Origin of the sequence: Nonomuraea sp. NPDC049480, assembly GCF_044465905.1 — a bacterium.
GTDB lineage: Bacteria > Actinomycetota > Actinomycetes > Streptosporangiales > Streptosporangiaceae > Nonomuraea.
Window position 1 is genome coordinate 1 of record NZ_JBITMD010000026.1, and the last position, 112329, is coordinate 112329.

Consider the following 112329-nt stretch of genomic DNA (forward strand, 5'->3'; position numbering starts at 1 on the left):
TCCAGCCCCGAGCAGCTGGAAGCCAACGTGGCCGCCGTGGACCACCTCGGCTTCACCGGCGACGAGCTCGCGGCCATCGACCGCGCCGCCAAGGAAGCCGAGGTAGGCGCGTAGACCTCCTGGTGACGGCCGTGGACCCCGCCGAGGGTCACGGCCGTTCCGGCTGCGCCGGCAACCGGCGTGACAACCCGCGGGCGGCGGCTGATGTCGGACAGTGACATGCGGCGGCACTCGCCGGAGAACGCGCTCAGCACGCTGAGGACCCGGCCGCTCGACGCCGGTGCCGGTGGCCGCGATGGCGGCCGAGCACAACTGCGACCTGTGGGACGCGCGATCAGGCTCCTGACCGGCCTTCAGCCCGGGAGGGACTCCGTCAGCGTCCGCGCCGCCCGCGTGACGAGCTTGCCGTACTCCCTCCTGAGATCGTCCGGCATGCGGCTGGCCGGGGTGGAGACGCTCAGGCTGGCGAGCGGGCCGTCCGGGCCCAGGACGGCGGAGGCGACGGCGGCGATGTCGGAGCGCCACTCGCCGCGGTTGTCGGCGTAGCCGCGGGCGCGCACCTCGGCCAGCTCGGCGCGCAGCACTTCGGGGTCGGTGATCGTGGTGCCGGTGTACCCGGGCAGCTCGTCGATCGGGCGGTCCAGGTGCGCGAGGACGGCCTTGCCGTTGGCCGAGGCGTGCAGCGGGAGCCTGATGCCGAGCGGCAGCACGATGCGCAGCGGCTTGTCGGTCTCCAGCCGCTCGATCAGCACGACCGCGTCGCCCTCCGGCACCATGAGGTGGATGGTCTCGCCGGTGCGCTGGCGCAGCTCCTCCATGACCGGCAGCGCCACGTCGCGCAGCCCCAGCTCGGCCCGCCGCCCCACCTGCAGGGCCTTGCTGGTCACCTGCCAGCGCGTGACCGCGCCCCCGGCGGGTCTGATCCACCCGGCCTCGTGCAGCGTACGCAGCCCTCGCTGCACCGTGCTCTTGGGCAGGCCCAGTTCGCGGGCCAGCTCCCCCACGCCGGCGGGCTGGCGGGCGGCGACCTCTTCGAGCACCCGGAGGGCGTTGATCACGTTCTGCATCCATTGACTCCTCTGCGGGCTGATTTTAATGTTAATGAACCGCTACACGGCACGTCGTGCCGTGACACGGCACAGCGCGACGGGAGCATGACGACGTGGGCCGCCACTTCCTGCAGATCCCAGGACCGACCAACGTCCCCGACCGGGTGCTGCGCGCCATCGCCCGGCCCACGATCGACCACCGTGGCCCCGCCTTCGCCGAACTGACCCATGAGCTGCTCGAACGGCTCAAGCCCGTCTTCGGCACCCGCCACGACGTGGTGATCTACCCGTCGTCCGGTACGGGCGCGTGGGAGGCGGCGCTGGTCAACACGCTGTCGCCGGGCGATCGCGTGCTCGCGTTCGAGACCGGGCATTTCTCCTCGCTGTGGTGCGAGATGGCCGCCCGGCTGGGGCTGGTCGTCGACCTGGTGCCGGGCGACTGGCGGCACGGCGCCGACCCGGACACGATCGCCGAGCGCCTCACCGCCGGGCACGCCGCCGTCATGGTGGTGCACAACGAGACCTCGACCGGCGTACGCAGCCGCATCCCCGAGATCCGCGACGCCATGGACGCGACCGGGCATCCGGCGCTGCTGCTGGTGGACACGATCTCGTCGCTGGCCTCGATGGAGTACCGGCACGACGAGTGGGGCGTGGACGTGACCGTCGGCTGCTCGCAGAAGGGTCTCATGCTGCCGCCCGGCATCGGGTTCAACGCCGTCGGCCCGAAGGCCCTCGCCCGCCGGGGGCGGCTGCCGCGCTCGTACTGGGACTGGGATCCGATCATCGCGGCCAACCGGCAGGGCTTCTTCCCGTACACGCCGCCGACGAACCTCCTGTACGGGCTGCGCGAGGCGCTGCTCATGCTGGAGGAGGAGGGCCTGCCCCGGGTGTTCGCCCGCCACGACCGGCACGCCGAGGCGACGCGGCGGGCCGTGCGGGCTTGGGGGCTGGAGGTGCTCTGCGCCGGCGAACGGGAGCATTCCAGCTCGCTCACGGCGGTGCTGATGCCCGGCGGGCACGACGCCGACGCCGTCCGCGGGCTCATCCTGGAGCGCTACGACATGTCGCTCGGCACCGGCCTCGGGCGGCTGGCCGGGCGCGTGTTCCGGATCGGGCACCTCGGCCACTTCAACGACCTGATGCTGGCGGGGACGCTCGGCGGGGTCGAGATGGGCCTCCTCGCGGCCGGGGTGCCGATCAAGGAGGGCGGGGTGCGGGCGGCGCTGGCCTCCCTCGAGGAGGCCTCCGGATGAGCCTGGCGGGGAAGCTGGCGCCGCTGATCGGCGGCGACGTCAGGGACGATCCCTACACCAGGCACCTGTACTCGTCCGACGCCAGCATGTACGCCATCGAGCCGATCGCCGTCGCCTTCCCCCGGGACGCCGGGGACGTGCAGGCGCTGGTGGCGGCGTGCGGCGAGCTGGGGGTGCCGGTGCTGCCGCGCGGAGCGGGCACCAGCCTGGCCGGGCAGACGGTGGGCGCGGCCGTGATCGTCGACTTCTCCCGGCACATGAACAGGATCCTGGAGATCGACGGCCGGACCGCCCGGGTGCAGCCGGGGGTCGTGCAGGACCAGCTCAACCGGGCGGCCCGCGGGCACGGGCTGATGTTCGGGCCCGACACCTCGACCAGCAACCGCGCCACGATCGGCGGGATGATCGGCAACAACTCGGCCGGCAGCCACTCCGTCCGGTACGGCTCCACCGTGGACCACGTCGAGTCGCTGCGGGTGGTGCTCGCCGACGCCACGACGCCCGACCTGGCCACGGACGCCCGATTGGGGCCGGCGGTGGCCGAGGTGCTGGCAGGGCTGGACCTGACGGGGTTCCCGCGATTCTGGCGCCACTCGGGCGGCTACCGCCTGGACCTGGCCGCCGAGGGAGACCTCACCAAGCTGATCGCGGGGTCGGAGGGCACGCTGGCCGTGGTGACCGAGGCCACGGTGGCGCTGGTGGAGCGGCCCCTGGCCAAGGCGATCGCCGTCGGGCACTTCACCTCCACGCTCGCCGCCATCGCCGCCACCGCCGACGCGCTGGCCTTCGGCGCCGCCTCGGTCGAGCTCATCGACAAGGCCATCCTCGACCTGTCCCGGCAGCGCGTCGACTACGCGGGGCTCGGCGGCATCCTGGAAGGCGACCCGGAGGCGCTGCTGTTCGTCGAGTTCTTCGGCGACACCCCGGCCGAGGTGGCCGACCGGGTGGACAAGCTGGCCGCCACCTGGAAGGCGAACGGCCACGGCTACCACACGCTCAGGGCCACCGCCGAACGGGACCAGGCCGCCGTGCTCAAGGTGCGCAAGGCCGGGCTGGGCCTGCTGATGGCCTCCAGCGTGGGCAGCCGCAGGCCGCTGGCGTTCGTCGAGGACACGGCGGTCCCGCCGGATCGGCTGCTGCCGTACGTCGAGGAGTTCGCCCGCATCCTCGACGGCCACGGTCTGAAGGCCGGGTTCTACGGCCACTGCTCGGTCGGCTGCCTGCACGTCCGCCCGTTCGTGGACCTGCGGGCGCCCGGCGAGATCGGCAGGATGCGCACGGTCGCCGAGGAGATCGCCGAGCTGGCCGCCCGGCACGGCGGCGTGAACTCCAGCGAGCACGGCGACGGGCTGGCCCGCTCGGAGTTCAACCGGCGGCTGTTCGGCGACGAGATCTACGAGGCCATGCGGCGGATCAAGCGGATCTTCGACCCGCACGGGCTGCTGAATCCCGGCAAGATCGTGGACGCTCCGCCGATGACCGATCACCTGCGCGACCCGGCCATGCCCGAGCCGCGCCCGCTGCATACCACACTGAACTTCGCCGACGGGATGCACGCCGCCGCCGACCGGTGCATGAACGTCGGCGTGTGCCGCAAGGACGACACGGGCGTCATGTGCCCGTCGTACATGGCCACCCGTGAGGAGGAACACTCCACCCGGGGCCGCGCCAACGCCCTGGTCAAGGCCCTGTCGTCGGCCGATCCCCGGCAGGCGATGGGCGGCGACCGGCTGCACGGCATCCTCGACCTCTGCCTGGAGTGCAAGGCCTGCCAGTCGGAGTGCCCGCTGGGTGTGGACATGGCGGCGTTGAAGAGCGAGTTCCTCCACCAGTACCAGCAGCGGCACGGCGTGCCGCCGCGCGCCCGCCTGTTCGGCGCGATCAGGACGCTCAACCGCCTGGGCTCGGCCACCGCCCCGCTGTCGAACTGGCTGGCCGGCCCGCTGCGCGGCCCGCTCGGCCTGAGCCGGCGGCGGCCGCTCCCCCGCTTCCGGCGCGACAACCTGCTGCGCTGGTTCGCGCGCAGGCCGACGGCGGCGGGGACGAAGGAGGTGATCCTGCTCGCGGACTCCTTCACCACCTACACCGAGCCGGGCGTCGGGCAAGACGCCGTCGAGCTGCTGGAGCGCGCCGGCTACCGGGTGCACCTGGCCGCAGAGGGCTGCTGCGGCCGCTCCAGCATCTCCAAGGGCCTGCTCGACCGGGCGCGGTCGATGGCCGAGGCGATGGTCGGCCGGCTGGCCGGCTCCGACGCGCCCATCGTCGGCCTGGAGCCGTCCTGCCTGCTCACGCTGAAGGACGAGTACCGCGCCCTGCTGCCCGGCGACCCCCGGGTCGCGGCGGTGGCGGCGCGCGCCAGGCTCGTCCCCGAGCTGCTCGCGGAGGCGATCGACGACGGCTCGCTGGTGCTGGGCGACGCGCTGAGCGGGCGGAGGATCCTCCTGCACGGCCACTGCCACGAGAAGGCCGTCGTCGGCACCGGCGCCACGCGCGCGCTGCTGTCCAGGATCCCCGGAGCGGAGGTGGAAGAGATCGACGCCGGCTGCTGTGGCATGGCCGGCTCGTTCGGCTTCGAGAGCGAGCACTACGACCTGTCCATGAGGATCGGCGGTCTCCGGCTCTTCCCGGCGATCGCCGCGGCCTCGCCCGACACGCTGCTCGCGGCCACCGGGGTGTCGTGCCGCCAGCAGATCGCCCACGGCGCGGGACGCCACGCCCGCCACCCGGTCGAGATCCTGCACCAGGCCGCCGGCCTGCCCTAACGAACGCCTCGGGGGAGAACGGAGTACGCAGTGTCCGCAGAGCTCCTGTCCATTCTCGCCCTCATCGTCATGTTCGTCGTGGCCACTTTCTTCCCGGTCAACCTGGGCGCGCTCGCCCTCGTCGGCGCGTTCCTCGTCGGGACGCTGGCCGCGGGCATGGAGACCGACGCCATCCTGGACGCGTTCCCCGGCAGCCTCTTCGTGATCCTCGTCGGGGTGACGCTGCTGTTCGCGATCGCCACCAACAACGGGACCGTCGACTGGCTCGTCCGCGCCGCGGTGCACCTGGTGCGCGGGCGGATCGCGGCCATCCCGCTGGTCGTGTTCGTCATCTCGGCGCTGCTCACGGCCGTGGGCGCGCCGGCGCCCGCGGTGGCGGCGATCCTGGCGCCGATCGCGTTCGGGTTCGCGGCCGACTACAAGATCCATCCGCTGCTGATCGGGCTCATGGTGGCGCACGGGACGCAGGCGGGGGCGTTCTCCCCGATCAGCGTGCTGGGCGGGATCGTGAACGGCGTCACCAGGGACGCGAATCTGCCCAGCGACAACGTGGTGCTGTTCCTGTCCAGCTTCGCCTTCAACGCCGCGGCCGCGGTGGTCGTCTTCTTCGTCTTCGGCGGCCCCCACCTGGTACGGCGCGGCGCCGTGGCGGTCCCGGGGACGGGCTCGGCGGGAGACGGCACCGCCGATGAGACCGGGGACCCCGGCGCGGCGCCCGTGCCCGCAGCCACGGTCACCGCCGCGCCGGACCCCACCCCGGCCCCGGCCTCCGGCACCGGCACCGCGTCCGGCGCCGCGTCCGCTCCCAGCGCTTCGTCCGCCTCCGCCCTCGGCACCGGCACAACCGCCGGCCCCGGCACCCGGACGACTCCCGGCCCGGCCACCCGGACGACTCCCGGCCCGGACGCCGGTCACGTCTCCAGCACCGGGAGCGAGACCGGAGGCGGGCTCCGGCTCACGCCGCACCAGGCGTTGACGCTGGCCGGGATCGTCGCGCTCTGCCTGTCCGTGCTGGTGTTCAAGCTCGACGTCGGCCTGACCGCCGTCACCGTCGCCGTGATCCTCTCCCTCGCCTCCCCCAAGGCGAACAAGGGCGCGGTGGAGCGGGTGGCCTGGCCGACCGTGCTGCTGATCTGCGGCGTCGTGACGTACGTCGGCGTGCTGCAGGAGATCGGCACCGTCGACTACGTCGGCACGTCCGTGGCCGCCATCGGCATCCCGCTGCTGGTGGCGCTGCTGATCTGCTACGTCGGCGGCGTCGTGTCGGCCTTCGCCTCGACCGTGGGCATCCTCGGCGCGCTGGTGCCGCTGGCGGTGCCGCTGCTCGGGACGGGCGCCCTCGGGCCGATCGCGATGATCGCGGCGCTGTCGGTGTCGTCGGCCATCGTGGACGTCAGCCCGTTCTCGACGACGGGCGCGCTGCTCGTGGCGAACGTGCGGGGCATGCATCGGGACGTGTTCTACCGCAGGCTCCTCGCGTACGGCGCGGTGATCGTCGTGGTGGGCCCGCTCGCGGCCTGGGGCGTGCTGGTCGTCCCCGGCTGGCTCGGCTGACATCCCGACCCCGCCACCCAAAAGATCTCCCCGCGTTATAACGTTTCACAACCGTGCGGGTCACATAAGCTATGACCACCGGTGGGCACGGTGGGGTTCTGAAACGGTGCACCGGTCAGGGCATTGACACGATTCAAATCACGTTGTCGAGGGACGATGTCGAGCATCAAAGAGGTCGCCCAGCTCGCCGGAGTCTCCGTCGGCACCGTGAGCAACGTGCTCAACCGGCCCGACATGGTGGCTCCCGAGACCCGGGAGCGAGTGCTGGCCGCGATCGCGCGGCTCGGCTACATCCGCAACGGCTCCGCCCGCCAGCTGCGGGCGGGGCGCAGCCGGACCCTGGCCGTGGTGGCGCTCGACCTGGCCAACCCGTTCTTCATCGACGTGCTCAGCGGCGTGGAGGCGGCCGCGCAGCGCGACAAGCTCACCGTGATGGTGTTCAACAGCAGCAAGGACGCCGACCGCGAGGCCCGGCTGCTGGACATGCTGGAGGAGCAGCGCCCGCTCGGCGTGCTCATCACCCCGGTGAACGACCGCGGCCAGCAGGAACGGCTGGACCGGCTGGTCTCCCGCGGCATCCCGGTGGTGGTGTTCGACAATTCCTCCCGGCTCAGCCACGGCTGCGCCGTCGCCGTCGACGACGTGCTCGGCGGCCGGCTGGCCGGGCTGCACCTGCGCGAGCAGGGGCATCACCGCATCGCGTTCGCCGGCGGGCCGTTCACCGTGCGGCAGGTAGAGGATCGCCACGACGGCCTGGCCGGCGTGCTCGGCCCCGCCGAGACGCTGACCGTCATCCCCCTGCCCGACCTCAACGTCGCCACCGGCCGCACCGCCGGGCAGCAGATCGCCGAGCTGCCCCGCGCCACCCGGCCCACCGCGGTCTTCTGCGCCAACGACCTGGTCGCGATGGGTGTGCTGCAGGAGCTGACGCAGCGCGGCCTGCGGGTCCCCGGCGACGTGGCGATCCTCGGCTACGACGACATCGACTTCGCCGCGGCGGCCGCCGTGCCGCTGTCGTCGATCCGGCAGCCGCGCGAGCAGATCGGCTACTCGGCGACGCTGATGCTGCTGGAGGAGGCCGATCAGGGCTCCGGGCACCAGCACCGCCACGTCATCTTCCAGCCCGAACTGGTGGCGCGCACCTCCACCGCCCGGGTGCGGGCCGAGCGGGAGACGGCGAAGGCGGCGAAAGCGGCCCGCTGAGCGGCCGCGCGGACCAGCCGGGGCCGCCGCCGGATCAGTCTGGATCGCCCTCGGACCAGCCGGGGCCGCCGCCGGATCAGTCTGGATCGCCCTCGGATCGGGCGGAGTCGCCGCCGGATGCGGCCGGATCGCCCTCCGCGAGGTCGAGGCGCTGGTAGAGGCCGTAGACGAAGCGGGCGCGGTAGTGCGTGCCCTCGTGGGCGAAGCCGACCGTCCAGTGGTGCGGGGCCGAGCCTTCACGATGGGAGGTGCCGGGGAAGCTCGCGGCGACGTCGGCGACGACACAGCCCCAAGAGACCAGCTCCGCGAACGACAGCATCCTGGGGGCGCCGGGGCGGACGAACCACTGGTTCCACACCTCGCCGCCGGGACCGAGCAGGACCTCGTACCGCAGGTCCGGCCAGGAAGGCAGCCTCCAGCAGGCCACGTCGCAGGTCAGGCTGCCGGCGTGCCGCACGCCCTCGTACGCGGGCGGGCCGAGCGCCATCCGGAACATGGCCCGTCCCTTCGGAGCCCGCGCGGAGTGGGCCATCGCCGTCCACTGGGTGTGCGCGGCCCGCAACTCGGCGCGGGTGGCGCCCATGGCCTCGAGCGCGTCCTCGACCCGCGCGGCGTCCAGATCGCGCATCCGGTGCATCAGCGCCAGCTCGAACTGGCGCACCCCGAATCTCATGGCGCCGCCTCTCCCCGATCGCTCCTGCGCAGCCGCCGGGCCACGCCGTACCAGGCCGGGACCTCCCGCTCGTCGTCGAACCCGCGGGCGACCACGATGTCGGTGGAGGAGTGCAGCAGGATCGACAGCACGATGGTCACGGCGACGATCTGGAACACCTGCTGCGCGGCGGCAATGCCGGAGCCGAGCACGAGCAGCCCGTACACGACGGAGGCGAAGCCCTTGGGCCCGAACCAGGCCACCGCCGCCTGCTCGCGCACCGACAGCCCCGAGCGCAGGAACGACAGCCAGATGGCGATCGGGCGGGCCAGCACCAGCGCGAGGACCGCGAACACCCAGCCCCGCCAGCCCACCGACCCGAGCAGCGCGGGGGTGATGAGCGCGCCGAACACCAGCAGCGCGGCCAGCTTGAACACCTCGGCGATCAGCTCGCCGAAGTGCTCGAACGACTCCCGCTGCCGCTGCCCGAAGGTCGCCACGGTGATCCCGGCCGAGAACGCGGCCAGGAACAGGTTGCCGTGCGTGGCCTTGCCGACCGCGAGCACGAGCAGGCCGATGGCCAAGGCGTTGAGCGGCTCGTACGGGGTGGAGGCGGAGAACCAGCGGGTCTGCTCCAGCTTGATCGCCGCCCACGGGATGGCGACCCCGATGACGATGCCCAGTCCGAGCTCCAGCCCCAGGGCGCCGAGGTGCAGGTCGTCCGATCCCGACGCGATCGCGAGAAAGAGGATGACGAACGGCAGCGCCAGCCCGTCGTTGACACCCGACTCGACGTTGAGCAGCTGCCGCAGCCGGGGCGGAACCTTCTCGTTGCCCACCAGGGCGGCGGCGAACACCGGGTCGGTCGGCGCCAGGATCGCGCCGATCAGCAGCGACTCGATCCAGCCCAGGCCGAGCAGGTAGTGCGCGCCGACGGCGGTGATCACCAGGGTGAGCGGCAGGCCCCAGCCGAGCGCCCGCCCCGGCAGCCGCCAGGCGCTGCGGAGCTCGGCCCAGCCGACCCGCATGCCGTCGGTGAGCCGACCCGCATGCCGTCGGTGAACAGCACGGTGAACAGCGCCAGCTCGGCCAGCGTGGCGACGAGGTCGTCGCCGGGCTTGAGCGAGACCACGCCGAGCGCGCCGTCGCCCAGCAGGAACCCGGCCACCAGGAAAAGCGCGGCCGTGGACAGGATGGTCCGGTGGGCCAGGCTCGAGAGCAGCACGGCCAGCAGGAGCACGGCGGCGAACGCCGTCAGCAACACAGCCATCACGGACACTGCGGGGAACTGGGCATACACGCCTCCGGTCGGACAGTTCATCAAGAGCATTGCCGACCAGACTTCCCGGCGCACCGCCGCTTACCTTAGCGGTTGCTGATACGTTGTCTGAAGGTGTGCCGGGAAGTCTGGTCGGCGAGTCCTTTGTCCGCTTTGACCAGAAAGATGTGCCCGTGCGCTTTCAAGACCTCCATGCCGGCCCTTCCATGATCGACAGTGCGGTCGCGGCGTGAGCGTGCTCTCCTGGGTGAGCGTGGCGGTGTTCCTGACCGCGTACACGCTGATCGCCACCGAGAAGGTCCACCGGGTCGCGGCGGCGCTGGGCGGGGCCGGGATCATGCTGCTGATCCACGCCACCGGCGCGGAGGCGGCGTTCTTCTCCGAGCACGCGGGCATCGACTGGAACGTCATCTTCCTGCTGCTCGGCATGATGGTCATCGTCGGCGTGCTGAAGGAGACCGGCGTCTTCGAATACCTGGCCATCTGGGCGGCCAAGCGCGCCCGCGGCAAGCCGTTCCGGCTGATGGTGCTGCTGGTGATCATCACCGCGTCGGCGTCGGCGCTGCTGGACAACGTCACCACCGTGCTGCTGATCGCGCCGGTGACGTTCCTGGTGTGCGAGCGGCTGGCGCTCTCCCCCGTGCCTTTCCTGATCGCCGAGGCCATGGCGTCCAACATCGGCGGCGCGGCCACGCTGGTCGGCGACCCGCCGAACATCATCATCGCCAGCCGGGGCGGGCTCACCTTCAACGACTTCCTCATCCACATGGCGCCGCTGGTCATCGTGCTGATGGTGGTGTTCGTCGGGCTGTGCCGGTGGTTGTTCAGGAAGTCGTTCACGTACGACCCGGACCGGGCCGCGGAGATCATGACGCTGAACGAGCGGGAGGCCATCGCCGACCGCAGGCTGCTCTGGCAGTCGCTGGCCGTGCTCGCGCTGGTGATGACGGCGTTCGTGCTGCACCCCGTGCTGCACTACGAGCCGTCGGTGGTCGCGCTGCTCGGTGCGGGGGTGCTGGTGGCGGTGACGAAGATCCGCACCGAGCAGGCCATCGCCGAGGTGGAGTGGCCCACGCTGGTGTTCTTCGCCGGGCTGTTCGTCATGGTCGGCGCCCTGGTCGAGACCGGCGTCATCGGCGCCCTGGCCAAGGCCGCCGTGGCGGCGACCGCCGGGCAGCCGGAACTGACCACGATGGGGCTGCTCGGCGTCTCGGCGGTGTTGTCGGCGATCGTGGACAACATCCCGTACGTCGCCACCATGAGCCCCATCGTGGAGCAGCTCGTACAGGCCAACGGCGGTCAGCAGGTGCTGTGGTGGGCGCTGGCCTTCGGCGCCGACCTGGGCGGCAATGCCACCGCGGTCGGCGCCGCGGCCAACGTCGTGGTGCTCGGCATCGCCGCGCGCAACGGCACCCCGATCAGCTTCTGGCAGTTCACCAAGTACGGCCTGGTCGTCACAGTGGTCACCGTGGTCCTGGCCGCGCCCTACCTGTGGCTGCGCTACCTCATGTGAGCGGGCCGGTAGGCGGCGAGGATCACTCCGGTGCCGGTCGTCGCGGAATCCACCAGCTCGAACGCGGTCAGGCCGGTGCCGGAGTCCGGGAAGAGCCTGCGGCCCGATCCCAGCGTCAGTGGGTGGACCATCAGGAGGAGCTCGTCGACGAGGCCGTGCTCCATCAGCGACCTGACCAGCACCCCGCTGCCGAACACCACCAGGTTCTCCGCGATCTCCTTCTTGAGCCGGGCCACGGCGTCGGCGGCCTCGCCCTTGAGGAGGGTGGAGTTCTGCCAGGGCAGCGGCTCGGCCAGAGTCGTGGACGCCACGTACTTCCGGACCTGATTGAGCGCGTCGGTGAACGGGTTCGGCGCCTGCCGGGGCCAGTAGGCGGCGAAACGCTCGTACGTCGTGCGGCCCGCCAGCAGGGACCACGCGCTCGTCATGCGGGCGCCCATCGCCTCCTGCATGGCCGGGTCCTGGGCCCGGGTCGCCCAGCCCCCGTGCCGGAACCCGTCGCGCGGGTCCTCATCGGGGTGCCCGGGGGCCTGCATGACGCCGTCGAGCGTCAGATGCTCGATCACGATGACCTTGCCCATGCCGTACCTCTTTCTGATCGTCCGGTTCTCTCGCCCCCTACACGAACGGGACGCCGCCGGATCGACAGCCGGCGCTCCCCCTGTTCACGTCCCTTCGGCGCGGGGCCGTACGACCGCGGCTGGGCAGGTCAGGCGGTGCAGGACCGCGTGGCCGACCGAGCCGAGCACCGCTGAGGCGAAGCCGCCGCGCCCGCGCGAGCCCATCACCACGAGGTCGGCCGTGCCGCCCGCGGTGATCAGGACGTTCACCGGGTGTCCGGGCACCTGCTCGTCGACGATCCGGACGTCGGGATTCCGCTCGCGCCACGGAGCGACCCGCTCGGCCGCCGCCAGGCTCTGCAGCTCGAAGGCGTCCTCGAGCAGGGTCTGGTACGCGGCCGCGTACGGCGAGATCACCGGAGCCTGCCAGGCGTAGAGGACGCGTAGCGGGACGCCGCGGGCCCGGGCCTGGTCGACGGCGTAGCGGATGGCGGCGTCGGAGTGCTCGGAGCCGTCGTCGCCGACGACCACCTGCCCGTGCTCCACCACGGAGGTCCGCCGCACGATCACGACGGGACCGGCGGCGTGCCCGGCGACGCCCATGCCGACCGAGCCCAGGAGCATCCCGGCGAACCCGCCGAGCCCCCGGCTGCCCAGCACCACGCTGTCCGCGGTCACCGACTCGCCGATCAGGGTGCCGATCACCTTCCCGCACAGCAGCTGCGTCGCCACCTCGACGTCGCGCGTCAGGGCGCGTGCCCGGTCGGCGGCCGCGGCCAGCATCCCGGCGCAGTACTGCGTCCCGTGCCCGGCGTAGGACCACTGCTCGCACACGTGCACGATCCGTACCGGCCGCCCCCGGCGCTGCGCGTCGGCGGCGGCCCACTCCACGGCGGCCGTCGCCGGCGCGGACCCGTCCACGCCGACCACGATGTGCCTGGTCATCACGCACCTCCTCCGCCCTACCTCCACCTTCCCGCGCCGCCCGCTCGAACGCCGTCCGCGACGGTCCCGATCGCTTCATGTCCTCCGCAGGACGCAGGCGGTCCCGAGCACCTTGCGGCACAGGACCCAGGCGGCCGCGGCCACGGCGGCGACCGGCAGGGCGACGGGCAGGGTGACGGGCCAGAGTGCGGCCGGCGCCTGCCGGACGAGCACGAAGGCGCCCATGGCCAGGACGAACCAGCCGAACGCCCGGCGCAGCCGCCCGGCGTCCAGTCGGCCGGCGAGCGCCCCGCCGGCGACCCCGCCGGCCACGGCGGCCGCGGTCACCGGCAGCGCCAGCGCCCAGTCGACGGGGACGCTGTGCAGGTATCCGGCCAGCCCGGCCAGCGACTTCATGGCGATGACGAGCAGCGAGGTGCCCACCGCGACCCCCATGGGCAGGCCGCCGAGCAGCGCCAGCGCGGGCACCACCAGGAACCCCCCGCCGGCGCCGACGAGCCCGGTCACCAGGCCGACGCCCACGCCTTCGGCTATCACGTGCCAGACGGGCGGGTTCCGCGGAGGGGACGCGGCCGCCGGGGCGGGGCGGTCGCGGATCATGGCTATGGCGGTGGCCGTCATCATCGCCGCGAAGGCCGCCATCAGCAGCGTCTCGGGCACGTACGGGCCGATCAGCCCGCCGCCGTACGCACCCGCCATGCCCGCCGCGCCGAACACCAGCCCGGTCCGCCACCGGACACGTCCGGCCCTGGCGTGGCCGACGGCGCTGACCGCGCTGGTCACGGCCACGATGAACAGCGACATGGCGATGGCCGGCCTGGGCGGGACGCCGGCGAGATAGACCAGCAGCGGCACGGTGAGGATCGACCCTCCGCCGCCGAACAGGCCGAGCGTGACGCCGCCCAGCACCGCGGCGGCCAGGGTCAGCGCCATCACGCATACTCCCGGGGGTATCGAGCGGTCATGAAACGGCGCCGCGCAGCCGGGCGATGGCGGCCTCCACGTCCACGCGGCCGCCCCGGTTGTACGGCAGCCTGGCCAGCAGCAGCCCCATGGCGCACGTGTCGGTGAGCGCGGCGACCGCCAGCCCACCGCCGACGAACGCGGCCACGAGCACGGCCGCGGGCACCCACAGGCTCGCCAGCGCGGCGGCGAACACGATGCTCCCCGCGACGAGGCGGACCTGCCGCTCCAGCGACCACCGGGGACGGCCGCGGTGGACGGCTCCGCCGGTCGCGGTCCAGGCGTTCATGCCGCCGTCCAGGACCGCGACGTCCGCGAGCCCGGCCCCGGCCAGGGCCGACCGGGCGCGTTCCGCGCGGCTGCCGGACTGGCAGACGAGCAGCAAGCGGCCGCCGGCGGCGCCGACGATGTGCCGCAGATGGGCGTCCACCTGGTCGAGTGGCAGGTTGACGGCCCCGTCGATGTGCGCGGACTCGAATTCGGCCGGGGTTCGCACGTCGACCACGAGCACGTCGGGGTTGGACGCGATCAAGGATCGTGCGGAGGCGGCGTCGATGAGGGACAAAACGGGTTCTCCTGTTCTGCGAGGGTCAGGGCTTGGGGTCGCGTACGGGGTCACGGGCTTCGGGGTCGCGTACGGGGTCAGAGGCTTCGGGGTCGCGTACGGGAGTCACGGCCTTCCGGGTCGCGTACGGGGATCAGGCGGCGTCTCGTGCTCTGAGCGCGGCGGCGACGTCGGGGACGCCGGCGCCGGTGAGGACGACCGGGCGGTATCCCCGGCGGGCCAGCAGGCTCGCCGCGATGCTCGCGCGGCGCCCGCTGCCGCAGGCGACCAGGACCGGCCGCGCCGGGTCGAGCTCGGCCGGCACGCCCTGGGTGACCAGCTCGGGGAGGAAGCGCTCGACCGCGCCCTCCAGCCTCACCAGGTCCCTTTCATGGGGCATGCGCACGTCCAGCAGTCGCGCACCCGGCCGGCCGAGCCGCTCGGCGAACGCGCCGAGCTCCAGCACCTCGTACGTCTGCGTGGCCTCCTCCCCCAGCCGCCGGACGACGCCCCGGACGTTGTCGAAGCCGATCCTGGCCAGCTGTGTGACGGCCTCGGCGACGTCCTGGCCGGGCTCGGCGACCAGCGTGACGGGCTCCTGGTACGGCAGCAGCCAGCCCGCCCAGCTGCCGAAGTCGTCGGCCGCCTCGATGCCGATCGAGCCGGGCAGCATGCCCTCGGCCTGCGCGCGCCGGGGCCGGATGTCGACGACCTGCGTCCCCTCCGGCGCCCGGTCGAGCTCGGCGACGTCCACGGGCGGCATGGGCGGCACGCCGAGTGTGTTGACCGGGCCCATGTGCCGGTAGAAGGCGGGGATCGGCATCGGCGCGGCCAGCAGCCGGTCGGCGAACTCCTCCGCCTCCGCGATCGCCAGCAGCGGGTTGTCCTTCACCTCCGCGCCGATGGTGGAGGTGAGCCGGCCCGCGCCGGTGACGGTGCAGAACGAGCCCTCGCCGTGCGTCGGGTACAGCCCCACCTCGGGCGGCAGCGCGGCCAGCCGGCGCAGCGAGAGGTGCTGAAGCCGGGCCAGCGAGCGGGCGCGCTCGGGGCCGAGCAGGTCGGGGCGGCCGGCAGAGGCCACCAGCAGGCTGCCGCCGGAGAACACCGCGACCGGCTCGCCGTCCACGAGCACCAGGTAGCTGGTGTGCTCGGGTGTGTGCCCCGGCGTGTGAACGGGCCGGATCGACAACCCGCCGCCCCCGTCGATGTCCTCCAGGTGGAAGGCGGCCCGGTGCCGGTAGGCCACCGCCGCGGCGGCGGGCAGCACCAGCTCCGCCCCGGTCCGCAGGGCGGCCTGCTCGGCGCCGGAGACGTAGTCGTTGTGCAGGTGCGTCTCCAGCACGAAGCGCAGCTCGACGTCCTGCTCGGCGGCCGACCGCAGGAACCGGCCGATGTCGCGCTGCGGGTCGACGAGGACGCCCATGCCGTCGTGCGTCAGCAGGTACGTCTGATCGCCGAGGCCAGCGGTCCGGAACGCCGTGATCTCCATTGCCGTCCATCCTTTCAATACCCGGGGGGGTATCCATAAGACATGAAAATGGGCCCGTACGAGCCCATGAAACCACTCAGGCCAGAGCGAGGAAGAGCTTCTCCAGCTCGGCCACGCTCATCGGCGGCTGCTCCCCGCGCCCTTGGGCGTCCTGGCAGTGCCGCAGCCCGGTCGCGACGATCTTGAATCCGGCGCGGTCCAGCGCCTTGGAGACGGCGGCGAGCTGGGTGAGCACCTTCGCGCAGTCCTCTCCCGCCTCGATCATCCCGATCACCCCGGCCAGCTGGCCGTGCGCCCTGCGCAGCCGGGTCAGCGCGTCACCCACCATGCTCTCGTTCAGCTCCATGCGGCCGAAGGTACCCCCCGGGGTATGGATGACGCAAATGGGCGACCGCCGTGAGGCGGCCGCCCGGGCGCGGTCAGCCCGCGTGGATGAGGGATTCGATCGGCGGGTTCAGGCGGGCGAAACCCTCCTGGCTCCGGTACGGGTAGTACGGGTAGGCGGCCGTGGCGGTGCTGGCCGCGTCGAGCCTGGCCACCTGGTCGCGGGTGAGGTTCCAGCCGACGGCGCCGAGGTTCTCGCGCAGTTGCTCCTCGTCGCGCGCCCCGATGATGACCGAGGCCACGGTCGGGCGCTGGAGCAGCCAGTTCAGCGCGATCTGGGGGACGGTCCTGCCGGTCTCGGCGGCGATCCCGTCGAGGGCGTCGACCACCGCGTACAGGCGCTCGTCGTCCACCGGCGGGCCGTAGGCGGCGGTACGGTGCAGCCTGCTGCCCGCGGGAATCGGGCTCCCGCGCCGGATGCGGCCGGTCAGGCGGCCCCAGCCGAGCGGGCTCCACACCAGGGCGCCGACGCCCTGGTCGCGGCCGAGCGGCATCAGCTCCCACTCGTAGTCGCGGCCGACCAGGGAGTAGTACACCTGGTGGGCCACGTAACGCGGATAGCCGTAGCGTTCCGCCACGGCGAGCGACTTCATCAGGTGCCAGCCGGAGAAATTGGACACGCCGACGTATCGGAGCTTGCCGGCCCGGACGAGGTCGCCGAGCGTGGACAGCACCTCCTCGATCGGCGTGGCCGCGTCGAAGGCGTGAAGCTGGAACAGGTCGATGTGGTCGGTGCCGAGGCGGCGCAGCGCGCCGTCCACGGCGCCGATCAGGCGGGGTCGCGAGGTGCCCGCGCCGTCGCCCATGGGCAGCCCGGCCTTGGTCGAGATGAGCACCCGGTCCCGCCGGCCCTTGATCGCCTGGCCGAGCACCTCCTCGGAGGCACCGTCGGAGTAGACGTCGGCGGTGTCGAACATGGTGACCCCCGCGTCGAGCGAGATGTCCACGAGCCGCCTGGCCTCCGCCACGTCGGTGTTGCCCCACGCGCCGAACAGCTCACCCTTGCCGCCGAACGTCCCGGCGCCGAAGCTCAGCGCGGGCACCTTGAGCCCGGACGCGCCCAACTGCCGATATTCCATGATTCCGCCCATCGGTTTTAACGGGTCAAATTTCCCATTAAGAACATAGCACGGACGGTGGATCACCGGCGTGGGGCGCGTGTCAGCCGCCGGGGAGCGGGGCTTACCCGAGCCGGCGATCAGTCGTGTGCCGGTGGCGGCGTCGCGAGCAGCGCGCGGATGAGGGGGACGGCCAGGCGCAGGATGTCGTCCAGCGGGGCGTCGGCCAGGTCGGGGGTGCGCAGCAGGTGGCGGTGGGCGGTGATGCCGAACATGATCGCTCCGGCCAGCGCCGCCCGCAGCCGGGGATCCGGCTCCTCCAGGCGGCAGGCGATGGGGTCGATGGCCTCGGCGGTGATGTGCCTGCGCAGCAGCTCGGCGGCCTCCTCGCTGGTCAGGCTGGTACGCAGGAGCACGGCCATGGGGCTGTCGGGATCGGCGGCCCAGCGTTCCAGCATGGCGCGCAGATAGTTTTCCGCCGAGGCCGCCGGGTCGCCGCCCACGGTGAGCGCGTCCACCCCGATGCGGAAGTCGACGGCCTCGCGGAAGAGCTGCTGTTTCGTGCCGAAATACTGGATCACCGAGGACTTGTCCACCTGCGCCTCGGCGGCGATGGCCCGGATGGTGGCACGGTCGTAGCCCACCCTGCCGAACACCCGCCGCCCCGCCTCCAGGATGCGGCGGCGGGTGCGCTCGCCCTTGCGCTCCCTGCTGTCGGCCTGCTCGATGGCACCGGTCACTGCTGGTCACCTCTTCCCGCGCAGGCCGATGCTATCGATGACCCGCCCGTCAGCCGCCGGGCCGGCCGAACGGGAAGGCCGGCATATCGCCCTGCCCCATCCGCTCGAACGCCCGCCGCATCGACTCGGCGTCGTTCAGATGCGGGAACGGCTCCCCGGCCGGGACGTCCACGCCGAGGAAGGCGCACAGCGGCTCCCACCCCTCCCGCACGTCGAAGACCAGCAGCCGGTCCGCGGGAACGCTCTGCTTCACCGTCTCCACGTGCCGGTTGAAGGCCGCCACGACCAGGTCCTCACCGCCCATGTCGCCCCCGAAGGCCCAGTCGGGGCCGAAAAGGGCGCGCCCCATCTGGTCCAGCGCCGGCCGCATGCGCTGCATGGTCATAAAGAGCCGGCGGGCCTGCTCAGGCATGCCCGACGGGTCCGGAAAGTTCTCCCCGGAGAGCAGCAGCCGGATGCTCGGGTACCACGTGCGCGGGTCCCGCACGGTGAGCACGACCTTCCCCTCGGGATAGGCGTCGGCCAGCTCGCGCCAGTAGTGGCTGGCGGGCCAGTCCACCGCCGCCTGGTAGCCGCCCTCGAACACCCGGTCCCAGTCCTCACGGGTCCGGACCTTCCCCGCGGCCACCTCCAGCCAGCGATCGACGTGGTCGGGATGGGTCATCACCTCGGCCATGTGGTAGCAGGGGGCGAAGCCGAGCCGCTCCAGCGCGGCCTGCATCGAGGTGGTGCCGGTGCGCGGAAGCCCCGCGCCGATGACTTTGATCATGCCGAGATCCCCTGTCGTCTTCGATGGACGTCGCGCTCAGGGTAGGAGGGGCAGACGATAAAACTCAACACCTGTACAGTTTTCTGGCGCCGGGGATCGGTTGGTTCCGCCCGTCGGTCATGATGGCGCTTGTGGCAACCGGCTTCGACAGGAACCACATGGCTGAGGAAGGGCCGGCCGGCGTCGACGTGAGGAGCGCGCATGAGGTTCGTGGAACTGGCTTCGGTGGACGGGTTCATCGCCTTCGACCTGGACTGCCCGGCGAGCGCGGGCGGGACGCGGCTGGCCCCCGACGTCACCCGCGACGAGGCGGGGCTGCTGGCGCGGGCGATGACGTACAAGCTGGCCATGCTCGGGGAGCGGCTGGGCGGGGCCAAGGCGGTGCTGCGGGCCACGGCCGAGGAGCGGGACGCGACGGTCGCGCGCTTCTGCGGGGAGATCACGCCCCTGGTCGAGAAGGGCGTCTTCATCACCTCCTCCGACCTGGGCACGCGCACGCAGGACTTCTCGACGCTGCCCGGCTATCGCACGGACTCGGTGATGCACCAGGAGGTGGGCGGCGAGCTGGTGGACACCGTGGTGACCGGCCTGGGCGTGGTGGCCGCCGCCGACGCCGCGGTCGGCGGGCTGGCCGGGCGGACGCTGGCGGTGGAGGGTTTCGGGAAGGTGGGCGGCGCCGTGGTGCGGGAGGCGGCGCGGCGGGGCGCGCGCGTCGTCGCCCTGTCGACGTTGCACGGCTGCGTGACCGACCCCGCCGGACTGGACGTGGCCGCGCTGGCCGAGCTGCGCTCCGCGTACGGGGACGCCTGCGTCGGACGGCTCGGGCTGCCCGTGCTCCCGGCGGCGGCCCTGTACGAGGTGGACGCCGACGTGCTCGTGCCCGGCGCGCGGACCGGGACGCTGACCGCCGATCGCGCGGCCCGGGTGCGCGCGCGGGTGGTCGCACCGGCGGCCAACGTCCCGTACACGGCGGCCGGGCTGCGGACGTTGCGGGAGCGGGGCGTGATGGCGCTGGCGGACTTCGTCTGCGGGGCCGGCGCCGCGATCGGCTACCTCGCCGAGCGGGCCGGGCAGGTCCCCGACGCCGCCTCGGCACGGGCACTGGTCGAGGAGCGGATCGGCGTGCTCACCGCCGCGGCGCTGCGGCATCCCGGCGGCCCGTTCGCCGGCGCGTCCGCCCTGGCCGAGGAATTCCTGGCCACCTGGCGCGACCCCGCCGACCTCTCCGGCGGCCCGGCGCTCGCCCCGGAGCCGAGGAACTGACGGGCGGCGTCAGTCCGCCGTCCGCAGCTGTGCGAGCAGGCCCCGGCCGCCACCGCCGTCGCCGAGCCGACGGTGGCAGCCGCCGAGCCGCTCGTGCGAGCTCCGCCTGCCGCCCAGGGCGTACCGTGGGGGCACGGGGAGAGGCGATTGTGTACGCCGAGAAGGTCTACGCTCCGGGAAATCACGATCTCTGGGATCTGGCGTTGTTCGTCGTCGTAAGCCTGCTCTTGGCCGGATACGCGCTCACTTTCTTCCGTGGGATCCGCTCGCATCACCGCAAACGAGTGCTCCTGCGCTGGCCATGGATCGCGGCGCCGGGCGACACCTCCTGAGGACATCCGATCATTGCTCTTGGAGTGCCAGTTGAGAAGCCGTGAGGCGTTCTCGCTAGAGGTAGGATGTATCAGTCGCCACCCGTCGTCAGCCGGACGACGTTCGACGGGGTGCCGTAGCGGATCGCTCGCACCCGGTACGATGCTTGCCGCTCCTCGGGCAGCGTGACCAGGCCGAACGCGTTGACGTCCGGATCGAGCGCGGCCACCACCCGGAAGCCCGTCCGGCCCGCCGGCCGGTTCTCCAGCAGGAAGCCCTCCTCGTCGCGGGCCCGGTCGGTCCAGGTGAACGCCACGCCGTCGGCCTGCGTGACGGTGGCCTTCAGATCGGCCGGTGCCGCGTCCCCGCTCCCGGTGGGCCGTGTGCCGCGCGGCGCGCCCGGGACGGTGCGGGGCCGCGACCAGCCGGGCGCGGGCTCGGGGCGCGGCCCGCCCGCGATGGTCACGTCGACCGGCGCCGAGGCCCGGCCGCGGTAGGGCCGCAGCCGGTAGTGGAAGGTGGTGCCCGGGATGAGGTCCGGATGGGTGTACGTGGCCTCCTCCGGCGGGAGGAAGGCCAGCACCGTGTACGGGCCCTGCGGCTCGGTGGCGAACTCGAGCACGTGCCCGGCGGCGTCCGGGTCCCGGCCGTCCCAGCGCAGCACGATGTCGACCGGCGACACCAGGGCGGCCGACAGGCGGATCACCGCCGATGGCCGAGCCGGCCGCCTCGAGTCCGCCGGAGACACGGACTCCGCATCATGCCGCCCGGACGGAGCCTGCTGCCCGGGCGGAACCTGCCGCGGAGCGGAGCAGGCCGCGACCAGCAGGAGCAACACCACCAGAGCCCGCATCTCCCCTACTTCCGCCAGAACCGGATGCCGCTCCACTCCACCGTGGCGGGACCCTGACCGCTGTTGGTCCGGTAGGCGCCGAACTTGTCGTAGAAACTGCCGCTCTCACTGTCCACGGTGTGCTTCAGCGACCCGTTGATGTACGTCCGATGAGTGCTGCCGACCACGTGCACGGTGTTGACGCGCACCGTCGTGCCCACGGTCGCGCCGGTGGCGATCGTGGTGCCGCCGTGCACGGCGTACAGCCGCCCGCCCCGCTCGACGGCGAGCATGAAGAACGGGCCGGTCGTCTTGAACGTCTGCTTCAGGCTGATACGGCTGCCCTCCAGGCCGGTGATCCTGAAGTGGCCCTCGAACTGGCGGGTGCCGCCGGAGTAGGTGGCGTAGCGCCGCTCGGCCCGCTGGTCGCCGCTGCCGGTGGAGCAGGTCAGCCGGAACGTCAGATCGCTGACGTCGCCGCACCCGCGTTCCTGCACGTTGAACGTCGGCGAGTACGACGTCCACGGGCCGGACTCCACGGGGTCGGCCCAGGCGGGCAGGGTGGTCACGGCGGGCGCGAGCAGACCGGTCGCGGCCGCGCCGACGAGGAGCAATCGCATTTTCTCCTCCTAGTTAGGAAACTTTCCTATGCGGAGTCATGGGATCACTTCTCCTGACAAGCGTCAAGAGACGTCGTGAAGTCGTCTCTTGACGCCGCCCTCTACCTGCTGTATTCGTCGGATGTCTGAGGAAGTCGCTCGGCCCCCGCCGCCCCCTCCAGGAAGCGATCCCATGAGACTTCGAGCCCGTACCGCCGTCGCAGTCCTGGCCCTCGCGGTGATCGCCGGCCTGTTCACGGCTCCCGCCGTCCGCGCGGAGGTCGAGCACCCCCGGCAGCGGTGGTTACGAGACTCCACGGCGGGCCTGTTCCTGCACTGGGGCATGTTCACCGCGCCGCGGCACCTGGACTGCGCGGCCTGGGAGCGCGACGTGACGGAGGGCGGCTGGACGGCTGACTACTGGGTGGACGAGGCCCGCAAGCTGGGCGCCTCGTACATCGTGCTGGCGACCTTCCACAGCAGGCTGGGGTACGCGCGCCCGTGGCCGTCCGCGATCCCGGGCAGCTGCGCCACCCGCCGGGACCTGCTCGGCGAGCTGGTCACCGCCGGAAAGGCGAAGGACGTCCGGATCATCCTCTACATGACCGACGACCCCCAGTGGCACAACGAGCAGGGCGTCGAGACGCTCGACTCGGCCGCGTACTCCGCCTACAAGGGCCGGCAGGTCGATCTGACGACCCGCGCCGGGTTTGGCATGTATAGCTATGACCTGTTCTTCGAGGTCATGGAGAAATATCCAGACCTCGCCGGGTTCTGGATCGACAACGACAACGAGTACTGGGAGCAGAACAAGCTCTACGAGCAGATCCGGGAGAAGCGGCCGTCCTGGTTGCTGAGCAACAACAACGAGGACACGCCGATCATGGACACGGTCAGCAACGAGCAGAAGACCGGCATGACCCCGCCGTACGACTACCCGCAGGCCGCGTGGACTCCGATGCCGCGCCTGGTCGAGGCCGACTACAAGCTGCCCACCACCGGCGACTGGTGGTACGACGGCGGCGACCACCCCGTCGACGTGCGCCTCGGCACCGGCCGCTACATCACGAACGCCGGCTCGTCGATGAAGTCGCTCATGGCCGAGACGCCGATGGTGAACGGCCGGTTCCCGCCCCAGCAGGAGGCGTTCAACGCCTTCATGTCCACGTGGGTCCCGCCGATCAAGGAGTCGCTGCAGGGCACGGAGGGCGGCGGCTACATGTACGGCGGCCTGCAGCCCGGCTTCTGGAACGACGGCGCCCACGGGGTCGTCACCGTCCGGCGCGACGGCGCCGCGATCCAGTACGTGCACGTGGTGACCCGGCCCAGCACGGACATGGTGCGCCTGCGCGACAACGGTTACCGGGTGACCCGGGTGAGCGACCTGCGTACCGGCGAGCGGATGCGCTTCAGCCAGTCCGGCGGGTACCTGACGATTCTCGGCGTCACGAAGTGGGACGCGTACGACACCGTGTTCAAGGTCGAGACGGCCGGCCGGCAGCACTTCCACGACCAGTCCACGCTCCGGGCCACCGCGTCCTCCTCGCGTGACGGCCACCCGGCCGCCGCGCTCGTGGACGGCGGTTTCGCGGACTACTGGGACAGCGACGCCCGGCTTCCGGTGTCGGTGACGCTGGACCTGGGCCGGAGGCGGAAGGCCGCCTATCTGGCGATCAACCAGCGTGAGTGGTCGCCGACGTACGCGCGGGAGACGTTCGGCCGGCCGGAGGACTCGGCGCGGATCAAGGACTACCGGGTCCACGTGAGCGACGACGGGAAGCGGTGGGGCCGGCCCGTGCGGGCGGGCGCGCTGCGCAGCGCTCGCGGGGTGCAGTTCATCGACCTGGGTGAGCAGCACGCCCGGTACATCAGGCTGGAGGTGCTGAACACCTGGGCGGGGCCGCAGGCGCCGCGCTTCTACCAGCAGCTCCAGATCGACGAGATCAGGGTCGCGCACGGCTACCCGGTCTCCTTCGGCACGCCGGTGCCGCTGGAGGCCGAGCGCGGGCAGCGGTCCGGCGCGGCCCGCGTCGAGCCGTGCCCGGCGTGCTCGGGCGGGGCGAAGGTGGCCGGGCTCGGCGGTGGCCCGCGCAACGCGATCACGTACCGCGACGTCACGGTGCCCGCGGCGGGCGACTATCGGCTGCAGCTCGACCACACCGCGCCGGGCTCGGGCGCATCAAACACCGCGCCGGACTCGGGCGCATCCGACGCCGCCGGGGTGGCGTCGCTGTCGGTCGGCGTCAACGGGGCCGCCCCGGTCGAGGTGCGGGTTCCGGGGGACAACGCGGGTGTGCCCGCCTCCACCGCGCTGCCCGTCCCGCTGCGCGCGGGGGCCAACACGATCACGTTGTTCAGTACGGCCGCCAAGGGGCCCGGCGTCGATCGGATCGCGGTCGCGCCGATGCCGCCGGCCTCGTCCGTGCCCAAGACCACCATGACCGTCGATCCGTCCGGCCTGCAGTGGGCCGGCCCCGGGCAGCAGTCGCTGAAGGTGTCGGCGAGGCTGCGCCTGGACGCCGACGACGTGCTCGACCGCGTCTCGCTGGCCCCGGCCGCGCCCGCCGGCTGGTCGGTCGAGGGCGTCCCGGCCACCGCGGCCGCCTTGCGGCTGGGGCAGACGCTGGAGGGCACGTGGACGCTGACCTCGCCGCCCGGCCAGGACGTGACGGCCACCGACGTCCCCATCGCGGCGTCGTTCCAGGTGCTCGGCCGGCCGAGCACGGTCACGCGGCAGCTGCGGATCCGGCCCCGTCCGGCCGACCGGGTGTTCATGCGGGAGGCGGAGGACTCCGGGAACGGGATCGGCAGCGCGGGCATCACCAACTGCTCGGCCTGCTCCGGCGGGCAGAAGGTGCGCAACCTCGGGGGCGGCGCGGACGCGTACGTGCTGTTCGAGGACGTCACGGTGGCGGAGGCGCGGCAGTACACGCTGTTCATCGACTTCACGGTGAACGGGGAGCGGTCGTACTTCGTGACGGTCAACGACGGGACGCCGGTCGAGGTGAAGGTGAGCGGTGTGGGCAACAACACGCCGTACACGACCGCCGTTCCCGTGACGTTGCGGGCCGGGGCGAACACCATCAAGATCCACAACGACACGGCCGCGGCCCCTGACCTGGACCGGATCTCCCTGGGCTGAAGACTTCTCACACGCGCGGGCAGGAGCGTGGGCCGGCGGCGGGTCTCCCCCGGCTTGGTGATTTGATGGAGAAAGCGGCCCCCTACCAGGCCCTCCGCCACGGAGCACCGGCTCGGGCAGGGGGCACGGGGGGTGATGTTCGTGGATCTCGTACTCCGCGGCGGAACCGTGGACGATGCGCGTGACTGCGGCCGGATCTGCTTCGAGAGCTTCGCCAGGCTCGCCGACGATCACGGTTTCCCGCACGACTTCCCCAGCATGGAGGCCGCGGCGGAGACGATCGAGACGCTGCTGACCCATCCGGGCTTCTACAGCGTCGTCGCCGAGCTCGACGGGCGCATCGCCGGCAGCAACTTCCTCGACGAACGCTCCCCGGTCGTCGGCGTCGGTCCCATCACCGTCGATCCGGCGGCCCAGAACCACGGCATCGGCCGCGAGCTCATGCGGGACGTCATGAACCGGGCCGCCGAACGGCAGGCGCCCGGCATCCGGCTGCTGCAGAGCGCCTACCACAACAGGTCGTTCGCGCTCTACGCGAGCCTGGGTTTCGAGTTCCGCGAGAGCCTTGCCTGCCTGCAGGGCCCTGCGGTGAACCAGGCGATCGACGGCTACACGGTGCGGCCGGCGACGGACGGGGACCTGCCGGCCTGCAACGAGCTGTGCCGGCGCGTCCACGGCATCGATCGCGGCGGGGAGCTCGCCGACGCCGTCAAGCTGGGCACGGCCCGCGTCGTCGAGCACGGCGGCCGGCCGACCGGGTACGCCACCGACCTGGCGCTCTTCGCCCACGCGGTGGGTGAGACCACCGAGGATGTCAAGGCCCTCATCGGCGCGGCCCACGCGTTCGGCGGGGCCGGCATCCTGGTCCCCGCCGGCAACAGCGCGCTCCTCCAGTGGTGCCTGGGCAACGGCCTGCGGGTCGTCCAGCTCATGAGCTTGATGACCGTCGGCCTGTACAACGCGCCCGCGGGCGCGTACCTGCCCTCCGTCCTGTACTGACACCGAGGGACGTCAGCCAGGAACGACCCGGACATGGCCTGGCCGAGGCCCACCGGCTGCTGCGCCTGCCCGCTGACCACGGTCCGCCGGCCACTCACCGAGATGGCCGCCGCGGCCGGATGGGGCGGGAAACCTTGCGGCCCGCGCCCGCCAGGGTGTTGACGTGTATCACAGAGGTCACCTACATTACGCGTACTTAACGAACGATCGATATAGGCAATGTCGACTTAACGAACGATCGATGCATACGCCGGCCCAGCGAGGGAGTGCCGTCGCCCGCCTCACGGAGTGAGGCCATGAGAACAGCACAGCAAGGAGACGCCGATGCTGGAGATCGAAGGGCTCGTCGTCCGCTACGGCGCGCGGGAGCCGGTACTTCACGGAGTGAACCTCGAGGTCGCCGAGGCAGGCGTGGTGGCGTTACTCGGCGCGAACGGCGCGGGAAAGACCTCCCTCATGCGGGCCGTCTCGGGCACGGTGCCGCTGCACGGGGGGTCGGTCGCCGCGGGGTCGATCCGGTTCCTGGGGCGGGAGACCGCGGGGACGAACCCGGCAACCGTGGTGGCCGGCGGGCTCGTGCAGGTGCCGGAGGGCCGGCACGTGTTCGGCTCGCTCACCGTCGACGAGAACCTCGACGCGGGCGCCATCACCGTCCGCTCCCGCGAGGCGCGGGCTCGGGCCCGCGGCCAGGTGTTCGAGATGTTCCCCCGGCTGGCCGAGCGGCGCCGGCAGCGCGCCGGCACGCTGTCCGGCGGCGAGCAGCAGATGCTGGCGATCGCCCGCGCGCTGATGTCGCGGCCGAAGCTGCTGTTGCTCGACGAGCCGTCGCTCGGCCTGGCGCCGCTGCTGGTGAAGCAGATCGGCGAGACCGTGCGGGAGATCGGCCGCGAGGGCGTGCCCGTGCTGCTGGTGGAGCAGAACGCGGCGATGGCGCTGTCCGTCGCGCACCGGGCGTACGTACTGGAGCTCGGGCGGGTCGTGCTGAGCGGGACGGCCGGCGAGCTGTCCCGCAGCGACGAGGTCCGCCGGCTCTACCTCGGCGAGGACCTGGGCGAAGAAGACTCGGGAGAGGGCGCGGGCGGGGGCCCGCGTCCGGGCGACGGCCGGGCCGTGCCCCAGCTGGCCCGGTGGACGGCATGAGCCCGCCCCGGCTGGTGGTGGACGGGGTGAGCGTGGCGTTCAGCGGCCTGCTGGCGCTGGACGAGGTGTCGTTCACCGTCGAGCCGGGCACGGTGCACGCGATCATCGGCCCCAACGGCGCGGGGAAGTCGTCGCTGCTCAACGCGCTGTGCGGCATCTATCCCGTGACCGGCGGGCGCATCCTGCTCGACGATCACGAGGTGACCCGGCTGCGGCCCGACCGGGTCGCGGCGCTGGGGGTCGGCAGGACCTTCCAGAACATCGTGGTCTCGCCGCGCGAGTCGGTGCTGGACAACCTGATGGTGGGGCGGCACCGGCTGACCCGCGCCGGCCTGGTCGCTACCGCGCTGTGGCTCGGCCGCCGCGAGCAGCGCCGCCACGAGGCCCGGGTACGGGAGATCGCCGCGTTCGCGGGCCTCTCGGCGCTGCTGGACAGCACAGCCGGGCGGCTGGCGTACGGCGACCTCAAGCGCCTGGAGTTCGCCCGGGCGCTGTGCCTGGAGCCGCGCCTGCTCATCCTCGACGAGCCGGTGGCCGGGATGAACGCGGCGGAGAGCCGGGAGCTGGGGCGGCTCGTTCTCGCGGCGCGTGAGGCGCTCGGCCTCACCGTGGTGTTCGTGGAGCACGACATGGGCGTGGTCATGTCGATCGCCGACCGCATCACGGTGCTCGACTTCGGCAAGGTCGTCGCCGAGGGCGCGCCCGCCGAGGTGCGCCGGGACCCGACCGTGGTCAGCGCCTACCTCGGCGTCCCCGACGAGGCCGCGTCGAGCAGGGCCGCGCCGGACGAGGCCGCGTCGAGCAGCGCCGCGCCGGACGAGGCCGCGAACAGTCAAGAGGCCGAGAGGACGCCGCGATGATCCGCCTGCTGGAGCTGCTGGTCAACGGCGTGTCCCTGGGCCTGCTGTACGCGCTCATCACGCTCGGCTTCGTCATCGTCTTCAAGGCCACCCGCGTGGTCAACTTCGCGCACGCGTCGTTCCTGCTGCTCGGCGTGTATGTGGTCGCCGCCGCCCAGCCCCGGATCGGCTTCGCCCCGGCGGCGCTGCTCGGCTTCGCCGTCGCCGGCCTGCTCGCGCTGGCGACCGAGCGGCTCCTGCTGGCGCGCGTCGACCGGCACAACCACCACGCGATGGCGATCCTCACGATCGGCCTGAACGTGGTGCTGACCGCCGAGCTGACCCGCCGCCTCGGGGAGCACGTGCTGCCGCTGGGCGCGCCGTGGGACGGCCAGGTGGTCAACCTCGGGCCGCTGACCCTGCCGCTCACGGTCGTCCTCACCGTGGTCGCCGTACCGCTGCTGATCGCCGGTCTCACCGCGCTGCTCACGCTGACCGGCTGGGGGCTGGCGATGCGCGCGTCCATCGCCGACGCCGAGGGGGCGACGCTGGTGGGGATCCGCCTGCGCCGGGTCTCCGCCACCGCCTGGGTCATCGCCGGGCTGCTGGCCACCGCGGCCGGAATCGGGCTGGCCTCCTTCCCCAGCCCGGGCGTCAGCCTGAGCATCGAGTCGGTCGCGATCGCCGCCTTCCCCGCGGCCATCATCGGCGGGTTCGACTCGCTCGGCGGGGCCATCGCGGGCGGCCTCATCGTCGGCGTCGTCCAGGTGCTCGTGGCCGGCCACCAGGACGCGCTCGCCTTCCTCGGGCTCGGCGTCGGCGACGTCGTGGCGTATCTCGTGATGATCGTCGTGCTGCTGTGGCGGCCCTCAGGGCTGTTCGGGTCGAAGGAGGTCAGCCGTGTCTGACGGCACTGTCGCGCCTGCCCGCCCCGCGGCCCCCGCCGCGGCGCCCTCCCGGGCGCTGCCGCGCCGGCTGCCGGCCGTCGCCGCCCTGGTCGCCGCGATCGTCGTGGCGCTGGCGCTGCCGCTGTACGTGGACGCGTTCTGGCTGCGCATCGGCCTGTTCGCGATGGCCGCGGCGGTCGGCGCGCTCGGCCTGACCGTCCTGTTCGGCGCGGCCGGGCAGCTGTCGCTCGGCCACGCGTTCTTCGTCGCGGTCGGCACGTACGGGTACGCCTTCCTCGCAGGCGGCGACGAAGGCCACATGACCGGCCTGGGACTGCCCCCGCTCGTGGCCGCCGTGCTCGCGACGCTGCTCGCCGGGGTGTGCGGCCTGTTGTTCAGCCCGGTCGCCAGCCGGCTGCGCGGCATCTATCTCGGGATCGCCTCGCTGGGCCTGGTCTTCCTCGGCCATCACCTGCTGCTCAACCTGCGGCCGGTGACCGGCGGCTACGACGGGCGCTCGGTCACGCCGTTCGCGCTGGGCGGGTTCGCCTTCTCCGACGCCTCGGGCCTCGTCGTGCTCGGCGTGCCGTTCGGGGCCGTGGAGAACCTCTGGTACCTCTTCCTGGCGGTCACCGTCGCGGCGACGCTGGTGGCCCGCAACGTGCTGCGGGGCCGTCCTGGCCGGGCGTTCCGCCTCATGCGCGACAGCGAGGTGGGCGCGGCCGCGATGGGCGTGCGGGTGCAGCGCGCCAAGGCGTCCGCGTTCGTCCTGTCCTCGATGTACGCCGGCGTCGCCGGCGTGCTGACGGCGCTGGCCTTCCAGCGCGCCGTCCCCGACTACTTCGACCTCCTCCTCTCGATCGACTTCCTCGCGATGATCATCCTCGGCGGACTCGGCTCGACGTCCGGCGCGATCATCGGCGCGGCGTTCGTGGTCGCGCTGCCGATCGTGCTGTCCCGGTACGCGGACGTGCTGCCGCTCGTCGTCGGCCCCGGCCAGGACGGGCTCGAGGCGTCCATCGCCGCGCAGTTCGTCTACGGCGGGCTCGTCGTGGTCGTCATGCTGACCCAGCCCGGCGGGCTGCGGGCGCTGGTGCACGCCCTGCGCGACCGGCGCCGGCCGGCCGCCCGCTGACCCACCCCCACCCCCCAGAGAAACGCCAGGAGAACCCCATGAACCGGTCCCGTCCGCGTGTCCTCACCGCGGCCGCCCTCGTGGCGACCCTGTCCGTCACCGGTTGTTCCACCAAGGCCACCACCTCCTCGGGCGGCGCCGCCCCCGGCGTCAGCGCCTCCACCATCAAGCTGGGCATGCTCCAGGACCTGTCCGGCGCGTTCGCCACGTCCGGCAAGACCAGCAACACCGCCAGCCAGTTCGCCGTGGACGAGATCAACGCGGCCGGCGGCGTGTGCGGGCGGAAGATCGAGCTCGTCGTCCGGGACCACGGGTACGACGTGCAGAAGGCGGTCACGGCGTACGACGAGGTCGCGCCGCAGGTCCTCGGCTTCCTCAACGTCTACGGCTCGGCGATCACCTCGGCGCTGAAGGACAAGATCGTCGCGAACGACATGCTGGTCGGCCTGACCGCGTTCGCGCCCACCCTGCTCGGCGACCCGCATCTCATCGTGGTCGGCTCCACGTACGACATCCAGGCGGTCAACAGCATCGACTGGATGGTGCGCGAGGGCATGCTGAAGAAGGGCGACACCCTCGGGCACATCTACCTGCAGGGCGAGATCGGCGAGAACAGCCTGAAGGGCAGCACGTTCGCGACGGAGAAGGCGGGGCTGAAGCTGGCGAGCCAGCAGATCAAGCCGACCGACGCCGACCTCACCAGCCAGGTCAACGCGATGAAGGCGGCCGGCGCCAAGGCGATCCTGCTGGACTCGACGGCGAAGCAGACCGCGGCGGTGGCCAGCGCCGCCCAGGCCGCCGGGCTGGACGTGCCGATCATGGGCAACGTCGCGACGTTCGCCAGGAGCCTGCTGGAGACGGCGGCCGCGCCCGCGCTGATCAAGCAGTACTACCGGGTGTCAGGCATCGGGCTGCTCAGCGCGGACACGCCCGCGGTGAAGAAGCTGGCCGGCAAGTGGCAGGCCAAGTTCGGCGCGCAGCAGCCCGAGTCGGGCGGCGCGGTCGTGCTCGCGTACCTGTCGACCCACCTGTGGGCGAAGATCATCAGCGGGACGTGCGACGATCTGACCCGCAAGGGCGTGCTCGCCGCCCGCGCCAAGGTGACCAGCTTCAGCATCGACGGGCTGGGGCCGAAGCTGGACCTGTCGGACCCGGCGCAGCCGACCTCCCGGGAGAGCCAGATCCACCGGCCCGACAAGGACGTCTACGCCGGCATGAAGCTGGTCGAGGACTTCAAGGTGTCCGACCTCGCCGAGCAGTATCAGGTGAAGGCCGGGTAGCGTCCGCCCGCGTGGCGCTGACGATCTGACGGTTTCGATGTGTGGAATAGGATGTGGCGATGGCGACACGCGGCACGGCCGGTGCGGCGGATCGGGAGCCTCGGGCGGTGGCCAGGGGAAACGGACTTGCCGCGATCATGGCGTCGGCGCGCGAGATCTTCGCCGAGCGCGGCTACCACGGCGCGTCGATCCGGGACATCGCCAAGGGCGCGGGGCTGAGCCTGTCGGTGCTCTACTACTACCACGCGGGCAAGCAGGAGCTGCTCCACGCGCTGCTGGAGGACGCGCTCGACGACTGCCGGCGCGGCTGCGAGACGGCGCTGACCACCGCTGGGGACGACCCGGCGGCGCGGCTGGGCGCGTTCGTGCGGGCAACGGTGGAATACCGGGTGCGGCGCCAGGTGGACAGCCTGCTCGCCTTGCGCGAGCTGCGCAACCTGGAGCCGGAGCGGCTGGAGCGCTTCGTCGAGCGGCGCGACGCGCTGCCGAAGCTGCTGCGTGAGATCATCGACGACGGCGTGGCCCGCGGCGTCTTCGCCACGCCCCATCCCGACGAGGCGCATCGGGCGATCCTGGCGATGTGCAACGCCGTCGCCCAGTGGTACCAACCCACGGGCGACCTGAGCGTCACCGACCTGACGGAGCGGTACACCCACCTGGCGCTCACGGTGGTCGAGCACCGCCCGCCGGCCCGCAGGTCACGGGCCAAGACCACCTGACGCCGTGTTTCCGGCCCTCGGCATCGCCGGCCCGGCTCCTGAACTTAACGATCGTTCGACAAGCTCGGCAGAAAGAGGAACGATGCGACGCACCGTCTTCGGCGAGGACCACGAGGCGTTCCGGGCCACCGTCCGCGATTTCCTCGCCCGCGAGGTCGTCCCGGTCTTCCCGGAATGGGAGAAGGCGGGCGCGGCGCCCCGCGACTTCTACCGGCTCCTGGGCAAGCTGGGCATCCTCGGCATGCAGGTCCCCGAGGAGTACGGGGGCGGCGGCCAGCGCAGCTTCAAGTTCAACGCCGTGGTGAACGAGGAGCTGGCGCGGGCGAAGCTGGGCCTCGGCCCGGTGCGGGTGCACACCGACATCGTGCTGCCGTACCTGCTGAGGTACGCCGACGCGGAGCAGAGGCGGCGCTGGCTGCCCGGGGTGGCCGGCGGCGAGCTGATGACGGCGATCGCGATGACCGAGCCGGGCACCGGGTCGGACCTGGCCGGCATCGCCACGACCGCGGCACTCGACGGTGACCATTACGTGCTCAACGGCGCCAAGACCTTCATCACCGGCGCCGTCAACGCCGACCTCGTGCTCGTCGTCGCCCGAACCTCCCCGCCCGCGGAGAACCGGCGCGCCGGCCTGAGCATCCTGGTCGTCGAGGCGGCCTCCCCCGGCTTCTCGGTGGGCCGCAACCTGGACAAGCTCGGGCTCAAGGCGCAGGACACCGCCGAGCTGGCCTTCACCGACGTCCCCGTGCCGGTCGCGAACCTGCTGGGCGAGGAGGGCCGCGCCTTCGACTACCTCGGGCACAATCTCGCGCAGGAGCGGTTGTCCATCGCGGTGAACGCGCAGGCGGCAGCGGCGGCGGCGCTGGACGTCACGCTCGCGTACGTGAGCGAGCGGAACGTCTTCGGCCGGCCGCTGTCCGGCTTCCAGAACACCAAGTTCGTGCTCGCCGAGTGCGCGACCGAGGTGGAGGCGGGGCAGGCGCTGGTCGACCGCGCGCTGGAGGAGCACGACGCCGGCGGGTTGAGCGCGGCGGACGCGGCCAAGGTGAAGCTCTTCTGCACCGAGCTGCAGTCCCGCGTCGTGGACAAGTGCCTGCAGTTGCACGGCGGCTACGGATACGTGCTGGAGTATCCGATCGCCCGCATGTACGCCGACGCGCGGGTCACCCGCATCTACGGTGGCACGAGCGAGGTCATGAAGAGCATCATCGCCAAGTCCATCGGCCTGTGAGCGAAAGGGAACACGCATGAGCACCGTGCTGACCGAATTCGGCGACGGCGTGGCGGTCATCACCATCAACCGGCCGGCGGCGCGCAACGCGGTGGACCTGGAGACGACGAAGGCGCTGGCCGCGGCGATCGACGAGCTGGAGTCGCGGCCGGAACTGCTGGTCGGGATCCTCACCGGCGCGGGCGGCACGTTCTGCTCCGGCATGGACCTCAAGGCGTTCACGCGTGGTGAGAAGCCCGCCCTGCCGGGGCGCGGGTTCGCCGGCATCACCGAGCGTCTTCCGTCCAAGCCGCTGATCGCCGCGGTCGAGGGGTGGGCGGTCGCCGGGGGCTGCGAGCTGGCGCTGGCCGCCGATCTCGTGGTCGCGGCGCGGGACGCCGTGTTCAGCCTGCCGGAGGTCAAGCGGGGGCTGATCGCGGTGGGGGGCGGGTTGTTGCGGGTGGCGAAGGCCCTGCCGTACCACCTGGCCATGCAGCTGGTGCTCACCGGCGATCCGCTTCCGGCCGCGCAGGCGCACACGTACGGGCTGGTGAATGTGCTCACCGAGCCGGGCGGGGCGCTGGCGGGAGCGCGGGAGCTGGCCGCCAGGATCGCCGCCAACGCGCCGTTCGCGGTACGGGCGTCCAAGCAGATCCTGTCGGCGTCGGTGAGCTACACCGACGAGGAGGCGTTCGCGGCGCAGCGGGAGGTGTGGGCGGCGGTGACGGCGTCCGCCGACGCGCTGGAAGGCGCCCGCGCCTTCGCCGAGAAGCGGGCGCCGATCTGGCAGGACCGCTGATCAGGCCGGCACCGCTCGAAGACCGCTGATCAGGCCGGCACGCGCTCGAAGACCGCGGCCAGGCCCTGGCCGCCGCCGATGCACATGGTCTCCAGGCCGTACCGGGCCTCGCGGCGGTGGAGCTCACGGGCCAGGGTCGCCAGCATGCGCACGCCGGTGGCGCCGACCGGGTGGCCGAGCGAGATGCCGGAGCCGTGCACGTTCGTGCGCTCCAGGTCCTTCTCACCGAAGTCCCACTCCCGCATGACCGCCAGCGCCTGGGCCGCGAACGCCTCGTTGAGCTCGATGAGGCCGATGTCGTCCAGGGTGAGGCCGGCCCGGTGCAGGGCGGCCGCGGTGGCGGGGACCGGGCCGATGCCCATGGTCTCCGGCTCGACCCCGGCCACCGCCCACGACACGAGGCGGACCAGCGGGCGCAGGCCGTGCCGCGCGGCGTGCTCGGGCGTGGTGACGAGGCACATGGCGGCGGCGTCGTTCTGCCCGCTGGCGTTGCCCGCGGTGACCGTCGCCTCCGGGTCGGAGTCGAGCAGGATCGGCTTGAGCCTGGCCAGGGACTCCAGAGAAGTGCCGGCGCGGGGGTGCTCGTCGGTGTCGATCACGACCTCGCCGGTCCTGGTCCTGACCGCGATCGGGATGATCTCCTCGGCCAGGATCCCGCCGGCCTGGGCCGTGACCGCCCGCTGGTGGGACAGGAGGGCCAGCTCGTCCTGCTCCGCGCGCGGGATCGCGTACGCGCGGCGCAGGTTCTCGGCCGTCTCGAGCATGCCGCCGGGGACGGGGTGGCTCTTCCCGCCCGCGGTCTGCCGGGCGCGTACGAGGCTGTCGTGCACGGCGATCCCGTTCCGCGCGCCCCATCGCATGTCGGCCGAGTAGAACGTGGCGTTGCTCATGCTCTCGGCGCCGCCGGCGACGACGACGTCGTGGACCCCGGTCTGCACCTGCATGGCCGCGTAGAGCACGGCCTGCAGGCCCGAGCCGCACCGGCGGTCGAGGTGCAGGCCGGGCACGTGCACGGGCAGCCCGGCGTCGAGCGCGACGACGCGGCCGATCGCGGGCGCCTCGCTGCTGGCGTTGCAGTGGCCGAGGACGACGTCCTCGATCGCGTCCGGCGCGATGCCGGTGCGCTCGATCAAGCCCTTGAGCGCGGCCACCCCGAGGTCGGCCGCCGTCAGGCTCTTGAAGGCCCCGCCGTAGCGGCCTATCGGGGTGCGGACGGGCTCGCAGATGACCGCTTCACGCATGCCCGGTCCCTTCCCGCACGATCACCGGGGATCCCGGTTCCCCGCTCACATGAACCGCCCGCCGGTCACTTCCAGCACCGTGCCGGTCATGTACGAGGACAGCTCGGAGGCCAGGAACAACGCCACCGAGGCGACCTCCTGCACCTCGCCCGCCCGCCCCATCGGGATCTCGGCGAGCTTCTGGTCCCACGCCTTCTGCGGCATCGCCTCGGTCATGGCCGAGCGGATCAGGCCCGGCTGGATGGCGTTGACGCGTACGCCGTGGTGGGCCAGCTCCTTGGCGGCGGCCTTGGACAGGCCGACGACGCCGGCCTTGGCAGCGGAGTAGTTGGTCTGGCCCACCATGCCGACCTTGCCGGACAACGAGGAGATGTTCACGATCGCGCCGCTCTTCTGCTCGCGCATGACGGCGGCCGCCTTGCGGGTGCCGTTCCAGGTGCCTTTGAGGTGCACGTCGATGACCTGGTCGAACTGCTCCTCGGTCATCGTCCGCATCGTCGCGTCGCGGGTGATCCCGGCGTTGTTGACCATGACGTCCAGCGAGCCGAACGCCTCCAGCGCCGTCTGGATCAGGGCGTCCACGTCCGCGGCGCTCGTGACGTCGCAGCGTGCCGCGCGGGCCGCGCCGGGGCCGCCGAGTCGCTTGGCCGCCGCCTCGGCGGCCTCCAGATTGAGGTCGCCGATCACGACCCGGGCGCCTTCCCTGACGAAGACCTCCGCGATGGCGAGCCCGATGCCCTGGGCGCCACCGGTGATGACGGCGGTCTTATGGTTGAGCAGCATCATGTTCCCTCTGGTGGTGATGAGGTCGGGCCGTGGATGACGCCGTTCTTCCGCAGCGTCGCGAGGTCCTCCTCGGACAGTCCGAGCTCGGTCCGCAGCACGTCGTCGGTGTGCCGGCCCACCTGCGGCGCCGCCGCCGGCGGCGGCTGCTCCCCGTCTACGACCAGCGGTGATCCGGGCGCCCAGTGCCGCCCCACGCCGGGCTGGTCGATCTCCGCCATGAGCGGGTTCCCGGGCAGCCCGGCGGCGAGGTCGGTGAAGCTCCGGTACGCCGACCAGAGCACGCGGGTGGCGCGCAACGCCGTCTCCGCCTCGGCCCGGGTGTGCGACTCGAACCAGCCGGCGAGCAGGGCTGCGAGGACCTTGCGGTGCCGGTACCGCTCGGACTCCTCCGCGAAGTCCGCGCCGAGCGCGGCGGCCAGCGCGGACACCACGTCGGTGAGCCCGGTGGCGGCGAGGAGGTCCCGCCAGTGCCGGGCGGTGAGCGCCACGATCATCAGCCGCTCGCCGTCGGCGGTGGCGAAGTCGCGGCCGAACGTGCCGTAGACGTGGTTGCCGTCGCGCTCCCGCGGCGTGCCTGAGCTCGCGCCCAGCTGCGCCTCGGCCAGGTAACCGAGGTTGCCCGCGGTCGCCAGGGCGACGTCCTCCAGCGCGAGGCGTACCCGCTGCCCCTCCCCCGTCAGCAGGCGGTGCCGCTCGGCGGCCAGCAGGCCGGCCGCCAGGTAGAGCCCTGCCGCGACGTCCCAGGCGGGAACCACGGTGTTGACCGGCCCTGCCACGTTCTCCGGGCCGGTCAGCAGGGGGAAGCCGGTCGCCGCCTGGACGGTGTAGTCGACCGCGGCCCCGCCGTCGCGGCGGCCGGTGAGCAGCACGTGGATCACGTCGGGGCGGCGCTCCCGCAACGCCTCGAAGGTCAGCTCCGGGTACCGGTCGGCGTTGGTGATCACGATCCCGCCGCCGCCGGCGATCAGGCCGGCGACGAGCCGGCATCCCTCGCCGGAGGACAGGTCCACCTCGATCGCGCGTTTGCCCTTGTTCAGGCCGGACCAGTACAGGCTCGTCCCGCTCCCGGCCAGCGGCCAGCGGGTGCGGTCCGCCGCCCCGCCGATCGGCTCGACCCGGATGACGTCGGCGCCGAGCTGAGCCAGCGTCATCCCGCCCAGCGGGGTGGCCACATAGCTGGAGATCTCGACGATCCGCAGCCCCTGGAGCGGCAGCGTCACCGGGCGTCCCCCCTGAGCAGTTGTTTGGCGATGATGACCTTTTGTACCTCACTGGTGCCCTCGTACAGGCGGAACAGGCGGGCGTCGCGGTAGAACCGCTCGACCGGGACCGACCGCATGTATCCCAGGCCGCCGTGGATCTGGACGGCGCGGTCGGCCACCCTGCCGACCATCTCCGAGCAGAAGAGCTTCGCGCACGACGGCGCCATGCGGCGGTCGCTGCCGTCGTCGTACGCCTTCGCCGCCTCCAGCACCATCGCCCGGCCGGCCATGAGCTCGGTCTGTGAGTCCGCGAGCATCGCCTGCACCTGCTGGAACTCCGCGATGGGACGGCCGCCCTGCCGGCCGGCCGCGGCGTGGCCGACGCTCTCCTCGACGAGCCGCTGGGCGAGCCCGACGCAGATCGCCGCGATGTGCAGCCGGCCGCGGGCCAGCGAGCGCATGGCGGCCGCGAAGCCCTCGCCCTCGACGCCGCCGATCAGCGCGGACTCGGGCACGAGGACGTCGTCGAGGAAGACCTCGGCGGTGTGCGCGCCGCGCTGCCCCATCTTCTCGTCCTTGGGGCCGACGGTGAGCCCTTCGGCGCCGGACTCGACCGCGAAGACGGAGATGCCCTTGGTGCCCTCGGTGTTGGTGCCCGCGCCGGCGTTCGTCCGGGCGAAGACCATGAACAGGTCGGCGCGGTCGGCGTTGGTGATGAACCGCTTCTGGCCGGTGAGCCGGTAGCCGTCCGCGACCCGGACGGCCCGGGTCCGCAGCCCGCTCGGGTCCGAGCCGGCCTCGGGCTCGGTGAGCGCGAACGCGGCGATCTTGGCGCCGGAGGCCAGGCCGGGGAGGTGGCGCCGCTTCTGCTCGTCGGTGCCGAAGTTCACCAGGACCTGGCCGGCGATGCCGTTGTTGGTGCCGAGCATCGAGCGGAAGGCCGGTGCGGTGTAGCCGAGCTCCATCGCCAGCCGGACGTCCTCCGCCATGGAGAACCCAAGCCCGCCGTGCTCCTCCGGCAGCGCGTAGCCGAACAGCCCCATGCCGGCCGCCTTCGCGCGGATGCCCTCGGGGATCTCGTCGGTCTGCTCGATGACGTCTTCGGCGGGCACGACCTCCTTGCGGACGAACGTGCGCACGGCGGCGAGCACCTCCTGGAACGCTTCGGTCTCCACGGTTCAACTCCTGACGGTGGTGGGAGGCTGTGCGATCCGCGCGCGCAGCTCGGCTTTGAGGATCTTCCCGGCGGGCGAGGTCGGCAGCGCGTCGATGACGTGGACGGCCCGGATCTTCTTGTACGGAACCACCCGCTCGGCGACGAACGCCATGACGGCCTCCGGGTGGACGACGGTGCCCTGCCGCGGCACGACGAAGGCGACCGGCTCCTCCCCCGCGCCCGGGACGGGCCTGGCGACGACCGCCGCCGCGGCCACGCCGGGATGGCCGCGCAGGATGTCCTCCAGCTCGCGCGGATAGACGTTGTAGCCCTTGTAGATGAGCATGTCCTTGGCCCGGTCGACGATGTGGACGAAGCCCTCCTCGTCGACGAGGCCGATGTCCCCGGTACGCAGCCAGCCGCCGGCGAACTGCTCGGCGGTCGCCTCCGGCCGGTTCAGGTAGCCGGGCGTGACCTGGGGGCCGCGTACCCAGAGCTCGCCCGGCTCGTTGGGGCCGAGCACGGCCGCGCCGTCGCCGATCGAGCGGACCTCCACCGCGGTGTCGAAGATCGGCACGCCGACGCTTCCCGGTTTGCGCCTGGCGCCCCGCAGCAGCGGCGCGGCGGTCACCAGGCACGTGGCCTCGGTGAGGCCGTACCCCTCGCCGACCATCGCGTTGGGGAAGGCGGCGGCCAGCGCCTGGAGGCCGGCCGGGTCGATCGGGGCGGCGCCCGAGGAGACCACCCGCACCGAGGACAGGTCGCGGGCGTCCAGCTCGGGGCTGTCCAGCAGCGCGTGCCACATGGCCGGGCTGCCGGTGACGTACGTGGCGCGGTGCCGCTCGATCGCCGCCAGCAGCAGCTCGGGGGTGAAGCGTCCGGTGAGCACGATGGTGGTGCCGCACAGGAGCAGGAAGTTCACGTGGATGAGCGCGTGCGCGTGGAACAGGGGTGACACCATCACGGTGACCCCGTCGCCGGGGTGCACGCCCGCGTCGTCCAGGCCGGGGATCGGGCGGAGCCGGGGTTCGCCGTCGCCGGTGGTGAGCAGGTGGGCGGCGCGCCAGGCGGTCATCTGGGCGACGTTGGCGACCACGTTGCGGTGCAGGACCCGCACGCCCTTCGGGACTCCGGTGGTGCCGCCGGTGTAGGCGATGTGGGCCGCGTCGTCCGGGGTGACGCCCGTCTCCGGGGCGGTGGCGGGCCGGCCGGCGACGAAGCCGGCGAGGGGCACCGTGCCGGCCGGCGGGGGGTCCGCGTGCGGCGGTACGACCACGATCGTCCGCAGGTCCGGGCCCGCCTCCCGCAGGGTGGCCACGTGGGCGGGGTGGCTGAGGGCGAGGACCGCGCCGGTGTCGAGCAGCTGGTCGCGCAGGGCCGGCGCCGGCTGCAGCGGGTTGGCGAGCGACACGGTGGCGCCGGCGAGCAGCGTCCCGTAGTAGCCGATCAGGAACCAGGCGCTGTTGGGCAGGTGGAGGAGGACGACGTCGCCGTCGCGGACGCCGGCGTCCCGCAGGCCGTGCGCGAACGCGGCGGCCCGCGCGAGCAGCTCGGCGAAGGTGAGCCGCTCCGGCCCGTCCACGACGGCCGTCCGGTCGCCGTACAGCCGCGCCGCCGTGGTGAGCAGCTCTCCGACGGTCAGCTCGGGATAGTCGAGCGTGGCGGGCATTCCCTCCGGCCAGTACGCGTTCACCGCACGGCCCCCTCCGACAGCAGGCTCTCGATCTCCTCATCGGTGTGCCCCAGTTCGGCCAGGATCGCACGGGTGTCCTCCCCGGGCGCCGGCGCGGGCGCGGGCCTGCCGCAGGGGGTGCCGGCGAACCGGGGCGCGGGCGCGGGGTGGACGGCGCCCTCGGCGTCGGTGGAGAAGCTGTTCCTGGCGGCGTTGTGCGGATGCGTGACGACCTCGTCCATGGTCAGCACCGGCGTGACGCAGGCGTCGACGCCGGCGAACCGCTCCGCCCACTCGTCGCGGGTGGTGCTCTTGAACGCCCTGGCGAACGTCTCCCGCATCGCCGGCCAGGTGTCCGGGTCCCGTTGGGCGGCGAGGTCGATCGCGTCGGCGACGCCGAGCACGTCGACCAGCCTGGCGAAGAACGCGGCCTCCATGGCGCCCACGGCCACGTGCCGCCCGTCGGCGCACTCGTAGGTGTCGTAGAAGGGGGCGCCGCCGTCGAGCAGGTTCGCGCCGCGGTCGAGGCGCCAGGCGCCGGCCGCGTACCGGCCGTAGATCATCGACATCAGCAGGCCGGAGCCCTCGGCCATCGCCGCGTCCACGACCTGCCCGCGCCCCGACCCCCGCGCGTTGAGCACCGCCGCGAGCACGCCGACGGCGAGCAGCATGCCGCCGCCCCCGAAGTCGCCGACCAGGTTGAGCGGCGGGGTGGGCGGGTGATCGGGACGGCCGATCGCGGCGAGCGCGCCGGACAGCGCGATGTAGTTGATGTCGTGGCCGGCCCGCGCCGCCAGCGGCCCGTCCTGGCCGAAGCCGGTCATGCGGCCGAACACCAGCCGCGGGTTGCGCTCGGCCAGCGTCTCGGGGGCGAACCCGAGCCGCTCGGCCACGCCGGGGCGGAAGCCCTCCAGCACCGCGTCCGCCGTGTCGATCAGGGCCAGGACGACCGCCGCGCCACGGGGATGCTTCAGGTCGGCGACCAGCGACCGGCGGCCGCGGTCCAGCACCGGGTTCGGGCGCGTGTCCCGATCGGCGGGGCGGTGCACGCGGATCACCTCCGCCCCCAGGTCGGCCAGCATCATGGCGGCGAACGGAACGGGGCCGATGCCGCCCAGCTCGACCACCCGCACTCCGCTGAGGGGACCGCTGCCGCTCATCGGCCCCGCCAGTTCGGCCGGCGCTTCTCGGCGAAGGCCCGGGCGCCTTCCTTGGCGTCCTGGGACGCGAAGACGGGCTCGATGATCAGGCGCTGGCGGGCGAACCTCTCGGCCTCCGGCCACTGTTCGTGCTCCTTGATCACGCGCTTGCTGGCGAGGGTCGCGAGCGGGCCGTTCTCCGCGATGCGCGCGGCCAGGGCGAGCGCCGTCGCGAGCGCCTCGCCGTCCTCCGAGAGCCGGTTGACCAGCCCGATCTCGTACGCGCGATCCGCCGTGATCAGGTCGCCGGTCAGCGCGAGCTCCATCGCGACCTGCGCGGGCACGCGGTGCGGCAGGCGCAGCAGCCCGCCGGCGGCGGCCACCAGGCCCCGCTGGACCTCCGGGAGGCCGAACCGGGCCGTCCGCGCCGCCACGACGAGGTCGCAGGCGAGGACGATCTCGCAGCCGCCCGCGAGCGCGTAGCCCTCGACTGCCGCGATCAGCGGCTTGTCCGGCGGCTTCTCGGTCAGGCCGGCGAACCCCCGGCCCTCGATGCTGGGACGCTCGCCGCGCAGGAATCCCTTCAGATCCATTCCCGCGCAGAAGCAGCCCCCGGCCCCGGTGAGGACGCCGACGGAAAGATCGTCGCGCCGGTCGAGCTCGTCGAGCGCGGCGGCGATGCCCTCGGACACCGCCCGGGTGACGGCGTTACGCGCGTGCGGGCGGTTGATGGTGATGACCGCGACGCGCGACTCGTGACGCACCAGCACGTCGTCTCCGGCGGCGGTCGTGCTGCTCTCCGTTGTCATCGTGCTCCTGGCGGGCCGGGGGACGGGCCGGCCGGTGGCGTCCGGCCTCCCCCGACTGCATCATCACCGGGCCCGCGGGCGCAAAGACCGGGGTGCGTATGGATCTATCAGTCCCGCCTATGAGTACAGTTCGGGGCATGGACCTGCGGCTCGTCGCGTACTTCGTAGCGGTCGTCGACCACGGCGGCGTCACCAAGGCCGCGAAGGCGCTCTACATCGCCCAGCCGTCGCTGTCCCAGGCCATCCGCAGCCTGGAACGCCAGCTCGGCACCCAGCTGTTCGACCGGTCCGGCCGCGGGCTCACCCTGACCGCCGACGGGCGGGCGTTCGCCGGGCCCGCCCGCCAGATCCTGGCCGACGTCGAGAGCGCCAGGCGGCGCGTCCACGCCGTACGGGACCTGGTCACCGGGCGGCTGGAGCTCGCGGTGCTGTCGACGTTGTCCGCCGACCCGCTGCCGGAGCTGACCAGCGAGCTGCACCGCCGGCATCCGGGCATCCTGGTCACCGTACGCGATCCCGGCAGCGCGTCCGGTGTCGTGAGCCAGGTCCGTCAGGGGCATGCCGAGCTGGGGTTGACGGATTTCCCGGTGAAGAGCGACATGGTGCGGACCCGGGAGCTGTGGGAGCAGGAGATCGCGCTCGTCCTGCCGCCGGACCTGGCGGCCACGCTCCCCGATCCGGTGCCGCTGGAGGCGATCGCCGAGATCCCCCTGGTCCTGGAGTCCGCGGAGGCGGGGGGCGGGGCCGCCATCGACGACGCGCTGGGGCAGGCCGTGGGCTTCGTGGCCGTCGAGTGCGCGCACCGGCAGGCGATCTGGGAGCTGGTCACGCACGGCGCGGGCGCCACGTTCCTGCCCCGGCGGATCGCCGAGACGGAGCTGCGCGACGTGGTGGTGCGGTCCATGTCGCCGCCGGTCCGGCGGACCGTGCGGCTCGTGTTCCGTCCCGGTCCGCTCTCCCCGGCCGCCACGGCGTTCCTGGACGTCGCGGCGGAGCTGAGCCGGCGGCGCCCATAGGTTCGGCCTATCGGACGGTGCGGCGTTCGCTCTTTGCGCCCGGCCCGATGGGGTGGTCGACTCTCAGCAGCGTGTCCTGGCCGCGACGAAGGAGAATTCACGTGAACACGCCATCGGCCCACTCGGGGATGACGATCAGCGACCAGCTCGCCCGGCACGCCCGCTCCTCCCCGGACGCCGTGGCGCTGCGGATGGATGGGGCTGGTCGCACGTACGGTCAGCTGGACGCGCGGGTGGACCGGCTGGCCGGCGCCTTGCGGGCGCGGGGTGTGGAGCGGGGCGACCGGGTCGTGGTGATGACGTTCAACGGGCTCGAGATGGTGGAGGTGTTCTTCGCCTGTGCCAGGGTGGGTGCCGTCTGCGTGCCGGTGAACTTCCGGTTGCAGGCGGACGAGGTGGCGTACCAGTTGTCCGACAGCGGGGCCGTGCTCGCCGTCGTCGACGCCGGGCTGGCCGCGACCTTCGCCCGGGCGTGGAAGAACGCGCCGGCCGTGCGCCACTGCCTGGCGGTGGGAGAGCCGGTCGTCGGCATGGAGCGCTACGAGGACGCGTTGCGCGACGCGCCGGAAGAGGGCGCCGGCACGGTGGCCGACGCGGTGGCCGGCCTGCACGCGCCGGCCTTCATCATGTACACCTCCGGCACGACGGGACGGCCCAAGGGCGCGGTGCTCACGCACTACAACCTGGCCGTCCAGACCATGAGCAGGTTCGCCCACGTCGGCGTGCCGAGCGACTGCCGGGTGTGGCTGATCAACACCCCGCTCTTCCACATCGGCGGCCTGGCGGCCCTGCTGTCCAGCGTGCTGGTCGGCGCGCGGACCGTGATCGCCAGGTCGAGCCGCTTCGACCCGATGGAGACCGTGGACCTGCTCGAACGCGAGGGCGTCGGGTACTGCTTCCTGGTCCCGGCCCAGTGGCAGGCGGTCTGCGACGTCCCGGGGATCGAGGGCAGGGACCTGTCCGCGCTGCGGATCATCTCGTGGGGCGCCGCGCCCGCGACCAAGGCGCTCCTGCTCCGGATGATCGAGACGTTCCCCGGCGCCAGGTTGCTCAGCATGTTCGGCCAGACGGAGTGCGGCGCGGTGTCGACCGTGCTCCTCGGCGAGGACGCGGTGCGCAAGATCGGCTCTGTGGGCACGCCGCTGGTCAACACCGAGGTGCGCATCGTCGACGGGCAGATGAACGACGTGCCGCGCGGCGAGATCGGCGAGATCGTCTACCGGGGGCCGTCGATCATGACGGGCTACTGGAACAAGCCGGCCGAGACCGCGGAGGCCTTCGCGGGCGGCTGGTTCCACTCCGGTGATCTGGTCCGGCAGGACGAGGACGGCTACATCTACGTGGTGGACCGGCTGAAGGACATGATCATCTCGGGCGGCGAGAACATCTACTCCGCCGAGGTGGAGGAGGCCATCGCGGCCCACCCGAAGGTGGCGGAGGTCGCCGTGGTGGGCGTGCCGGACGAGCGGTGGGGCGAGACGCCGCTGGCCGTCGTGGTCCCCTTCCCCGCGTCGGAGTCGCCGACGGCCGAGGAGATCGATCAGTGGTGCCGGTCGCGGCTGGCGGCGTACAAGGTGCCGCGGCGCCTGGCCGTGGTCGCCGACCTGCCGCGCAACGCGAGCGGGAAGGTACGCAAGAACGAGCTGCGGCAGGCCTACGGGCAGGCCAGGTCGACGAACGCCCGTCCGGCCGGGGAGAGCGCGGCGCCGTCGTAGACCAGCCCGTACGCCCGGCTGATCCGCGGCTCCAGCGCGCGCACCACGGCCCCGCGCGCGGCGGCGGCCTCGGCCATCGAGCGTTCGAGGAACGTGGCCCCCACGCCGGCGAGCACGAACGGCAGGCGGGCCTCGCGGTGCTCCACGACGACGGACGGGATGATGGCGCGCCCCGCCGCCGCGACCGCCTGCTCGATCTCGCCGACCGCCAGGGAGCTGCCGCGCGGCACGATCACCTGCGGGAGGTCCGGCAGCTCGGACAGCGGCAGCGGATCCCGTGACGGCGCCGCGGACCCCGGAGGGAGGACCAGCCAGTACTCCTGCACGCCGAGCTGGCGGACCTCCAGCCCGGCGTGGTCCATCGCGGGCAGATGGCAGACCACGATCTCGCAGTGCCCCTCCCTGATCAGGGCGGCCGCCGCCGTCTCGTCGCGCAGGTCGCCGATGCGGATGGAGACCTTCGGGTACTCCCTGCGGAAGGCGCCGACCAGGCGGGCCACCGGGTCCGCCGACAAGGCGGGCATGGCGAAGACGTCCAGGCGGCCTCGCGGCCGTCCGGCCGCGTCGACGAGCGAGCCCTCCGCGGCGACGACGTCGCGCAGGATGCGGCGCGCGGGCCCGACCAGGCTGTGCCCGGCCGAGGTGAGCACCATGCCGCGGCCGATGCGGTGGAACAGCGGGACGCCGAGCTCGCGCTCCAGGCCCTGGATGGCCTGCGAGATCGTCGGCTGGGCGACGTCGAGCACGGTCGCCGCGGCGTTGATGCCGTTGTGGTCGACGACCGCGAGGAAATACTTGATCTGGTGCAGGTCCACGGCCTGACTGTATCCAGGCCCGTCCATCCGGCCGCCTCAGCGCGGCGCCATGCGGATGGCGCCGTCGAGCCGGATGGTCTCGCCGTTGAGGTAGCCGTTCTCCAGGATCTGGCAGGCGAGCCGGGCGAACTCCTCGGGACGGCCGAGCCGGGCCGGGTTGGGCACGGAGGCCTCCAGCGAGGCCCGCACGTCCTCGCGCAGGCGGGCCAGGAGGGGCGTGTCCATGATGCCGGGCGCGATCGTGCACACCCGGATCGCCCGGCCGGCCAGGTCACGGGCGGCCGTCAGGGTCATGCCGGCGATGCCGGCCTTCGCGGCGGTGTACGGGATCTGGCCGATCTGGCCTTCGTACGCGGCGACCGACGCGGTCAGCACGATGGCGCCGCGTTCGCCGTTGACCGCTTCGTGGCGGGCGATGCGGGCCGCGGCGAGGCGCAGGGCGTTGAACGAGCCGATCAGGTTGAGTTTGATCACCCACTCGAAGTCCTCGAGCGACCCCGGGTTGCCCTCCTTGTCCAGGAGCCTCAGCCTGCGGCCGGCGCCCGCGCAGTGCACGAGAGCCCGCAGGCCGCCGAGCTCGCCGGCCGCGTCGAGCGCCGCCGCGAACTGGTCGGCGTCGGTGACGTCGGCGGCGGCGAAGCGGGCCGCCTCGCCGAGCTCCGCGGCGACGCCGGCCCCGGCGGAACCCGGCAGGTCGATGACGACGACCTTGCCGCCCGCCTCGACCAGCCGGCGGGCCGTCGCCAGCCCGAGGCCGGACGCGCCTCCGGTGACGGCGGTGCAGAGTCCTTCCAGACGCATGGGTGGGTCCTCTCGTCAGAGCAGTTCGAGTATGGTCGCGTTGGCCATGCCGCCTGCTTCGCACATGGTCTGCAGTCCGAAGCGGATGCCCTGGTCCTTCATGTGGTGGACGAGACGCGTCATCAGGATGGCGCCCGAACCGCCCAGCGGGTGGCCCACGGCGATGGCGCCGCCCAAGGGGTTGAGCCGGTCGCCGGCGGCTCCGGTCTCGGCCTGCCAGGCCAGCGGCACCGGCGCGAAGGCCTCGTTCACCTCGAAGGCCCCGATGTCGTCGATCCTCAGCCCGGATCTCTTGAGCGCCTTGGCGGTGGCCTCGATGGGAGCGGTCAGCATGATGACGGGATCGCCGGCCGCCAGCGCGACGGTGTGCACGCGGGCGATCGGCCGCATCCCCCGCGCCCTGGCGGTCTCGCTCGACGTGATGAGCAGGGCGCCGGCGCCGTCTGAGATCTGCGAGGCGTTGCCCGCGGTGATCACGCCGTCCTCGCGGAAGGCGGGCTTCAGCCCGGCCAGCGTCTCCACCGACGATCCGCGGCGGATGCCCTCGTCGGCCCGCAGGGCTCCCTCCACGGGGGCGAGCTGGCCGTCGAGCGCGCCCGAGTCGACGGCCGCCGCCGCCCTGGCGTGCGAGCGGGCCGCGTACTCGTCGAGCCGCCGCCGGGACAGACCCCACCGTCCGGCCGTCATCTCCGCGCCGATGCCCTGGTCGAAGCCGGGCACGCCGTACCGTTCGAGCACCTCGTCCGGGTACGGGCGGCCGTCCCGCGCGGCCGAGCCCATGGGCACGCGGCTCATCGACTCGACGCCCCCGGCGATCACGAAGTCGTAGTGACCGGCGACGACTCCCGCGGCCGCGAAGTGCACCGCCTGCTGGCTGGAGCCGCAGCGGCGGTCGACCGTGGTGCCGGGGACCGCTTCCGGCCATCCCGCCGCGAGCACGGCGACCCGCCCGACGTTGCCCGACTGGTCTCCGGCCTGGCCGGCGCATCCCCAGATGACGTCGTCGATCTCCGCGGGCTCCACTCCGGTACGCTGGGCGAGCGCGTTCAGCACGTGTGCCGAGAGCGTGGCGGGGTGGATGCCGGACAGGGCTCCGTTGCGTTTTCCGATGGGGGTGCGTACCGCATCGACGATGACCGCGTCCCTCACGCGCTTCTCCTCGTGTGCTGGTGTCGTGGAAAGGGGATTCGCCGCTCGGAACAGGCCTGCCGGAGCCGTTTCCGACTGAACCACACGCCGCCGGCCCGGCACAAAGCCCTGATGACGATCGGGGGTATCGCCCAGACCTATATGAGGTTCACGCGCGGCCGCCCACGGGAACGCCGGGGCCGTCTGCTAGCGTGCGGCACCCTCCCAGGAAAGGTGTGAACGCGGTGGACGACGGCGAGAAGGACGCCCTGCTGATGTTCTTGGAAGCACAGCGCGCCAGCGTGCTGGCGATCATCGAAGGGCTGGACGACGAGGCCTTGACGACCGCGGTCGTGCCCTCGGGATGGACGCCCCTGGGTTTGGTGGAGCATCTGGGCCACGCCGAGCGGCACTGGTTCCAGGAGATCGCCACCGGCTCCGCCGAGCCGCTGCCCTGGCCCGACGACGACACACCGCTGCTCACCCCGCGACCGCCGTCCGTGGTCTTCGCCTTCTACCGCGACCAGTGCGCGCGGTCCGACGCCGTCCTGGCCGCCACACCGCTGTCGGCGCCGCCGCGCGGACGTCACCCGGATCCGCTCGGATCCGAGATCACCGACCTGCGCCGGATCGTCCTGCACATGATCGAGGAGACCGCCCGCCATGCCGGTCATCTCGACATCGCCCGTGAGCTGATCGACGGGAAGACGGGGCTCGGGCCTCGATAGCCGAGATCGGCTTATGGCGATTTCGAGGTTGTGGAGCACCGCGACTCCGGCGGTCGCGTGGTCGATCGCGTCCTCCTTGCGGCACTGGCGCCGGATCGGATAGTCCTTCATGCGGGCGATCACGTGTTCGGTGACGGCCCGCTCCGCCGGAACCGCTTCCAGGCGGCACCATCGACGATCTTTCCGTCGGGTCCGTGGATCTCAGGCACGCCCCGATAGCCGCCGTCACCGGACAGACGGCGGTGTCCGGCCACGGCCGGTTCTTCGGCGACGGTGTTCCGGTAGACCACGATGTGGTTGCTGTTGTCCAGCCAGGCATCCCCGACTGCCACGCTGCGCAGGCCAAACGGGACGTTGTGATCCATGATGCCGACTTTGCGCTGCATGATCCCCTGCCCGGACCTGCACCGTCGAACGTCGAAAATTGCCGGTGGCATGCACCCGGACCGGCTCGGACAGACGCGATCACGAACCGGACCATCCTGAAAGGGATGGTCTTAGGCTCCGAACAGGCTCGTCGGCCTGGTGAGCAGGACGCGCTCGACGGCGGACAGCGCGAAGCGGACCGCACCCGTGAGGATCGCCTCGTCGCCGAGGACCGACAGCCGCCACTCCGGAGGGTCGACGAGCAGACCGGCCGCCCGTCGCTCGGCCGCGTCGCGCAGCAGCTCCGCCGCGGGCGCCAGGCGAGGGTCGGGGAACAGGCTGGTGCCCAGGACGACGACGGCGGGGTCGAGCGCCAGCAGGATCGGCGCGATGCCTTCGGCCAGCCGCCGCCCGGCCGATTCCAGCACGCCGACGGCGCCGGCGTCCCCGCCGGCGGCGGCCGCTGCGACGACCGCGGCGCTGGTGGCGGAGCTGTGGGCATCGCCCGGCGCACCCGGCTGGTCGCCGGACAGCGGCCCGAGCCCGGGGCCCTCCGCCGTGCTGCGCCCGGGGAATCCGATCTCGCCGGCCGCGCCGTGATGGCCGCGTAGCAGCCGCCCGCCGGTGATGATGCCGGCGCCGAGCCGCTCGCCGAGGAGGATGAACAACATCTCGGAGGTCGCCGTGCCGACGCCGCGCCAGTGCTCGCCCAGCGCGGCCAGGTTCGCGTCGTTCTCCACCGCGACCGGGCAGCCGAGTGCCTCCGACACCACGGCCACGATGTCGACCTCGGCCCAGGTCCTCATGTGATCGACGTACCGGATCCGGGCGTTGCCCCGCTCCACCAGGCCGGGGGTTCCGATGGTGGCCGCGCAGATCTGGCCGGCCCCGACCCCGGCCTGCTCCATGGCGCCTTGGATGGTCGCGGTCACCGCTCCGGCGCGGGTGCGCCCGGTGAGGTCGGCCCGGACCGTCCGGCGTTTGACGGTCAGGAGCCGGCCGTCGAGGTCCGCCACGCAGGCGATGATCGAATGAGCGCGTACGTCCACCCCGATCACGTAGCCCGCCCGGGGCCGGAAACGGAACCGCCGGGCGGGCCTGCCGGGCGAGCGCACTCCTTGCGCCGGGGCCGCCGCGACCTCCTCGATCAGGCCGCAGCCGAGGAGGTCGTCCACCAGCACCTCGACGGTCGGGCGGGACAGCTTGGTGAGCTGGGCCAGGGTCGCCAGGCGGTGCGGCCGGTCGGCGGACCTGATGGCGGCGAGTACGGCCGCCGCGTTGGCGGCACGCAGATCCCCGACCGCGACGGCCGCCGGGGAGATGACCTGCGCCCCCACGTCGGCGACCGGGTCGTCACCGAGGGGCCAGACCGTCTCACGGCCGGCGCCGGCGCGCGGGGGATCGCTGGTGGTTGCCACTGACCTGTCTCCTCGTGAGCCGCAACGGGGCGTAGTCGCAGGGGGTGGTAACAGTTGGGTCACGCCTCCTTGCCCCCGGCGCTGCCGGAAGTCTATCGTCACCGGCAATTAGATAAAGCAATTTCATTATCAAATCACATCTTCCGGAGGATGCCCATGCGGGCGGGTCATGAGCCGGTGCGGGTCGTGCTGGTGGGCACCGGGATCCGGGGTGAGATCTACGGGCACTGGATCGACGAGCACCCGGACCGGGCCGAGGTGGTGGCGGTGGCCGAGCCGCATCCGGCCAGGCAGCGGATCGCCGCCGAGCGGCACCGCCTGCCCACCTCCGCGATCTTCCAGGACTGGCGTGAGCTCGTGGGCCGGCCCCGGTTCGCCGACGCGGTCGTCATCACCACCCAGGACGCCCAGCACGTCGAGCCGGCCGTCGCCTTCGCCGAGGCCGGGTACGCCGTGCTGCTGGAGAAGCCGATCGCCCCGACCGAGGAGGAGTGCCGCCGGGTCGTGGACGCGGTGACGCGCAACAAGGTGCCCTTCGGGGTCTGCCACGTCCTGCGCTACACGCCCTACACGCGGATGCTCCGGACCCTGCTGGACGAGGGCCGGATCGGCGAGATCGTCAACGTCGACCACATCGAGCCGGTGGGCTTCGCCCACTACGCGCACTCGTACGTGCGCGGCAACTGGCGCCGCGAGCAGACCAGCGCGCCGATGCTGCTGGCCAAGTCCTGCCACGACCTCGACTGGCTCCGCCACATCGTCGGGCGTCCGGTACGCGCGATCTCCTCCTTCGGCAGCCTGAGCTACTTCGTCCCCGGCAACCGGCCCGACGCGGCCGCCGACCGGTGCACGGACTGCGTGCTCCAGGATTCGTGCGCGTACTCGGCGACGCGGATCTACGGCGAGCATCTGGCGGCCGGCGACCTCGCCTGGCCGCTCAGCGTGCTCACCCCGCATCCGACCGAGGAGTCGGTGGCCGCCGCGCTGCGCACCGGGCCCTACGGCCGCTGCGTCTGGGCCTGCGACAACGACGTCGTCGACCGGCAGGTGGTCGCGCTCGAGTTCGACGGCGGGGCGACCGCGACGTTCACCATGACGGCGTTCTCCACCAGCCGGCCGCGGGTGACCCACATCTTCGGCACGATGGGTGAGATCTTCTGCGACGGCTCGATCATCCGGGTCACCGACTTCCGCACCCGTGAGACCCGGACCATCGACGCCACGGCGCCGGCCACGGACGACCCGCTGCTGTCCGGCCACAGCGGCGGCGACGCCGGGCTCATGAACGACTTCATCACGGCCGTGGCGACCTGGGACGACCGCTGGATCGCCGACACGGCCGCCGAGGCGATGGCCGCGCACGAGCTCGTCTTCGCGGCCGAACGGGCCCGTCGCGAGCGCCGCGTCGTCCGTCTCGACTGATCGGCCGCAGCCCCCTACCGCAGTCCCACCACACGGATCCGCACCCCCCAAAAGGAGAACCTTGTGAGCCAGAATCCGACCGTCCCGCATGCCTGGACAGGCCATGAGATCTCGCGGCGCGCCCTGCTGTCCGGCTTCGCCGTCACGGGCGCCGCGGCGCTCACCGGCTGCGCGGCGCTGACCCCGGGCGCGTCGTCCACCCCGGCCGCGAACGCCGGTCCCATCTCGACGGCACTGCCGGCCGACAAGAAGATCACGCTGAAGGTCGCCGACGCCGACGACACCTCCATGACTCCCGGCCTGCTGGCCGCGTTCCAGAAGAAGTACCCGAACGTCACGTTCGACCGCCAGTACACCGGCTGGGACGACTACCTGAAGAGCATCAACCTCACCATGTCCTCGAGCACCGCCCCGGACATCGCCCAGTTCACCCCCGGGATGCAGAACCTCATCCCCGGCGGCCTGCTGCTCGACGTCTCCGCGTACGGCACGGCCTACGGCTGGCCGGACAAGTTCCCCGGCCTCGACCAGATCACGTTCGAGCCCGACGGCAAGACCGTCGGCACCGGCAAGCTGTACGGAGTCCCGGGCGGGTTGTCCTTCGAGGGCGTCTACTACAACAAGACGAAGGCGGCCAAGCTCGGCCTGACCGTCCCCGCCAAGACCGTGGAGGAGCTGGAGGCCCTGTTCGCCAAGGCGAAGGCCGCCGGCGAGCTGGCGCTGGTGGCCGGCAACCTCGACGGCGGGCTGAACCACCCCTTCAACGAGCTGCTCTCGGTGTACCTGAAGCCGGAGGACCGCGAGGCCTGGGCCTTCGGGCACAAAGGCGCGACGATCGTGCTGCCGGAGGCGAAGACGGCGGCCACGACGCTCAAGCGCTGGGTGGACGAGGGATACATCTCCCGCGACGTCAACGGCATCAGCGACAACGACGCCACCGCCGGCTTCGCCAAGGGCAAGGGCGTCTTCCGGATCAGCGGGAACTGGGCCGCCGCGGCCGTGGCCAAGGGCCTGGGGGACAACGCCGGATACTTCTCCATGCCCCAGGCGACGGCCGACTCGAAGATCCGCACCACCGGCGCCGGCGTCTACTACTGCGTCTCCAGCAAGTCGGCGAACGCCGCCGCCGCGGCCGCCTTCCTCGACTTCGTCGGCAGCGACGAGGCCGCGAAGATCACCGCCGAGGCGGGGTTCATGGCGCCCAAGGCCGACGCGATGCCCGGCAAGACCGGCCTGATCGGGGCGCTGCAGCAGGGCTGGCAGGACACCGTGCGGGACAAGGGCCTGCAGCCGTTCATCCAGAACGCCTCCACCCCGACCATGGGGGACACGCTCACCACGCAGCTGCAACTGCTCGCCGGCGGCAAGGTCACCGTCGACGCCTTCCTCGCCAACATCCAGGCCGATTTCGACAACTATCACAAGTGATGGCAGCGAACAGGCTGAGCGGTCCCGTCGAGGCCATCCGGCGGGACCCGCTCCGAACCCCAGCGCGACACCCGGCCCGGCGACGGCGCGGAAGGAAGGGACACGCCACGCCGCTGCTCTACCTCGCGCCCGCGGTGCTCCTGTACACCCTCTTCACCGTCCTGCCGGCCCTGCACACGGGGTACTTGTCGCTGTTCGACTGGGACGGCGTGACCCTGCCGTCCTTCGCCGGCCTCGGCAACTACCGGCTGGTGGCCGAGGACCCGCAGCTGCGCGCCGCCGCGCTGCACGCCGGCACGCTGATCATCTTCTTCTCCGTGCTCCCCATCCTGTTCGGCCTGGTGTCGGCCGCCATCGTGGCCCGCCACCGGCGCCGGGGCATGGCCTTCGTCCGGGTGGTGCTGTTCCTGCCCCAGGTCGTGCCCCTGGTCGCGGTCGGCATCATCTGGCGGTGGGTGTACGCCGAGGACGGCGTGGTCAACCAGGTGCTGCACTGGCTGGGGCTGGGAGAGGAGGCACGCGCCTGGCTGGGCAGCTTCGACTGGGCCCTGTTCGCCGTGGGCGTGATCGGCACCTGGGTCGTCTCGGGCCTGTGCCTGGTGCTGTTCCTCTCCGGGACGCAGCGCATCGACCGGGAGATCTACGAGGCGTCGCGGATGGACGGCGCCGGTCCCGTGCGCGAGTTCTTCTCCATCACCCTGCCGCTGCTCCGGCCCGAGATCGCGGTCGCCCTGTCCATCACGGTCATCGCCGCGTTGTCGAGCTTCGACCTCATCTACATCACCACCGGCGGCGGCCCGGGCAACAGCACCGTCGTGCCCGGCATCCTCATCTACCGCCTGGCCTTCGGCGGCGGCGCCGTCGGCCTGGCCAGCGCGCTCGCGGTGGTCCTGACCTGCGTGATCTTCGCGATCGTGCTGACGCTGAACCGCCTGATCAGGGAGTCGCCGTGAACCGCATCGAGAAACCGGTCACCGGCCAGCACAGGGTGCCCGGCCGAGGCCCGGGTCCCGGCAAGGTGGCGGGACGCGCCGGGGCGCCCCTGGTGCTCCTGGTGTTCATGGCGGTGGTCATCGTCCCGTTCGTGCCGCTGCTGTCCGCCGCCGTGCAACCGGCCGGCACCCCGCTGACCGGCCTGGACATGCCGCGCGGCCTGCACCTGGAGAACTTCGCCGAGGCGTGGGTCACCGCCGGCTTCGGCCCGCTCCTGTGGTCGAGCGTGCTGATCGCGCTGGCCGTGGTCCCCGCCTCGGTGTTCCTCGCCAGCCTGGCCGGCTACGCGCTGGCGACCATGGACTTCCGCGGGCGGGGGAAGATCTTCGCCTACCTCCTGCTCGGACTGGCGATCCCCACCGAGGTCACGGTCATCCCCCTCTACTACGACCTGCGGGCCATCGGCCTGACCAACAGCCGGTGGGGCCTGGTGCTGGTGGAGATCGCCGCGTTCATGCCGTTCGGGGCGTTCTGGATGCGGGCCCACTTCTCCACCATGCCCCGGGCCCTCATCGAGGCGGCCAAGCTGGACGGCGCGTCCACCTGGAGGATCCTGTGGGGCGTGCTGATGCCCAACTCCCGGCCGGCCGTCACCACGCTCGGCGTGTTGTACTTCGTGTGGTGCTGGAACCAGTTCATGCTGCCGCTCATCCTCATCCAGGACCCGGCCCAGCGCACGGCCCCGGCCGGGCTGGGCTTCTTCACCGGGCAGTACAACGTGGACGTGCCGCTGCTCGCGGCGGCCACCGTCATCGTGATCGCGCCGGTCGTCCTCGTGTACCTGTTCTTCCAGCGGCACTTCATCCGCGGCGTGCTCGACGGCGCGCTCAAGGGCTGACCAGGCGGGAATCCAGCAGATCGCATGTGCGCCGGCACCACCGCCTTCCGCAGTTTTCACTTCGGGAGCAGGAGTACGGGATTCGTCGCTCAGGTCACCGCGCCGCGCCGAACTGGTGGGCCTGCGGGATCGTCGTGACGACGTGGGCGACGACACGCTCGGAGACACAGGTGTGCTGGTGCGGCACGTCGCCGGGGAAGCGGGCGAAATCCCCCGCGGAAAGCTCCACCTGATCCTCTACGGGCCCGGTCCGAAGTGTGCCGCTGATCACGTAGACGTGGTGCAGCGTGCCCAGCGAGTGACCGGGCACCACCGCGCACGGGGTTCCCCGTTCCAGCCGCATCATCAGCGTGTGCACGTAGCCGGAGCCGTAGGTCTGGTCGAGCATGCGTTCCGACCAGCCCTCGTGGTCGCGCCAGAGCCCGTCGTCCTGCCGCTGGACGTAGACGGCGCTCCCCCACTCGGTCAGCAGCTGACGGGGCGCGACGTCGAGCGCCTTGCCCAGCGCGGACAGCGTGTCCACGGTGGGGTTGCCGTCGCCCTGCTCCACCTTGGAGAGGGTCTGCTTGGACAGCCCGGACCGGCGCGACAGCTCTCCGATGGAGAAGCCGCGCTCGCGCCGGAGCCTGCGGATGTTCCGCGCCACCAGCTCGTTGTGATCCATGGCCGCCTCCGGCAGGTGTCACTTTTAATTGACTACTCGTCCATGTTGACGAACGGCAACTTTACCGGACATGCTGTCACATATAAATACCCCCTGAGAGAACAGGTGTCCTCGGAGACCCACATGAGCAGCACCGCAATCGAGAACGCCCCCTCCAGCAAGGACGAGCGCGCCGCCGTCGAGAAGGCGGTCAGCCTGCTGGCGTCCTTCGGCAGCCAGGCCAGCACCGGGATCGGTGTGAGCGAGCTGGCCCGGCGGGCGGAGCTGAGCAAGTCCACGGCGTTCCGGCTGCTGGGCATGCTGGAACGGCACGGCGTCGTCGAGAAGGTCGGGCAGAAGTACCGGCTCGGCCGGCGACTGCACGAGCTGGGACGGCACGTCTACGTCCCCGACCACGACCAGATCCGCGACGCGCTCATCCCGTTCCTCACCGACCTGTACGAGATGACGCGCGAGACCGTCCACCTGGCCGCCCTGCACGGCACCGACGTGGTCTACCTGTCGAAGCTCTACGGCCACCGGCAGGTGCGCTCGCCCTCGCGCATCGGCGGCCGGGCACCCGCGTACTGCACCGCCGTCGGCAAGGTGCTGCTGGCCTACGATCACCAGGCCCTGGAGCAGGTGCTCGGCGGCGAATTGCGGCCGCTCACGCCCCACACCATCACCGACCCTGACCGGCTCGCCGCGGAGATCGCCAAGGTGCGCGCCGATGGCGTGGCGTTCGACGACGAGGAGGCGACGCTGGGCCTCAGCTGCGTCGCGGTCCCGGTCATCGGGCATGGCGGCAGGGCGGCCGCCGCCCTGTCGGTGTCGGCGGTCACCGGCCGGCTCGACACCCGGGCGCAGGCCGCGACCCTGCGACGGGTGAGCGCGGCGGCGGCCCAGCAGCTCATGCTCGTCCGGCGGCACCGCCCCGCTCCGGCGCGCGCCATCGCCTGAGCCCAGGCGTCAGATCCGGGCCACGTGACCGGGGTACGCCGGGCGTCAGGTCCCCGGCGTGTGACCGGGTTCCCGGGGGTCAGGTCCCGGGCACGTGGCCGAGGTCCGCGTCGGCCCAGGTCACCCGGTCCGGCTCGGCCACCAGCAGGCTGAGCTGCTCATCGGCCACGTCCACGTCCACGACGTGGCGGAAGCCGGCGGACCGCGCCGCGGCCACCTGCTCCGCGTCGCCTTCCCGGGCGGCGTACACCACCCGGCGGCACGCCGGATCCGCCTTCGTCACGGCTTCGAACAAGGTCTGGAGCAGCTCGGCCAGCGGACCCCCGCAGACCCGCACCTCCAGGTCGTGCGCGCCTGCCGGGTAGGTCTCCCGCAGGCGTCCCGCGACGCAGCGCTCCACCTGGACGTCGGCGACGACGCCGTCGCGGTGCAGGTGGAGCCGGCCGGCGCCGCGGGTCCACGCCTCCACCGTGGCCTGCCAGCCGCCGCCGAGGTCGAGTGCGGGAAGGGAGGGCACCGCGATCATGTCAATCCTCCTCCACCAGCCGGCGGATGACGGTCTTGTCCAGCTTGCCGGACGCGTTCCGCGGCATGCTCCGCACGATCGTCAGTTTCCTGGGCAGTTTGTACCTGGCCAGCTGGGCGGCGGCGTATTCGCGTACGTCGTCGAGCGTGACCGCGGTCCCCTCGGCCAGGGACACCACCGCGACGATGGTCTCGCCCCACTGCTCGTCGGGGGCTCCGACGACCGCGACGTCCACGACGCCCGGCATCGAGGCCAGGGCCCGTTCGACCTCGGCGGGATAGACGTTCTCACCCCCGCTGATGATCATGTCTTTGAGCCGGTCGACGATGTACAGGTAGCCGTCCTCGTCGAGGTGGCCGATGTCGCCGGAGTGGAACCAGCCCTCGTCGTCGAAGGCGGCGGCGGTGGCGTCGGGGTTCTCCCAGTAGCCGGGGGTGACGTTGGGCCCGCGTACGACGATCTCCCCGGCCTCGCCCGGCTTCAGAGGCTGGTTGGTGAGGGCGTCGACGACCCGTACCTCGGTGTGCGGCATGGGGATGCCGGCCGATCCGATCTTGCCGAGGGTCCGCTCGATCGGCAGGTGGGTGGCGAACGGCGCGGTCTCGGTGAGCCCCCACGCCTGTTGCAGCAGAATGCCGTGGCCGGCGTACAGCTCGATGAGGGACGGCGGCACGGGCGCGCCCGCGACGACGACCGAGCGCAGCCGGGTGAGGTCGGCGTCGAAGGCGCCGGGGACGCGGCTGAGGGCGGCGAGCATGGCCGGCACGGCGAACATCGAGTTGACGCGGTGGGTGACCAGGTCGTCGAGGAGTCCCACGGGGTCGAAAGCGCGCCGCACGACCACGGTGCCACCGCGGACGATCGTCCGCAGCACGAAGCTGTTGAGCGCCCCGATGTGGAAGAGCGGGGCGGCGGCGTGGGTGACGTCGCCCCGGCGCGTGTCGATCATGGTGTCCACGTTGACGGCGTTCCACCAGGCGTTGCCGTAGGTGAGGATCACCCCCTTGGGCAGGCCCGTGGTGCCGGAGGTGAACATCAGGATCGCCGGGTCGTCGAAGCCCTTCGCGACCACGGACGGGACCGGCTCGGCGGCGGCGATCAGGGCGGACCACGGCTCCCAGCCCCCGGCGCCCACTGGGGCGCCCACTGGGGCGGGCACCTCCGGGTCGTCGTCCACCAGGAGGAACCGGCCGAGCCTGGTCCCGCCGCGCACCTTCTCCAGGCTCGGGCGGTGCCCTTCCTCGCAGACGATCGTGGTGGCGCCGCTCTTGCCCAGCACGAGCTCCAGCTCCGGTTCGGCGAGCCGGAAGTTGACCGGGACGAAGACGGCGCCGAGCCGGAACGCGGCCAGCATCGTCACCAGGAACGAGGCGCTGTTGAGCCCGAGGTAGGCGACCCGGTCGCCGCCGGCGACGCCTCCGCCGGACAGCACGGCCGCCAGCCTGGCCGCCTTCTCGTCGAGCTGGGTGTAGGTGAGGTCCCCGCCCGCGTAGCGGACGACCGTGACGTCGCCGTGGTAGCGGGCGTTGCGGGCGACCGCCGAGGCGGGGTTGACATCGACTGGGGGGTGCGGGTGGGGCACGGTCGGCTCCTCAGAGATGGTCGCCGCCGGCGGGACGGGCGAATCCGCGTACGCGGATGCCGCCGTCGGCGGAGATCGCGTGTCCGGTGATGGGACCGCTCTGCTCGCGGGCCGCGAGCAGGACGTAGGGCGCGGTGAAGTCGCGCGGGTCGGTGCTGGAGTCGTGGAGCGGGATGGGCGGGGCCCCTTGCCGCTTGGCGAAGGAGTCCGCGATCGAACGGTCCGCCATCGCCAGCGACTCGGGCCCACGCAGATCGGTGTTCATGCCGCCGCAGGCGACGCCGTTGACCCGGACCTTGGGAGCGAGCTCGTAGGCGAGCTCGCGCATGAGGCCGAGGCAGGCGTGCTTGCTGGCGGTGTAGAGCGGGCCACCGCCGTTGACGTGGAAGGACGCGTTGGACAGGGTCATGACGATACTGCCACGCGTTTTGACCAGCTCCGGCCAGGCCGCCTGCGCCGCGAGGAGGTAACCCTTGACGTTGACGGAGAAGACCTCGTCGAAAGCGGCGTCGATCTCCTTGGCGGTGAAGCGGGTGAGCTGACGCTGGTAGTCCCACACGCCGGCGTTGGCCACGAGGGTGTCGAGCTTGCCGAAGCGTCCGACGGTCTCGGCGACGGCGGCGTGCAGGGCGTCGCCGTCGCGTACGTCGGCGGTGACGGCGTGCATGCGGGACACGTCGGAGGATGCGCGGATCACCTCGTCGAGCTGTTGTGAGTCGCGCCCGACGATGGTCACGGACGCGCCCTCGGCGAGGAAGCGCTCGGCGACGGCGCGGCCGATGCCGGAGCCGCCGCCGGTGATCAGGGCGACGTGCCCGTCGAGCCAGCCGCTCACGCCAGGAATCCCGTGACGAGTGCCTCGAACTCGCGCTGCCGCTCAAGCTGGACCCAGTGGCCGCAGCGGCCGAAGACGTGCAGCCGCACGTCGCGGATCTGCTTGAGCATGAGCTGGGCGCCGTCGAGGGTGATCGTGCGGTCGTCGCGGCCCCACAGCAGCAGGGTCGGGGCCTTGATCTTGTGCAGGTCCTTCCACAGGGGGTCCATGCCGCCGCGCTTGGCGAAGGCGGCGTTGTAGCGGTGGTAGAAGGCGATGTGGCTCTCGTCGAGTGACGCCTCGTAGCGGCTCTTGACGACGTCCTCGCCGAACTGCCTGTGGTCGAAGACCATGGTGCGGATGAACGCGGCCATCTTCTTCTCGCTCGGCCCGCCGCCGTTGTAGTAGCGGAACATCTCCTTCTGTCCCTCGGTGGGCGTGGGCCCGAACGGCAGCCAGCCACCGCCCGGGGCCATGAGCACGAGCTTGGTGACACGGTCGGGCCGCTCTTGCGCCATGGCGATCGCGGCCGCGCCGCCGAGGCTGTTGCCCAGCAGGTGGAAGCGGTCGATGCCGAGGGCGTCGAGCGCCTGGAAGAGCGCGTCCACGGTGATCTCGGTGATGGACCGCTTGTCCAGGTCCTCCTCGGTGGGGCGGTGGCTGCCGCCGAACCCCGGCTGGTCGGGGAGCACGACGCGGAAGTGGCGGGCCAGCGCGGGCAGGTTCTGGTGGTAGTTGCTGACGCCGGAGGCGCCCGGGCCGCCGCCGTGCAGCATCACCAGAACGGGGCCCTCGCCGGTCTCGGCGACGGCGATCTCGCCGAGCGTGGTGGTCACGCTGTGGTGCTTCACAGGGGCTCCGATCTCAGAAGAAGGTGGAGATGTTCTTGGCCAGCAGGATGTTCTGGTCGAGCAGGATCGTCCGGCGGGCGATCTGGAGGCCGTCGGCGGTGCGGCGCAGCACGTCGGTGCGGCTGCCGGCGAAGACGTTCTCCTCCCGCTCCAGCCGGTTGCGATAGACCAGGAACGCCGAGCTCACGAGCAGGTCGTCCGCGGTGAACCCCGGGTGGGCGGCGGGGTCGGCGTGCCGGACCCGCACGTTGGTGACCAGGTGGCGGGTGCGCGAGGGCGGGTCCTCGGCCCAGGCCATGCCGGAGTCGAAGCGGCGGATGCGCCAGGCCAGGCTCTCCTTGGTCTCGTCGTAGTAGGCGGCCTCGCCGCGCGCGGCCACCGACAACGCCTGCTGGCGGCGCAGCCGGTTGGTACGGGTCGGCATCCAGTAGTCGAGATCGTCGGCGAGCAGGTCGAGCCAGTCGGCGTAGCGGCCGGCGTCGAGGAGGTCGGCCTCCTCGTAGTAGAACTGCTCGACCTCGAAGTGGGTGTCGCGGTCGGCGCGCGTCCCGGCCCGCGAGTCGGTGGCGGTGCTCACGGTGTCATTCGATCCCTTCTGGAGGGCGGGTGGAACGGGGTGTGCCGCAGGACGGCACGTCATCCGCGCAGCAGCGCGCGCAGGTTCACGGACGGGTCGGACAGCCGTCCGGGGTCGGCCGGCACGCGGCGGTCGATCATGCGGCGGGCGGCGCGGACCGCGTTCGGATCGTCGACCGAGGCGGCCGCGACGACCAGCCCGTCGCGCAGGCCGAAGACCGAGAAGGCCGGGTCGTCGAACGAGCCGCGCACGACGACGTGGTGAGCCGCCTCCATGTGGCCGGCGACCTCGACGTGCAGCCCGTGCCGGTCCGTCCAGAACCAGGGCGTGACCGGCGCCGGCGGGCGTGTGCCGAGGATGGCGGCGGCCGCCCGCGCGCCGTCGTGCTGCGCCGCCTCCCAGTGCTCGGCCCGCGGGCCGTGGCGCGGACGCGCGGCGTCGCCCACCGCGAGCACCGCCGGGTTCGAGGTGACCTGGCGGTCGTCGACCAGGACGCCGCGCTGGACCGCCAGCCCGGCGGGCGCGGCGAGGCCGGTCGCGGGCACCATGCCGACGCCGAGGAGGACGGCGTCGAACACCCGCGCCGGCTCGAACCCGCTGCTGAAACGCGCCTGGATGCCGCCCCTGATCTCCTCGAACGACGCCACGCCCGCGCACACGGTCACGACGCCGCGCCTGGCGTGCAGCCCGTGCAGCCAGGCGGCCAGCTCGGGGCCGAGCGCGGCGGCCAGCGGCGCGGCGACCGGGTCGGCCAGGACGACCTCGCAGCCGAGGCCGGCGGCCGTGGCGGCCACCTCGGCGCCGATCAGCCCGGCGCCGACGACCAGGAGGCGGGCGCCGGGGGTCAGCGCGGCCCGCAGCCGGTCGGCGTCCTCGGCCGTACGCAGCACGTGCACCCGCGGGCTGCCGGCGCCGGGGATGGGCGGGCGGGCCGCGCCGCCGCCGGTGGCCAGCACCACCCGGTCGGCACGCAGCAGCAGGCCGCCCGCGAGCTCCACATGGCCCGGCCGCAGGGCGGTGACCGTGCTCTGGTTGATCAGCCGTATCCGCTGCTCGTCGTACCAGTACGGGGGCCGCAGGGCGATCTGCTTGAGATCCTTGCCCCCGGCCAGGTACTCCTTCGACAGGGGCGGGCGGTCGTAGGGGAACTCGCCGGCGTCCACCAGCGTGAGGTCGCCGTCGAAGCCGCCCGCGCGCAGGGCCGCGACCGTGCTGACGCCGGCGACGCCGCCGCCGACGATCACCACGTTCACGGCGCCCGGTTCGGGAAGAGGTAGACCTCGCCGTCGCGCACCTCGACCCGGTGGGGGCACGTGTCGCGGGTGGCGGGAAGGCCCTGGACCTCGCCGTTCTTCAGGCAGAACCGGCTGGAGTGCAGGGGGCACTCGACGTAGCCGTCCTCGACCCAGCCGTCGGCCAGGGAGGCGTCCTCGTGCGTGCAGGTGTCGTCGAGCGCCCACAGGCTGCCGTCGGTGTCGCGCAGCAGCGCGATGTCGTCGGCGGTGCCGGTGATCGCCTTGTCGACGGCGATGCCCTCGCCTTCGGGGATGTCGTCCAGCCGCGCGACGCGGATGCCGTCGGTCATTTGTCCTCCTCGTGCCAGGCGGGGGTGTTCATCAGCTCGCGCCAGCGCCCGTAGAAGGCCCGGCCGGCGGCGTCGCTGTAGAGCTCACTGGTGCGGCCCGGATGGCGGCCGTCGTCGTGTTCGGAGCCGAGGCCCATCTGGTAGTTGAGCGGCACGCCGTTGGTGATGAAGCCGTGCGCGACGGCCTGCACCTCGCTCCAGTTCTCGCCGTCGTCCTGCTCGAAGATGCCGCTGGGGCCGAAGGTGCGCAGGTTGTACAGCCGCTGCGCCTCGCGGACCTCAGGGGGCATGGATGTGTCGACGATCGTCCAGGACCACACCTCCATCCGGTCGGGGCCCTTGGGGTGCCAGATCCGGATGGAGCCGTTCACCGGCAGGTAGGAGAAGTTGGGGAAGACGGTGGCGTGCCCGTTGGTCAGCGGGCCCTCCACGCGGGCGTCGCCGAGCCGGGCGCGCAGCGCGTCGTAGTCCGTCCACTGGTGCACGGTCCTGGCGTCGAAGCGGTTCTTCGGGTGCACGGGGAAGCCCGCGCCGTGGCCGTTGGGGCCGGCGTACTGGCGGCCGGTACGGTGCACGATCTCGTCCTTCGGGCCCTTGCCGGTGGGCGAGAGCACCATGAGGGCCGAGGCGTGGCTCATGTTGACGTGGTACCAGTCGGTCGCGAACTGCTCGGCCGCCAGCTTCCAGTTGCCTTCGAGCACCCACTTGTGCACGCCGCCGACGACCACCGTGCCCTCGTCGTCGTGGTCGAGCATCGCGTCCATGTACCAGGCCATGTCGCCGAGCGACTCGCGCAGCGGGACCGGGTCCGGGTTCCAGGTGCCGAAGATCAGGCCGTGGTAGGCGTCGACGTGGGGCACCTCGACCAGGCCCCACTCCCCCGTGTCGAAGGAGCCGGGGTAGCCCGCCTTGTTGGGCACGCTGACCAGCTTGCCCTCCAGGTCGTACGACCAGCCGTGGTAGGTGCAGGTGAAGTTGCGGGTGGCGCCGTGGTCGGCGCGGCAGACGCGGGCGCCGCGATGCCGGCAGGAGTTGAGGAAGGCCCGGATCCGCCTGTTCCTGTCGAGGGTGACGATGACCGGGTCCTCGCCCATGTACGTGGTGAAGAAGTCGCCGGGCTTGTGGAACTGGTCGGCGTGCGCGAGGAAGAGCCAGCTCGGCGCGAAGACGCGGCGCAGTTCCTGCCGGTAGATCTCCCGGTCGGTGAAGATGGCGCGATCCACCAGCCCGCCCTCGGCGTCGACGAGCCCGGACACGTCGATGGTCCGCGCCAGCTCGGCGGGACGCCGCAACCCCCCGCGCGGGGGTTCGATCGTCGAGGTCATGCGGCCAGACAACACGAGCGGGCCCGCGGTGTACCAACGCTCGTTCCGCACGGCGGCACACGCGCTGTCGGGCGGCGGCGGCCGTCGGACAGCGTTGGGGCATGCTTGCCGCCACCGCCGTCTCCCAGAGCATGACCGACCCGCTGGCCGGGCTCGTCCTGGGCGACGTTCCCGAGCCCGGACGCCGACCCGGCTGGTCGATCGTCCGGGTCGTCTCGTCCTCCCTGAACATGCACGACCTGTGGACGCTGCGCGGCGTCGGCCACCCGCCCGACCGGCTGCCGATCATCCTCGGCTGCGACGCCGCCGGGTACGACGAGGACGGCAACGAGGTCATCGTGCACCCCGTCATCGGCGACCCGGACGCCGGCCGGGGCGACGAAACGCTCGACCCGGACCGGGCGCTGCTGTCCGAACGCCACAACGGCGCGTTCGCCGAGTACGTGACCGTGCCGTCCCGCAACCTGATCCCCAAGCCGTCGTGGCTGTCGTTCGACGAGGCGGCCTGCCTGCCTGTCGCGTGGACGACCGCGTACCGGATGTTGTTCACCCAGGCGAGGATCACCGCCGGGGACCGGGTGCTGGTGCAGGGCGCGGGCGGTGGCGTCGCCTCGGCCGCGATCAAGCTGGCCGTCGCGGCGGGGGCCGTCGTCTACGCCACCAGCCGCGGCGACGACAAGCGGGCCCAGGCCCTCGCCTGGGGGGCCCGCGCCGCGGTGCCGACCGGCGAGCGGCTGCCCGAGCGCGTGGACGTCGTCATCGAGACGGTCGGCGAGGCGACCTGGTCGCACTCGATGAGGTCGCTGCGCCCGGGCGGCACGATCGTGATCGCCGGCGCGACCAGCGGCATGAACCCGCCCGCCGACCTCGGCCGGATCTTCTACCTCCAGCAGCGCATCCTGGGCTCGACCGGATGCACGCGTGGCGAGCTGGTCGCGCTGCTCAAGTTGATGGACGCGACGGGCCTGCGCCCGGTGATCGACCGCACGCTGCCGCTCGACGAGATCCACAAGGGATTCCAGCTCATGATCGACGGGCGGGTCACCGGCAAGCTCGTCATTAAGGAGATCACTACATGAGACCCGCCCGCCTCCCCGCGTCCCGCTCCATAGCCGTCGGCCTGTCCCATTCGCCTCTCATCGGCAAGAACGACCCGGCGCCGGAGGTCCTCGCGGCCGTCGAGGCCGCGGTGGACGGCGCGCGCGCCTTCGTGCGCGCCTTCGACCCCGAGCTGGTCGTGCTGTACGCGCCCGACCACTACAACGGCTTCTTCTACAAGGAGATGCCGCCCTTCTGCCTGGCCACCGCGGCCAACGCCGTCGGCGACTTCGGCTCGGCCGCCGGCCCGCTCTCGGTGGACGGCGACGCGGCCCGCGCCCTGGCCCGGGGCGTGCTCGGACGCGGCGTCGATCTCACCGTCTCGGCCCGGATGACCGTGGACCACGGGTTCGTGCAACCCTTGGAAGTGCTGTTCGGCGGCATCGACCGCGTCCCCGTCGTGCCCGTCTTCGTCAACGGCGTCGCCACGCCGCTCGGCCCGGTCAGCCGCATCCGCGCTCTCGGGACCGCGGTCGGCGAGGCCGCGGCCGAGCTGGACCGGCGTGTGCTGTTCCTGGGCTCCGGCGGGCTCTCGCACGATCCGCCCGTCCCGGTGCTGGACGGCGCCCCGCCGCGGGTGGCCGACGCGCTCATCGAGGGCCACCCGCCGACGCCCGAGCAGCGTGCCCGGGGTGAGCAGCGCGTGGTCCAGGCCGGCCGGGACTACGCCGCCGGCTCCACCGCGATGATCCCCATCAACCCGAACTGGGACAACCTGGTCCTGGACACGCTCGCGAGCGGCCGCCTCTCCGAAGTGGACGGCTGGAGCACGGAGTGGATGGGCGAGGAGGGCGGCGGCTCGGCCCACGAGGTGCGGACCTGGATCGCCGCGTTCGCCTCGCTCGCGGCGACCGGCGAGTACCGGATGACCTCCCGCTTCTACCACGCGATCCCCGAGTGGATCGCCGGCTTCGCGGTGGCGACGGCCGGACCGGAGGGGAACCGATGAACGCCATCGACCACGCCGTGGACCGGCTGGCGGACGCGGCCTCCACCGGCCGGCCGTGCGACCCGGTCCGCGACCTCGTCACCGACATCACCGCCGCCTACCAGGTGCAGCGCCGCCTCAACGCCCGCCGCACCGCCCCGGTGACGGGCCGGAAGATCGGTCTCACCTCCCCCGCCGTGCAGCGGCAGCTCGGCGTGGACCAGCCGGACTTCGGCGTGCTGTTCGCCGACATGGAGGTCACCGGCACCGCGCCCACGGCCCGGCTCCTGCAGCCCAAGGCCGAGGCCGAGATCGCCTTCGTCCTGGCCTCGGACCTCGATGCCGGCGAGCTCGATCTGACCACCGTGCGGGCGGCGGTGGGGTATGCCACCCCGGCCCTGGAGATCGTGGACAGCCGCATCGCGAACTGGGACATCACGATCATCGACACCGTCGCCGACAACGCCTCCAGCGGCCTGTACGTCCTGGGCTCCCAGCGGCTGCCGCTCAGCGCGTTCGAGCCGGTCGAAGCCACGATGCGCATGTACGCCGGAGACGAGATCGTCTCCGAGGGCGACGGCGCCGCCTGCCTCGGCGACCCGCTCAACGCGCTGCTGTGGCTGGCCCGCACCGCCCGGGACCTCGGCGACCCGCTCCGCGCCGGCCAGGTCGTCCTCTCCGGCGCCCTCGGGCCGATGGTCCCCGTCTCCCCCGGACTGACCGTGCGCGCCGAGATCTCCACGCTCGGCACGGTGGCCGTGACCTTCGAGGACGCGTCATGAACAGGACCAAGGTGGCCGTGATCGGCTCCGGCAACATCGGCACCGATCTCATGATCAAGGTGATCCGGCATTCCACGGCGCTCGAGATGGGGGCCATGGTCGGCATCGACCCCGGCTCCGACGGCCTCGCCCGCGCCCGCCGCCTCAAGGTGCCCGCCACCCACGAGGGCGTGGACGGCCTGATCGCCATGGACGGCTTCGACGACATCGGCATCGTCTTCGACGCCACCTCCGCCAAGGCGCACGTCGCCAACGCCGCCCGGCTGGAGCCCTACGGCAAGACGCTCATCGATCTGACGCCGGCGGCGATCGGCCCGTTCGTCGTGCCGCCGGTGAACCTCGACGCCCACCTCGGCGCGGGCAACGTCAACATGGTCACCTGCGGCGGCCAGGCCACCATTCCGATCGTCCACGCCGTGGCCCGCGTCACGCCGGTCGCCTACGCCGAGATCGTGGCCTCGATCGCCTCGAAGTCGGCGGGTCCGGGCACCCGGGCCAACATCGACGAGTTCACCGAGACCACGGCCGCCGCCATCGAGAGCGTCGGCGGGGCCGCCCGCGGCAAGGCGATCATCGTGCTGAACCCCGCCGAACCGCCGCTCATCATGCGCGACACCGTCTTCTGCCTCGTCGGCGACGCCGACCACGACGCCATCAGAGCGTCCATCGAGAAGATGGCCGCCGAGGTCGCCACGTACGTCCCCGGCTACCGCCTCAAGCAGGACGTCCAGTTCACCCCGATCGACGAGCCGGTCACCACGCTCACCTCCGAGCCCGTGACCACCCGCGTGTCGGTGTTCCTGGAGGTGGAAGGCGCCGCCCACTACCTGCCCGCCTACGCCGGCAACCTCGACATCATGACCTCGGCCGCCCTGCGCGTCGCCGAGCGCATCGCAGGAGCCACCGCATGAACCTCTACATCCAGGACGTCACCCTCCGGGACGGCATGCACGCCGTACGGCACCGCATCGCCCCCGCCGACGTGGCCCGCATCGTCGCCGCCCTGGACGCCGCCGGCGTGGCCGCCATCGAGGTCGCCCACGGCGACGGCCTCGCGGGCGGCTCGGTCAACTACGGGCCCGGCAGCCACACCGACTGGGAGTGGATCGAGGCCGCCGCCGGCGCCATCGAGCGGGCCACCCTCACCACGCTCCTGCTGCCCGGCATCGGCACCATCGCCGAGATCGAGCACGCCTACGAGCTCGGCGTGCGCTCGATCCGCGTCGCCACCCACTGCACCGAGGCCGACGTCGCCGCCCAGCACATCACCAAGGCGCGCGAGCTGGGCATGGACGTCTCGGGCTTCCTCATGCTCAGCCACATGGCGCCCCCCGCCGAGCTCGCGCGGCAGGCCAAGCTCATGGAGTCGTACGGCGCCCACTGCGTCTACGTCACCGACTCCGGAGGCCGCCTCACCATGGACGGCGTCCGCGACCGCGTCCGCGCCTACCGCGACGTCCTCGACGCCGGGACCCAGATCGGCATCCACGCCCACCAGAACCTCTCCCTGGCCGTGGCGAACTCCGTCGTCGCCGTCGAGGAGGGCGTCACCCGCGTGGACGCCTCCCTGGCCGGGCACGGGGCCGGCGCGGGCAACTGCCCGATCGAGCCGTTCGTCGCCGTCGCCGACCTCAACGGGTGGAAGCACGGCTGCGACCTGTTCGCCCTGCAGGACGCCGCCGACGACCTCGTCCGTCCCCTCCAGGACCGTCCCGTCCAGGTCGACCGGGAGACGCTCACGCTGGGCTACGCCGGTGTCTACTCCAGCTTCCTCCGCCACGCCGAAGCCGCGTCCCAGCGCTACGGCGTCGACGTCCGCACGATCCTGCTGGAAGTCGGCAGGCGCCGCCTCGTCGGCGGCCAGGAGGACATGATCGTCGACATCGCTCTCGACCTGCTCGAATCGGCGTCCTGACACGAACGGACATCGCCCGGCCGCCGCCGAGGATCTCGGCGGCGGCCGGGCGACGGCGTTGTCCGGGAAAGCTCACGCGTCGTCGAGGCGGACGCTCGCGGTCTCCGGAGTGAGGAGCACCGCCACCGCGGTGACCACGCTGAGGAAGAGCATGTAGAGCCCCACGGAGAACGACGTCCCGGTGGAGGCGACGAGTGCGGCTCCGACCAGGGGGACCAGCCCGCCGCCGAGGATGTTGCCGATCATGTAGCCCACGGACACGCCGGTGTAGCGCACCTCGGTCGGGAACTGCTCGGCCAGCAGGGCGGGCAGCGGGCCGTACTGGGCCGACAGCGCGACCGAGGCGAGCAGGCAGGCCAGCAGGGCCAGCCAGAGGACGCCGCTGTCGAACAGCGGGAAGAACACCAGCCCCATGACGACCTGCCCCAGCGCGCCGAAGAGCGCGACCCGCTTGCGGCCGGCTCGGTCGGCGAGCGCTCCGGCGTACAGCATGGCGCCGACCTGGAGGACGCTGGCCACGATGATCACGGTCAGCAGGGCGGGGCGCGAGTAGATCTTGGCGGTGGTGCCGTAGGAGAGGATGAAGACCAGGATCACGTATCCCCACGACGCCGAGGCGACCGAGGCGAAGATGGCGCGCAGCAGGCTGCGCGGGTGCTTGGTGAGCACGCGGATCAGCGGGTTGAAGCGCGGCTTGCCGGCGCGCTCCACCGCCTCGGCGAACAGCGGGCTCTCCGAGACCTGACGGCGTACGACGAGCCCGACCAGGACGAGGACGACGCTGATCAGGAACGGCACGCGCCATCCCCAGGTCTGGAAGGCGTCGCCGGTCAGCGAGATGGTCAGCAGCAGGATCAGGTTCGCCAGGATCGCTCCGACCGGGACGCCGAGCTGCGGCGCGGCGCCGTACAGCGCGCGGCGGTTCGGCGGGGCGTGCTCGACGGCCATGAGGGCGGCGCCGCCCCATTCCGCGCCCACGGCGAGCCCCTGCATGACGCGCAGGACGACGAGCAGCACCGGCGCGGCGATGCCGGCCGCCCCGTAGGTGGGCAGCAGTCCCACGCCGACGGTGGCCACACCCATCAGCACGAGCGACAGGACGAGCATGCGCTTGCGTCCGACCCGGTCGCCGAAGTGGCCGGCGACGATGCCGCCCAGCGGCCGGGCGATGAACCCGACGGTGAAGGTGCCGAGCGCGGCGAGCTGGCTGACCTGCGGGTCACCGGCGGGGAAGAAGAGACTGCCGAAGACCAGCGCGGCCATGGCGCCGTAGAGGAAGAAGTCGTACCACTCGATCGCGGTGCCGACGAAGGTGGCGAACGCGACGCGGCGCGCCTCCCGTCCGTGTGCGCGCGCCGATTCTGTCTGCGGGCGGGTGTCCTGTGCGGGTGGTTCCAAGGGCATGGTCGTCGACCCTTTCTGCGGTGGCCGGTGGGCTGCCGGCGCGGGGGGCGCCTCGCGGCGGCGAGGGCGAAGGGAGGTCGTGTCCTACGTGACCGCCTTCACAGGGACGATAGGAGCGCCGTGCGTGCCTGCCGACGTGCCGTTCCACCGTGCGGCACGCTTTGGCGACATCCTGACCCGGAGCCCCGTCTGCACACTTTTGAGATGAGATGCGACGATCGGAGTCGTTGACCGTTGAGCGATAGGTGAATGCATGACAGGCGAACAGGGCCGGCGGGCTCTCGTGATGCGGGGCGGCTGGGAAGGGCACGCCCCGGTGGAGGCCACGGAGCTCTTCATTCCGTTCCTCGAAAAGCACGGGTTCGAGGTGCATCGGGCCGACTCCCCCGCCCCGTACGCGGATGCGGCGTTCATGGCCGAGGTCGATCTCATCGTGCAGTGCTACACGATGGGCACGATCGAGCCGGCGCAGCTGAAAGGGCTGGAGGCCGCGATCCGGGCGGGCACGGGCATGGCGGGCTGGCACGGCGGCATCGCCGACTCCTTCCGCAACTCCTCCGACTACCTGCACCTCATCGGCGGGCAGTTCGCCTGCCACCCCGGCAAGGACCCGGCCGAGCGGGACGGCTCGCAGGCCGACAACTTCGTGCCGTACACCGTGAACCTGCTGCCCGAGGCGGGCGGTCACCCCATCACCGAGGGGATCGCGGACTTCGACCTCGTCACCGAGCAGTACTGGGTCCTGACGGACGACTACATCGACGTGCTGGCGACCACGACCCAGAAGATCCGCCCGTGGGACCCCTGGCACCGGGAGGTCACCTCGCCGGCGATCTGGACCCGCCGGTGGGGCGCCGGCCGGATCTTCGTCACCACCCCCGGGCACAGCCTCGACGTCCTGCACCACGACAGCGTGCGCACCATCATCGAAAGGGGGATGTTGTGGGCCAGCCGGTGAACGTCGGCGTCGTCGGGTGCGGCGCCATCTCGGCCCAGTACTTCCGCACCATTGACCGGTTGCCGAGGTTGCGGCTGGTGGCCGTGGCCGACCTGGACCTCGACCGGGCGCGGGAGGCCGTGCGGCCCTATGCGGGAGTCGAGGTGCTGAGCGTGGCGGAGCTGATGGCGGATCCCCGCGTGGACCTCGTGCTCAACCTGACCGTTCCGGCCGCCCACGCCGAGATCGCGCTCCAGGCCATCGCGGCCGGCAAGGACGTCTACTGCGAGAAGCCCCTGGCCGCGACGGCGGCGGACGCCGAACGGATGCTGGCCGCGGCCGGCGCCGCCCGCGTGCGCGTGGGCTGCGCGCCGGACACCGTGTTAGGGACGGGCACGCAGACCGCGCGCAAGGCGCTCGACGACGGGCTGATCGGCAGGCCGGTCGCGGCGACCGCCACGATGGTGACGCCCGGCCACGAGCGCTGGCACCCCAACCCCGACTTCTACTACGTCCCCGGCGGCGGCCCGCTCCTGGACATGGGCCCCTACTACATCACCAGCCTGGTGACGCTGCTCGGCCCGGTGACGACGGTGATCGGCGCCGCGAGCCGGACGCGGTCCAAGCGCACGATCGGCTCCGGCCCCCGCCGCGGCGAGGAGATCCCCGTCACGGTCGACACCCACGTCACGGGCGTGCTGGTCCACGCCTCGGGGGCGCTGTCCACGCTGGTGATGAGCTTCGACGCGGCGGCGACCAAGGCGTCCCACATCGAGGTGCACGGCGAGAAGGGCTCCCTGGTGGTCCCCAATCCGAACCACTTCGACGGCCCCGTCCTGGTGTCGGGGGTCGGCGAGGAGGGATGGCGGGATCTTCCCGCGGCCGCCGGCTACCTCGACGCCGGGCGTGGCGTGGGCCTGGCGGACTTCGCCGCGACCCCGGCGGGCGAGGAGCCCCGTACGGGCGGGTCGCTGGCCTTCCACGTGCTCGACGTCATGGAGTCGCTGCTGGCCTCGGCGCGCTCCGGGGCGGCGGTGGCCATCACGAGCACGTGCGAACGGCCCCGGCCCGTGGGCCTGCTCCCGGCGGGCGGGCACAGCGCGTGATCAAGGGTCCTGGGCGGCGGGTGTCAGCGCTCGTCGACCAGGACCTCGATGGTGTAGTCCTGGGCGCGGTAGCAGTGGTCGCCGTACTCCACCGCGTTGCCGCCGGCGTCGAAGGCGGTGCGCGACATCGTGAGGACGGGTTCGGCGGCCTTCAGCAGGAGGTGCCGCCGTTCCTCCGCGGTCGGGGGGCGGGCGCCGACCGACTGGGCGGCGACGACGGGACGCGCCCCGCGCTTGCGCAGCATGGCGTAGAGCCCGGACTCCTCGAGGGCCTCGCGGCTGATGCCGTGGTAGGCCGGCGGCAGCCAGTTGCGCATGAGGGCCAGCGGCCGGTCGCCGGAGAAGCGTAGCCGGACGACGGAGAGCAGTTCGGTGCGGGCGGGCAGGTCGAGCGCGGCGGCCACCCGCTCGTCGCGCACCAGCTCGTGCCGCAGGACGCTGGTCGCAGGGCACCCGCCGGCCCGGGCGAGGTCGTCGTAGAGGCTGGTGAGCTCGGCGCGCCGGTGCACCTTGGGGTTGGCCACCATGGTGCCGATGCCGCGCCGGCGCAGCACGAGGCCACGATCGGCCAGTTCCTGGATGGCCTGGCGCACCGTCGGGCGCGCCAGGTTGAGCCGCTCGGCCAGGGCGATCTCGTTCTCGAGCTGGTCGCCGGGCAGGAGCCGGCCGCTGGTGATCGCCGCCCGGAGCTGCTCGGCGAGCTGGTGGTAGAGCGGCACGGGGGAAGAGCGATCGATCGTCACGCCCACTTGGACTGCCACAGCGCGAGTGTACCTCTTTTCATGTATATGACGTTACGCAATGATGTCAGGACAAAGTCTTGACGTGGGGTTTGTTACAAGGCAGGCTTCAGACCATCGCCGGGGGCCTTTGACCAGGACGTGGGTACGGCGAGTGACGACCAACGACGTGAATGGGACAGGACGCGCATGCGCATCGGGCTCGCGGGCGTCGGAAGGATAGGCGCCTTCCACGCCAAGACTCTGGCCGCTCTCGACTACGTGGACGAGCTGGTCGTGACGGACGCCGACATCGAGGCCGCCGAGCGCGTCTCCGCCGGCCTCGGCCTGAAGGTGGCTCCGGACGCCGAGGCGCTGCTGGCCTCGGGCATCGACGGCTTCGTGATCGCCACCGCCACGCCGGGGCACGCGCCGCTGCTGCGCCAGGCCATCGCCGCCGGGGTGCCGGCCTTCTGCGAGAAGCCCGTGGCGGCCACGCTGAAGGAGACGATCGAGCTGGCCGACCTCGTCGCGACCGCCGGGGTGCCGGTGCACGTCGGCTTCCAGCGCCGCTTCGACGCCGGATACCGGCGCGCGCAGGCGGCGGTGGCCTCCGGCGAGCTCGGGTTCGTCCACACGATCCGGGCCGGCACCCACGACCAGGCCCCTCCGCACGCGTCGTACATCCCGACCTCCGGCGGCATCTTCCGGGACTGCAACGTGCACGACTTCGACATCCTCCGGTTCGTCACCGGGCGCGAGGTCGCCACCGTCTACGCCACGGGCGGCAACAAGGGCGCGGCCTTCTTCGCCGAGGCCGGCGACGTCGACACCGGCGGCGCGCTGCTGACCCTGGACGACGGCACGATCGTGCTGGTCTCCTCGACGCGCTACAACGGCGGCGGTCACGATGTCCGTATGGAGATCCACGGCGAGAAGGGCACGATCGGCGTCGGCCTGGACCATTCGCTGGCGATGCGCTCGGCGGAGGACGGCGTCGACTTCCCGCGCGGCCCGCAGAAGTGGTCGTTCATGGAGCGGTTCCTGCCAGCGTACCAGGCCGAGCTCACCGCGTTCGCGGACGTCGCCCGCGGCCGGCGCCCTTCCCCCTGCACGGTCCGCGACGCGCTGGAGGCCTTCCGCATCGCGGAGGCCTGCGAGCTGTCCCGCGCGGAGCGCAGGCCGGTCGCACTTTCCGAGATCGAAGGGATTGAGCAGCAGTGAGCACTCCAGTGGCCGACCGCATCGCCGGCGCCCCCATCTCGTGGGGGGTCTGCGAGGTTCCGGGCTGGGGCCACCAGCTCGACCCCGGCACCGTGCTGCGCCAGATGCGCGAGCTCGGCCTGGCCGCCACCGAGTTCGGCCCCGACGGCTTCCTCCCCGACGACCCGCAGGCCAAGGCCGCGACCCTGGCGGAGTACGACCTGAAGGCGGTCGGGCAGTTCGTCCCGGTCGTCCTGCACGAGCCTGAGCACGACCCCGTACCCGAGGTCGAGCGCGCGATGGAGGGCCTGGTCGCCGCCGGGGCCTCGACGGTCGTCCTGGCCGCCGCCACCGGGCAGGAGGGGTACGACGACCGCCCGGTCCTGGACGAGTCCGGCTGGGCGACCCTGCTCGGCAACCTCGACCGCATCGCCGGCGCCGCCGCCGCCCGCGGCCTGGCGGCCACGCTGCATCCGCACGTCGGCACGATGGTCGAGAGCGGCGAGGAGACGGCGCGCGTGCTCGACGGCAGCCGCGTGGGCCTGTGCCTCGACACCGGGCACCTCCTGATCGGCGGGGGCGACCCCGTCGAGGTCGCGCGCAAGCACCCCGGGCGCATCGCCCACGTCCACCTGAAGGACGTCCGGATCGACTGGGCGCGGCGCGTCCAGGCCGGCGAGGAGACCTACACCGGGGCCGTGGCCGCCGGGATGTACGTCCCGCTCGGCGCGGGCGACGTCGACATCGCCGCCATCGTGTCCGCGCTCGAAGACCACGGCTACACCGGCTGGTACGTACTGGAGCAGGACACCATCCTCGCCGGTCCGCCGGCCGAGGGCGGCGGGCCCGACCCGGTCGCGGACGTCCGGGCGAGCGTCGAGCACCTGCTGACCGTGGCAGGGCGCGACCGATGACGGCGGCATACGACCTGGTGGCCATCGGCCGGTGCGGGGTGGACATCTACCCGCTCGACCACGGCGTCGGCCTGGAGGACGTGGAGCGGTTCGGCAAGTTCCTGGGCGGCAGCGCGACCAACGTCTCGGTGGCCGCGGCCAAGTACGGCCGCCGCTCGGCGATCATCACGCGCACCGGCCGCGACCCGTTCGGCCGCTACGTCCGCCGGGCGCTGCGCGGCTTCGACGTCGACGACGCCTTCGTCGCCGAGGTCGACGGGCCGCCGACCCCGGTGACCTTCTGCGAGATCTTCCCTCCGGACCACTTCCCGCTGTACTTCTACCGGTATCCGATCGCCCCCGACCTGATGATCGAGCCGGACGAGATCCCGTTCGGCGCCGTCCGCGAGGCCGGGGTCTTCTGGGCCACCGTCACGGGCCTGTCGCAGGAGCCGTCGCGCGCGGCGCACTTCGCCGCCTGGCAGGCCCGGGGCCGTCGCGCCCACACCGTGCTCGACCTCGACTACCGGCCGATGTTCTGGCCCGACCCGGGCGAGGCGGGCGCGCAGGTGGGCAAGGCGCTCGAGCACGTCACGGTCGCCGTCGGCAACCGTGAGGAGTGCGAGGTCGCCGTCGGCGAGACCGACCCGCAGCGGGCGGCGTCCGCCCTGCTGGAGCGGGGCGTGGAGCTGGCGATCGTGAAGCAGGGGCCCAAGGGGGTGCTGGCGGCGACCGCGGACGAGCGCGTCGAGGTGCCGCCCTTCCCCGTGACCGTCGTCAACGGCCTCGGCGCCGGCGACGCCTTCGGCGGCGCCCTCGTCCACGGCCTGCTCAGCGGCTGGGACCTGAGCCGCGTCCTGCGGTTCGCGAACGTGGCGGGCGCCATCGTCGCCGGCCGGCTCGAATGCTCCAGCGCCATGCCGTCGCAAACCGAGGTCGAGACCCTGCTGGACCAGGGCCAGGAGGGGGAAAGATGACCCAGACGTCGAGCCGTCCGAGCATCGCCGACCTGACGGAGATCCGGGTGCGCGAGCCGCGGCGCATCGCCGAAGGCTGGGCCGCCCGCAAGCGGCGCGACTTGGTGGGCGCGGACGGCAGGCTGCTGATCGTGGCCGCCGACCACCCCGCCCGCGGCGCGCTGGGCGTGCGCGCGGACCGCCAGGCGATGGCCTCGCGCAGCAACCTGCTGGAGCGGCTGTCGACGGCGTTGTCGCGCCCCGGTGTGGACGGCGTGCTCGGCACCCCCGACATCCTGGACGACCTGCTGCTGATGGGGGCCCTGGAGGGCAAGCTCGCGATCGGGTCGATGAACCGGGGCGGCCTGCAGGGCGCGGCCTTCGAGCTGGACGACCGCTTCACGGCCTACACCTCGCAGGAGATCGTCGCCTGCGGCCTGGAGGGCGGCAAGATGCTCACCCGCATCTCCATGGAGGACCCGGGCACGGCCGCCACGCTGGAGGCGAGCGGCCGGGCGGTGACCGAGCTGGCGGCGCACGGCGTCATGGCGATGGTGGAGCCGTTCCTGTCGGTCCGCCACGAGGGCCGGGTGCACAACCTGCTCGATCCCGACTCGACCATCACCTCGATCCACATCGCCGCCGGGCTGGGCGCCAGCAGCCGGCACACCTGGCTGAAGCTCCCCGTGGTCGAGGAGCTGGAGCGCGTCATGGACGCCACGACGCTGCCGACCCTGCTGCTGGGCGGCGATCCCAGCGGACACCCGGACGAGACCTACGCCGCGTGGGGCCGGGCCCTGGACCTGCCCGCCGTACGGGGGCTGGTCGTGGGGCGGGCGCTGCTGTTCCCGCCGGACGGCGACGTGGCCGCGGCGGTGGACATCGCCTCGGCACTCGTGCACGGAGCTGGATCATGAGGGCCGGATCATGAGGGCAGGATCACGAGGGGACAGATCATGAACGACAACGAGCGCTGGGTCCGCCCGTACGGCACGGCCGCCGAGGGCGCCTTCCAGGTGTCGATCACCGAGGCCGTGCCCGGGTGGACGCACACGAGCCTGCGCGTGGCCACGCTGGCGCCGTTCGCCCAGGTGACCGTCGAGACCGGGGAGGACGAGATCATCGTGGTGCCCCTGGCTGGCGGGGTGGACGTCATGGCGGTCGACCACGCCGGAGAGCACCACAAGGCCCGGCTCGCCGGGCGGGAGAACGTGTTCGCCGGCCCTTCCGACGTCGCCTACGTCCCGCGTGGGGCGAGCCTCACGATCACCGCTGGGGACGGCGCGGCGAAGGTGGCGCTCTGCGGCGCGAAGGCGGCCAAGCGGGCCGAGCCCCTGCCGTTCCGGCACGTGGCCGCGTCCGACGTCCCCGTCGAGCTGCGCGGCGCCGGAACGGCGTCACGCGAGGTACGCAACTTCGGGGTCCCGCAGGTGCTCGACGCCGACTCGATCATCGCGTGCGAGGTGATCACACCCGCGGGCAACTGGAGCTCCTACCCGCCGCACAAGCACGACGAGGAGCGCGACGGCGTGGAGACCGAGCTCGAGGAGATCTACTACTTCGAGGTACGGGCCGAGCCGGGCGCCCCGGACGGCGCGGATCCCATCGGCTACCAGCGCGTGTACGGCACCGCGGAGCGTCCCATCGACGTGCTCGCCGAGGTCCGCACCGGTGACGTCGTCCTCGTGCCGCACGGCTGGCACGGTCCCGCGATGGCCCCGCCCGGCTACGACCTCTACTACCTCAACGTGATGGCCGGCCCGGGCGCGACCCGGGCCTGGCTCATCTGCGACGACCCCGCCCACGGCTGGGTGCGCCAGACCTGGGCCCAGCAGGACGTGGATCCCCGGCTGCCGATGGGAGGACCCCGATGACCTCACGTAATGTCGCGGACTCGGCGACATCCAGTACTGTCGCGGACTCGGCGACGTCCGGAACGGTGCGCCTGACCGTGAGTCAGGCGGTCGTGCGTTTCCTGGCCGCCCAGTGGAGTGAACGTGACGGCCGGCGGCAGAAGCTGTTCGCCGGGTGTTTCGGGATCTTCGGTCACGGCAACGTCGCCGGGCTCGGCCAGGCGCTGCTGCAGGACGAGCTCACCAGCGGCCCGGAGGACCGGCTGCCGTACGTGCTGGCCCGCAACGAGCAGGCGATGGTGCACACGGCCGTGGCCTACGCCCGGCAGAAGGACCGCCTGCAGACGTGGGCCTGCACGGCCTCCGTCGGCCCCGGCTCGACCAACATGCTCACCGGGGCGGCGCTGGCCACCGTCAACCGGCTCCCGGTGCTGCTGCTGCCCTCGGGCACCTTCGCCACGCGGGTGGCGACGCCGGTGCTGCAGGAGCTGGAGACGCCGTACGCGGCGGACGTCACCGTCAACGACGCCTTCCGCCCGCTGTCGCGCTTCTTCGACCGGGTCAACCGGCCGGAGCAGCTGCCGTCGGCGCTGCTCGGCGCCATGCGGACGCTGACCGATCCGGTGGAGACCGGGGCGGTGACGATCGCGCTGCCGCAGGACGTGCAGGCTGAGGCGTTCGACTGGCCGGTGGAGCTGTTCGCCCCGCGGGTCTGGCGGGTCGCCCGTCCCCTGCCGGAGGCCGCCGACATCGCCGACGCCGCGGCGCTCATCCGCGCGGCCCGGCGGCCGTTCGTGGTGGCCGGCGGCGGCGTGCACTACTCCGGCGCCGAGGACGCCCTGCGCGCGTTCTGCGAGGCGACCGGCATCCCGGTCGGCGAGAGCCAGGCCGGCAAGGGCTCGCTGCCGCACGGCCACCCGCAGGCGATGGGCGCGGTCGGCTCGACCGGCACCACCGCCGCCAACACGCTGGCCGCGGAGGCCGACCTGGTCATCGGCGTGGGGACCCGCTACAGCGATTTCACGACCGCGTCGCGTACCGCCTTCCAGGACCCGGGCGTCCGCTTCGTCAACATCAACGTCGCCCGCTTCGACACCGGCAAGCTCGCGGGCCTGCCGGTCGTGGCCGACGCCCGCGAGGCGCTCACCGCGCTCACCGCGGCGCTGGACGGGCACCGTGTCGAGGCGGCCTGTCGCGACCGCCAGGCCGCGCTGTGGAGTGCGTGGGACGCCCAGGTCGAGGCGGCTTACAACCCGCCGGCCGAGGTCACCGGCGCGCTCTCCGACGGGCTGCTCACCCAGGGCACCGTGCTCGGCTGCGTCAACGAGCTGTCCGACCCCGCCGACGTGGTGGTGTGCGCGGCCGGGTCCATGCCGGGCGACCTGCACAAGCTGTGGCGGGTCCGCGACCGCAAGGCCTACCACGTCGAGTACGGCTACTCCTGCATGGGATACGAGATCCCCGGCGGCATCGGCGTACGCCTGGCGGACCCGGACCGGGACGTCTTCGTCATGGTCGGCGACGGCTCGTTCCTGATGATGCCGGGCGAGCTGGTCACGGCCGTCCAGGAACGCGTCAAGATCATCGTCGTCCTGGTGCAGAACCACGGCTTCCACTCGATCGGCTCGCTGTCCGAATCGCTGGGATCGCAGCGGTTCGGCACCAGCTACCGGTACCGCAACGAGGCCACCGGCCGCCTCGACGGTGACCGGCTGCCGGTCGACCTCGCCGCCGGCGCCCGCAGCTTCGGCGCCACCGTGCTCGAGGTACGCGACCGCGCGGAGCTCGAGCAGGCGATCAAGACCGCCAAGGCCGCTCCGGCCGACGGCGGCCCCGTCGTCATCCACGTCGAGACCGACCCGATGGTGCACGCCCCCGACAGCGATTCGTGGTGGGACGTCCCCGTCAGCCAGGTCAGCGAGCTCGGCAGCACCCGCCGTGCCTACGACGCGTACACCGCGAGCAAGGCCGCGCAGCGCCCGTACGTGGCGCCGCCCGGCACGACCGGACCATGACGGGACCGATCGCACCGACGCTCCCGCACTGGGGGGTGCGGGGACAGGCCGCCGGCGCGTTACGGCGCCGGCGGCCATGACACCGAATCACCAACGAATCACCCCCGATCCGTCCCTTCCAGGCGGCGGATGACGAAAGGCAGACAACAGTGGCCCGCACATCCAAAATCGCCGTGCTGGTGACCAGCACCGTGGCGGTGCTCGCCCTGGCGGCGTGCAGCTCCAGTGGCGGCAAGCAGACCGCCGACGCGGCGTCCGCGCCCGCCTCCGCCGGCGGCGCCCCCACGATGACGGTCGCTTTCATCACGCACGCGGCCCCCGGCGACACATTCTGGGATCTGGTGCGCAAGGGCGCCGAGGCGGCGGCCGCGAAGAGCAACATCGAGCTGCAGTACCAGTCGGACCCGGACGGCGCGAACCAGTCCAACCTGGTCCAGTCGGCCATCGACAAGAAGGTCGACGGCATCGCGGTCACCCTGGCCAAGCCCGACGCCATGAAGGCCAACGTGGAGAAGGCCGTCAAGGGCGGCGTCCCGGTCGTCGCGCTCAACGGCGGCATCGACAGCTGGAAGGCCATGGGCGTCCTCGGCTACTTCGGCCAGGACGAGAAGATCGCCGGTGAGGCGGCCGGGGAGCGGCTGAAGGCCGACGGCGCGAAGAAGACGCTCTGCGTCATCCAGGAGCAGGGCCACGTCGGCCTCGAAGCCCGCTGCGACGGCGCCAAGGCGACCTTCCCCGACACCGAGAAGATCTACGTCACCGGCACCGACATGCCCAGCGTGCAGGCGGCCATCACGTCCAAGCTGCAGCAGGACTCCAGCATCGACCGGGTCCTGACCCTCGGCGCGCCGATCGCGATGACCGCCGTCAAGTCCGTCAAGGACGCCAGCAGCTCCGCCAAGGTCGTCACCTTCGACACCAACAAGGAGCTGGTGACCGCCATCAAGGACGGCCAGGTGGAGTGGGCCGTCGACCAGCAGCCCTACCTGCAGGGCTACCTCGCGGTCGACAGCCTGTGGCTCTACAAGAACAACGGCAACACCATCGGCGGCGGCCAGGCGACCCTGACCGGCCCGGCGTTCATCGACAAGACCAACGTCGCCGCGGTCGAGTCGTTCGCCGCCAAGGGCACGAGGTGAGATGACATGACTGCTGCGGCCACCGAGCCGGGCAGAGCGGAGGCGACCCGGGACGACCGGGTCGCCACCCGTTCGCTGGCGGCACGGATGCTGAGCCGGCCCGAGGTCGGCTCGCTCGTCGGCGCGATCGTGATCTTCGCGCTTTTCATGCTGGTGGCGGTGCCCTTCCGCAACGTCGCCAACATCGGCACGATCCTCTACGGCGCCTCGGCCATCGGCATCATGGCCGTTCCGGTGGCGCTCCTCATGATCGGCGGCGAGTTCGACCTGTCCGCGGGCGTCGCGGTGACGACTTCCGGCCTCTCCGCGTCGCTGCTCGCCTGGAACTTCGGGCTCAACGTCTGGGTGGGCGTCTTCCTGGCGCTCGTGATCTCCCTGGCCATCGGCGCGTTCAACGGCTGGCTGCTGTTCAAGACCGGCCTGCCGAGCTTCCTCGTCACGCTGGGGACGTTCTTCGTCCTCCAGGGCGTCAACCTCGGTGTCACGCGGCTGCTCACCGGCAACGTCGCGACGGCGGGCATCGGCGACATGGACGGCTTCGCCAGCGCGCAGCAGGTGTTCGGGTCCGAGATCGCGCTCGGCCCGGTCACGCTGAAGGTCACGGTGCTCTACTGGATCGTGCTGACCGTCATCGCGGCCCACATCCTGCTGCGCCGGCAGGTGGGCAACTGGATCTTCGCCGTCGGCGGGGACGCCCCGGCGGCCCGGGCCATCGGCGTGCCCGTACGGGCGACGAAGATCGGCCTTTTCATGGCCGTCGGGTTCTGCGCCTGGTTGTCCGGCATGCACCTGCTGTTCCAGTTCAACACGGTCCAGTCGGGCGAGGGCGTCGGCAAGGAGTTCATCTTCATCATCGCCGCGGTGATCGGCGGCTGCCTGCTCACCGGCGGGTACGGCTCGGTGGTCGGCGCCTCGGTCGGCGCGCTGATCTTCGGCATGACCCAGCTGGGCATCAACTACGCCGGGTGGAACCCCGACTGGTTCAAGGCCTTCCTCGGCGTGATGCTGCTGCTGGCGACCATCGTGAACGTGTACGTCAAGAGGAAGGCGGACCTGCGATGAACGCCCCGATCCTCGAGCTCGACGACGTCGGCAAGAGCTACGGCAACGTGCACGCGCTGCGCGGGTGCAGCCTGCGCGTCCGCCAGGGCGAGGTCACCTGCGTGCTCGGCGACAACGGCGCGGGCAAGTCCACGCTGATCAAGATCGTCTCCGGGTTGCACGACCACACCGACGGCCTCATGAAGGTCGACGGCGAGCCGTGCCGGTTCGCCTCCCCGCGCGAGGCCCAGGCCACCGGGATCGCCACGGTCTACCAGGACCTCGCGCTCGCGCCGCTGATGTCGGTGTGGCGGAACTTCTTCCTCGGCAACGAGATCCGCAAAGGGCCCCTGCGCGTCCTGGACATCGAGGGGATGAAGCAGGTCTGCCATGACGAGCTGGCCAAGATGGGGATCGTCATCCCCGATCTGGACCGGCCCGTGGGCGGGCTCTCCGGCGGCCAGCGTCAGTGCATCGCCATCGCCAGGGCGATCTACTTCGGGGCCAGGGTGATCATCCTCGACGAGCCGACCGCCGCCCTCGGCGTCAAGCAGTCCGGCGTCGTGCTGAAGTACATCGTCAAGGCCCGTGACGCCGGACTCGGCGTCATCTTCATCACGCACAACCCGCACCACGCGTATCTCGTCGGCAACCACTTCGTGATCCTCAAGCTGGGCCGGGTCGTGCTCGACGCCCACCGCGACGAGCTGACGCTGGAGCAGCTGACCGCGGAGATGGCCGGCGGCCAGGAGCTCCAGGAGCTCAGCCACGAGCTGCGGGGAGTGGACCCGGGCAAGGTCGCCGCGCCGGCGGCGGTGCAGCACGGGCACGTCGAGGCCCCCGACCTCGGGGCCAACGAGGAAGGACGAGTACGTTGACCACTCGCATCACCCATCTCATCGGCGGCCGCCCCTGGGAGGGCGCCGCCGAGCGCACCGGCGAGGTCTGCAACCCGGCGTCCGGCGCCGTCACCGGTCGCGTGGACTTCGCCTCCGCCGCGCTCGTCGGCGACGCCGTCGCGACGGCCCAGGCGGCCTGGCCGGGCTGGGCCGGCGCCTCGCTCGCCAAGCGCGCCCAGGTGCTGTTCGCCTTCCGCGAGCTCCTGAACGCGCGCAAGCACGAGATCGCCGCGCTGATCACCGCCGAGCACGGCAAGGTCCTCGACGACGCGCTCGGCGAGGTCACCCGCGGCCTGGAGGTCGCCGAGTTCGCCTGCGGCATCCCGCACCTGCTCAAGGGCGGGTTCAGCGAGAACGTCTCCACCAGGGTCGACGTGTACTCGATCCGGCAGCCGCTCGGCGTCGTGGCCGTGATCTCGCCGTTCAACTTCCCCGCCATGGTGCCGATGTGGTTCGTCCCCGTCGCCATCGCCTGCGGCAACGCGGTGATACTCAAGCCCAGCGAGAAGGACCCCTCGGCGGCCCTCGCCGTGGCCCGCCTGTGGACCGAGGCCGGCCTGCCCGACGGGATCATGAATGTCGTGCACGGCGACAAGGAGGCCGTGGACGCGCTGCTCACCCATCCCGACGTGCGTGCCGTCTCGTTCGTCGGCTCCACCCCGATCGCCAGGTACGTCTACGAGACCGGCACCGCCCACGGCAAGCGGGTCCAGGCGCTCGGCGGCGCCAAGAACCACATGCTCGTCCTGCCCGACGCCGACCTCGACCTCACCGCCGACGCCGCCGTCAACGCCGGCTTCGGCTCGGCCGGCGAGCGCTGCATGGCGATCTCGGCGCTGGTCGCGGTCGACACCGTCGCCGACGAGCTCGTCGAGAAGATCAAGGACCGCATGAGCAAGCTGCGCACCGGCGACGGCACGCGCGGCTGCGACATGGGCCCGCTCGTCACCCGCCAGCACCGCGACAAGGTGGCCGGCTACGTCCAGGAGGGACTCGCCGCCGGCGCGACCCTCGTCGTCGACGGCCGGGACGGGGACTTCGACGGCGGCGAGGACGGCTTCTGGCTCGGCCCCACCCTGTTCGACAACGTCACCCCCGACATGTCCATCTATCGCGACGAGATCTTCGGACCGGTGTTGTCGGTCGTCCGCGTGAAGTCGTACGACGAGGGGCTCGGCCTCATCAACGCCAACCCGTACGGCAACGGCACGGCCATCTTCACCAACGACGGCGGGGCCGCGCGGCGCTTCCAGAACGAGGTGGAGGTCGGCATGGTGGGCATCAACGTGCCGATCCCGGTGCCGGTGTCGTACTACTCGTTCGGCGGCTGGAAGAACAGCCTGTTCGGCGACACCCACGCCCACGGGACGGAGGGCGTGCACTTCTTCACCCGCGGCAAGGTCGTCACCTCCCGCTGGCTGGACCCCAGCCACGGCGGGCTCAACCTCGGCTTCCCGCAGAACGACTGACGCCCGGGACGGCGGCGCGAAGAAGCCGGGAGACACGGCACCTCCCGGCTTCCCGCCCGATCAGGAGTCCTCGGTGTACGGCCCTGGGTCCTCGGTGTACGGCGAGATGGATTTCGACAAGCCCTCGCATTTCTTCTCGTCCGGGTCCGGCTGGGGAATGCCCTCGCCGAGGTTCCCACAGCGGAGCACGGGCGTTCCGGTGCCGCCCTCGTCGAGTTTCATGACAGAGATCACCTTGTCGTACGGTTCGTGACGCGCGCCGCGAAACTCGATCACACCACCGGTCCCCTCCCACGCGTTGTGACGGATCATGCCCGTCAGCGTCGCCGGAGACGTACACCACGGGGAGCGGGGGGGTCGGCGCGCCAGAACGCCGGCCGGCGGATCAGCTGCAACGCCGGCCTGCTGCCGGGAGCATCATCGGGCCGGTGGCGTCGCGGGGCCGGCGGCTTGGTCTCGTGCGGCGTATGGATCACGGACCGGTCGGGGCGCGGCCGTGGTGCCGCGGACCACGAGATGCGGGGCGATGACGATCTCCCGCTCGGCGGCGGGCTCCCCGTCCAGCCTGGCGATGGCCCGGCCCACCGCCAGGCTCGCCAGTCGCGGGATGTCCTGGCCGACGGTGGTGAGATCGATGTGGGCCAGGCGGGCCAGGTGGCTGTTGTCGAAGCCGACGACCGAGACCTCGCCCGGCACCGGCACGCCGGCACGCAGGAACGCGTCCAGGACGCCCGTGGCGCAGCGGTCGTTGAAGGCCAGGACGGCGGTGGGCAAGGGGCCGCCGCCGAGCAGGGCGCGGGCGGCCGCCGCACCGTCCTCCTCGGTCAGGCCACCTGCCTGGATCCGGGCATATCCGGACAACCCATGGCGGCTCATGGCGGTTCGATAGCCGCGGCGCCGGTCGGCGGCGCCGGGCGCCTTGCCCCCGTCGATGTGCACGATGTCGCGGTGCCCGAGTGCCACCAGATGGCCGACCGCCTGGCGGGCGCCATCGTCGTCGGCGGTCCGTACGACATCGATCCCCGCGGTCCGGCGCAGCCGCCGGGCCACGGAGACGAGCGGCAACTGGGCCGCGACCTCCGCCAGCTGCGCGGCGGGCGCCTGCGGGCCGAGCAGGATCAGGGCCTCGCACCGGTCGGCGAGCAGCGTCTCCACGGCATGCCGCTCGCCGCGCGTGGGCGCGACGGCGCTGAGGGCGATCTGGTAACCGGCGGGCTCGGCCGCCGCGTAGACGCCCTCCACCAGATCGGCGTGGAAGGGTTGCTGGAGTCCGAACTGCACCCCGAGCAGGCGCGAGCGGCTGCTGCGCAGCAACCGCGCCCGCGTGTCGGGCCGGTAGCCGATCTCCTTGGCCGCCCGCAGCACGTGCTCGCGCGTGCGGTCGCTGGCGCCCTTGGCGCCGCGCATGACGATGGAGACCAGCGCCGTGGACACCCCGGCCCGCGCCGCGACGTCGGCGAGGGTCGGCCGTTTGCCCTCCGGGCCCGCGTGGGTCGATGGCACCGCTGCACTCCCCTCGTCGATCGGTTGCGAACGCGCTGCTCCACGATACTGCAACGTTCTAGTCCGGTAAGCCATGAACCCTTGACAGAGGCGTCTACCTGCTGGCCTACTACTTCAAGACTAGAACGTTATAGAGAGGCAAGTGGCGATGTACACGTTGGCGGTCTGCGCCGAGATGGTCTTCCGGGACCTGCCGATCGAGGAACGGGCGCGGCGCATCCACGACGCCGGATTCCAGGTCGAGATCTGGGACTGGAGCCGGCACGACCTGGCCGCCTTGGAGCGCACCGGCGCCGTCTTCTCCTCGATGACCGGCTACCTCCGCGGCGGCCTGACGGACGAGGACGGCGCGGCCGAGCTGCTCCGCACCGCCGAGGAGTCGGTCAAGGTCGCCGAGCGGCTGGGCTGCCCCCGGCTCAACCTGCACGGCACGGGCCTCGACGGCCGCGGCCTGCCGGTGGTGCCGGTGACCGCCGGGGTCACCGGCCCCATGTGGATCGCCGCCCACCGTACGCTCACCCGCCTCGCCGAGCTGGGCGAGCGCGCCGGGGTGGTCTTCACGCTGGAGAACCTCAACACGGCCGTCGACCACCCCGGAGTGCCGTTCGCCACGGCCGCCGACACCCTCGCCCTGGTCGCGGCCGTGGACCGGCCCGGGCTGCGGATGAATCTCGACCTGTACCACGCGCAGATCGGCGAGGGAAACCTGATCGAGCTGGTCCGCCGGGCCCACGCCCTGGGCCTGATCGGCGAGATCCAGGTGGCCGACGTGCCCGGCCGCCGCGAGCCCGGGACCGGGGAGATCAACTATCCGGCCGTCGCCCGCGCCCTCGCCGGCCTCGGGTACGACGGCACGGTCGCGATGGAGGCCTGGGCCTCCGGCGACAGCGAGCTCGCCCTGGAGCGCTTCCGCTCCGCCTTCACCCTCTGACCACCACGAACGCAGAGGCCCCGCTCCGCTCGCTCAGCACCGCGGACCTGCGGCCTCCCCCTCTGGACACCGCGAACGGAGCGTACGCATGAGCACCCAGCAGCCCCTTGCCGTCGGCCTCGTCGGCACAGGACGGATGGGCTCCTTCCACGCCGAGACCCTCGCCCGCCGCCTCCCCGGCGTCCGGCTCGCCGCCGTGGCCGACCCCGCACCGGGCGCCGCGCAGCGCCTCGGAGACCGGCTCGGCTGCCCCAGGGCGACGACCGACGTCGACGAGCTGATCAACGACCCGCAGCTCGACGCGGTCGTGATCGTCACCCCGGCTCGCACCCATGCCGGCCTCGTCGAAGCGGCGGCCCTGGCGGGCAAGGCCGTCTACTGCGAGAAACCCATGGCCGTCACCCTCGCCGAGGCCGACCGCGCCATCGAGGCCGCCGGCAAAGCGGGCGTGCCTCTCCAGGTGGGCTTCAACCGGCGGTACGACACCGGTTTCCGCGCCGCCCACGACAAGATCGCGGCCGGCGCCATCGGCACCCCGCAGTTGCTGCGCTCCCTCACCCGCGACCCGAAGCTGGCCGATCCGGCCCGCGTACCGCCGTGGACGATCTTCCTGGAGACGCTCATCCACGACTTCGACACCCTGCGTCACCTCAACCCCGGCGCGGCGGCGGTGGAGGTCTTCGCCATGGCGGACGCCCTGGTCCGCCCCGACTTCAAGGACCGCGGCCTGCTCGACACCGCCGTGGTCACCATCCGCTTCGACAACGGCGCCATCGCCACGGCCGAAGCCAGCTTCCAGGCCGTCTACGGCTACGACGTGCGCGGCGAGGTCTTCGGGTCGGCCGGCATGCTCACCATGGGCGACATTCGCAGGACCCACCTCACGACGTACGGCCCGGACGGGACGTCCGCCGAGTGCGTCGCGTACGACCAAGACCTCTTCCACGACGCCTACGTGGCCGAGCTCGCCGACTTCGCCGACAGCGTCCGCACCGGACGGCCGCCCGCGGTCACCGGCGAGGACGCCCGCGCCGCCCTGTCCATCGCCCTGGCCGCCATCGAGTCGATCACCAGCGGCGGCCCCGTCCGCATCGACCGGCCGCGACACCCGTAGGCCCGCGGCTCGCCGGGTCGCGCCTCTAACCCGGGGGGCGCAGGGATGCTCGTCTTCGTCGTGTCCCCGCCCATGCCACGGTGGCGACCATGGCCGATCTTCGCCGGCCTCGTCGATGCGACGTCACGGCACCTCTCCCCGACGGCCGGGCACCCGCAGCCTCGAGTTACGCCTGCGACAGCCCTACCCGGCGGGTATGGTTGAGCACTGGCGGGGGGCAAGAACCGGACATCTGGTGCCAAAGGAGGACGTCATCGACCAGGCCGCGAGCACCGATGCCAAGCCCGGCCGCGCCAAGCCCGCTGGCGAGCCAGGCCGCCCCACGAGCGTCCTGCGCTCTCGACGCCTGCTCATCCCGGCCGCGCTCGTCGTCATCGTCGCGGTGCTCGCCTATGCCGTGCCCGCGATCGCGCTCGCCGGAAAGGTCCCTCCGGGCACCCGCGTGGACGGCGTGGACATCGGCGGCCTGTCGCGGGAGGCCGCCCGCTCCCGCCTCGAAGCAGGGCTGAGCAAGCGGCTGACCCAGCCGTTGACACTGGTCGCGGCGGGCAAGCGCAAGCAGCACACCCCCGCCGATCTCGGGCTCGACTTCGACGCGGCGGCAACGATCGAGGCCGCGATGGCCGGCGCCACCACCCCTGCGGGCATCGTCCGCTCCCTCTTCGGCAGCCGCGAGATCCCGCCCGTGATCACCGTGGACGAGCAGCGGCTCGCCGCCGGTCTCGCGGGCCTGGCCAAGAGCGTGGACACCAAGCCGGTGGAGGGCGGCATCCGCTACCGGGGGATGAAACCGCGGGTCGTCCTGCCGAAGCCCGGCCGCACACTGGACCTCAGCGGGGCCGCGGGCGCTGTGCGGGCGGCCGTGACGGCCTCGCGTACATCCGTCGAGCTGAACGTCCGGGTGACGCCTCCCACGCTCACCGCCGCCACGGTCCGGCGCGTCGCCGCGACGACCGCGCGCACGGCCATCGCCTCCCCTCTCACCATCGCCGGCGCCGGCAAGGAGGCCACCGTGTCCAAGGAGGAGCTCGCCGCCGGCCTCCGCTTCGTCTCCGACGGCAAGGGCGGCCTGCGCCCGGCCTTCAACGCCGCCAAGATCGCCCCGGACCTCGGCAAGGCGCTGGTGAGCACCCCGCCGAAGGACGCCTCCTTCAAGATCGCCAAGGGCAGGCCGCAGGTCATCCCCTCCCGCGCGGGCCGCGGCGTCGACGTGAAGGCGCTCGGCCCGGCGATCTCCCAGGCCGTGGCGGCGGGCGAGCGCCGCGTCGAGCTGCCCGCCGCGGAGCGGCAGCCCCGCGTCACCACGGCCCAGGCGAAGAAGCTGGGCGTCAAGCAGCTGGTCAGCTCGTACACCACCCAGCACCCGTGCTGCGCCCCTCGCGTCACCAACATCCACCGCATCGCCGACATCGTGGACGGCTACGTCGTGAAGCCCGGGGAGACGTTCTCGCTCAACGGCGTGGTCGGCAAGCGGGACAAGGCGCGCGGCTTCGTCGAGGCGCCGATGATCCTCAACAACCGCTTCGTCAACGACGTCGGCGGCGGCGTCTCCCAGTTCGCCACCACCATGTTCAACGCCGTCTTCTTCGGCGGCTTCCAGGACGTCCAGCACCGGGCCCACCAGTACTACATCTCCCGCTACCCGGCCGGCCGCGAGTCCACGGTCTCCTTCCCTCAGCCGGACTTCCGCTGGCGCAACGACTCGCCGTACGGGGTGCTCATCAAGACGTCGTACACCGGGACCTCCGTCACCGTGCAGTTCTGGAGCACCAAGCGGTACGACATCGATTCGCAGAGCTCCGGGCGCTACGACGTCAAGCCCGTCCCCAGCCTCACCGACTCGGGGCCGGATTGCATCCCCATGCCTGGCGCGGAGGGTTTCGCCATCGACGTGTGGCGCACCTTCAAGAAGGACGGGAAGGTCCTGCGCAAGCAGCGCTTCCACACCGTGTACGACCCGGAACCCCGCCTCACCTGCAAGACGACGGAAAGCTGAAGATCAGGCGGGCGGGCAACCGCCCGCTCGGGGCGGGGAGGTGGATGTGGAAGATCGGTGTCTGCGGCGGGCCGGGAGTGGGCGGCCGCACCGGTTGCGCCGGCGACTGAACGCGCGAGAGGCGGCCTGCGTACCTCCACATGAGCGGGCATGACCACCCGCTATGCGAGATAGTACGTCCCTGCCTCCTGGGCAATTGCCGCGAACAGGCTAGCCAGCCTCTTCGCTGCTGTACTATTTCGCCCCAGATTTGGACAATTACGAGGAGGCATCGTAGTGGCCGTGCCGGCAAGGCTTGGGCGGATGGCGATGGCGGCGGCGCTGACCTCGGCCGTATTGGTCTCCAACCCCGGCGCCGCCGCCGCCGACCCGTCCCCCGCCCAGGCCAGGGCCAAGCTGGTGAAGCTGAACGAGCGGGCGGACAAGCTGGTCGAGCAGTACAACCAGGCCACCGAGACGTACAAGGCGGCCAAGAAGAAGTACGACACGCTCAACGCCGAGGTCGGGCGCAAGAACGCCCAAGCCGACGTGCTGCGCGAGGACCTCGTCGCGGCGGCGGTCGGCGACTACCAGAGCATCCCGATCAACGACTGGCGGCGCTTCCCCTTCCAGGGCACCCCCGACTCGGCCCTGGCCACCATGGCCTCGCTGGAGCAGATCGCGCAGGCCAGAGCCGCGAAGGTGCGTGCCTTCGAGGCGGCCACCAAGGAGCTGCGCGAGCGGCGCGCCGACGCCAAGCGCGTCCTGGCCGAGGCCGACACCGCACGCGACAAGGCCGAGGACGAAAAGGAGAAGGTCGCCAAGATGGTCGCCGAGCAGACCAAGCTCCTGCGCCGGCTGGGCGCCTTCAAGACCGGCAACCCCAACAGCACGGGCATCAAGTACACCGGCCCGGCCTCCGGCAACGCCCGCGCGGCGCTGCAGTTCGCCTTCTCGCAGGTCGGCAAGCCCTACCGGTTCGGCGGCACGGGACCGGGCTCCTTCGACTGCTCCGGCCTCACCCAGGCCGCCTGGCGCTCCGCGGGTGTCGAGCTGCCTCGCACCACCTACACCCAGTGGAGCTGGGGCGCCGAGCGCCGCGTCCCCCTCAACGCGCTGCAGCCCGGCGACCTGCTCTTCAGCAAAGGCCTCGGGCACATGGGCATGTACGCAGGCGGCGGCAAGATGGTCCACGCGCCGCAGACCGGCGACGTCATCAAGGTGGTCAGCCTCGACGACTACTGGCGCAACCGCCTTCTCGGCGCGATCCGCCCATGAACCGCCCGGCTCAGCTCGTACGGCGCCCGCTGCGGCGCGGCGGGACAGGCGACTCCCTGCGCAGCGCGTCCCGGCGTTCCTCACCGTGGTCTTCGAGACGGGTGACGATGCGGCGCAGCATGTCGGCCAGCTGGACGGACTCCTCCTCGCCGAGCGCGCCGGCGACGAAGGCCTCCTCCTCGTTGAAGGCGGGGAACAACCGCTCCATCAGCGCCAGCCCTTCCGGGGTCAGGCGCAGCAGGGCCAGCCGGCCGTCGTCGGGGTGCTGACGGCGCTCCATGAGGCCGCGCGACTCCATGGTCTTGATGATGCCGGTGAGCGTGCCCTTGGAGATGCCCGCCTCGGCCGCGACGTGCCGGGTCTCGATGTCCTCCCAGATCCACACCACCCACAGCACCACGAAGGCGCTCCAGGTCAGGTCGGCGGCGCGCAGGGCGGAGTTCTCCAGGTGCTGCCGGACCGCGGCGGCCGCCCGGTAGATGTTGGAGACGGCGGCCATGGCCTCACGCCTGACCGGGATGTCCCCGAGACGCCGCTTGACCGCTTCTTCGGTCTCCGACAGCGAGAAGTGCCCAGGCACACCGGCTCCCTTCAGCCTTGCGTCTGCTTCATTTGTACCCGTATGACGCCGCCACCGAGCAATCATACGGGCACAAACAACCGGGATGGGCCTCGCCGCCTCCGCTTCCCACACGGCACCCATGTCGTACGAGCCGGACGGTTGCGCTACTTCAGGCCGCTCGTGGCCAGGCCCTCCACGAGTCGTTTCTGGAAGAACAGGAAGAACAGCGTGGTGGGAACCAGCGCCAGGACGGACATGGCGAACATGTCACCCCACGAGGACGACCCGGTCTTGTCGATGAACATGTTGAGGCCCAGCGGAACCGTGTACAGGTTGTTGTCCGACAGGTACACCAGCTGGCTGAAGAAGTCGTCATACGTCCAGATGAAGGTGAAGATGGCGGTGGTGATGAGCGCGGGCCGCATCAGCGGCAGCACGATCCGCACGTAGACCGCCACGGGACCCGCTCCGTCCAGGCGCGCCGCCTCGTCCAGGCTGCGCGGGATGCCCCGGATGAACTGCACCATCAGGAAGATGAAGAAGGCGTCGACGGCCAGGAACTTCGGCACCAGCAGCGGCAGGTAGGTGTTGATCCAGCCCAGGTCGAAGAAGAGCACGTACTGCGGGATCAGCGTGGCGTGGAACGGCAGCATGATCGTGCCGAGCATGATCGTGAACCACACCTTCTTCAGCGGGAACTCCAGCCGGGCGAAGGCGTAGGCCGCCAGGGAGCAGGCGAGCACGTTCCCGATGACGGCGCCGCTGGTGACGATGAGCGAGTTGCGGAAGAAGACCGTGAACGAGGTGCCCGTCGCCGTCCAGCCGCTGGCGTAGTGCTCCAGTGTGGGGTTGGCGGGCCACGGCGTGGTGTCGGTGAAGATCTCGTTGTCCGGTTTGAGGCTGCTGACGACCATCCAGAGCAGCGGGTAGAGCATCACGCCCGCCGCCATGATCAGGCCCGCGTGGGTCAGCGGTCGGCGCTTCATCATGCCCCCTTGCCGTCTTCGTAGTGCACCCAGTACCTGCTGGCGACGAAGTTCACCGTGGTGAGCCCGGCGATGATCGCGAACAGCACCCAGGCCATGGCCGCCGCGTAGCCCATGTCGAGGTCGGCGAAGCCCTTCTTGTACAGGTAGAGCGTGTACAGCAGGGTCGAGTCGACCGGCCCGCCGGTCCCGCCGCTGACCACGAACGCCGAGGTGAACGACTGGAACGTGTTGATGATCTCCAGCACCAGGTTGAAGAAGATGATCGGCGACAGCAGCGGCACGGTGATCCGCCAGAATTTCGTCCACGGGCCCGCGCCGTCCACCTCGGCCGCCTCGTAGACGTCATGCGGCAGCTGCTTCAGCCCGGCCAGGAAGATCACCATCGGTGTGCCGAACTGCCAGGCGGCCAGCACGACCAGCGTGCCCAGGGAGGTGTCCGGCTCGGAGATCCACGCGTACCCGGGCAGCCCGAACAGGCCGAGGAACTTGTTGAACAGGCCCTGGTCGCCGAAGAGCTGGCGCCACATGACCGCGATGGCCACACTGCCGCCGAGCAGCGACGGCAGGTAGAAGACCGCCCGGTACAGGCCGAGCCCGCGCAGCCCCCGGTTGAGCACCATCGCGACGCCGACGGCCAGCGCCAGCTTGAGCGGCACCGCCAGCCCCGCGTACGTGACCGTCACCGAGGCCGACTGCCAGAAGCGGTTGTCGTCGGTGAACATCTCGACGTAGTTGCCGGTGCCCGTCCACGTCGGCGGGGACAGCAGGTCGAAGTCGGTGAAGGACAGGTACAGGGAGTACAGGACGGGGCCGGCGCTCAGCATGACCAGCCCCGTGAACCAGGGGGCGAGGAAGAGGTAGCCCCAGATCGCCTCACCCCGCCATCGTCGTGGCCGGGCCGCGCGCACAGGCTCTCCTGTACGGCGCGGCCGCAGCGTCGTCGCGGTTCCCATGCGTGCTCAGCCCGCCAGCGCCTTCTCGCCCTCTTCGATGAGGCGCTTGGCCGCGTCGGCGACCGTGAGCCGGCCGTACCCGACCTCGTCGTTGAAGCGGACCATCAGCTCCTTGATCTCGCCGCCGGCGGCGGGCGCGGCCACCCTGTTGCCGAGCCCGGCCTTCTCCACCCGCTCGGCCACGAGCGAGGTGGTCTCGACGGCGCGCTTCTGCGCGGCGTCGAGCGTGGGCGTCAGCTCCTTGGCCGCCGTCTCGGACGGCGGGATGCCGCGGGTGATGCCCATCGTCCTGATCGTCTCGGGATCGGTCGCGAACCACCCGGCGAGCTTGGCCGCCAGCGCCGCCGCCTTGCTGGTCTTGGTGACCGTGAGCAGCACGCCCGCGCTCAGGTAGTTGCCCTCGACGCCGCCCTGCCCGGTCGGGGCGGGGACGAAGTGCAGCTCGTTCTTGGTCAGCGGCGGGAGTTTGACCTCCAGGCCGGTGCCGAGGGTGAGCGGCGCGAGGCCGGACAGGATCGGCAGCGCGCTGTCGTCCGCCCGCGCCTCGGTGCTGATCTTGGAGGGCACGCAGGCGCCGGACTTGCGGAGCTCCTCCCAGTACGTCCACCACTCCTCCAGGTCGGCCGCCACGAAGCCGAGCTTGCCGTCGGGGGTGTACAGGTCCTTCTTGCGCTGGCGGAGGAAGACCACGAAGTTCTCGTCGTCGCCGCCGCTGTCGGCGATGCCGTACTTGCCGGAGCCCATCGCCTTGGCGATCTCCTTCGCTTTGGCGGCCATGTCGTCCCAGGTCCAGGTGTCCGCCGGCGGCTCGACCTTGAGCTTGTCCAGCACGGTCTTGTCGAACGTGGCCAGCGCTGCCCCGGTGCCGGAGGAGACGCCGTAGAACTTGCCGTCGACCGTTCCCGCCTCGATCAGCGGCTTGTAGAGCGGCAGGGACGAGGGCGCCAGGTGCTGGTCGAGCGGGAGCAGCACGCCCTTCTCCACATAGCCCTTGAACAGGGCGGTGTCCATCTGCACCAGGTCGGCGGGCTTGCCGCCGGCCACCTCGGTGTTGAACTTGTCGAAGTAGCCGTCGTAGCCGCCGTACTGCGGGGTGATCGTGACGCCCGCGTTGGCCTTCTTGAACAGCTCGATCGACTTCAGGTAGGCGGTGTTGCGCGCGTCGCCGCCCCACCACGTCATCCTGATGGTCTTGTCGTCCCCGGCGCCGCCGGAGCCGCCACCACACCCCGAGAGTGCCAGGGCTGCCGTCGAGCCGGCGGCGACGCCCAGGAAGGAGCGGCGGGACAGTGGTCGGTTCATGTTGATCTCCTTCAGAGCGGCGAGATCTCGAGGGTGAGGTGGGTGGGGCCCGGATAGCGGATCCGGAAGGGGTCTGGGGCGGTGGCTCCGTCGGTGGGGACGGTCACCGAGAGGCCGGGCAGGAGCCATCGGCCCGCGCCGATCTCGGGACGGCAGTCGGACTCGAACTCCAGGTCGCCTGCGGAGACGACGGCGAGCACGCCGTTCCTGGTCACGGTGGCGTCGACGCCGGCCGACGGCATGACGCGCAGCCAGTGCGACGCGCCGCCGGCGCCGCGCCAGTGCACGGTGACGGGGTGGTACTGCTCGTCCGCGGCGGACTTGGTGCCTCCGGTGTCCTGCGCGCCGATCATGTGGTGCGGTCCGAGCCACGACGTGGCGATCCGCCGCGGGGACTCGGTGACGGTGGTGCTGACCCAGCGGGGTTCCTGGGGGGCCGGCGCGAGCAGTGCGGCGGCCGCGGGGTGGGGGCCGAGCAGGGCGAAGCAGGGAGCGAAGCACAGGTCGTGCGCGTGGGTCGCCTGCGAGGGGTCGCCTCCGGGCAGCGGCGCCCGGTCCAGGCCGGTGGCCAGCGCGATCCACTGTCCGAGCAGGGACACGTAACTGGACAGGTCCATGCCGTAGGCGCGGTCGTACGGCCCCGCCACGTTGCGCAGGCCGGGGTGGTAGCGCCGGCCGATCTCGGTCCAGAGGCCTTCTTCCATCTGATCGCCGAGCCCCCGCAGCGTCGCCGAGGCGCTGCCGCGCCACAGGGCCAGGGCGAACAGGTCCACTCCGTAGTAGGTGGGCGAGTTGAACTCGGCGAAGGCCCGGGTGCGCGCCCAGATGCCGAAGACCTGCCGCCCCAGGCTCTCGCCCGCCGACGCCAGCGCGGGATCATCGTCGAGCACGCCGGCCTCGTGCATGAGGTACGCGCTCATCAGGGCGATGTTGCTGTAGTGCGGCGACACGGCGCGCACTCGCGCGGTGCCGGCGGCCCGGCCGAGCGCCCACGACATCCGCTGGACCAGGTCCTCCGGCAGCGTCCGGCCGTATTCGCGCAGGATGAGCAGGAACGTGCAGCCGACGAACTCGCGCCAGTTCGGGTCGTAGTCGTTCCACAGGACCGGGTCGGCGGGCGGCTGCGGCTCCTGGGGCGAGCGCCGCCAGGTGCCGTCGTACGGCGTCTCCGGCGCCACGTACTGATGCGACAGAACCGACGTGAGCGCCTCCGCGGCCCGCTCGGTGTCCCCCCTCATGAGCAGGCCCACCGCGTACCAGGAGGTCTCCCTGACACCGTGGGTCCGCCAGGCGTGCGATGACCTGGCGAGGGAGATCGCCGGGTAGCGCAGGAGCCGCACTTCGGGGTCCCACAGCGAGTCCATCCACGCCGTGGCCCACGCAGCGAGCTGATGCCTCACACGATCACCTTTCAACCTGTTGTCATGACATTCGGTGATTAGACCCGAGGGGTGTGCATAGTGTCAATAGTGGCAAATAGGATGGCAAAGGAAGAGTCTCGATCGAGGGAGCGTGATGTCGCCCAGTCAGCCGCCACCGCTGTACGAGCAGCTCAAGGCACGTCTGGTAGCGGACATCCGGGCGGGGCGGTTCGGCCCGGACGGCAGGATCCCCACTGAGCAGGAGCTGTGCGAGGAGTACGGGCTGAGCCGCACCCCCGTGGCCAGGGCGCTCACGGAACTGGCCAGAGAGGGGATCGTGCTGCGGCAGCGGCGGCGCGGCACGTTCGTCAACCCCGCCTGGGCCGGCGCAGACCCCGGCCCCGCGCCGGCGGACGAGGCCACCGAGCTGACCATCCTGGCGACCGGCACGGTCAGCGTCGACCACCTGCGGACGGCGGCCGATGAGGACACCCGGCCGCGGATCCGCACGGTGGCGTACGACGAGCTGCATCCGGCCTTCCTGCGGGCCATCGCCGAGGGACGCGGCCCCGATCTGGCCGTGCTCGACTCCGTCTGGGTGGCCGAGTTCGCCAGGGCGGGCTTCCTGACCCCGCTGGAGGACCTCGACGCCGACGGCTGGCTGGCCAACGAGTACACCCGCGACGTCCTGCCGCCCTTCTCCTACCGGTTCGGCGGGCAGACGCTGGCGGTGCAGGCACCGGCCGACGTCACCGGGCTGTGGTACCGGCGCGAGACGTTCGAGCGTCTCGGGCTCGACGCGCCCGCGACCTGGCAGGAGCTGCGCGCCGTCGGCCGGCTGCTGGCCGGGCGGCGTACGGGGGACGCGCAGGTTCTGGTGATGCCGGGCGGGCGCGGGGCGGGGGAAGAGACCACGTACGCGCTGACCGGGCTGCTCGCCGCCAACGGCGCGCTGGTCCTCGACGAGGAGGGCGTGGTGGTCCTGGACAGCCCGGCGGCCGTGGAGACCATGCGCCTGCTCCGCGAGCTGGCCGACGACGGGGTGCTGGCACCGGGCATCACCGGCTACGGCAAGGACGAGGCCGTCGGGCTGCTGGCCGCCGGCGGGGCCGAGTTGTGCGTGGGCGCGAGCTACCAGGCCGGGGCCCTGGCGAAGGCGACGGGACTGTCGCTCGACCGGGTGCACAGCAGGTTCGGCTTCACCCCGATGCCCCGCGGCCCGCAAGGCCGCTCCGCCGTGATGTGCGGCGGGATGGTGTACGCCATTCCGCGGCAGGCCCGCCATCCCCGGGCCGCCATGCGGTTGCTGCGCGCCGCCATGGCTCCCGACGCGCTGGTGCGGCTGTGCCTGATCACCGGGCAGCTGCCGCCGCGGCGGACGTCGCTGCAGGCGGCAGCCGCGGTGTCGGCCTTCCACGCCCAGACCGCCGCCCTGCTCGACCGGGCCGTCCTGCGCCCGGTCAGCCCGGCGTACGCGCTGGTGTCCGCGCAGCTCCAGCTCATGATCGAGGACGTCGTGCGCGGGGTGCGCGAGCCGGACGCCGCCGTCTCGCGCACCGCCGACCTGATCCGCGCCATCACGATAAACCCGAACATGTCACGGTCTGACGCGTACTCATGACCGCGAGCCTCCCCGGTCAGGCCGCACGCGTCTGACCGGTCAGCGTCCGGAGGGACGTGTCACGCGGACCGCGGCTCCGGCCATCGGCACCAGGCAGGGCACGAAGGCGATTGACGCGTACCGAACACATCAGTGCCCCGATCAGAGACGCTGAGGATGTCCAGCGAGCGGACCGCGCCCAGGCGATAGTCGACCTGGGCGCCCTCGCAGAACAGCTGCAGGCGGGACTGGTCGGGGTGACCACGTGCGCGGCCTCCGACCCCGATTGGCAGCCGAGCCGCTGCCCCGACGTGCTGATGCCTTACTGGCCCTTGAGGTAGGCGTCCGCCTGCTTGGCCATCTCCGCCTGGACCTTGGCCAGCCCGGCCCGGTCCAGCGCCTTCTTCAGCTTGTCCAGGCCCTGGTCGACGTCCACCGCGCCGATGAACAGCGGGTTGGCGAACTGCGTCATGGCGGCGGTGACCTGGGTGTTCTCCCGCTTGATCGGCTCCGGGTCCGGGACGAAACTGGCGTACGGGTCGACGGTGAAGTTGTCGATGTTCTGCGCCCAGTCGAACCACTTGGTCTCGGACTCGGTCATGTCCTTGATCCGGCGCTCCAGCTTGGCCCGCCAAGCGAGGGCGAAGCCGGGGAAGGTGTAGGTGGACACCTTCTCGTACTTGTCGTCGCCGATGGCGTTCCAGTCCTTGCCGGGAAGGCCGTAGTTGAGCAGGTCGTGGTTCTCCTTGATCGACACCCAGTCCTGCAGCTGCATGGCCTTCTCGTTGCTCTGGCCCTTGGCGTTGAAGACGACGAAGTTGTCACTCTGGAAGGTCTGGTACGGCTTGGCGCTCTCGCCGCCCTTGAGCGGCATCACGTTCGCGAGCATCGCGCCCGGCACGCTCTTGGTCAGCTCGGGCAGGGCCGTGGAGGACAGGCCGTCGGTCATGGCCCAGCCGGTGGCGACGCGGCCGGCCTTGAACTGGGAGTCCAGCGCCTTCGAGTCCAAGGTGAGGGCGTTCTTGTTGATCAGCCCGTCCTGGTAGTACTTCCGGATCAGGCGCAGCGCGTCCACCATGCCCGGGGCCTCCCACCACGGAATCGGGTTGGAGGAGCCGCTCGTCTTGCCGTCGGCGGCCAGGACGAAGTTGAGCGAGTCGCCGGTGAAGGAGGCGATGCTCATGGTGGGGTTGTCCCACATGTAGGGGTTGAGCCAGCCGACCGGGTTCCACGCCACCAGCAGCTTGGGCATCCGGGAGCTGATCCCGATCGGGATGATGTCCTTGTTCTTCTGCTTGACGTCGTACCAGAACTTCTCCAGCCCCTCGAAGTCCGCGATGTCGCTCATGCCGAGCTTCTCGGCCAGGTCCTGGCGGATGCTGAAGTGGTGGAAGCGGGCGACCGAGTTGATCTGGGGCAGGCCGTACAGCTTGCCGCCCCACCGGTTCAGCTCGATGATCTTCGGGTCGATGGTCGCGGCCAGGTTGGGGTACTTGCCGCTGGACAGCAGGCTGCTCAGCTCCACGATCGAGCCGCTGGCGGCGAGCTGCGTCATGTTGAGCCAGCGGGCCTGCAGCGCGGTGTCGAACTTCTCCCCGGCGGTGAACTTCAGCAGCGCCTGCTGGCCGTAGCTGGTCCACGGGATGAACTGCGGCTTGATGGTGAAGCCCAGGTCGGCCTGCAGCTTCTTGTTGACCTCGGCCAGGACGGCGTCCCAGCCGGCCGGCACGTCGCCGGGCAGCAGCAGGCTGAGCGCGAGCGCGGCGGCGCTCTGGCCGCCGCCGGCGGTGGCCTTCGGCGCGGCGGAGTCGTCGGAGCAGGCGGCGAGGAGGGCCGCGAGGGACAGGCCGCCGCCGGCGGCCAGCAGGCCGCGCCGGGACATCATGGGGTTGGACACGGTTACTCCATAAGGTGGGGGGAGCGGGATTCAGCCCTTGGTGGCGCCGAGGGTGATGCCCTTGACGAAGTAGCGCTGAGCGAAGGGGTAGGCGAGCAGGATCGGACCGATGGCGACGGCGGTGAGGGCCAGCCGGAGCTGGTAGACGGGGGTGGCGGCCTCGGCGAGCTGCGGCAGCATCGCGGTGAACGAGATGTTCGAGATGAGGTTCTGCAGGACCAGAGGCAGCGGGAACTTGTGCACGTCGTCGATGAACAGCAGCGCCATGAACCAGTCGTTCCAGTAGTGCACGGCGTAGAAGAGTCCGACGACGGCCAGGATCGGCTTGGACAGCGGCAGCGCGATCGTGAAGAAGATGCGCAGCTCGCCCGCACCGTCGATCTTGGCGGATTCGAAGATCGACTCCGGCAGCTGGCGGAAGGCGCTGACCTGGACGAAGACCAGGAACGGCATGACCAGCAGCGGCAGGATGACCGAGAAGTAGCTGTTCTGCAGCTGGAGGTACTGCGTCACCAGCAGATAGAGCGGCACCAGGCCGCCGGAGAACAGCATCGGCAGATAGGAGAAGATCGTCAGCGGCTTGCTGATGCCGGGCACCCGGCGGGCGATCACCCAGCTCAGTCCCGAGGTCACCGCCAGGGACAGCGCCGTGCCGACGACGGTGATGAAGAGGCTGGCGAGGTAGGCGTCGAGCACCGCCGGACCCGTGAAGATCATCTTGTAGGCGGTGAAGTCGAAGCTGGTGGGGAAGAGGCTGTAGCCGGTGGTGGCCAGCACCGACTCGCTGGTGAACGACCCCGCGATGATCATCCAGAAGGGGACGGCGCAGGCCAGCACGGCGAGACTGACGCCGATGACACTGACGACGGCGAACGGCTCCAGCTTTCTGGTGCTCATAGGATGCTGGTCTCCTTCGAGTACTTGCGCTGGATCAGCACCGCGATCACCACGAGGATGAAGCCGACCACCGACTGGAACAGGCCGATCGCCGCCGTGGTGCCGAAGTCGCCGAGCTGGCGCAGGGCGCGGAAGACGTAGGTGTCGATGACGTCGGTGTTCTCGAACAGGGTGCCGTTGTCGCCGATGATCGCGTAGATGGTGCCGAAGTCGCCGTAGAAGATCCGGCCGACGCCCAGCACCAGCAGGACCGCGGCGGTGGGCTTCAGCAACGGGAGCGTGATGCGCCAGGCCATCTGGGCGCGCGAGGCTCCGTCGATCATCCCGGCCTCGTAGACCTCCTCGGGGATGCCGGTGATCGCGGCGAGGAAGATGACGCTGAGGTAGCCGCCGAGCTGCCAGACCTTCACCACGGTGAGGATCCAGGGCCATGGCCCCGGCTCGGTGTACCAGTCCACTGTGGGCAGGCCGAAGCCGCTCATCGCGTCGTTGACCGCCCCGCCCCCGCCGGAGGCCCCGGCGAGCATCACCTGCAGGATGATGCTGATCACGACCGGGGAGACGAAGTAGGGGAAGAACACGACCGACTGCGAGACCCGCTTGAAGAAGGTGCTCCGGATCTCGTTCAACATGATCGCCAGGAGGATCCCGGCGGCGAGCGTCGCGGCGAGGAACAGCACGTTGAGGAAAAGCGTGTTGAACAGGATCCTCGCCGCGTCCCCGGACTCCAGGAAGTAGCTGAAGTTCGCCAGCCCGTTCCACGGGCTGCCGAAGATCCCCAGGCTGACGTCGAACTCCTTGAACGCCACCACCAGGCCGGCCATCGGCAGGTAGTTGAAGACAAGGAAGAAGACGACCGCCGGCAGCGCGAGCAGCCCGACCGTCCAGGTCCTGCGGCCCGGCTTGCTTCGCGTGCGGCGTCTGCGCGGGGGCGCCCCTGAAGGCGGTCTCGTCTGAGGCTCTTGCCTCGTCTCTAGCGTGCTCATCACCGAAGTCCCGTCTGATGTGGCAGAAGGTGGCTTCCAAAGTTGGATAGAAACCGGTAGCTGCGAACGCTACGGCTGAGCGGCAATGACCACAAGACGGCGTTACGGAGACGTTACACAATGACGTGCATCCCAGCAGCGGACGCGCCTTCATGCTGGTCCGATGCCCGTAACACCATTGACCGAAGCGCACCATTGACCGCTACGGGTTGTGCTTCTACGGTAGAAACCGATCCCTATGGATGGAGGTCTTCCCCCGTGTCCCCACGCCCGAAGGCGCTGTTCGCCATGCGCGAGGAACATCTCGCACCGCTCTTCCCCGCGCCCTTGCTGCGGCGGCTGGACACACTGGCCGACATCGACGTGACGCTGGTCGCCGAGCGCTTCGACGATCCCGGCATGGCGCTCGCCCTCGCCGAGACCGAGATCCTGATCACCGGGTGGGGCTGCCCGCCGCTCGACGAGGCGGTCCTGGCCGCCGCGCCGCGGCTGCGGGGCGTGCTGCATGCCGCCGGCTCGGTGAAGTCCCTGGTCACGCCCGCGTGCTGGGAGCGCGGGCTGCTGATCTCCACGGCCGCCGAGGCCAACGCGGTCCCGGTGGCGGAGTACACGGTCGCCGCGGTGCTGCTGGCCGGCAAGGGGGTCTTCGCGCTCAGCGAGCGCTACCGGCGCGAGCGCTCCTTCACCCTCGCCCAGATCCAGCCGTCCATCGGCAACAACGGCCGGACGGTGGGCATCGTCGGCGCCTCGCGCATCGGCCGCAAGGTGATCGAGCTGCTCACGCCGTACGACCTGGACCTGTGCCTCTACGACCCGTACACGAGGATCCCGGGGATACGGCAGGTCTCGCTGGAGGAGCTGCTGCGCCGCAGCGACATCGTCAGCCTGCACGCCCCGGCCACCGAGGAGACCCGGCACATGCTGGACCGGGAGCGGCTGGCGCTGCTGCCGGACGGCGCGGTGGTGATCAACACGGCCAGGGGGTCGCTGGTCGACACCGGCGCGCTCGTCGCCGAGCTGAAGACGGGCCGGCTGTCGGCGATCCTGGACGTCACCGAGCCGGAGCCGCTGCCGCCGAGCTCGCCGCTGTTCGACCTGCCCAACGCCTTCCTCACCCCGCACATCGCCGGGTCACACGGAAACGAGCTCTCCCGGATGGGCGCGGCCGTGCTGGACGAGCTGGAGCGGCTGACCGCCGGGTTGCCGCTGGCGCACCAGGTGACCCACGACGACCTCGAACGGGTGGCCTGAGGAGGCGGCGGGCTCGCCCCGGCGCGTCAAGGGCGGGGCACCGCGATGCCGCCGTAGCGGTCCCAGCCCTGGGAGATGCGCTCGTGGTACTTGGCGGCCTCGGCCGCGTCCCGGGCCCAGTCCCACTCGCCACCCGCGGCCGGAACTGGATATGTCCGGATCTGCTCGGCGATGCGCTGGGCGTCGTCGAGCCCGTCCCAGATGAGCCGCCGCATCTTCGGCGTCCGCCGCTCCTCGTCCCGCACGTAGATCCGGTACCCGAGGTAGGCCGCCGCGACCGCCCGATGCAGCCTGGCGGTCAGCACCGTCCGCTCGAAGTACGCCTTGAGCTGCGCGTAGTGCTCGGGAGACAGGTCCCGGCGGGCCCTGGCGACGTCGCCCAGCGCGCTCTGCGCCACCCGCACCCCGTGATCCTTCTCCGCGAGCACATAACGCAGGTACGTGAGCGTCAGCTGGTCGCCCGGCGTCACCCACCCCCGGTCGAGCACGTGCTGCGCCTCCCTGGCCAGCGTGGGGTCGGCCTTGCAGGCGGCCGGCGACAGGTGGTTGACGACGTCGATCCAGAAGTGAAAACGCCTGTTCACGCCATGGCGGACGTAGGTGACGGGCGGGTCGATCCACTTGCCGGACACGCTGCGGTGATAGCTCGAACAGTACGGCTCGTAGTCCAGCCGGGAGTGGTTGGCGGTGTTCGTCCCCAGCGTGTAGAGCACCGAGGTGACGATCTCGTACGACTTCGACAGCGCCGCGGCGACGTCCCGCGCGGCACGCCTCCCGTACGTCTTCTCCGCGAACTCCCGGTAGATCGTCTCCACGCTCACCCGGCGGTCCTCCGCGGCCCTGGCCAGCGCGTACAGGTTGATCTCCGTGGGCGTGCCGATGATGCGCGAGTCGTCGTAGCGGTCGGTCCTGGCCACGTAGCCGATCACGTTCGGCAGCGTCTGGTAGTGGCGCAGCCGCTTGACGTGCTCCTCAGGCCACGCGTTGGCGATCTTCCCCTGCCCGTTGTACTCCCCCGCCGCGTCGTACTCGACGAGCACGGGCCGGCCGATCCGCGCGATCGTGGCGTCGTCCGGGTGGGTGAGGAAGAAGTCGTGCGGCGTGGCCTTGGCCATCACCTTGACGTCTGCGTTGCGGACCAGCGCGATCGCGCCGATCGTGCGCTCCATCTCCTCGGGGAAGTACCCGAAGGTCCGCAGGTAGAGGCCGAGCCCGCGTTCGTTGACGATCACCTCGGCCACCTGGTCGACCAGGTGGGCCAGCTTCTGCTCGGCCGTGGTGAGCCGCGCCGAGTGCTGCCGCTCCACCCGCGCCCCGGTCTCGATGAAGGTCAGCACCACCGAGTCGACGTCCGGCACCAGGTCCAGCATGTCCCGGTAGTCCTGCTTGAACCACTCCCAGAAGGCCGGATCGTCCAGATCGATCGTGCCGCCGGGTCCGGTGCGGAACTCCACCGGGTAGTGGTTCAGGTCGTACAGCGAGTGGTCCCAGACCGCCACCTCCGCGATCCCGGCGTCGTGCGCGGCCCGGGTCAGCCGGTTGACCCGCGCCTGTCTGGCGGGCTCGCGCACCTCTCTCAGGTCGTGCACGATCTCGTGGCTCAGCTGCAGGTGGTTGATCCCGTACGGCTTGGCGGCGGCGATGACGGCGTCCGCCCCGGCGTCGCTGTCGGACAGGATCGTCCACCCGCGCACCGGCCCGTCCTCGGCGTGCGCGGGCAGCGCCACCCCGGCCGTCGCCAGCAGGATCAGGGCCGCGACGAGGCGCCTCATTGCTCCACCCCGTTGACGAACACCTTCCGCAGGACCAGGTCGTCGGTGAAGGCGATCTTGTCCGGCCCCGCGACGTTCGTGAACACGCACCGCTCCAGGCGCACCCCGACCAGGCGATCGGTCTCCAGGCCGACGAGGTTGAGCACCGCGTCGGCGCCGTCGAGCCTGGTCCGCTCCATCCGGATGTCGCGGACCGACACCGGCTCCGCGCCCTGCTCGTTGCTCGCGTAGGCCATGTTGACGAACATCACCTCGCGGTCCACGTTCTGCCCGGTGAAGCCGCGGACGTAGACGCCCTCGACGAACCCGCCGCGTTTCTTGCTCGCCTTGACGTAGACGGGATACTTCACCGGATGGTTGCCGGGGAAGTCCGGCGAGTTGATCACACATCGCTCGGCGAAGACGTTGCGTACGCCGCCCGACATCTCGCTGCCGACCGTGATGCCGCCCCAGCGGCCGGAGAAGAGGCAGTCCTGGACGACGATGTTCTCGCTGGGCACGCCCACCCTGCGGCCGTCGGCGTCACGTCCCGACTTGACCGCCACGCAGTCGTCGTTGGTGTTGAAGCGGCAGCCGTGGATGTGCACGTACGACGACGCCTCGGGGTCGCAGCCGTCGGTGTTGTAGAGGGTGCTGACGACGGTGATGCCGCGTACGGTGACGTTCGTGGACAGGACCGGGTTAACGGTCCACATGGGCGGTTCGAGGATGGTGACGTCGCTGACCAGGATGTCCCGGCATTTCACGAACTGGACCATCGCGGGGCGCAGGTGGTGACCCGCCCCGAACACCCGCTGCTCGACCGGCACGCCGTCGTCGCCCATCTTCCGCAGCGCCCGCTGGTCGGCGCCCTGAGGCCCGCCATTGGCATACCAGCTCTCCCACGGGCCCAGCCTGGCCTGGCCGTCGAGCGTGCCCTTGCCCGTGACCGCGATGTTGCGCTGACCGTGGGCGTAGACGAAGGGGCTGTAGTTGTAGCACTCCGTGCCCTCCCACCGGGTGAAGACGACCGGCAGGTACGCGTTCGGATCGGTGCTGAACGCGATCACGCCGCCCTCGGACACGTGCAGCTCGACGTTGCTGAGCAGGTGGACGGCGCCGGTGAGGAAGCGACCCGGCGGGACCACGACCCGGCCGCCGCCCTCGCGGTGGCACTCGGCGATCGCCGCCTTGAACGCCCCCGTGCAGTCGGTCGTGCCGTCACCGACGGCGCCGAACGCGGTGACGTCCCAGCTACGGCGCGGGAACCGGGGAGGTCGGATCTTCCGCAGGATGTGAGGCATCTGGTGCCACGGATCCCGCGATGGGCTCTCGGCCATGGCAGGTGCGACTCCGGGAACGAGTGCGGCCGTGGCGAGAGCTCCGCCGGCCTTGAGTAGAGATCGTCGAGACGGCATCGTCACCACCGGGGGTGGGGAGACATCGGATCTCTGGAGCGTAAACGTTCTCGTTCCCGGATTCAATTCTTGACGAAGTTAATTGTGAAGCCGGCCCCTCAGTGGACGGACAACCCGCCGTCGACGAAGATCGACTGCCCGGTGACGTACGCGGAGGCGCCGCTCGCCAGGAACACCGCCGCGCCGGCGAAGTCCTCGGCCAGGCCGTTACGCCCGACCATGGTGCGCGCGGCCAGGGCCGCCACCTTCTCCGGGTCGGACGACAGCCGGGCGTTGAGCGGCGTCATCACGAACCCCGGCACCAGGGTGTTGCAGGTGACGCCCCGCGAGGACCACGCCTCGGCCTGCGAACGCGCCAGCGACTCCAGCCCGCCCTTCGACACGCCGTACGCGCCGCTCTGGACGAACGCCCGATGCGCCTGCTGGGAGCTGACGTGGATGATCCGCCCGAACCCGCGTTCGGCCATGCCGGGACCGAAGCGCTGCCCCAGGAGGTAGGGCGCCTCCAGGTTGACCGCCATCGTGACGTCCCACACGTCCTCGGTGAGCTCGTCCATGGGCGGGCGCAGGTTGATCCCGGCGCTGTTGACCAGGATGTCGGGCTCACCGAACGGCTCGGCCGCCGTCCCGGCGGCCGCGCGTACACCGTCGCGGGTGCTCAGGTCCGCGCTCACCCAGGCGGCGCGGCAACCCTGAGCCGTCAGCCCGTCGACCGTGGTGCTCAGGTCGTTCTCCTTGCGGGCCACGATCACGACGCTCGCACCGGCCCGCGCCAGCGCGGTGGCGATGGCGCGGCCGATGCCGGAGCTGCCGCCGGTCACCACGGCGACCCGGTCGTCCAGGGAGAACAGCTCGGAGAGGTATGCCTGTGTCGTCATGGCGGCACACTCTAGAGGAGTGATCCTCTGCGGGAGCGACCGGTCTCCTTCAGAGCTTGAGCAGCCTCTCGGCGTTCTGGTGGCTGATCTTCGCGCGGTCCGCCTCGCTGATGGGGGCGCCGTCCAGGAAGGCGGCGGCTTCGGCGATGTCCTCGAAGGGATAGTCGCTGCCGAACAGGATGTGGTCGGCGCCGAGAGCCAGCAGGGCGCACAGGAGGGGCGGGGCCGAGCAGACGCCGCTGGTGGTGATGTAGAGGTTGCGGCGCAGGTAGGCCGAGGGGGTGCCCAGGGCCAGCTCGATGCCGTGGTGGTTGTGGAAGCCCCAGCGCGAGTCGAGCCGCCACAGCATGTACGGCAGCCCCTCCCCCATGTGCCCGAGCAGCAGTTTCGCGTTGGGGAAGTCGTCGAAGACGCCGCCGAAGACCAGGCGCAATGCGTGCGCGGCGGTGTCGGAGCCCCAGCTCCACATGGGGCCGATGAGCTCGGGGTGGTCCGACAGCACGTGCGGCGCGTCGAAGCCGTTGGCCGGGTGCAGGTAGAGCGGAACGTCGAGCCCTTCCGCCTGCTCCCACACCACGCGCAGCGACGGGTGGTCGAGGTAGCGGCCCTGGGTGTGCGCGTTGACCAGCGCGCCGCGCATGCCGAGCTGGGTGACGGCGCGCTCCAGCTCCTTGGCGGCGGCCTGCGGGTCCTGCAGCGGCAGAGCCGCGAAGCCGGCGAAGCGCGTGGGGTGCTCGGCGATGACGCCGGCGAGGAAGTCGTTCACCGCCGCGGCCCGCGACACGGCGACCGCGGGGTCCGCCTCGGCCTGGATGCCAGGCGAGTTCAGCGACAGCACCTGGACGTCGACGCCGGCCGCGTCCATGGCCGCCAGCCGCTCGCCGGTCAGGTCCAGCAGCCGCCGCGAGGCCTCCGCCCACGCGCCGGGCTGGGCGACCGTGGACGTCCCGGCGCCGTAGCCGATCAGGTCCTCGGTGACGAAGTGCTCCTCCAGGCCGATCTTGCGCATTCGCGTGCCTCCTGGCAGCTCGATTTGGTTTTCATCATTATGCATTGACTTCATTAATGATGGAAAGTACGTTGACCGCATGTCAAGCTCACAACCCAGGGCGACGGCCGTTACCACCGATGTCGCGGTGGTGGGATACGGGCCGGTCGGGATGGTGACGGCCGCCCTGCTGGCCCAGGCGGGGCATCGGGTCGTCGTGCTGGAGCGGTACGCCGGGCTGTACAACCTGCCTCGCGCCGCGATCTTCGATGACGAGACCATGCGCACGTTCGACAAACTCGGCATCGCCGAGGAGCTGCTGCCCACGGTGCACGTCCAGCGCAGCTACCAGTGGTGCGACGCCGACGGCGAGCTGCTCATCGACGTCGACTACGCCGAGGTCGGCCGCAGCGGCTGGGCGGAGTGGTACATGATGTACCAGCCCGCCCTCGAGGACGCCCTCGACCGCGTCTGCCGCGGCTTCCCCCAGGTGGAGATCAGGCACGGGACGCCGGTGACCGGGCTGGAGCAGACCGAGTCCGGCGTGATCCTCACCCTCGACGACGGCGGCACCCTGACGGCCCGCCACGTCGTGGCCTGCGACGGCGGCAACAGCTTCGTCCGCCAGGCACTCGGCATCGGCCACGACGACTACGGGTTCTCCGAGCCGTGGATGGTCTGCGACTTCCGGCTGCGCCGGGAGGTCGAGCTGCCGATGGCGCGGCAGGTCGGCGACCCCCGGCAGCCCACCTCGATCATCTCGCTCGGGCCCGCGCACCACCGCTTCAGCTTCATGCTCGACTCGGAGGCGGACTTCGCGGTCCAGAGCAGTCCCGAGCTGGTCTGGGCCCGGGTCGCGCCCCACCTCGGCCCGGACGACGCCGACCTCATCAGGGTGGCCACCTACACCTTCCGCTCGCTGATCGCGCACCGGTGGCGGGCCGGGCGGGTCCTGCTCGCCGGGGACGCCGCCCACCAGATGCCGCCGTTCCTCGGGCAGGGCATGTGCTCGGGCGTCCGCGACGCGCAGAACCTCGCCTTCAGGCTGGACCTGGTCCTGACCGGGCGGGCGGGCGAGGAGCTGCTGGACGGCTACCAGGCCGAACGGGAGCCGCACGTACGCGCCGTCGTCGAGAAGGGCATCGAGCTCGGCCGGCTGCAGACGATCCGCGACCCCGGACGAGCCGCCGCGCGCAACCGGGAGCTGCTGGCCCGGCGGGCCCAGGGGCGGCAGCAGGAGAAGATCCGCTTCCCCGGCCTGGCGTCCGGCTTCCTGGCGCGGGCGTCGACGCCCGGGCGGGGAGAGCTGTCGGTGCAGGGCGTGATCGACGACGGGACCCGCCGCGGACGCTTCGACGAGATCGCCGGCCGCGGATTCTGCCTGCTGGTGACCGAACCGGTGCGCCGGGAGCTCGGCTCCGAGGTCGCCGCGCTTGAGGCGGCCGGCGTCCGGGTCGTGGCCCTGACCTGGGAGCCCGCGACCAGCCGCGAGGGCTTCTTCGACGTGGACGGCACGTACCGCGAATGGTTCGCCGAGCACGGCTGCTCCGCCGTGGCCGTCCGCCCCGACTTCTACGTCTTCGGGACCGCCCGTGACACGGCGGCCTGCCGGGCGCTCGCCCACGAGCTCCTCGACGCCCTCGGCGCCGGAACGGCCGTACCGGCCGGCGCGTCCCCCAGCCTCTGACCTCCTCCGAACGCCCCCTACTGGAGCAGCCATGCCGACCGCCGCAACCGCTCAACGCACGATTTCCGAGAAGACCATGCTCGTCGTGGTCGCCGTCTTCGCCGCCCTGGAGGGCTACGACCTCGCCTGTTACGGCGTCACGGTGCCCTCGATGATGGCCGACCGCAGCCTGGGCGCCGACGCGGCCACGGCGGGGACGGTCGGATCCCTGGTGGCCGTCGGCATGATGATCGGCGCCGCCCTCGCCGGCGCGGGGATCGGCCGCCTCGGCCCGCGCCGGCTGCTGCTGGCCGGCGCCGGAGCGTTCTCCGCCGGCATGCTCGCGTGCGCCGTGGCGCCCGGCTTCGCCGTGTTCGGGGCGGCGCGCCTGATCGTGGGCGTCGGTCTCGGGGTGGTGCTGCCGACCCTGACCGCGTACGTGGCCGACCTGTCCGACCCGGGGCGGCGCAGCCGCAACGTCGGGCTCATGATGTCGGGGTACGCCCTCGGCGCCCTGCTCGCCCCGCTGCTCGGCGCGGCGCTGCTGCCGCAGGCGTCGTGGCACTGGATCTACGTGATCGGCGCCGCGCCCGCGCTGGTGCTGCTCCCGGTCGCGGCGCGGATCCTGCCGGAGAGCCCCGTCCACGCGGATCGGCCCGCCCGGAAGGCGGCGGGGCTCGGCCTGCGGCCGCTGCTCGCCCCCGGGACGCGCACGGTGACGCTGCTGTTCTGGGTGGCCTCCTTCTGCGGGCTGCTGCTGGTGTTCGGCATCAGCACCTGGCTGCCCACCATCATGAGGACCAGCGGCTACTCGCTCGGCTCCGCGCTGCTGCAGACCGCCGCGATGTGGGTGGGCGCCGGGCTCGGCATGATCGCCGGAGGCCGGATCGCCGACGGGATCGGGATCAAGCCGGTCGTGGCGACCGCCTTCCTCGTCGGATCGGTCAGCCTGATCGCGATGAGCACGCGGCCCGCGATCGTGCTGCTGTTCCTGCTGATGTTCGTCAGCGGGCTGGGGTTCATCGGCTCGCAGGTGATGACCAACGCCTTCATCGTCAACCGCTACCCGGAGGACGTCCGGGGCGCCGGGATCGGCTGGGCGCTGTCGATCGGGCGGCTCGGCGCCATCCTCGGCCCGTCCATGGGCGGCTGGATCCTGTCCTCGCAGCTCGGCGTGGAGTGGAACTTCTACCTGTTCGCGATCCCCGGCCTGGTGGGCGCGACGGCGGCCCTGCTCGTGCCCGTGGTGCGCGCCTCCCGCCGCTCCGCCCAGGTCGCCGCGGAGGCCGCGGGATGAGGCCGTTCACCTATGAGACGCCCGCCGCCCGCATCGTCTTCGGCCCGGGATGCGCCGAGCGCGTCCTGGCCGAGGAGGTCGAGCGCCTCGGCGCGCGCCGCGTGCTCGTCGTGACCACACCGCGCCACACCTCTCTGGCCGCGTCGTTGCCCGTCGTGGCCACGTTCGACGGCGTCCGTCCGCACGTACCCGAGGAGACGGTGGACGACGCGGTCGCGGTGGCCACGTGGGCGGACGCGGACGCGGTGGTGTGCGTCGGGGGCGGCTCCGCGACGGGCACCGCCAAGGCCATCGCGTTGCGCACGGCGCTGCCCATCGTGGCCGTCCCCACCACGTACGCCGGCTCCGAGGTCACCCCCGTCTGGGGCACCACGGACGGCGCCCGCAAGATCACCGGCCGATCCCCCCTCGTCGTGCCGAAGACCGTGCTGTACGACCCGGCCCTCACCCTGACGCTGCCGGCGACGACGACGGCCGCCAGCGCCATGAACGCGATGGCGCACTGCGTCGAGGCGTTCTACGCGCCCGGCGCCAACCCGATCACCGACCTCGTCGCCGCCGAGGGCGTCCGGGTGATCGCCGACGCGCTGCCGGGCGTCATGGCCGACCCCGCCGGGGTGACCGGACGTACCGGCCTGCTGTACGGCGCCTACCTGGCCGGATCGGCGTTCGCCGCCGCGGGGTCCGGGCTGCACCACAAGATCTGCCACGTGCTGGGCGGCGCCTTCGGGCTGCCGCACGCCGAGACCCACACCGTGCTGCTCCCCCACGTGGCCGCGTTCAACGAGCCCGCCGTGCCCGCCCTGCGCACCCGGGTGGCCCCGGCCCTCGGCGACGTCAACGTCACCGACGGGCTGACCCGGCTCGCGGCGCGGATCGGCGCTCCCAAGTCACTGGCCCAGATCGGTCTCGCGAAGGACGATCTGGACATGGCCATCAAGCTCGTCCTGGAGAAGGACCTCAGCGACAACCCGCGGGACGTGGGCGAGCCCGAGGTACGCCGGATCCTCACCGGCGCCCTCCGCGGACGGCTCCCGGCCGCGACGGCACCGTCCCCGACACGAGGAGAACCGCGATGACCACGCAGCCGAGCGACCCGGCCGGCCTGCCCACGGCCGACCGCACGCTCACCGACCGCGTGCTGGCGAGCTTCGACGCGACCCCCTCCCCCAGGCTCCGTGCCGTCATGCAGAGCCTGGTGTCGCACCTGCACGCCTTCGCCTCCGACGTGCGGCTCACCGAGGAGGAGTGGGCCGCCGCGGTCTCGTTCCTCACCCGCGCCGGCCAGATCAGCGACGACCGGCGCCAGGAGCTGATCCTGCTCTCCGACGTGCTCGGGCTGTCGATGCTCGTCGTCGGGATCAACCACCCGGCGAGCGCGGCCGCCACCGACTCCACCGTGGTCGGCCCGTTCTTCGTCGAGAACGCGCCCGAATTCGCCAACGGCGACGACATCTCCGGAGGCGCCGCCGGCGAGCCGTGCTTCTACTCCGGGCGGGTGCTCTCGGCGGCGGGCACGCCGATCGCCGGCGCCAGGATCGAGGTCTGGCACTCCGACGACGAGGGCAACTACGACGTGCAGTACGCCCAGCTCGACGGGGCCCAGGGCCGGGGCCGCCTGCGCTCGGAGGCCGACGGCCGGTACCGGTTCTCCTCGGTGCTGCCGGTGCCGTACCCGATCCCGCACGACGGCCCGGTCGGGGAGCTGCTCGACGCCGCCAAACGCGACTCGATGCGGCCGGCGCACGTGCACTTCAGGGTGAGCGCGCCGGGTTTCGCCACCCTCACCACCCATGTGTTCGTGGCCGGAGACCCCTACCTCGGCTCCGACGCCGTCTTCGGGGAGAAGGATTCGCTGGTGCGGACCTTCGTCCGGCATGATCCCGGACCAGCTCCCGACGGGCGCGTCCTCGGCACCGCCTTCTTCACCATGGCGTTCGACTTCGTCCTCGACGTCGCCGAC

The 112329-nt window shown here is 71.8% G+C and carries 105 protein-coding genes (1 of these 105 only partly in view); 52 read left to right on the forward strand and 53 right to left on the reverse strand.

From position 1 onward, the window contains the following. Positions 1-353: 353 nt before the first annotated feature. Entirely contained in the window at positions 354-1067 is a 714-nt protein-coding gene (locus tag ACIBX3_RS47535) for an IclR family transcriptional regulator (protein ID WP_397127301.1), read from the reverse strand. Positions 1068-1162: 95 nt separating this feature from the next. Between ACIBX3_RS47535 and ACIBX3_RS47540 the strand changes: the two genes are divergently transcribed. The 4 genes from ACIBX3_RS47540 to ACIBX3_RS47555 all read left to right on the forward strand — a co-directional run bounded on the left by ACIBX3_RS47540 (position 1163) and on the right by ACIBX3_RS47555 (position 7824). Further along, positions 1163-2305, forward strand: a complete 1143-nt coding sequence (locus ACIBX3_RS47540) for a pyridoxal-phosphate-dependent aminotransferase family protein (protein ID WP_397127302.1) — start codon at positions 1163-1165, stop codon at positions 2303-2305. Next, on the forward strand, positions 2302-5067 hold the full coding sequence (locus tag ACIBX3_RS47545) for an FAD-binding and (Fe-S)-binding domain-containing protein (protein ID WP_397127304.1): 2766 nt from the start codon (positions 2302-2304) through the stop codon (positions 5065-5067). Before ACIBX3_RS47540 ends, ACIBX3_RS47545 begins: the two co-directional genes overlap by 4 nt. A gap of 30 nt (positions 5068-5097) precedes the next feature. After that, a complete protein-coding gene (locus tag ACIBX3_RS47550; RefSeq protein ID WP_397127305.1) occupies positions 5098-6621 on the forward strand; it encodes an SLC13 family permease in 1524 nt (507 codons plus the stop codon). 156 nt (positions 6622-6777) lie between these two features. After that, positions 6778-7824 carry a LacI family DNA-binding transcriptional regulator gene (locus tag ACIBX3_RS47555; RefSeq protein WP_397127306.1) on the forward strand — a complete coding sequence of 349 codons (1047 nt, stop codon included), beginning with the start codon at positions 6778-6780 and terminating at the stop codon, positions 7822-7824. Between the two features lie 76 nt (positions 7825-7900). Here the strand turns inward: ACIBX3_RS47555 and ACIBX3_RS47560 are convergent, their stop codons facing one another. The 3 genes from ACIBX3_RS47560 to ACIBX3_RS47570 are packed head-to-tail and all read right to left on the reverse strand — an operon-like array spanning position 7901 to position 9746. Further along, positions 7901-8497, reverse strand: coding sequence for a hypothetical protein (locus ACIBX3_RS47560; protein ID WP_397127307.1), 597 nt, complete (start codon positions 8495-8497; stop codon positions 7901-7903). Next, positions 8494-9504, reverse strand: coding sequence for a cation:proton antiporter (locus ACIBX3_RS47565; protein ID WP_397127308.1), 1011 nt, complete (start codon positions 9502-9504; stop codon positions 8494-8496). Before ACIBX3_RS47565 ends, ACIBX3_RS47560 begins: the two co-directional genes overlap by 4 nt. After that, positions 9420-9746: a hypothetical protein gene (locus ACIBX3_RS47570; RefSeq protein WP_397127309.1), complete on the reverse strand. Its 327-nt coding sequence runs from the start codon at positions 9744-9746 to the stop codon at positions 9420-9422. Before ACIBX3_RS47570 ends, ACIBX3_RS47565 begins: the two co-directional genes overlap by 85 nt. A 238-nt stretch (positions 9747-9984) precedes the next feature. On the opposite strand from ACIBX3_RS47570, the gene ACIBX3_RS47575 reads away from it, so the two are divergent. Beyond that, positions 9985-11268: an SLC13 family permease gene (locus ACIBX3_RS47575; protein ID WP_397127310.1), complete on the forward strand. Its 1284-nt coding sequence runs from the start codon at positions 9985-9987 to the stop codon at positions 11266-11268. On the opposite strand, the gene ACIBX3_RS47580 is transcribed toward ACIBX3_RS47575, so the two are convergent. The 9 genes from ACIBX3_RS47580 to ACIBX3_RS47620 form a co-directional block, all read right to left on the reverse strand. Then, positions 11256-11849: a dihydrofolate reductase family protein gene (locus tag ACIBX3_RS47580; protein WP_397127311.1), complete on the reverse strand. Its 594-nt coding sequence runs from the start codon at positions 11847-11849 to the stop codon at positions 11256-11258. The genes ACIBX3_RS47575 and ACIBX3_RS47580 overlap by 13 nt on opposite strands. A gap of 84 nt (positions 11850-11933) precedes the next feature. Further along, positions 11934-12773 (reverse strand): universal stress protein, encoded by an 840-nt coding sequence (locus ACIBX3_RS47585; RefSeq protein ID WP_397127312.1) that lies wholly within the window; start codon positions 12771-12773, stop codon positions 11934-11936. A gap of 75 nt (positions 12774-12848) precedes the next feature. Then, positions 12849-13706, reverse strand: a complete 858-nt coding sequence (locus ACIBX3_RS47590; protein WP_397127313.1) for a sulfite exporter TauE/SafE family protein — start codon at positions 13704-13706, stop codon at positions 12849-12851. Positions 13707-13734: 28 nt separating this feature from the next. After that, positions 13735-14301: a rhodanese-like domain-containing protein gene (locus ACIBX3_RS47595; RefSeq protein ID WP_397127314.1), complete on the reverse strand. Its 567-nt coding sequence runs from the start codon at positions 14299-14301 to the stop codon at positions 13735-13737. 133 nt (positions 14302-14434) lie between these two features. Further along, a complete protein-coding gene (locus ACIBX3_RS47600) occupies positions 14435-15769 on the reverse strand; it encodes a rhodanese-like domain-containing protein (RefSeq protein WP_397127315.1) in 1335 nt (444 codons plus the stop codon). Positions 15770-15845: 76 nt separating this feature from the next. Continuing rightward, on the reverse strand, positions 15846-16115 hold the full coding sequence (locus ACIBX3_RS47605; protein WP_397127316.1) for a metal-sensitive transcriptional regulator: 270 nt from the start codon (positions 16113-16115) through the stop codon (positions 15846-15848). 73 nt (positions 16116-16188) lie between these two features. Further along, entirely contained in the window at positions 16189-17244 is a 1056-nt protein-coding gene (locus ACIBX3_RS47610; protein ID WP_397127317.1) for an aldo/keto reductase, read from the reverse strand. Between the two features lie 107 nt (positions 17245-17351). After that, on the reverse strand, positions 17352-17951 hold the full coding sequence (locus ACIBX3_RS47615; RefSeq protein WP_397127318.1) for a TetR family transcriptional regulator: 600 nt from the start codon (positions 17949-17951) through the stop codon (positions 17352-17354). A 49-nt stretch (positions 17952-18000) separates the two neighbouring features. Continuing rightward, positions 18001-18720: a sulfotransferase family protein gene (locus ACIBX3_RS47620; RefSeq protein WP_397127319.1), complete on the reverse strand. Its 720-nt coding sequence runs from the start codon at positions 18718-18720 to the stop codon at positions 18001-18003. Between the two features lie 201 nt (positions 18721-18921). Between ACIBX3_RS47620 and ACIBX3_RS47625 the strand changes: the two genes are divergently transcribed. Beyond that, entirely contained in the window at positions 18922-19983 is a 1062-nt protein-coding gene (locus ACIBX3_RS47625) for a Glu/Leu/Phe/Val dehydrogenase dimerization domain-containing protein (protein ID WP_397127320.1), read from the forward strand. A 9-nt stretch (positions 19984-19992) separates the two neighbouring features. Here the strand turns inward: ACIBX3_RS47625 and ACIBX3_RS47630 are convergent, their stop codons facing one another. Continuing rightward, positions 19993-20118 carry a hypothetical protein gene (locus tag ACIBX3_RS47630; RefSeq protein WP_397127321.1) on the reverse strand — a complete coding sequence of 42 codons (126 nt, stop codon included), beginning with the start codon at positions 20116-20118 and terminating at the stop codon, positions 19993-19995. A gap of 14 nt (positions 20119-20132) precedes the next feature. Here ACIBX3_RS47630 and ACIBX3_RS47635 point away from each other — a divergent pair, with 14 nt between their 5' ends. After that, positions 20133-20315: a hypothetical protein gene (locus ACIBX3_RS47635; protein WP_397127322.1), complete on the forward strand. Its 183-nt coding sequence runs from the start codon at positions 20133-20135 to the stop codon at positions 20313-20315. A 71-nt stretch (positions 20316-20386) separates the two neighbouring features. On the opposite strand, the gene ACIBX3_RS47640 is transcribed toward ACIBX3_RS47635, so the two are convergent. Both ACIBX3_RS47640 and ACIBX3_RS47645 read right to left on the reverse strand, forming a co-directional pair. Continuing rightward, positions 20387-21148: a hypothetical protein gene (locus ACIBX3_RS47640; RefSeq protein ID WP_397127323.1), complete on the reverse strand. Its 762-nt coding sequence runs from the start codon at positions 21146-21148 to the stop codon at positions 20387-20389. Between the two features lie 5 nt (positions 21149-21153). Beyond that, complete coding sequence (locus ACIBX3_RS47645; RefSeq protein WP_397127324.1) at positions 21154-21747, reverse strand: hypothetical protein; 594 nt, start codon at positions 21745-21747, stop codon at positions 21154-21156. Between the two features lie 172 nt (positions 21748-21919). On the opposite strand from ACIBX3_RS47645, the gene ACIBX3_RS47650 reads away from it, so the two are divergent. From ACIBX3_RS47650 to ACIBX3_RS47695, 10 genes are all read left to right on the forward strand, one after another. After that, entirely contained in the window at positions 21920-24868 is a 2949-nt protein-coding gene (locus ACIBX3_RS47650) for an alpha-L-fucosidase (protein WP_397127325.1), read from the forward strand. Positions 24869-25009: 141 nt separating this feature from the next. Continuing rightward, entirely contained in the window at positions 25010-25867 is an 858-nt protein-coding gene (locus ACIBX3_RS47655; protein WP_397127326.1) for a GNAT family N-acetyltransferase, read from the forward strand. 324 nt (positions 25868-26191) lie between these two features. Next, the gene (locus ACIBX3_RS47660) at positions 26192-27007 is read left to right on the forward strand and encodes an ABC transporter ATP-binding protein (protein WP_397127327.1); all 816 of its coding nucleotides are present in this window, start codon (positions 26192-26194) and stop codon (positions 27005-27007) included. Further along, positions 27004-27867 carry an ABC transporter ATP-binding protein gene (locus tag ACIBX3_RS47665; protein WP_397127328.1) on the forward strand — a complete coding sequence of 288 codons (864 nt, stop codon included), beginning with the start codon at positions 27004-27006 and terminating at the stop codon, positions 27865-27867. The genes ACIBX3_RS47660 and ACIBX3_RS47665 overlap by 4 nt, the downstream gene beginning before the upstream one ends. Next, entirely contained in the window at positions 27864-28754 is an 891-nt protein-coding gene (locus ACIBX3_RS47670; RefSeq protein WP_397127329.1) for a branched-chain amino acid ABC transporter permease, read from the forward strand. Before ACIBX3_RS47665 ends, ACIBX3_RS47670 begins: the two co-directional genes overlap by 4 nt. Then, positions 28747-29868, forward strand: a complete 1122-nt coding sequence (locus tag ACIBX3_RS47675) for a branched-chain amino acid ABC transporter permease (RefSeq protein WP_397127330.1) — start codon at positions 28747-28749, stop codon at positions 29866-29868. Before ACIBX3_RS47670 ends, ACIBX3_RS47675 begins: the two co-directional genes overlap by 8 nt. Positions 29869-29906: 38 nt before the next feature. Further along, a complete protein-coding gene (locus tag ACIBX3_RS47680; RefSeq protein ID WP_397127331.1) occupies positions 29907-31148 on the forward strand; it encodes an ABC transporter substrate-binding protein in 1242 nt (413 codons plus the stop codon). 59 nt (positions 31149-31207) lie between these two features. After that, positions 31208-31867, forward strand: a complete 660-nt coding sequence (locus ACIBX3_RS47685) for a TetR/AcrR family transcriptional regulator (protein WP_397127332.1) — start codon at positions 31208-31210, stop codon at positions 31865-31867. Between the two features lie 82 nt (positions 31868-31949). Next, on the forward strand, positions 31950-33098 hold the full coding sequence (locus ACIBX3_RS47690; RefSeq protein WP_397127333.1) for an acyl-CoA dehydrogenase family protein: 1149 nt from the start codon (positions 31950-31952) through the stop codon (positions 33096-33098). A 16-nt stretch (positions 33099-33114) separates the two neighbouring features. Then, entirely contained in the window at positions 33115-33876 is a 762-nt protein-coding gene (locus ACIBX3_RS47695) for a crotonase/enoyl-CoA hydratase family protein (protein WP_397127334.1), read from the forward strand. Between the two features lie 29 nt (positions 33877-33905). Here ACIBX3_RS47695 and ACIBX3_RS47700 read toward each other — a convergent pair whose 3' ends face one another. The 7 genes from ACIBX3_RS47700 to ACIBX3_RS47730 are packed head-to-tail and all read right to left on the reverse strand — an operon-like array spanning position 33906 to position 41881. Next, complete coding sequence (locus ACIBX3_RS47700) at positions 33906-35117, reverse strand: acetyl-CoA C-acetyltransferase (RefSeq protein WP_397127335.1); 1212 nt, start codon at positions 35115-35117, stop codon at positions 33906-33908. A gap of 45 nt (positions 35118-35162) precedes the next feature. After that, a complete protein-coding gene (gene fabG / locus ACIBX3_RS47705; protein ID WP_397127336.1) occupies positions 35163-35900 on the reverse strand; it encodes a 3-oxoacyl-ACP reductase FabG in 738 nt (245 codons plus the stop codon). Continuing rightward, positions 35900-37123 carry a CoA transferase gene (locus ACIBX3_RS47710; protein WP_397127337.1) on the reverse strand — a complete coding sequence of 408 codons (1224 nt, stop codon included), beginning with the start codon at positions 37121-37123 and terminating at the stop codon, positions 35900-35902. Before ACIBX3_RS47710 ends, fabG begins: the two co-directional genes overlap by 1 nt. Further along, complete coding sequence (locus ACIBX3_RS47715; protein WP_397127338.1) at positions 37120-38280, reverse strand: acyl-CoA dehydrogenase family protein; 1161 nt, start codon at positions 38278-38280, stop codon at positions 37120-37122. Before ACIBX3_RS47715 ends, ACIBX3_RS47710 begins: the two co-directional genes overlap by 4 nt. Positions 38281-38283: 3 nt before the next feature. Continuing rightward, positions 38284-39954, reverse strand: a complete 1671-nt coding sequence (locus tag ACIBX3_RS47720) for a class I adenylate-forming enzyme family protein (protein WP_397127339.1) — start codon at positions 39952-39954, stop codon at positions 38284-38286. After that, positions 39951-41093: a CaiB/BaiF CoA transferase family protein gene (locus ACIBX3_RS47725; protein ID WP_397127340.1), complete on the reverse strand. Its 1143-nt coding sequence runs from the start codon at positions 41091-41093 to the stop codon at positions 39951-39953. The genes ACIBX3_RS47720 and ACIBX3_RS47725 overlap by 4 nt, the downstream gene beginning before the upstream one ends. Next, positions 41090-41881, reverse strand: a complete 792-nt coding sequence (locus tag ACIBX3_RS47730) for a crotonase/enoyl-CoA hydratase family protein (RefSeq protein WP_397127342.1) — start codon at positions 41879-41881, stop codon at positions 41090-41092. Before ACIBX3_RS47730 ends, ACIBX3_RS47725 begins: the two co-directional genes overlap by 4 nt. A gap of 137 nt (positions 41882-42018) precedes the next feature. Here ACIBX3_RS47730 and ACIBX3_RS47735 point away from each other — a divergent pair, with 137 nt between their 5' ends. Next, on the forward strand, positions 42019-42897 hold the full coding sequence (locus ACIBX3_RS47735; protein ID WP_397127343.1) for a LysR family transcriptional regulator: 879 nt from the start codon (positions 42019-42021) through the stop codon (positions 42895-42897). A gap of 101 nt (positions 42898-42998) precedes the next feature. Next, positions 42999-44612, forward strand: coding sequence for a long-chain-fatty-acid--CoA ligase (locus ACIBX3_RS47740; protein WP_397127344.1), 1614 nt, complete (start codon positions 42999-43001; stop codon positions 44610-44612). Here ACIBX3_RS47740 and ACIBX3_RS47745 read toward each other — a convergent pair. From ACIBX3_RS47745 to ACIBX3_RS47755, 3 genes are read right to left on the reverse strand one after another with little or no spacing between them, the layout of a single operon-like run. After that, the gene (locus ACIBX3_RS47745) at positions 44552-45427 is read right to left on the reverse strand and encodes a LysR family transcriptional regulator (protein WP_397127346.1); all 876 of its coding nucleotides are present in this window, start codon (positions 45425-45427) and stop codon (positions 44552-44554) included. The two genes, ACIBX3_RS47740 and ACIBX3_RS47745, sit on opposite strands and share 61 nt — an antisense overlap. Positions 45428-45463: 36 nt before the next feature. After that, the gene (locus tag ACIBX3_RS47750) at positions 45464-46228 is read right to left on the reverse strand and encodes an SDR family NAD(P)-dependent oxidoreductase (RefSeq protein WP_397127347.1); all 765 of its coding nucleotides are present in this window, start codon (positions 46226-46228) and stop codon (positions 45464-45466) included. A 15-nt stretch (positions 46229-46243) separates the two neighbouring features. Further along, entirely contained in the window at positions 46244-47377 is a 1134-nt protein-coding gene (locus tag ACIBX3_RS47755) for a thiolase family protein (protein ID WP_397127348.1), read from the reverse strand. Between the two features lie 224 nt (positions 47378-47601). Between ACIBX3_RS47755 and ACIBX3_RS47760 the strand changes: the two genes are divergently transcribed. Beyond that, positions 47602-48084, forward strand: a complete 483-nt coding sequence (locus ACIBX3_RS47760) for a DinB family protein (RefSeq protein WP_397127349.1) — start codon at positions 47602-47604, stop codon at positions 48082-48084. A 119-nt stretch (positions 48085-48203) separates the two neighbouring features. On the opposite strand, the gene ACIBX3_RS47765 is transcribed toward ACIBX3_RS47760, so the two are convergent. Together ACIBX3_RS47765 and ACIBX3_RS47770 are read right to left on the reverse strand one after the other, a co-directional pair. Then, positions 48204-48449, reverse strand: coding sequence for a hypothetical protein (locus tag ACIBX3_RS47765; RefSeq protein ID WP_397127350.1), 246 nt, complete (start codon positions 48447-48449; stop codon positions 48204-48206). Between the two features lie 132 nt (positions 48450-48581). Next, positions 48582-49868, reverse strand: coding sequence for an ROK family protein (locus ACIBX3_RS47770; protein ID WP_397127351.1), 1287 nt, complete (start codon positions 49866-49868; stop codon positions 48582-48584). A gap of 150 nt (positions 49869-50018) precedes the next feature. Between ACIBX3_RS47770 and ACIBX3_RS47775 the strand changes: the two genes are divergently transcribed. From ACIBX3_RS47775 to ACIBX3_RS47790, 4 genes are all read left to right on the forward strand, one after another. Beyond that, complete coding sequence (locus tag ACIBX3_RS47775) at positions 50019-51290, forward strand: Gfo/Idh/MocA family protein (protein WP_397127352.1); 1272 nt, start codon at positions 50019-50021, stop codon at positions 51288-51290. Positions 51291-51353: 63 nt separating this feature from the next. After that, positions 51354-52718, forward strand: coding sequence for an ABC transporter substrate-binding protein (locus tag ACIBX3_RS47780; protein WP_397127353.1), 1365 nt, complete (start codon positions 51354-51356; stop codon positions 52716-52718). After that, positions 52718-53671: a carbohydrate ABC transporter permease gene (locus ACIBX3_RS47785; protein ID WP_397127354.1), complete on the forward strand. Its 954-nt coding sequence runs from the start codon at positions 52718-52720 to the stop codon at positions 53669-53671. Before ACIBX3_RS47780 ends, ACIBX3_RS47785 begins: the two co-directional genes overlap by 1 nt. After that, positions 53668-54549 carry a carbohydrate ABC transporter permease gene (locus tag ACIBX3_RS47790; protein ID WP_397127355.1) on the forward strand — a complete coding sequence of 294 codons (882 nt, stop codon included), beginning with the start codon at positions 53668-53670 and terminating at the stop codon, positions 54547-54549. The genes ACIBX3_RS47785 and ACIBX3_RS47790 overlap by 4 nt, the downstream gene beginning before the upstream one ends. Before the next feature lie 94 nt (positions 54550-54643). Here the strand turns inward: ACIBX3_RS47790 and ACIBX3_RS47795 are convergent, their stop codons facing one another. Further along, the gene (locus ACIBX3_RS47795; protein WP_397127356.1) at positions 54644-55213 is read right to left on the reverse strand and encodes a helix-turn-helix domain-containing protein; all 570 of its coding nucleotides are present in this window, start codon (positions 55211-55213) and stop codon (positions 54644-54646) included. Between the two features lie 123 nt (positions 55214-55336). On the opposite strand from ACIBX3_RS47795, the gene ACIBX3_RS47800 reads away from it, so the two are divergent. Then, complete coding sequence (locus ACIBX3_RS47800) at positions 55337-56152, forward strand: IclR family transcriptional regulator (RefSeq protein WP_397127357.1); 816 nt, start codon at positions 55337-55339, stop codon at positions 56150-56152. 79 nt (positions 56153-56231) lie between these two features. Here the strand turns inward: ACIBX3_RS47800 and ACIBX3_RS47805 are convergent, their stop codons facing one another. The 8 genes from ACIBX3_RS47805 to ACIBX3_RS47840 are packed head-to-tail and all read right to left on the reverse strand — an operon-like array spanning position 56232 to position 63412. Continuing rightward, positions 56232-56678, reverse strand: coding sequence for a hypothetical protein (locus ACIBX3_RS47805; protein WP_397127358.1), 447 nt, complete (start codon positions 56676-56678; stop codon positions 56232-56234). A 1-nt stretch (position 56679) separates the two neighbouring features. After that, positions 56680-58260: a long-chain-fatty-acid--CoA ligase gene (locus ACIBX3_RS47810; RefSeq protein ID WP_397127359.1), complete on the reverse strand. Its 1581-nt coding sequence runs from the start codon at positions 58258-58260 to the stop codon at positions 56680-56682. A gap of 10 nt (positions 58261-58270) precedes the next feature. Further along, positions 58271-59095 (reverse strand): 3-(cis-5,6-dihydroxycyclohexa-1,3-dien-1-yl)propanoate dehydrogenase, encoded by an 825-nt coding sequence (hcaB, locus tag ACIBX3_RS47815; RefSeq protein ID WP_397127360.1) that lies wholly within the window; start codon positions 59093-59095, stop codon positions 58271-58273. Further along, entirely contained in the window at positions 59092-59925 is an 834-nt protein-coding gene (locus ACIBX3_RS47820; RefSeq protein WP_397127361.1) for an alpha/beta fold hydrolase, read from the reverse strand. Before ACIBX3_RS47820 ends, hcaB begins: the two co-directional genes overlap by 4 nt. Before the next feature lie 13 nt (positions 59926-59938). Then, positions 59939-60502 (reverse strand): 3-phenylpropionate/cinnamic acid dioxygenase subunit beta, encoded by a 564-nt coding sequence (locus ACIBX3_RS47825; protein WP_397127362.1) that lies wholly within the window; start codon positions 60500-60502, stop codon positions 59939-59941. Between the two features lie 59 nt (positions 60503-60561). Next, entirely contained in the window at positions 60562-61755 is a 1194-nt protein-coding gene (locus tag ACIBX3_RS47830) for an NAD(P)/FAD-dependent oxidoreductase (RefSeq protein WP_397127364.1), read from the reverse strand. Next, a complete protein-coding gene (locus ACIBX3_RS47835) occupies positions 61752-62087 on the reverse strand; it encodes a non-heme iron oxygenase ferredoxin subunit (protein ID WP_397127365.1) in 336 nt (111 codons plus the stop codon). The genes ACIBX3_RS47830 and ACIBX3_RS47835 overlap by 4 nt, the downstream gene beginning before the upstream one ends. After that, positions 62084-63412, reverse strand: coding sequence for an aromatic ring-hydroxylating dioxygenase subunit alpha (locus ACIBX3_RS47840; RefSeq protein WP_397127366.1), 1329 nt, complete (start codon positions 63410-63412; stop codon positions 62084-62086). Before ACIBX3_RS47840 ends, ACIBX3_RS47835 begins: the two co-directional genes overlap by 4 nt. Positions 63413-63513: 101 nt before the next feature. Here ACIBX3_RS47840 and ACIBX3_RS47845 point away from each other — a divergent pair, with 101 nt between their 5' ends. The 5 genes from ACIBX3_RS47845 to dmpG are packed head-to-tail and all read left to right on the forward strand — an operon-like array spanning position 63514 to position 68135. Continuing rightward, on the forward strand, positions 63514-64491 hold the full coding sequence (locus ACIBX3_RS47845) for a zinc-binding dehydrogenase (RefSeq protein WP_397127367.1): 978 nt from the start codon (positions 63514-63516) through the stop codon (positions 64489-64491). Beyond that, positions 64488-65459: a 3-carboxyethylcatechol 2,3-dioxygenase gene (locus ACIBX3_RS47850; RefSeq protein WP_397127368.1), complete on the forward strand. Its 972-nt coding sequence runs from the start codon at positions 64488-64490 to the stop codon at positions 65457-65459. Before ACIBX3_RS47845 ends, ACIBX3_RS47850 begins: the two co-directional genes overlap by 4 nt. Next, on the forward strand, positions 65456-66220 hold the full coding sequence (locus ACIBX3_RS47855; RefSeq protein ID WP_397127369.1) for a 2-keto-4-pentenoate hydratase: 765 nt from the start codon (positions 65456-65458) through the stop codon (positions 66218-66220). The genes ACIBX3_RS47850 and ACIBX3_RS47855 overlap by 4 nt, the downstream gene beginning before the upstream one ends. Continuing rightward, positions 66217-67131, forward strand: coding sequence for an acetaldehyde dehydrogenase (acetylating) (locus ACIBX3_RS47860; RefSeq protein ID WP_397127370.1), 915 nt, complete (start codon positions 66217-66219; stop codon positions 67129-67131). The genes ACIBX3_RS47855 and ACIBX3_RS47860 overlap by 4 nt, the downstream gene beginning before the upstream one ends. Beyond that, on the forward strand, positions 67128-68135 hold the full coding sequence (dmpG, locus tag ACIBX3_RS47865) for a 4-hydroxy-2-oxovalerate aldolase (RefSeq protein WP_397127371.1): 1008 nt from the start codon (positions 67128-67130) through the stop codon (positions 68133-68135). Before ACIBX3_RS47860 ends, dmpG begins: the two co-directional genes overlap by 4 nt. Positions 68136-68207: 72 nt before the next feature. On the opposite strand, the gene ACIBX3_RS47870 is transcribed toward dmpG, so the two are convergent. Continuing rightward, positions 68208-69539 (reverse strand): MFS transporter, encoded by a 1332-nt coding sequence (locus tag ACIBX3_RS47870; RefSeq protein WP_397127372.1) that lies wholly within the window; start codon positions 69537-69539, stop codon positions 68208-68210. A 253-nt stretch (positions 69540-69792) separates the two neighbouring features. Between ACIBX3_RS47870 and ACIBX3_RS47875 the strand changes: the two genes are divergently transcribed. Both ACIBX3_RS47875 and ACIBX3_RS47880 read left to right on the forward strand, forming a co-directional pair. Continuing rightward, entirely contained in the window at positions 69793-70497 is a 705-nt protein-coding gene (locus tag ACIBX3_RS47875) for a ThuA domain-containing protein (protein WP_397127373.1), read from the forward strand. After that, positions 70482-71582, forward strand: coding sequence for a Gfo/Idh/MocA family protein (locus ACIBX3_RS47880; protein ID WP_397127374.1), 1101 nt, complete (start codon positions 70482-70484; stop codon positions 71580-71582). The genes ACIBX3_RS47875 and ACIBX3_RS47880 overlap by 16 nt, the downstream gene beginning before the upstream one ends. Positions 71583-71605: 23 nt before the next feature. On the opposite strand, the gene ACIBX3_RS47885 is transcribed toward ACIBX3_RS47880, so the two are convergent. After that, positions 71606-72343, reverse strand: coding sequence for a GntR family transcriptional regulator (locus ACIBX3_RS47885; RefSeq protein ID WP_397127375.1), 738 nt, complete (start codon positions 72341-72343; stop codon positions 71606-71608). Between the two features lie 168 nt (positions 72344-72511). On the opposite strand from ACIBX3_RS47885, the gene ACIBX3_RS47890 reads away from it, so the two are divergent. The 10 genes from ACIBX3_RS47890 to ACIBX3_RS47935 all read left to right on the forward strand — a co-directional run bounded on the left by ACIBX3_RS47890 (position 72512) and on the right by ACIBX3_RS47935 (position 83769). Continuing rightward, a complete protein-coding gene (locus ACIBX3_RS47890) occupies positions 72512-73525 on the forward strand; it encodes a Gfo/Idh/MocA family oxidoreductase (RefSeq protein ID WP_397127376.1) in 1014 nt (337 codons plus the stop codon). Continuing rightward, a complete protein-coding gene (locus tag ACIBX3_RS47895; RefSeq protein WP_397127377.1) occupies positions 73522-74418 on the forward strand; it encodes a TIM barrel protein in 897 nt (298 codons plus the stop codon). Before ACIBX3_RS47890 ends, ACIBX3_RS47895 begins: the two co-directional genes overlap by 4 nt. Beyond that, complete coding sequence (gene iolC / locus ACIBX3_RS47900; protein ID WP_397127378.1) at positions 74415-75374, forward strand: 5-dehydro-2-deoxygluconokinase; 960 nt, start codon at positions 74415-74417, stop codon at positions 75372-75374. Before ACIBX3_RS47895 ends, iolC begins: the two co-directional genes overlap by 4 nt. Next, positions 75371-76270: a class I fructose-bisphosphate aldolase gene (locus tag ACIBX3_RS47905; protein ID WP_397127379.1), complete on the forward strand. Its 900-nt coding sequence runs from the start codon at positions 75371-75373 to the stop codon at positions 76268-76270. The genes iolC and ACIBX3_RS47905 overlap by 4 nt, the downstream gene beginning before the upstream one ends. A 39-nt stretch (positions 76271-76309) precedes the next feature. Then, positions 76310-77227 carry a 5-deoxy-glucuronate isomerase gene (gene iolB, locus ACIBX3_RS47910; RefSeq protein WP_397127380.1) on the forward strand — a complete coding sequence of 306 codons (918 nt, stop codon included), beginning with the start codon at positions 76310-76312 and terminating at the stop codon, positions 77225-77227. Further along, on the forward strand, positions 77224-79221 hold the full coding sequence (iolD, locus tag ACIBX3_RS47915; protein WP_397127381.1) for a 3D-(3,5/4)-trihydroxycyclohexane-1,2-dione acylhydrolase (decyclizing): 1998 nt from the start codon (positions 77224-77226) through the stop codon (positions 79219-79221). The genes iolB and iolD overlap by 4 nt, the downstream gene beginning before the upstream one ends. Before the next feature lie 149 nt (positions 79222-79370). Then, a complete protein-coding gene (locus ACIBX3_RS47920) occupies positions 79371-80360 on the forward strand; it encodes a sugar ABC transporter substrate-binding protein (protein WP_397127382.1) in 990 nt (329 codons plus the stop codon). Positions 80361-80366: 6 nt separating this feature from the next. Next, on the forward strand, positions 80367-81422 hold the full coding sequence (locus tag ACIBX3_RS47925; protein WP_397127383.1) for an ABC transporter permease: 1056 nt from the start codon (positions 80367-80369) through the stop codon (positions 81420-81422). After that, a complete protein-coding gene (locus tag ACIBX3_RS47930; protein ID WP_397127384.1) occupies positions 81419-82279 on the forward strand; it encodes an ATP-binding cassette domain-containing protein in 861 nt (286 codons plus the stop codon). Before ACIBX3_RS47925 ends, ACIBX3_RS47930 begins: the two co-directional genes overlap by 4 nt. Then, complete coding sequence (locus ACIBX3_RS47935) at positions 82276-83769, forward strand: CoA-acylating methylmalonate-semialdehyde dehydrogenase (protein ID WP_397127385.1); 1494 nt, start codon at positions 82276-82278, stop codon at positions 83767-83769. The genes ACIBX3_RS47930 and ACIBX3_RS47935 overlap by 4 nt, the downstream gene beginning before the upstream one ends. Before the next feature lie 60 nt (positions 83770-83829). On the opposite strand, the gene ACIBX3_RS47940 is transcribed toward ACIBX3_RS47935, so the two are convergent. Together ACIBX3_RS47940 and ACIBX3_RS47945 are read right to left on the reverse strand one after the other, a co-directional pair. Beyond that, entirely contained in the window at positions 83830-84081 is a 252-nt protein-coding gene (locus ACIBX3_RS47940; RefSeq protein WP_397127386.1) for a hypothetical protein, read from the reverse strand. Between the two features lie 105 nt (positions 84082-84186). Next, positions 84187-85272 (reverse strand): LacI family DNA-binding transcriptional regulator, encoded by a 1086-nt coding sequence (locus ACIBX3_RS47945; protein ID WP_397127387.1) that lies wholly within the window; start codon positions 85270-85272, stop codon positions 84187-84189. Positions 85273-85420: 148 nt separating this feature from the next. Here ACIBX3_RS47945 and ACIBX3_RS47950 point away from each other — a divergent pair, with 148 nt between their 5' ends. The 4 genes from ACIBX3_RS47950 (at position 85421) to ACIBX3_RS47965 (ending at position 90570) form a co-directional block, all read left to right on the forward strand. Next, complete coding sequence (locus ACIBX3_RS47950; RefSeq protein ID WP_397127463.1) at positions 85421-86203, forward strand: TIM barrel protein; 783 nt, start codon at positions 85421-85423, stop codon at positions 86201-86203. Between the two features lie 88 nt (positions 86204-86291). After that, positions 86292-87317 (forward strand): Gfo/Idh/MocA family oxidoreductase, encoded by a 1026-nt coding sequence (locus ACIBX3_RS47955; RefSeq protein WP_397127388.1) that lies wholly within the window; start codon positions 86292-86294, stop codon positions 87315-87317. 235 nt (positions 87318-87552) lie between these two features. Continuing rightward, positions 87553-89313: a VanW family protein gene (locus ACIBX3_RS47960; RefSeq protein ID WP_397127389.1), complete on the forward strand. Its 1761-nt coding sequence runs from the start codon at positions 87553-87555 to the stop codon at positions 89311-89313. 282 nt (positions 89314-89595) lie between these two features. Next, positions 89596-90570, forward strand: a complete 975-nt coding sequence (locus ACIBX3_RS47965) for an NlpC/P60 family protein (RefSeq protein ID WP_397127390.1) — start codon at positions 89596-89598, stop codon at positions 90568-90570. 10 nt (positions 90571-90580) lie between these two features. Here the strand turns inward: ACIBX3_RS47965 and ACIBX3_RS47970 are convergent, their stop codons facing one another. The 5 genes from ACIBX3_RS47970 to ACIBX3_RS47990 all read right to left on the reverse strand — a co-directional run bounded on the left by ACIBX3_RS47970 (position 90581) and on the right by ACIBX3_RS47990 (position 95776). Then, the gene (locus ACIBX3_RS47970) at positions 90581-91150 is read right to left on the reverse strand and encodes a MarR family winged helix-turn-helix transcriptional regulator (RefSeq protein WP_397127391.1); all 570 of its coding nucleotides are present in this window, start codon (positions 91148-91150) and stop codon (positions 90581-90583) included. Between the two features lie 146 nt (positions 91151-91296). Next, positions 91297-92121: a carbohydrate ABC transporter permease gene (locus tag ACIBX3_RS47975; RefSeq protein ID WP_397127392.1), complete on the reverse strand. Its 825-nt coding sequence runs from the start codon at positions 92119-92121 to the stop codon at positions 91297-91299. After that, entirely contained in the window at positions 92118-93074 is a 957-nt protein-coding gene (locus tag ACIBX3_RS47980; RefSeq protein WP_397127393.1) for a carbohydrate ABC transporter permease, read from the reverse strand. The genes ACIBX3_RS47975 and ACIBX3_RS47980 overlap by 4 nt, the downstream gene beginning before the upstream one ends. 6 nt (positions 93075-93080) lie before the next feature. Continuing rightward, positions 93081-94376, reverse strand: a complete 1296-nt coding sequence (locus ACIBX3_RS47985) for an ABC transporter substrate-binding protein (protein WP_397127394.1) — start codon at positions 94374-94376, stop codon at positions 93081-93083. A gap of 11 nt (positions 94377-94387) precedes the next feature. Then, complete coding sequence (locus tag ACIBX3_RS47990) at positions 94388-95776, reverse strand: hypothetical protein (protein ID WP_397127395.1); 1389 nt, start codon at positions 95774-95776, stop codon at positions 94388-94390. A 115-nt stretch (positions 95777-95891) separates the two neighbouring features. Here ACIBX3_RS47990 and ACIBX3_RS47995 point away from each other — a divergent pair, with 115 nt between their 5' ends. After that, entirely contained in the window at positions 95892-97358 is a 1467-nt protein-coding gene (locus tag ACIBX3_RS47995) for an extracellular solute-binding protein (RefSeq protein ID WP_397127396.1), read from the forward strand. Between the two features lie 301 nt (positions 97359-97659). On the opposite strand, the gene ACIBX3_RS48000 is transcribed toward ACIBX3_RS47995, so the two are convergent. Genes ACIBX3_RS48000 through ACIBX3_RS48010 form a run of 3 tightly spaced genes read right to left on the reverse strand, consistent with a single transcriptional unit; the run spans position 97660 to position 101117 of the window. Next, positions 97660-99234: a DUF3502 domain-containing protein gene (locus ACIBX3_RS48000; RefSeq protein WP_397127397.1), complete on the reverse strand. Its 1575-nt coding sequence runs from the start codon at positions 99232-99234 to the stop codon at positions 97660-97662. Positions 99235-99264: 30 nt separating this feature from the next. Beyond that, positions 99265-100131 (reverse strand): carbohydrate ABC transporter permease, encoded by an 867-nt coding sequence (locus ACIBX3_RS48005; RefSeq protein ID WP_397127398.1) that lies wholly within the window; start codon positions 100129-100131, stop codon positions 99265-99267. Next, positions 100128-101117 carry an ABC transporter permease gene (locus ACIBX3_RS48010; RefSeq protein WP_397127399.1) on the reverse strand — a complete coding sequence of 330 codons (990 nt, stop codon included), beginning with the start codon at positions 101115-101117 and terminating at the stop codon, positions 100128-100130. Before ACIBX3_RS48010 ends, ACIBX3_RS48005 begins: the two co-directional genes overlap by 4 nt. Positions 101118-101375: 258 nt before the next feature. On the opposite strand from ACIBX3_RS48010, the gene ACIBX3_RS48015 reads away from it, so the two are divergent. Next, positions 101376-102368 (forward strand): hydroxyacid dehydrogenase, encoded by a 993-nt coding sequence (locus tag ACIBX3_RS48015; protein WP_397127400.1) that lies wholly within the window; start codon positions 101376-101378, stop codon positions 102366-102368. A gap of 26 nt (positions 102369-102394) precedes the next feature. Here ACIBX3_RS48015 and ACIBX3_RS48020 read toward each other — a convergent pair whose 3' ends face one another. From ACIBX3_RS48020 to ACIBX3_RS48035, 4 genes are all read right to left on the reverse strand, one after another. After that, positions 102395-104140: a hypothetical protein gene (locus tag ACIBX3_RS48020; RefSeq protein ID WP_397127401.1), complete on the reverse strand. Its 1746-nt coding sequence runs from the start codon at positions 104138-104140 to the stop codon at positions 102395-102397. After that, positions 104137-105423, reverse strand: a complete 1287-nt coding sequence (locus ACIBX3_RS48025; protein WP_397127402.1) for a glycoside hydrolase family 28 protein — start codon at positions 105421-105423, stop codon at positions 104137-104139. Before ACIBX3_RS48025 ends, ACIBX3_RS48020 begins: the two co-directional genes overlap by 4 nt. A 212-nt stretch (positions 105424-105635) precedes the next feature. Further along, a complete protein-coding gene (locus tag ACIBX3_RS48030) occupies positions 105636-106415 on the reverse strand; it encodes an SDR family NAD(P)-dependent oxidoreductase (protein WP_397127403.1) in 780 nt (259 codons plus the stop codon). 49 nt (positions 106416-106464) lie between these two features. Beyond that, entirely contained in the window at positions 106465-107424 is a 960-nt protein-coding gene (locus ACIBX3_RS48035; protein WP_397127404.1) for an amidohydrolase family protein, read from the reverse strand. A gap of 79 nt (positions 107425-107503) precedes the next feature. Here ACIBX3_RS48035 and ACIBX3_RS48040 point away from each other — a divergent pair, with 79 nt between their 5' ends. The 4 genes in view from ACIBX3_RS48040 to ACIBX3_RS48055 are tightly spaced (at most 31 nt apart) and all read left to right on the forward strand, a layout consistent with a single transcriptional unit that may run on beyond the window. After that, positions 107504-109090: a bifunctional 3-(3-hydroxy-phenyl)propionate/3-hydroxycinnamic acid hydroxylase gene (locus tag ACIBX3_RS48040; RefSeq protein ID WP_397127405.1), complete on the forward strand. Its 1587-nt coding sequence runs from the start codon at positions 107504-107506 to the stop codon at positions 109088-109090. A gap of 31 nt (positions 109091-109121) precedes the next feature. Next, positions 109122-110366, forward strand: a complete 1245-nt coding sequence (locus tag ACIBX3_RS48045) for an MFS transporter (RefSeq protein ID WP_397127406.1) — start codon at positions 109122-109124, stop codon at positions 110364-110366. Further along, complete coding sequence (locus ACIBX3_RS48050; protein WP_397127407.1) at positions 110363-111445, forward strand: maleylacetate reductase; 1083 nt, start codon at positions 110363-110365, stop codon at positions 111443-111445. The genes ACIBX3_RS48045 and ACIBX3_RS48050 overlap by 4 nt, the downstream gene beginning before the upstream one ends. Beyond that, positions 111442-112329 carry the 5' portion of an intradiol ring-cleavage dioxygenase gene (locus ACIBX3_RS48055; RefSeq protein ID WP_397127408.1) on the forward strand. The gene runs 9 nt beyond the window's last position, so the window shows 888 of its 897 coding nt (coding positions 1-888); the start codon lies at positions 111442-111444; its stop codon lies off the right edge, out of view. Before ACIBX3_RS48050 ends, ACIBX3_RS48055 begins: the two co-directional genes overlap by 4 nt.

What these genes read in the sequence shown, in the direction of transcription:
- ACIBX3_RS48010 (WP_397127399.1), bottom strand. Translation starts at nt 101,117, where the DNA reads ATGAGCACGCTAGAGACGAGGCAAGAGCCTCAGACGAGACCGCCTTCA.
- ACIBX3_RS47870 (WP_397127372.1), bottom strand. Translation starts at nt 69,539, where the DNA reads ATGCCCTTGGAACCACCCGCACAGGACACCCGCCCGCAGACAGAATCG.
- ACIBX3_RS47545 (WP_397127304.1), top strand. Translation starts at nt 2,302, where the DNA reads ATGAGCCTGGCGGGGAAGCTGGCGCCGCTGATCGGCGGCGACGTCAGG.
- ACIBX3_RS47660 (WP_397127327.1), top strand. Translation starts at nt 26,192, where the DNA reads ATGCTGGAGATCGAAGGGCTCGTCGTCCGCTACGGCGCGCGGGAGCCG.
- ACIBX3_RS47805 (WP_397127358.1), bottom strand. Translation starts at nt 56,678, where the DNA reads ATGATCGCGGTGCCCTCCCTTCCCGCACTCGACCTCGGCGGCGGCTGG.
- fabG (WP_397127336.1), bottom strand. Translation starts at nt 35,900, where the DNA reads ATGCTGCTCAACCATAAGACCGCCGTCATCACCGGTGGCGCCCAGGGC.
- ACIBX3_RS48030 (WP_397127403.1), bottom strand. Translation starts at nt 106,415, where the DNA reads ATGACGACACAGGCATACCTCTCCGAGCTGTTCTCCCTGGACGACCGG.
- ACIBX3_RS47845 (WP_397127367.1), top strand. Translation starts at nt 63,514, where the DNA reads ATGCTTGCCGCCACCGCCGTCTCCCAGAGCATGACCGACCCGCTGGCC.
- ACIBX3_RS47560 (WP_397127307.1), bottom strand. Translation starts at nt 8,497, where the DNA reads ATGAGATTCGGGGTGCGCCAGTTCGAGCTGGCGCTGATGCACCGGATG.
- ACIBX3_RS47590 (WP_397127313.1), bottom strand. Translation starts at nt 13,706, where the DNA reads ATGGCGCTGACCCTGGCCGCCGCGGTGCTGGGCGGCGTCACGCTCGGC.
- ACIBX3_RS48005 (WP_397127398.1), bottom strand. Translation starts at nt 100,131, where the DNA reads ATGAGCACCAGAAAGCTGGAGCCGTTCGCCGTCGTCAGTGTCATCGGC.
- ACIBX3_RS47930 (WP_397127384.1), top strand. Translation starts at nt 81,419, where the DNA reads ATGAACGCCCCGATCCTCGAGCTCGACGACGTCGGCAAGAGCTACGGC.
- ACIBX3_RS47940 (WP_397127386.1), bottom strand. Translation starts at nt 84,081, where the DNA reads ATGATCCGTCACAACGCGTGGGAGGGGACCGGTGGTGTGATCGAGTTT.
- ACIBX3_RS47690 (WP_397127333.1), top strand. Translation starts at nt 31,950, where the DNA reads ATGCGACGCACCGTCTTCGGCGAGGACCACGAGGCGTTCCGGGCCACC.
- ACIBX3_RS47645 (WP_397127324.1), bottom strand. Translation starts at nt 21,747, where the DNA reads ATGCGATTGCTCCTCGTCGGCGCGGCCGCGACCGGTCTGCTCGCGCCC.
- ACIBX3_RS47980 (WP_397127393.1), bottom strand. Translation starts at nt 93,074, where the DNA reads ATGGGAACCGCGACGACGCTGCGGCCGCGCCGTACAGGAGAGCCTGTG.
- ACIBX3_RS47850 (WP_397127368.1), top strand. Translation starts at nt 64,488, where the DNA reads ATGAGACCCGCCCGCCTCCCCGCGTCCCGCTCCATAGCCGTCGGCCTG.
- iolC (WP_397127378.1), top strand. Translation starts at nt 74,415, where the DNA reads ATGACGGCGGCATACGACCTGGTGGCCATCGGCCGGTGCGGGGTGGAC.
- ACIBX3_RS47955 (WP_397127388.1), top strand. Translation starts at nt 86,292, where the DNA reads ATGAGCACCCAGCAGCCCCTTGCCGTCGGCCTCGTCGGCACAGGACGG.
- ACIBX3_RS47605 (WP_397127316.1), bottom strand. Translation starts at nt 16,115, where the DNA reads ATGGAGCTGAACGAGAGCATGGTGGGTGACGCGCTGACCCGGCTGCGC.
- ACIBX3_RS47695 (WP_397127334.1), top strand. Translation starts at nt 33,115, where the DNA reads ATGAGCACCGTGCTGACCGAATTCGGCGACGGCGTGGCGGTCATCACC.
- ACIBX3_RS48035 (WP_397127404.1), bottom strand. Translation starts at nt 107,424, where the DNA reads ATGCGCAAGATCGGCCTGGAGGAGCACTTCGTCACCGAGGACCTGATC.
- ACIBX3_RS48040 (WP_397127405.1), top strand. Translation starts at nt 107,504, where the DNA reads ATGTCAAGCTCACAACCCAGGGCGACGGCCGTTACCACCGATGTCGCG.
- ACIBX3_RS47925 (WP_397127383.1), top strand. Translation starts at nt 80,367, where the DNA reads ATGACTGCTGCGGCCACCGAGCCGGGCAGAGCGGAGGCGACCCGGGAC.
- ACIBX3_RS47735 (WP_397127343.1), top strand. Translation starts at nt 42,019, where the DNA reads ATGGACCTGCGGCTCGTCGCGTACTTCGTAGCGGTCGTCGACCACGGC.
- ACIBX3_RS47750 (WP_397127347.1), bottom strand. Translation starts at nt 46,228, where the DNA reads ATGCGTCTGGAAGGACTCTGCACCGCCGTCACCGGAGGCGCGTCCGGC.
- iolD (WP_397127381.1), top strand. Translation starts at nt 77,224, where the DNA reads ATGACCTCACGTAATGTCGCGGACTCGGCGACATCCAGTACTGTCGCG.
- ACIBX3_RS47670 (WP_397127329.1), top strand. Translation starts at nt 27,864, where the DNA reads ATGATCCGCCTGCTGGAGCTGCTGGTCAACGGCGTGTCCCTGGGCCTG.
- ACIBX3_RS47585 (WP_397127312.1), bottom strand. Translation starts at nt 12,773, where the DNA reads ATGACCAGGCACATCGTGGTCGGCGTGGACGGGTCCGCGCCGGCGACG.
- ACIBX3_RS47950 (WP_397127463.1), top strand. Translation starts at nt 85,421, where the DNA reads ATGTACACGTTGGCGGTCTGCGCCGAGATGGTCTTCCGGGACCTGCCG.
- ACIBX3_RS47685 (WP_397127332.1), top strand. Translation starts at nt 31,208, where the DNA reads ATGGCGACACGCGGCACGGCCGGTGCGGCGGATCGGGAGCCTCGGGCG.
- ACIBX3_RS48045 (WP_397127406.1), top strand. Translation starts at nt 109,122, where the DNA reads ATGCCGACCGCCGCAACCGCTCAACGCACGATTTCCGAGAAGACCATG.
- ACIBX3_RS47840 (WP_397127366.1), bottom strand. Translation starts at nt 63,412, where the DNA reads ATGACCTCGACGATCGAACCCCCGCGCGGGGGGTTGCGGCGTCCCGCC.
- ACIBX3_RS47905 (WP_397127379.1), top strand. Translation starts at nt 75,371, where the DNA reads ATGACCCAGACGTCGAGCCGTCCGAGCATCGCCGACCTGACGGAGATC.
- ACIBX3_RS47975 (WP_397127392.1), bottom strand. Translation starts at nt 92,121, where the DNA reads ATGATGAAGCGCCGACCGCTGACCCACGCGGGCCTGATCATGGCGGCG.
- ACIBX3_RS47800 (WP_397127357.1), top strand. Translation starts at nt 55,337, where the DNA reads ATGAGCAGCACCGCAATCGAGAACGCCCCCTCCAGCAAGGACGAGCGC.
- ACIBX3_RS47570 (WP_397127309.1), bottom strand. Translation starts at nt 9,746, where the DNA reads ATGGCTGTGTTGCTGACGGCGTTCGCCGCCGTGCTCCTGCTGGCCGTG.
- ACIBX3_RS47765 (WP_397127350.1), bottom strand. Translation starts at nt 48,449, where the DNA reads ATGGATCACAACGTCCCGTTTGGCCTGCGCAGCGTGGCAGTCGGGGAT.
- ACIBX3_RS47875 (WP_397127373.1), top strand. Translation starts at nt 69,793, where the DNA reads ATGACAGGCGAACAGGGCCGGCGGGCTCTCGTGATGCGGGGCGGCTGG.
- ACIBX3_RS47835 (WP_397127365.1), bottom strand. Translation starts at nt 62,087, where the DNA reads ATGACCGACGGCATCCGCGTCGCGCGGCTGGACGACATCCCCGAAGGC.
- ACIBX3_RS47725 (WP_397127340.1), bottom strand. Translation starts at nt 41,093, where the DNA reads ATGAGCGGCAGCGGTCCCCTCAGCGGAGTGCGGGTGGTCGAGCTGGGC.
- ACIBX3_RS47985 (WP_397127394.1), bottom strand. Translation starts at nt 94,376, where the DNA reads ATGAACCGACCACTGTCCCGCCGCTCCTTCCTGGGCGTCGCCGCCGGC.
- ACIBX3_RS47785 (WP_397127354.1), top strand. Translation starts at nt 52,718, where the DNA reads ATGGCAGCGAACAGGCTGAGCGGTCCCGTCGAGGCCATCCGGCGGGAC.
- iolB (WP_397127380.1), top strand. Translation starts at nt 76,310, where the DNA reads ATGAACGACAACGAGCGCTGGGTCCGCCCGTACGGCACGGCCGCCGAG.
- ACIBX3_RS47700 (WP_397127335.1), bottom strand. Translation starts at nt 35,117, where the DNA reads ATGCGTGAAGCGGTCATCTGCGAGCCCGTCCGCACCCCGATAGGCCGC.
- ACIBX3_RS47650 (WP_397127325.1), top strand. Translation starts at nt 21,920, where the DNA reads ATGAGACTTCGAGCCCGTACCGCCGTCGCAGTCCTGGCCCTCGCGGTG.
- ACIBX3_RS47860 (WP_397127370.1), top strand. Translation starts at nt 66,217, where the DNA reads ATGAACAGGACCAAGGTGGCCGTGATCGGCTCCGGCAACATCGGCACC.
- ACIBX3_RS47995 (WP_397127396.1), top strand. Translation starts at nt 95,892, where the DNA reads ATGTCGCCCAGTCAGCCGCCACCGCTGTACGAGCAGCTCAAGGCACGT.
- ACIBX3_RS47535 (WP_397127301.1), bottom strand. Translation starts at nt 1,067, where the DNA reads ATGCAGAACGTGATCAACGCCCTCCGGGTGCTCGAAGAGGTCGCCGCC.
- ACIBX3_RS47625 (WP_397127320.1), top strand. Translation starts at nt 18,922, where the DNA reads ATGAGGTTCGTGGAACTGGCTTCGGTGGACGGGTTCATCGCCTTCGAC.
- ACIBX3_RS47730 (WP_397127342.1), bottom strand. Translation starts at nt 41,881, where the DNA reads ATGACAACGGAGAGCAGCACGACCGCCGCCGGAGACGACGTGCTGGTG.
- ACIBX3_RS47620 (WP_397127319.1), bottom strand. Translation starts at nt 18,720, where the DNA reads ATGATCAAAGTCATCGGCGCGGGGCTTCCGCGCACCGGCACCACCTCG.
- ACIBX3_RS47665 (WP_397127328.1), top strand. Translation starts at nt 27,004, where the DNA reads ATGAGCCCGCCCCGGCTGGTGGTGGACGGGGTGAGCGTGGCGTTCAGC.
- ACIBX3_RS47610 (WP_397127317.1), bottom strand. Translation starts at nt 17,244, where the DNA reads ATGGGCGGAATCATGGAATATCGGCAGTTGGGCGCGTCCGGGCTCAAG.
- ACIBX3_RS47890 (WP_397127376.1), top strand. Translation starts at nt 72,512, where the DNA reads ATGCGCATCGGGCTCGCGGGCGTCGGAAGGATAGGCGCCTTCCACGCC.
- ACIBX3_RS47680 (WP_397127331.1), top strand. Translation starts at nt 29,907, where the DNA reads ATGAACCGGTCCCGTCCGCGTGTCCTCACCGCGGCCGCCCTCGTGGCG.
- ACIBX3_RS48025 (WP_397127402.1), bottom strand. Translation starts at nt 105,423, where the DNA reads ATGCCTCACATCCTGCGGAAGATCCGACCTCCCCGGTTCCCGCGCCGT.
- ACIBX3_RS48050 (WP_397127407.1), top strand. Translation starts at nt 110,363, where the DNA reads ATGAGGCCGTTCACCTATGAGACGCCCGCCGCCCGCATCGTCTTCGGC.
- ACIBX3_RS47855 (WP_397127369.1), top strand. Translation starts at nt 65,456, where the DNA reads ATGAACGCCATCGACCACGCCGTGGACCGGCTGGCGGACGCGGCCTCC.
- ACIBX3_RS47555 (WP_397127306.1), top strand. Translation starts at nt 6,778, where the DNA reads ATGTCGAGCATCAAAGAGGTCGCCCAGCTCGCCGGAGTCTCCGTCGGC.
- ACIBX3_RS47795 (WP_397127356.1), bottom strand. Translation starts at nt 55,213, where the DNA reads ATGGATCACAACGAGCTGGTGGCGCGGAACATCCGCAGGCTCCGGCGC.
- ACIBX3_RS47580 (WP_397127311.1), bottom strand. Translation starts at nt 11,849, where the DNA reads ATGGGCAAGGTCATCGTGATCGAGCATCTGACGCTCGACGGCGTCATG.
- dmpG (WP_397127371.1), top strand. Translation starts at nt 67,128, where the DNA reads ATGAACCTCTACATCCAGGACGTCACCCTCCGGGACGGCATGCACGCC.
- ACIBX3_RS47775 (WP_397127352.1), top strand. Translation starts at nt 50,019, where the DNA reads ATGCCCATGCGGGCGGGTCATGAGCCGGTGCGGGTCGTGCTGGTGGGC.
- ACIBX3_RS47640 (WP_397127323.1), bottom strand. Translation starts at nt 21,148, where the DNA reads ATGCGGGCTCTGGTGGTGTTGCTCCTGCTGGTCGCGGCCTGCTCCGCT.
- ACIBX3_RS48020 (WP_397127401.1), bottom strand. Translation starts at nt 104,140, where the DNA reads ATGAGGCGCCTCGTCGCGGCCCTGATCCTGCTGGCGACGGCCGGGGTG.
- ACIBX3_RS47565 (WP_397127308.1), bottom strand. Translation starts at nt 9,504, where the DNA reads ATGCGGGTCGGCTGGGCCGAGCTCCGCAGCGCCTGGCGGCTGCCGGGG.
- ACIBX3_RS47600 (WP_397127315.1), bottom strand. Translation starts at nt 15,769, where the DNA reads ATGGAGATCACGGCGTTCCGGACCGCTGGCCTCGGCGATCAGACGTAC.